103 protein-coding genes, 1 tRNA gene and 2 pseudogenes (2 of these 106 only partly in view) are annotated in these 114080 nt (G+C 62.8%); 65 read left to right on the forward strand and 41 right to left on the reverse strand.

Annotation, left to right across the window (positions count from 1 at the left end; genetic code table 11):
* Positions 1–1018 carry the 3' portion of a glycerol-3-phosphate dehydrogenase gene (gene glpD, locus ACN9MY_RS15870; RefSeq protein ID WP_426323652.1) on the forward strand. 494 nt of this gene lie to the left of the window's left edge, so only the last 1018 of its 1512 coding nucleotides appear in the window; its start codon lies off the left edge, out of view; it ends in the stop codon at positions 1016–1018.
* A gap of 65 nt (positions 1019–1083) precedes the next feature.
* Here the strand turns inward: glpD and ACN9MY_RS15875 are convergent, their stop codons facing one another.
* A complete protein-coding gene (locus tag ACN9MY_RS15875) occupies positions 1084–2589 on the reverse strand; it encodes a peptide MFS transporter (protein WP_426323654.1) in 1506 nt (501 codons plus the stop codon).
* Between the two features lie 182 nt (positions 2590–2771).
* Between ACN9MY_RS15875 and ppnN the strand changes: the two genes are divergently transcribed.
* Positions 2772–4142: a nucleotide 5'-monophosphate nucleosidase PpnN gene (gene ppnN / locus ACN9MY_RS15880; RefSeq protein ID WP_426172046.1), complete on the forward strand. Its 1371-nt coding sequence runs from the start codon at positions 2772–2774 to the stop codon at positions 4140–4142.
* Positions 4143–4214: 72 nt separating this feature from the next.
* Here ppnN and lysS read toward each other — a convergent pair whose 3' ends face one another.
* From lysS to ACN9MY_RS15925, 9 genes and pseudogenes are all read right to left on the reverse strand, one after another.
* Positions 4215–5753: a lysine--tRNA ligase gene (lysS, locus tag ACN9MY_RS15885; RefSeq protein WP_426337638.1), complete on the reverse strand. Its 1539-nt coding sequence runs from the start codon at positions 5751–5753 to the stop codon at positions 4215–4217.
* Between the two features lie 111 nt (positions 5754–5864).
* Positions 5865–6419: pseudogene (locus tag ACN9MY_RS15890) on the reverse strand (HAD family hydrolase); the annotation flags it as partial.
* A gap of 3 nt (positions 6420–6422) precedes the next feature.
* A protein-coding gene (prfB, locus tag ACN9MY_RS15895; RefSeq protein ID WP_426172047.1) for a peptide chain release factor 2 occupies positions 6423–7527 on the reverse strand; the annotation gives its coding sequence in 2 pieces (ribosomal slippage) (positions 6423–7445 and positions 7447–7527; 1104 coding nt in all).
* Between the two features lie 70 nt (positions 7528–7597).
* Positions 7598–7984, reverse strand: a complete 387-nt coding sequence (locus ACN9MY_RS15900) for a DUF6916 family protein (RefSeq protein ID WP_426317866.1) — start codon at positions 7982–7984, stop codon at positions 7598–7600.
* 3 nt (positions 7985–7987) lie between these two features.
* Complete coding sequence (locus ACN9MY_RS15905; protein WP_426335717.1) at positions 7988–8464, reverse strand: GNAT family N-acetyltransferase; 477 nt, start codon at positions 8462–8464, stop codon at positions 7988–7990.
* A gap of 6 nt (positions 8465–8470) precedes the next feature.
* A complete protein-coding gene (locus tag ACN9MY_RS15910) occupies positions 8471–8992 on the reverse strand; it encodes a phage tail protein (protein WP_426317868.1) in 522 nt (173 codons plus the stop codon).
* 14 nt (positions 8993–9006) lie between these two features.
* Positions 9007–9549: a phage tail protein gene (locus ACN9MY_RS15915; protein WP_426335718.1), complete on the reverse strand. Its 543-nt coding sequence runs from the start codon at positions 9547–9549 to the stop codon at positions 9007–9009.
* 19 nt (positions 9550–9568) lie between these two features.
* A complete protein-coding gene (locus tag ACN9MY_RS15920; RefSeq protein WP_426317870.1) occupies positions 9569–10078 on the reverse strand; it encodes a phage tail protein in 510 nt (169 codons plus the stop codon).
* Between the two features lie 66 nt (positions 10079–10144).
* Positions 10145–10765: a PEP-CTERM sorting domain-containing protein gene (locus ACN9MY_RS15925; protein WP_426172055.1), complete on the reverse strand. Its 621-nt coding sequence runs from the start codon at positions 10763–10765 to the stop codon at positions 10145–10147.
* Between the two features lie 230 nt (positions 10766–10995).
* On the opposite strand from ACN9MY_RS15925, the gene ACN9MY_RS15930 reads away from it, so the two are divergent.
* Positions 10996–12996, forward strand: coding sequence for a bifunctional 2',3'-cyclic-nucleotide 2'-phosphodiesterase/3'-nucleotidase (locus ACN9MY_RS15930; RefSeq protein WP_426335719.1), 2001 nt, complete (start codon positions 10996–10998; stop codon positions 12994–12996).
* Positions 12997–13752: 756 nt separating this feature from the next.
* Here ACN9MY_RS15930 and ACN9MY_RS15935 read toward each other — a convergent pair.
* The 3 genes from ACN9MY_RS15935 to ACN9MY_RS15945 are packed head-to-tail and all read right to left on the reverse strand — an operon-like array spanning position 13753 to position 15204.
* A complete protein-coding gene (locus tag ACN9MY_RS15935) occupies positions 13753–14073 on the reverse strand; it encodes a DUF2288 domain-containing protein (protein WP_426317873.1) in 321 nt (106 codons plus the stop codon).
* A gap of 9 nt (positions 14074–14082) precedes the next feature.
* Positions 14083–14766, reverse strand: coding sequence for an RES family NAD+ phosphorylase (locus ACN9MY_RS15940; protein ID WP_426335720.1), 684 nt, complete (start codon positions 14764–14766; stop codon positions 14083–14085).
* Positions 14767–15204: an MbcA/ParS/Xre antitoxin family protein gene (locus ACN9MY_RS15945; protein ID WP_426172061.1), complete on the reverse strand. Its 438-nt coding sequence runs from the start codon at positions 15202–15204 to the stop codon at positions 14767–14769.
* 195 nt (positions 15205–15399) lie between these two features.
* Between ACN9MY_RS15945 and ACN9MY_RS15950 the strand changes: the two are divergent.
* The 4 genes and pseudogenes from ACN9MY_RS15950 to ACN9MY_RS15965 form a co-directional block, all read left to right on the forward strand.
* Positions 15400–15546 (forward strand): annotated as a pseudogene (locus ACN9MY_RS15950) (type VI secretion system baseplate subunit TssF); the annotation flags it as partial.
* Between the two features lie 6 nt (positions 15547–15552).
* Positions 15553–16779: a type VI secretion system baseplate subunit TssF gene (locus tag ACN9MY_RS15955; RefSeq protein ID WP_426337639.1), complete on the forward strand. Its 1227-nt coding sequence runs from the start codon at positions 15553–15555 to the stop codon at positions 16777–16779.
* A complete protein-coding gene (locus ACN9MY_RS15960) occupies positions 16743–17552 on the forward strand; it encodes a type VI secretion system baseplate subunit TssG (RefSeq protein WP_426335721.1) in 810 nt (269 codons plus the stop codon). Before ACN9MY_RS15955 ends, ACN9MY_RS15960 begins: the two co-directional genes overlap by 37 nt.
* Before the next feature lie 32 nt (positions 17553–17584).
* On the forward strand, positions 17585–18037 hold the full coding sequence (locus ACN9MY_RS15965; RefSeq protein ID WP_426172065.1) for a YybH family protein: 453 nt from the start codon (positions 17585–17587) through the stop codon (positions 18035–18037).
* Here the strand turns inward: ACN9MY_RS15965 and recJ are convergent, their stop codons facing one another.
* Both recJ and ACN9MY_RS15975 read right to left on the reverse strand, forming a co-directional pair.
* Positions 18038–19732, reverse strand: a complete 1695-nt coding sequence (gene recJ / locus ACN9MY_RS15970; protein ID WP_426335722.1) for a single-stranded-DNA-specific exonuclease RecJ — start codon at positions 19730–19732, stop codon at positions 18038–18040.
* The gene (locus ACN9MY_RS15975) at positions 19729–20718 is read right to left on the reverse strand and encodes a hypothetical protein (RefSeq protein WP_426172068.1); all 990 of its coding nucleotides are present in this window, start codon (positions 20716–20718) and stop codon (positions 19729–19731) included. The genes recJ and ACN9MY_RS15975 overlap by 4 nt, the downstream gene beginning before the upstream one ends.
* Before the next feature lie 26 nt (positions 20719–20744).
* Here ACN9MY_RS15975 and ACN9MY_RS15980 point away from each other — a divergent pair, with 26 nt between their 5' ends.
* The 6 genes from ACN9MY_RS15980 (at position 20745) to ACN9MY_RS16005 (ending at position 28843) form a co-directional block, all read left to right on the forward strand.
* Complete coding sequence (locus ACN9MY_RS15980; protein WP_426335723.1) at positions 20745–22034, forward strand: lipoprotein-releasing ABC transporter permease subunit; 1290 nt, start codon at positions 20745–20747, stop codon at positions 22032–22034.
* The gene (locus ACN9MY_RS15985) at positions 22027–23289 is read left to right on the forward strand and encodes a lipoprotein-releasing ABC transporter permease subunit (protein WP_426317879.1); all 1263 of its coding nucleotides are present in this window, start codon (positions 22027–22029) and stop codon (positions 23287–23289) included. The genes ACN9MY_RS15980 and ACN9MY_RS15985 overlap by 8 nt, the downstream gene beginning before the upstream one ends.
* On the forward strand, positions 23282–23959 hold the full coding sequence (lolD, locus tag ACN9MY_RS15990) for a lipoprotein-releasing ABC transporter ATP-binding protein LolD (protein ID WP_426317880.1): 678 nt from the start codon (positions 23282–23284) through the stop codon (positions 23957–23959). Before ACN9MY_RS15985 ends, lolD begins: the two co-directional genes overlap by 8 nt.
* 10 nt (positions 23960–23969) lie before the next feature.
* Positions 23970–24773: a TatD family hydrolase gene (locus ACN9MY_RS15995; RefSeq protein WP_426172074.1), complete on the forward strand. Its 804-nt coding sequence runs from the start codon at positions 23970–23972 to the stop codon at positions 24771–24773.
* Positions 24774–24799: 26 nt separating this feature from the next.
* Positions 24800–27286, forward strand: a complete 2487-nt coding sequence (locus ACN9MY_RS16000) for a DNA internalization-related competence protein ComEC/Rec2 (RefSeq protein WP_426335724.1) — start codon at positions 24800–24802, stop codon at positions 27284–27286.
* A gap of 105 nt (positions 27287–27391) precedes the next feature.
* The gene (locus ACN9MY_RS16005) at positions 27392–28843 is read left to right on the forward strand and encodes a hypothetical protein (RefSeq protein ID WP_426335725.1); all 1452 of its coding nucleotides are present in this window, start codon (positions 27392–27394) and stop codon (positions 28841–28843) included.
* On the opposite strand, the gene ACN9MY_RS16010 is transcribed toward ACN9MY_RS16005, so the two are convergent.
* On the reverse strand, positions 28828–30294 hold the full coding sequence (locus ACN9MY_RS16010; protein ID WP_426335726.1) for a rhomboid family intramembrane serine protease: 1467 nt from the start codon (positions 30292–30294) through the stop codon (positions 28828–28830). The genes ACN9MY_RS16005 and ACN9MY_RS16010 overlap by 16 nt on opposite strands.
* A gap of 159 nt (positions 30295–30453) precedes the next feature.
* Here ACN9MY_RS16010 and ACN9MY_RS16015 point away from each other — a divergent pair, with 159 nt between their 5' ends.
* Both ACN9MY_RS16015 and dcd read left to right on the forward strand, forming a co-directional pair.
* Positions 30454–31293 carry an alpha/beta fold hydrolase gene (locus ACN9MY_RS16015; protein ID WP_426172080.1) on the forward strand — a complete coding sequence of 280 codons (840 nt, stop codon included), beginning with the start codon at positions 30454–30456 and terminating at the stop codon, positions 31291–31293.
* Positions 31294–31334: 41 nt separating this feature from the next.
* A complete protein-coding gene (gene dcd, locus ACN9MY_RS16020; protein ID WP_090443665.1) occupies positions 31335–31901 on the forward strand; it encodes a dCTP deaminase in 567 nt (188 codons plus the stop codon).
* A gap of 3 nt (positions 31902–31904) precedes the next feature.
* On the opposite strand, the gene ACN9MY_RS16025 is transcribed toward dcd, so the two are convergent.
* Together ACN9MY_RS16025 and ACN9MY_RS16030 are read right to left on the reverse strand one after the other, a co-directional pair.
* A complete protein-coding gene (locus ACN9MY_RS16025; protein ID WP_426317884.1) occupies positions 31905–33416 on the reverse strand; it encodes a HAMP domain-containing sensor histidine kinase in 1512 nt (503 codons plus the stop codon).
* A gap of 3 nt (positions 33417–33419) precedes the next feature.
* On the reverse strand, positions 33420–34103 hold the full coding sequence (locus tag ACN9MY_RS16030) for a response regulator (RefSeq protein WP_426172213.1): 684 nt from the start codon (positions 34101–34103) through the stop codon (positions 33420–33422).
* A gap of 127 nt (positions 34104–34230) precedes the next feature.
* Between ACN9MY_RS16030 and ACN9MY_RS16035 the strand changes: the two genes are divergently transcribed.
* The 9 genes from ACN9MY_RS16035 to ACN9MY_RS16075 all read left to right on the forward strand — a co-directional run bounded on the left by ACN9MY_RS16035 (position 34231) and on the right by ACN9MY_RS16075 (position 43750).
* Complete coding sequence (locus ACN9MY_RS16035) at positions 34231–34740, forward strand: Spy/CpxP family protein refolding chaperone (RefSeq protein WP_426335727.1); 510 nt, start codon at positions 34231–34233, stop codon at positions 34738–34740.
* The gene (locus ACN9MY_RS16040; protein ID WP_426317886.1) at positions 34730–35254 is read left to right on the forward strand and encodes a hypothetical protein; all 525 of its coding nucleotides are present in this window, start codon (positions 34730–34732) and stop codon (positions 35252–35254) included. The genes ACN9MY_RS16035 and ACN9MY_RS16040 overlap by 11 nt, the downstream gene beginning before the upstream one ends.
* Before the next feature lie 13 nt (positions 35255–35267).
* Positions 35268–36125, forward strand: a complete 858-nt coding sequence (locus ACN9MY_RS16045) for an intradiol ring-cleavage dioxygenase (RefSeq protein ID WP_426317887.1) — start codon at positions 35268–35270, stop codon at positions 36123–36125.
* Between the two features lie 151 nt (positions 36126–36276).
* On the forward strand, positions 36277–37449 hold the full coding sequence (locus tag ACN9MY_RS16050; protein WP_426335728.1) for a hypothetical protein: 1173 nt from the start codon (positions 36277–36279) through the stop codon (positions 37447–37449).
* A 5-nt stretch (positions 37450–37454) separates the two neighbouring features.
* Complete coding sequence (locus ACN9MY_RS16055; protein WP_426172090.1) at positions 37455–38714, forward strand: hypothetical protein; 1260 nt, start codon at positions 37455–37457, stop codon at positions 38712–38714.
* 13 nt (positions 38715–38727) lie between these two features.
* The gene (locus ACN9MY_RS16060; RefSeq protein ID WP_426161390.1) at positions 38728–40905 is read left to right on the forward strand and encodes an 8-amino-7-oxononanoate synthase; all 2178 of its coding nucleotides are present in this window, start codon (positions 38728–38730) and stop codon (positions 40903–40905) included.
* Between the two features lie 7 nt (positions 40906–40912).
* Complete coding sequence (locus tag ACN9MY_RS16065; protein WP_426317889.1) at positions 40913–41950, forward strand: aminotransferase class I/II-fold pyridoxal phosphate-dependent enzyme; 1038 nt, start codon at positions 40913–40915, stop codon at positions 41948–41950.
* A complete protein-coding gene (locus tag ACN9MY_RS16070; RefSeq protein WP_426161392.1) occupies positions 41943–43025 on the forward strand; it encodes a hypothetical protein in 1083 nt (360 codons plus the stop codon). Before ACN9MY_RS16065 ends, ACN9MY_RS16070 begins: the two co-directional genes overlap by 8 nt.
* Positions 43022–43750, forward strand: a complete 729-nt coding sequence (locus ACN9MY_RS16075; RefSeq protein ID WP_426161393.1) for an amidohydrolase family protein — start codon at positions 43022–43024, stop codon at positions 43748–43750. Before ACN9MY_RS16070 ends, ACN9MY_RS16075 begins: the two co-directional genes overlap by 4 nt.
* Here ACN9MY_RS16075 and ACN9MY_RS16080 read toward each other — a convergent pair.
* The 4 genes from ACN9MY_RS16080 to ACN9MY_RS16095 all read right to left on the reverse strand — a co-directional run bounded on the left by ACN9MY_RS16080 (position 43747) and on the right by ACN9MY_RS16095 (position 48586).
* Entirely contained in the window at positions 43747–45084 is a 1338-nt protein-coding gene (locus tag ACN9MY_RS16080; protein WP_426335729.1) for a sigma 54-interacting transcriptional regulator, read from the reverse strand. The two genes, ACN9MY_RS16075 and ACN9MY_RS16080, sit on opposite strands and share 4 nt — an antisense overlap.
* A 114-nt stretch (positions 45085–45198) precedes the next feature.
* Positions 45199–47454, reverse strand: coding sequence for an Orn/Lys/Arg decarboxylase N-terminal domain-containing protein (locus ACN9MY_RS16085; RefSeq protein WP_426161395.1), 2256 nt, complete (start codon positions 47452–47454; stop codon positions 45199–45201).
* Positions 47455–47537: 83 nt separating this feature from the next.
* Positions 47538–48101 carry a DUF4337 domain-containing protein gene (locus tag ACN9MY_RS16090; RefSeq protein ID WP_426161396.1) on the reverse strand — a complete coding sequence of 188 codons (564 nt, stop codon included), beginning with the start codon at positions 48099–48101 and terminating at the stop codon, positions 47538–47540.
* 2 nt (positions 48102–48103) lie between these two features.
* Complete coding sequence (locus tag ACN9MY_RS16095; RefSeq protein ID WP_426335730.1) at positions 48104–48586, reverse strand: dihydrofolate reductase; 483 nt, start codon at positions 48584–48586, stop codon at positions 48104–48106.
* 214 nt (positions 48587–48800) lie between these two features.
* Here ACN9MY_RS16095 and carA point away from each other — a divergent pair, with 214 nt between their 5' ends.
* The 4 genes from carA to ACN9MY_RS16115 are packed head-to-tail and all read left to right on the forward strand — an operon-like array spanning position 48801 to position 57046.
* Positions 48801–49958 carry a glutamine-hydrolyzing carbamoyl-phosphate synthase small subunit gene (gene carA, locus ACN9MY_RS16100; RefSeq protein ID WP_426317890.1) on the forward strand — a complete coding sequence of 386 codons (1158 nt, stop codon included), beginning with the start codon at positions 48801–48803 and terminating at the stop codon, positions 49956–49958.
* Entirely contained in the window at positions 49951–53769 is a 3819-nt protein-coding gene (gene carB, locus ACN9MY_RS16105) for a carbamoyl-phosphate synthase large subunit (RefSeq protein WP_426335731.1), read from the forward strand. The genes carA and carB overlap by 8 nt, the downstream gene beginning before the upstream one ends.
* A gap of 3 nt (positions 53770–53772) precedes the next feature.
* A complete protein-coding gene (locus tag ACN9MY_RS16110; RefSeq protein ID WP_426335732.1) occupies positions 53773–55506 on the forward strand; it encodes a methyl-accepting chemotaxis protein in 1734 nt (577 codons plus the stop codon).
* A 13-nt stretch (positions 55507–55519) separates the two neighbouring features.
* A complete protein-coding gene (locus ACN9MY_RS16115) occupies positions 55520–57046 on the forward strand; it encodes a M48 family metallopeptidase (RefSeq protein WP_426317893.1) in 1527 nt (508 codons plus the stop codon).
* On the opposite strand, the gene ACN9MY_RS16120 is transcribed toward ACN9MY_RS16115, so the two are convergent.
* From ACN9MY_RS16120 to wrbA, 10 genes are read right to left on the reverse strand one after another with little or no spacing between them, the layout of a single operon-like run.
* The gene (locus tag ACN9MY_RS16120; RefSeq protein WP_426317894.1) at positions 57043–58014 is read right to left on the reverse strand and encodes a thymidylate synthase; all 972 of its coding nucleotides are present in this window, start codon (positions 58012–58014) and stop codon (positions 57043–57045) included. The genes ACN9MY_RS16115 and ACN9MY_RS16120 overlap by 4 nt on opposite strands.
* 12 nt (positions 58015–58026) lie before the next feature.
* Positions 58027–59577 carry a DEAD/DEAH box helicase gene (locus tag ACN9MY_RS16125; protein ID WP_426335733.1) on the reverse strand — a complete coding sequence of 517 codons (1551 nt, stop codon included), beginning with the start codon at positions 59575–59577 and terminating at the stop codon, positions 58027–58029.
* Positions 59574–60653, reverse strand: coding sequence for a threonine aldolase family protein (locus tag ACN9MY_RS16130; RefSeq protein WP_426335734.1), 1080 nt, complete (start codon positions 60651–60653; stop codon positions 59574–59576). The genes ACN9MY_RS16125 and ACN9MY_RS16130 overlap by 4 nt, the downstream gene beginning before the upstream one ends.
* A gap of 8 nt (positions 60654–60661) precedes the next feature.
* Complete coding sequence (locus ACN9MY_RS16135) at positions 60662–62479, reverse strand: ABC transporter transmembrane domain-containing protein (protein WP_426335735.1); 1818 nt, start codon at positions 62477–62479, stop codon at positions 60662–60664.
* A gap of 20 nt (positions 62480–62499) precedes the next feature.
* Positions 62500–63567, reverse strand: a complete 1068-nt coding sequence (locus tag ACN9MY_RS16140; RefSeq protein ID WP_426335736.1) for a lipocalin-like domain-containing protein — start codon at positions 63565–63567, stop codon at positions 62500–62502.
* A complete protein-coding gene (locus tag ACN9MY_RS16145; RefSeq protein WP_426335737.1) occupies positions 63567–66137 on the reverse strand; it encodes an FtsX-like permease family protein in 2571 nt (856 codons plus the stop codon). Before ACN9MY_RS16145 ends, ACN9MY_RS16140 begins: the two co-directional genes overlap by 1 nt.
* Positions 66125–66550 (reverse strand): DUF4124 domain-containing protein, encoded by a 426-nt coding sequence (locus ACN9MY_RS16150; RefSeq protein ID WP_426161408.1) that lies wholly within the window; start codon positions 66548–66550, stop codon positions 66125–66127. Before ACN9MY_RS16150 ends, ACN9MY_RS16145 begins: the two co-directional genes overlap by 13 nt.
* On the reverse strand, positions 66547–67959 hold the full coding sequence (locus tag ACN9MY_RS16155; RefSeq protein ID WP_426335738.1) for an FAD-binding oxidoreductase: 1413 nt from the start codon (positions 67957–67959) through the stop codon (positions 66547–66549). Before ACN9MY_RS16155 ends, ACN9MY_RS16150 begins: the two co-directional genes overlap by 4 nt.
* 2 nt (positions 67960–67961) lie before the next feature.
* Positions 67962–68363 carry a DUF2069 domain-containing protein gene (locus tag ACN9MY_RS16160; RefSeq protein ID WP_426317902.1) on the reverse strand — a complete coding sequence of 134 codons (402 nt, stop codon included), beginning with the start codon at positions 68361–68363 and terminating at the stop codon, positions 67962–67964.
* Positions 68356–68970: an NAD(P)H:quinone oxidoreductase gene (gene wrbA / locus ACN9MY_RS16165; protein WP_426335739.1), complete on the reverse strand. Its 615-nt coding sequence runs from the start codon at positions 68968–68970 to the stop codon at positions 68356–68358. The genes ACN9MY_RS16160 and wrbA overlap by 8 nt, the downstream gene beginning before the upstream one ends.
* A 53-nt stretch (positions 68971–69023) precedes the next feature.
* Between wrbA and ACN9MY_RS16170 the strand changes: the two genes are divergently transcribed.
* On the forward strand, positions 69024–70376 hold the full coding sequence (locus ACN9MY_RS16170) for a YihY family inner membrane protein (RefSeq protein WP_426335740.1): 1353 nt from the start codon (positions 69024–69026) through the stop codon (positions 70374–70376).
* Positions 70377–70385: 9 nt separating this feature from the next.
* Here the strand turns inward: ACN9MY_RS16170 and ACN9MY_RS16175 are convergent, their stop codons facing one another.
* Complete coding sequence (locus ACN9MY_RS16175) at positions 70386–71174, reverse strand: alpha/beta fold hydrolase (protein ID WP_426335741.1); 789 nt, start codon at positions 71172–71174, stop codon at positions 70386–70388.
* Positions 71175–71176: 2 nt separating this feature from the next.
* Positions 71177–72487 (reverse strand): O-acetylhomoserine aminocarboxypropyltransferase, encoded by a 1311-nt coding sequence (locus ACN9MY_RS16180; RefSeq protein ID WP_426335742.1) that lies wholly within the window; start codon positions 72485–72487, stop codon positions 71177–71179.
* A gap of 145 nt (positions 72488–72632) precedes the next feature.
* Between ACN9MY_RS16180 and ACN9MY_RS16185 the strand changes: the two genes are divergently transcribed.
* The 4 genes from ACN9MY_RS16185 to ACN9MY_RS16200 all read left to right on the forward strand — a co-directional run bounded on the left by ACN9MY_RS16185 (position 72633) and on the right by ACN9MY_RS16200 (position 76041).
* Positions 72633–73091, forward strand: coding sequence for a CBS domain-containing protein (locus ACN9MY_RS16185; RefSeq protein ID WP_426161414.1), 459 nt, complete (start codon positions 72633–72635; stop codon positions 73089–73091).
* A gap of 91 nt (positions 73092–73182) precedes the next feature.
* Positions 73183–73701 carry a GNAT family N-acetyltransferase gene (locus ACN9MY_RS16190; RefSeq protein ID WP_426161415.1) on the forward strand — a complete coding sequence of 173 codons (519 nt, stop codon included), beginning with the start codon at positions 73183–73185 and terminating at the stop codon, positions 73699–73701.
* A 1410-nt stretch (positions 73702–75111) separates the two neighbouring features.
* Entirely contained in the window at positions 75112–75399 is a 288-nt protein-coding gene (locus ACN9MY_RS16195; protein WP_426335743.1) for a hypothetical protein, read from the forward strand.
* Positions 75400–75459: 60 nt separating this feature from the next.
* Positions 75460–76041, forward strand: coding sequence for a hypothetical protein (locus tag ACN9MY_RS16200; RefSeq protein ID WP_426335744.1), 582 nt, complete (start codon positions 75460–75462; stop codon positions 76039–76041).
* Between the two features lie 511 nt (positions 76042–76552).
* On the opposite strand, the gene ACN9MY_RS16205 is transcribed toward ACN9MY_RS16200, so the two are convergent.
* Positions 76553–78814 (reverse strand): GGDEF/EAL domain-containing response regulator, encoded by a 2262-nt coding sequence (locus ACN9MY_RS16205; RefSeq protein ID WP_426161423.1) that lies wholly within the window; start codon positions 78812–78814, stop codon positions 76553–76555.
* A gap of 213 nt (positions 78815–79027) precedes the next feature.
* Between ACN9MY_RS16205 and aroC the strand changes: the two genes are divergently transcribed.
* Both aroC and ACN9MY_RS16215 read left to right on the forward strand, forming a co-directional pair.
* Positions 79028–80128 carry a chorismate synthase gene (gene aroC, locus ACN9MY_RS16210; RefSeq protein WP_426317913.1) on the forward strand — a complete coding sequence of 367 codons (1101 nt, stop codon included), beginning with the start codon at positions 79028–79030 and terminating at the stop codon, positions 80126–80128.
* Entirely contained in the window at positions 80125–81267 is a 1143-nt protein-coding gene (locus ACN9MY_RS16215; RefSeq protein WP_426335745.1) for an MFS transporter, read from the forward strand. The genes aroC and ACN9MY_RS16215 overlap by 4 nt, the downstream gene beginning before the upstream one ends.
* A 3-nt stretch (positions 81268–81270) precedes the next feature.
* On the opposite strand, the gene ACN9MY_RS16220 is transcribed toward ACN9MY_RS16215, so the two are convergent.
* On the reverse strand, positions 81271–82749 hold the full coding sequence (locus ACN9MY_RS16220; RefSeq protein WP_426161426.1) for an HDOD domain-containing protein: 1479 nt from the start codon (positions 82747–82749) through the stop codon (positions 81271–81273).
* Positions 82746–84479, reverse strand: coding sequence for a putative bifunctional diguanylate cyclase/phosphodiesterase (locus ACN9MY_RS16225; RefSeq protein ID WP_426335746.1), 1734 nt, complete (start codon positions 84477–84479; stop codon positions 82746–82748). The genes ACN9MY_RS16220 and ACN9MY_RS16225 overlap by 4 nt, the downstream gene beginning before the upstream one ends.
* Positions 84480–84726: 247 nt before the next feature.
* Here ACN9MY_RS16225 and ACN9MY_RS16230 point away from each other — a divergent pair, with 247 nt between their 5' ends.
* The 4 genes from ACN9MY_RS16230 (at position 84727) to ACN9MY_RS16245 (ending at position 87866) form a co-directional block, all read left to right on the forward strand.
* The gene (locus ACN9MY_RS16230) at positions 84727–86409 is read left to right on the forward strand and encodes an isovaleryl-CoA dehydrogenase (protein ID WP_426335747.1); all 1683 of its coding nucleotides are present in this window, start codon (positions 84727–84729) and stop codon (positions 86407–86409) included.
* A 45-nt stretch (positions 86410–86454) separates the two neighbouring features.
* Positions 86455–87105: a uracil phosphoribosyltransferase gene (gene upp, locus ACN9MY_RS16235; RefSeq protein WP_426161429.1), complete on the forward strand. Its 651-nt coding sequence runs from the start codon at positions 86455–86457 to the stop codon at positions 87103–87105.
* 3 nt (positions 87106–87108) lie between these two features.
* The gene (locus ACN9MY_RS16240; protein ID WP_426161430.1) at positions 87109–87462 is read left to right on the forward strand and encodes an Hpt domain-containing protein; all 354 of its coding nucleotides are present in this window, start codon (positions 87109–87111) and stop codon (positions 87460–87462) included.
* 200 nt (positions 87463–87662) lie between these two features.
* The gene (locus ACN9MY_RS16245) at positions 87663–87866 is read left to right on the forward strand and encodes a cold-shock protein (protein WP_028102570.1); all 204 of its coding nucleotides are present in this window, start codon (positions 87663–87665) and stop codon (positions 87864–87866) included.
* Positions 87867–87977: 111 nt separating this feature from the next.
* Here the strand turns inward: ACN9MY_RS16245 and ACN9MY_RS16250 are convergent, their stop codons facing one another.
* On the reverse strand, positions 87978–88883 hold the full coding sequence (locus ACN9MY_RS16250; protein WP_426317918.1) for a LysR family transcriptional regulator: 906 nt from the start codon (positions 88881–88883) through the stop codon (positions 87978–87980).
* Between the two features lie 124 nt (positions 88884–89007).
* On the opposite strand from ACN9MY_RS16250, the gene aceB reads away from it, so the two are divergent.
* Complete coding sequence (aceB, locus tag ACN9MY_RS16255) at positions 89008–90597, forward strand: malate synthase A (RefSeq protein WP_426161432.1); 1590 nt, start codon at positions 89008–89010, stop codon at positions 90595–90597.
* A gap of 159 nt (positions 90598–90756) precedes the next feature.
* On the opposite strand, the gene ACN9MY_RS16260 is transcribed toward aceB, so the two are convergent.
* A complete protein-coding gene (locus tag ACN9MY_RS16260; RefSeq protein ID WP_426161433.1) occupies positions 90757–91407 on the reverse strand; it encodes a 2-hydroxychromene-2-carboxylate isomerase in 651 nt (216 codons plus the stop codon).
* Between the two features lie 13 nt (positions 91408–91420).
* Positions 91421–92206: a hydroxyacylglutathione hydrolase gene (gene gloB / locus ACN9MY_RS16265; RefSeq protein ID WP_426335748.1), complete on the reverse strand. Its 786-nt coding sequence runs from the start codon at positions 92204–92206 to the stop codon at positions 91421–91423.
* A 20-nt stretch (positions 92207–92226) separates the two neighbouring features.
* Here gloB and ACN9MY_RS16270 point away from each other — a divergent pair, with 20 nt between their 5' ends.
* From ACN9MY_RS16270 to ACN9MY_RS16300, 7 genes are all read left to right on the forward strand, one after another.
* Complete coding sequence (locus ACN9MY_RS16270) at positions 92227–93006, forward strand: class I SAM-dependent methyltransferase (protein WP_426161435.1); 780 nt, start codon at positions 92227–92229, stop codon at positions 93004–93006.
* Entirely contained in the window at positions 92999–93439 is a 441-nt protein-coding gene (gene rnhA, locus ACN9MY_RS16275; RefSeq protein ID WP_426161436.1) for a ribonuclease HI, read from the forward strand. The genes ACN9MY_RS16270 and rnhA overlap by 8 nt, the downstream gene beginning before the upstream one ends.
* Positions 93440–93484: 45 nt before the next feature.
* On the forward strand, positions 93485–94186 hold the full coding sequence (gene dnaQ, locus ACN9MY_RS16280; protein ID WP_426161437.1) for a DNA polymerase III subunit epsilon: 702 nt from the start codon (positions 93485–93487) through the stop codon (positions 94184–94186).
* Positions 94187–94198: 12 nt separating this feature from the next.
* Positions 94199–94273: transfer RNA gene (locus tag ACN9MY_RS16285), tRNA-Val, on the forward strand.
* A gap of 1062 nt (positions 94274–95335) precedes the next feature.
* Entirely contained in the window at positions 95336–96370 is a 1035-nt protein-coding gene (locus tag ACN9MY_RS16290; RefSeq protein ID WP_426317921.1) for a sensor histidine kinase, read from the forward strand.
* Entirely contained in the window at positions 96367–97119 is a 753-nt protein-coding gene (locus ACN9MY_RS16295) for a LytR/AlgR family response regulator transcription factor (RefSeq protein ID WP_426317922.1), read from the forward strand. The genes ACN9MY_RS16290 and ACN9MY_RS16295 overlap by 4 nt, the downstream gene beginning before the upstream one ends.
* A gap of 18 nt (positions 97120–97137) precedes the next feature.
* On the forward strand, positions 97138–98232 hold the full coding sequence (locus ACN9MY_RS16300; RefSeq protein WP_426317923.1) for a S41 family peptidase: 1095 nt from the start codon (positions 97138–97140) through the stop codon (positions 98230–98232).
* 150 nt (positions 98233–98382) lie between these two features.
* On the opposite strand, the gene ACN9MY_RS16305 is transcribed toward ACN9MY_RS16300, so the two are convergent.
* The gene (locus ACN9MY_RS16305; RefSeq protein ID WP_426335749.1) at positions 98383–99180 is read right to left on the reverse strand and encodes a hypothetical protein; all 798 of its coding nucleotides are present in this window, start codon (positions 99178–99180) and stop codon (positions 98383–98385) included.
* Positions 99181–99470: 290 nt separating this feature from the next.
* Between ACN9MY_RS16305 and ACN9MY_RS16310 the strand changes: the two genes are divergently transcribed.
* The 18 genes from ACN9MY_RS16310 to ACN9MY_RS16395 form a co-directional block, all read left to right on the forward strand.
* The gene (locus ACN9MY_RS16310) at positions 99471–100622 is read left to right on the forward strand and encodes an FHA domain-containing protein (RefSeq protein WP_426335750.1); all 1152 of its coding nucleotides are present in this window, start codon (positions 99471–99473) and stop codon (positions 100620–100622) included.
* Entirely contained in the window at positions 100619–100873 is a 255-nt protein-coding gene (locus tag ACN9MY_RS16315; RefSeq protein ID WP_426335751.1) for a hypothetical protein, read from the forward strand. The genes ACN9MY_RS16310 and ACN9MY_RS16315 overlap by 4 nt, the downstream gene beginning before the upstream one ends.
* A gap of 122 nt (positions 100874–100995) precedes the next feature.
* Complete coding sequence (locus ACN9MY_RS16320; protein ID WP_426161444.1) at positions 100996–101226, forward strand: hypothetical protein; 231 nt, start codon at positions 100996–100998, stop codon at positions 101224–101226.
* 41 nt (positions 101227–101267) lie between these two features.
* Positions 101268–101735: a tetratricopeptide repeat protein gene (locus ACN9MY_RS16325; RefSeq protein WP_426335752.1), complete on the forward strand. Its 468-nt coding sequence runs from the start codon at positions 101268–101270 to the stop codon at positions 101733–101735.
* A gap of 16 nt (positions 101736–101751) precedes the next feature.
* Positions 101752–102132: a hypothetical protein gene (locus ACN9MY_RS16330; protein WP_426335753.1), complete on the forward strand. Its 381-nt coding sequence runs from the start codon at positions 101752–101754 to the stop codon at positions 102130–102132.
* Between the two features lie 14 nt (positions 102133–102146).
* Complete coding sequence (gene sctJ, locus ACN9MY_RS16335; RefSeq protein ID WP_426335754.1) at positions 102147–102989, forward strand: type III secretion system inner membrane ring lipoprotein SctJ; 843 nt, start codon at positions 102147–102149, stop codon at positions 102987–102989.
* A complete protein-coding gene (locus ACN9MY_RS16340; protein WP_426335755.1) occupies positions 102986–103756 on the forward strand; it encodes a SctK family type III secretion system sorting platform protein in 771 nt (256 codons plus the stop codon). Before sctJ ends, ACN9MY_RS16340 begins: the two co-directional genes overlap by 4 nt.
* Entirely contained in the window at positions 103753–104388 is a 636-nt protein-coding gene (sctL, locus tag ACN9MY_RS16345; RefSeq protein ID WP_426335756.1) for a type III secretion system stator protein SctL, read from the forward strand. Before ACN9MY_RS16340 ends, sctL begins: the two co-directional genes overlap by 4 nt.
* A gap of 13 nt (positions 104389–104401) precedes the next feature.
* The gene (locus ACN9MY_RS16350; RefSeq protein WP_426317931.1) at positions 104402–105724 is read left to right on the forward strand and encodes a FliI/YscN family ATPase; all 1323 of its coding nucleotides are present in this window, start codon (positions 104402–104404) and stop codon (positions 105722–105724) included.
* Between the two features lie 14 nt (positions 105725–105738).
* A complete protein-coding gene (locus ACN9MY_RS16355) occupies positions 105739–106242 on the forward strand; it encodes a hypothetical protein (protein WP_426335757.1) in 504 nt (167 codons plus the stop codon).
* Entirely contained in the window at positions 106235–106963 is a 729-nt protein-coding gene (locus ACN9MY_RS16360; RefSeq protein WP_426335758.1) for a hypothetical protein, read from the forward strand. Before ACN9MY_RS16355 ends, ACN9MY_RS16360 begins: the two co-directional genes overlap by 8 nt.
* Positions 106960–108015 carry a FliM/FliN family flagellar motor switch protein gene (locus tag ACN9MY_RS16365; protein WP_426335759.1) on the forward strand — a complete coding sequence of 352 codons (1056 nt, stop codon included), beginning with the start codon at positions 106960–106962 and terminating at the stop codon, positions 108013–108015. Before ACN9MY_RS16360 ends, ACN9MY_RS16365 begins: the two co-directional genes overlap by 4 nt.
* A 32-nt stretch (positions 108016–108047) precedes the next feature.
* The gene (gene sctR, locus ACN9MY_RS16370) at positions 108048–108695 is read left to right on the forward strand and encodes a type III secretion system export apparatus subunit SctR (protein WP_426161454.1); all 648 of its coding nucleotides are present in this window, start codon (positions 108048–108050) and stop codon (positions 108693–108695) included.
* 9 nt (positions 108696–108704) lie between these two features.
* Entirely contained in the window at positions 108705–108971 is a 267-nt protein-coding gene (sctS, locus tag ACN9MY_RS16375; protein WP_426317934.1) for a type III secretion system export apparatus subunit SctS, read from the forward strand.
* 2 nt (positions 108972–108973) lie between these two features.
* Complete coding sequence (sctT, locus tag ACN9MY_RS16380) at positions 108974–109771, forward strand: type III secretion system export apparatus subunit SctT (RefSeq protein ID WP_426317935.1); 798 nt, start codon at positions 108974–108976, stop codon at positions 109769–109771.
* A complete protein-coding gene (locus ACN9MY_RS16385; protein ID WP_426335760.1) occupies positions 109764–110846 on the forward strand; it encodes an EscU/YscU/HrcU family type III secretion system export apparatus switch protein in 1083 nt (360 codons plus the stop codon). The genes sctT and ACN9MY_RS16385 overlap by 8 nt, the downstream gene beginning before the upstream one ends.
* Positions 110843–112942, forward strand: a complete 2100-nt coding sequence (sctV, locus tag ACN9MY_RS16390) for a type III secretion system export apparatus subunit SctV (RefSeq protein WP_426335761.1) — start codon at positions 110843–110845, stop codon at positions 112940–112942. The genes ACN9MY_RS16385 and sctV overlap by 4 nt, the downstream gene beginning before the upstream one ends.
* Before the next feature lie 50 nt (positions 112943–112992).
* A protein-coding gene (locus ACN9MY_RS16395; protein WP_426335762.1) for a hypothetical protein crosses the window boundary here: on the forward strand, positions 112993–114080 show its beginning. It continues 2956 nt past the right edge of the window; 1088 of the gene's 4044 nt are visible here — the first part of the coding sequence; it begins with the start codon at positions 112993–112995; its stop codon lies beyond the right edge, outside the window.

The raw sequence follows: 114080 nt of genomic DNA on the forward strand, positions 1-114080 counted from the left end.
TGCCAAAGGTGCATGCATCCTGACCCGAACCAGTTGCGTCGGCGTCGAGCGTCATGCCGATCACTGGGTGGCGACGCTGCGCAAGGCCGACGGCACTGAAAAGCGGATCACCACCCGTGCCGTGGTCAATGCAGCCGGGCCCTGGGCGCAGTCTTTCATCCAGTCGGCAGGCGGCAAGCAGCAGTCGCGCCATTTGCGGCTGGTCAAAGGCAGCCATATCGTGGTGCGCCGCATCTTCGAGCATGACCAGGCGTATATCTTCCAGAACAAGGATGGGCGCATTGTGTTTGCCATCCCGTATGAACGCGACTTCACGCTGATCGGCACCACCGACCTTGAATACAAGGGCGACCCGCAGCGCGTGACGATCGACGAAAGCGAGATCCGCTACTTGTGCGAACTGGCCAGCGGTTACTTCCGCGAGCCGGTGCGCCCGGCCGACGTGGTGTGGACCTACGCCGGCGTGCGCCCATTGCTGGAAGATGCCGCAGCCGACGCCAAGGCCGTGACGCGCGACTATTTCCTGGAGTTGGACAAGGAAGGCGCGCCGCTGCTGAACATCTTCGGCGGCAAGATCACGACGTTCCGCAAGCTGGCCGAGGATGCGGTGGACATCCTTTGCAAGACGCTTGGCCGGCCTGAAAAAGGCTGGACCGAAAGGGCTTGCCTGCCAGGCGGCGACCTGTTTGGCGCCATGCCGCAGAATCGTTCAGTGCAGGAGTTTTGCGCCTGGGCCGCCGCCGTGCAGGTGAAGTACGACTGGCTGCCGCAGGAGCTGGTGAAGCGCTATGTGCGCGCATATGGCACACGGGTGCACACCCTGCTCGAAGGCTGTGCATCGCTGGCGGACATGGGGGAGGAAATCCTGCCCGGCGTGTACGCGGCGGAAGTAAACTACCTGCGCCGCAAGGAATGGGCAGTGACGGCTGCCGACATCCTGTGGCGCCGTTCCAAGCTCGGCCTGCATTTGCCGGCAGGAGCCGAAGCCCGGCTCGACGCCTGGCTGGCAGCGAACTGAAACAAAAAAAGGCAGCCGAAGCTGCCTTTTTTGTTGCCTGATAAATGGGGTGCGTCCCCATTTATTTATTTGACGCCGTGCATCAGTTTCTGGATGACCGGGGCGAGGACGAACAGCAGCACGCCGCCGCCGATCAGGATCCAGAAGCCCTGGGTGTAGCCGGTCAGCGCCGATTCCACGGTCATGCCATGTTCGCCGGACATCATCGATGCGACGATGCCGGACAGGTTGTTGCCGATGCCGGTGGACAGGAACCAGCCGCCCATGCCCATGCCGACCAGGCGGGTCGGAGCCAGCTTGGTCACCATCGACAGGCCGATCGGGGACAGGCACAGCTCACCGATGGACTGGATCACGTAGACCATGAACAGGGTCCAGAACGGAATCATCCTCTTGTCGTCGACCAGGTGGGTCAGCGCGTACATCAGCAGGCCGAAAGCCAGGCCGTTACCGATGATACCGAGGGCGAACTTGCGCGGGATCGATGGGTTCTTGCCGCGTTTGCCCATCCAGACCCATACCGCTGCCACGACTGGCGCGAAGAAGATGATGGCGAGCGAGTTCACGGACTGGAACCAGGCGGTCGGGAAGATCATGAAGCCCAGGTCGCGGTTCACGATCTCGTCAGCCAGGAAGGTGAACGAGGAACCTGCCTGTTCGAAGAAGCACCAGAACATGATGTTGAAGGCGAAGATCACCATCATGGCGATGGTCTTGTCGCGGGACACGGGACCGTTGCGCACACCTTCCACGATCAGCATCACAACCAGGATCAGGAACAGCACGGTCAGCACGCCCTGCAGTTTTTCCGCGCCCAGCGCCAGCAGGGAGTACACGACAGGAATCATGGCCAGCGCGCCCAGCGCCACGTAGGCGATGCGCATCGGGCTCTTGGCTTCCGGTGCCGGTTCGCCAATGCCCTTCAGGCCGCGGCGGCCCAGGTAGAACCAGAACAGCGAAATGATCATGCCGACGCCGGCGGAAATGAACACGATCTTGTAGGCCGGCGTATTGCCGGTGTTGAAGACCTTCTGCGCCAGAAGCTGGGTAACGATCGGGGCCAGGAAGCCGCCGACGTTGATGCCCATGTAGAAGATGGTGAAGCCGGAATCGCGGCGGGTATCGCCCAGCGAATACAGCTTGCCGACCATGGTCGAGATATTCGGCTTGAACATGCCGTTACCGACGATGATCGTCGCCAGGCCGAACTTGAAGATCGTCGGATCGGGAATCGCAATCATGAACAGGCCAGCTGCCATGAAGCTGGCGCCGACCAGGATAGAACGCTGGTAACCAAGTATGCGGTCGGCAACGTAGCCGCCGAACAGCGCACCGGCATACACCAGCGCCAGGTAGGAACCGTAAGTCAGGTTGGCTGCTGCCTGGCCCGACTTGTCGCCATGGTAGAACTCGGAAACGACGTACAGTACCAGCGCCCAGCGAATCCCGTAAAACGCAAAGCGTTCCCAAAATTCGGACATGAACAGCATCCAGAGCGGAGCAGGGTGACCCATGATCTGCCTGAATTCAGGGATCTTAGCCTCAGTGGTTTGCGTGATAGGACCGCTCATGCGGTTTCTCCTGGTCGAAAAAAAGCCGAATTGTAATCCACCCCGCACGGTTAAGGGCAAATTCGCGTGCTGCAAAGCAGCATTGTGGTATGTTTGCCAAGCTTGCGTCTGTGAATCGGCATACCAAGAGCGTATATTGAAGGTGCGGCGCCCCAAAAGTTAAATAAAAGGATTTACGTATCATGGACAGCAACGTTGTCGATACTCTCATTGCTCCGGAGGGCAGGCTGGAAGTCCTGTCCAAGGCGGAGGTGGTCCAATTGCTCGACTCGGGCAAAGGCGGCCTCTATAACATCTTTCGCAACTGCGCCCTGGCGGTGCTGAATTGCGGCAGCACGATCGACGATGGAAAGGAATTGCTGGATCGCTTCAAGTCGTTTGACATCAACATCCTGCAGCGCGAGCGCGGCATCAAGCTGGAAATCAAGGGCGCCCCGGCGATCGCCTTCGTCGACGGCAAGATGATCAAGGGCATCCACGAGCACCTGTTTGCGGTGCTGCGCGATATCGTCTTTGTCAGCAACGAAGTCACGGGCAATCCGAAGTTCGACCTGGCCCGCAGCGAGGGCATCACCGATGCGGTGTTCCATATCCTGCGCAATGCCAATGTGCTGAAGCCGCAGCTTAACCCGAACCTGGTGGTGTGCTGGGGCGGGCACTCGATCAATCGCGCCGAATACAACTACTCGAAGGAAGTGGGCTACCAGCTCGGCCTGCGGGGACTGGACATCTGCACCGGCTGCGGCCCGGGGGCGATGAAGGGGCCGATGAAGGGGGCCACCATTGGCCATGCCAAGCAGCGCTTTACCGGCGGGCGTTACCTGGGTATTACGGAGCCGGGCATCATCGCCGCGGAATCGCCAAACCCGATCGTGAACGACCTGGTGATCATGCCCGATATCGAAAAGCGCCTGGAGGCTTTCGTGCGTGTCGGCCACGGCATTTGCGTGTTCCCCGGCGGCGCGGGCACGGCGGAGGAAATCCTGTATATCCTCGGCATCCTGCTGCATCCGGACAATGCGGAAATCCCGTTCCCGCTGATCTTCACCGGGCCGGAAACTGCGCGCGAGTACTTTGTGCAGATCAATGAGTTCATCGGCCTGACCCTCGGCGCCGAGGCGCAAAAGCGCTACAAGATCATCGTCGATGACCCGGAGCTGGTGGCGCAGGAGATGCAGGAAGGGATGAAGCAGGTGCGCGAATTCCGCAAGTCGCGTTCGGACGCCTATTACTTCAACTGGGCGCTGAAGATCGACGACGAGTTCCAGCGCCCGTTTGCGCCGACGCACGAAAACATGCGCAACCTGAGCTTGCACAAGAACCAGCCGGTGCATGTGCTGGCGGCGAACTTGCGCCGGGCTTTCTCCGGCGTGGTGGCGGGCAATGTGAAGGAAGAGGGCATCCGCACCATCGAAAAGTATGGCCACTTCGAGATCCACGGCGACAAGGAAATCATGGGGCCGATGGATGCGCTGCTGGCATCGTTCGTGGCGCAAAGCCGGATGAAGCTGGCGGGCAAGGCGTACACGCCTTGCTACCGGGTGATCCAGTAAAACAGCTGAGCCCGTGTCACACCCTGGGGTCTGACCCCAAGGTGTGACACGGGCTCGTGCGTATGGCTGGTTTTAGTCTTCTTTACGCAGGTGCGGGAACAGCAGCACGTCGCGGATGTTCGGCGAGTCGGTCAGCAACATCATCAGGCGGTCGATGCCGATGCCGCAGCCGCCGGCTGGCGGCATGCCGTATTCCAGCGCGCGGATGAAGTCGGCGTCGTAGTACATCGCTTCGTCGTCGCCGGCTTCCTTGGCCTTCATCTGGGCCAGGAAACGTGCCGACTGGTCTTCGGCGTCGTTCAACTCGGAGAAGCCGTTGGCGATTTCGCGTCCCACCATGAACAGTTCGAAGCGCTCGGTGATGCCTTCGCGGGTGTCGGAAGCGCGGGCCAGCGGCGACACTTCGATCGGGTAGTCGATGATGAAGGTCGGTTCCCAGAGCTGCGCTTCGGCGGTTTCCTCGAACAGCGCCAGTTGCAGCGCGCCGAGGCCGGCGGTGGCGAATGGCTTCACGCCGAATTTCAGCAGTTCGGCCTTCAGGAAGGCGACGTCGTTCAGTTGCGCTTCGGTGTAGCCCGGCGCGTACTTGTTGATGGCGCCGCAGATGGTCAGGCGCTGGAACGGCTTCGACAGGTCCAGTTCACGGCCGCCGTAGGTCAGCACGGCGGTGCCCTTGGCGTCGATCGCCGCCTGGCGGATCACCTTCTCGGTGAAGTCCATGATCCATTCGTAGTCGGTGTAGGCCGCGTAGAACTCCATCATGGTGAATTCAGGGTTGTGGCGGACCGACACGCCTTCGTTGCGGAAGTTGCGGTTGATCTCGAACACCCGGTCGAAGCCGCCCACCACCAGGCGCTTCAGGTACAGTTCGGGAGCGATACGCATGAACATCTGCATGTCCAGCGCGTTGTGGTGGGTAATGAATGGCTTGGCCGACGCGCCGCCCGGGATCGGGTGCAGCATCGGGGTTTCGACTTCCATGAATTCGTTCGCTTCCATGAAGCGGCGGATCGAGGAGATCGCAGCGGTGCGCGCCTTGAAGGTGCGGCGGGTTTCTTCGCTGGTGATCAGGTCGACGTAGCGCTGGCGGTATTTGGTTTCCTGGTCGGCCAGGCCGTGGAATTTGTCCGGCAGCGGGCGCAGGGCCTTGGTGATCAGCTTGATCTCGCTGACTTTCACGGTCAGTTCATCGGTCTTGGTCTTGAACAGGGTGCCGGTCACGCCCAGGATGTCGCCCAGGTCCCAGCTGCGGAAGGCTTCCATTGCCTCTTCGCCGGTGGTGTCCACGGTGACGTAGATCTGGATGCGGCCGTCGGCTTTCTGGCCGGAGGCGTCCTGCAGGGTCGCGAATGCGGCTTTCTTGCCGGCTTCGCGGCGCAGCATCATGCGGCCGGCGATGACGACGGGAACCGGCTCGGCTTCCAGCTCTTCACGGGTCTTTTCGCCGTACTGCACGTGCAGGTCGGCAGCTTTGTGCTGAGGGCGGAAATCGTTAGGGAAGGCGACGCTCTGTTTCTCGCGGATGGCGGCCAGCTTGGCGCGGCGCTCGGCGATGATCTTGTTGTCGTCCTGGCCTGGTGCCTGGTCTTGCACTTGGTTTTCCGTAGTCATGTTTTTGGTGGTGGTCAGTTTATTGATATCGATTTCGCTGAAGTCGCGTGCAATGCAGATCACATTGTCGAACGCCTTAAACGCTTCAGCAGGCAAAGTGGTTGTCAGGACGACGCAGCGCATGCCGGCTCGGCGCGCTGCTTCCACGCCCAAAGGCGCGTCCTCGAACACGATGCAGTGCGCCGGATCGGCGCCGCAGCGTTCGGCCGCAAGCAGGAACACGTCGGGTTCCGGCTTGCCGCGTTTGACGTCGGCGGCGCCGACGACGGTGTCGAACTGCGGGCGCACACCCAGGCCGTCCAGCGTGAAGTCCACGTTGCAGGGCGGGGCGGCGGTGCCGACCGCCAGGCGGATGCCGGCGGCTCGCGCTTCGTTCACCAGGGTGACGAAGCCTTTGACCGCACGCAGGTGCGGCCCGTAGATTTCGCGGTACAGCACTTCCTTCTCGTCGATCAGCGCGGTCACGTCGTCATGCGCCAAGTCCTCGCCGAGGTATTGGCGCATGATTTCGTGGCCGGTGCGGCCGGCGGTGGCGGCAAAGAATGCCGCTTCGTCGACAGCATGGCCGCGGCGGCTGAAGAATTCCAGCCACGAGCGGGTGTGGAAACCCATGTTGTCGACGATGGTGCCGTCCATGTCGAAGATGAAGGCGCGCTGCTGCGTCATTGCTTAGATGCCTTGCTTCAGGGACGCGGAGATGAAGTCGTCCAGGTCGCCGTCCAGCACGCCCTTGGTGTTGCCGGTCTCGAAGTTGGTGCGCAGGTCCTTGATGCGGGACTGGTCCAGCACGTAGGAGCGGATCTGGTGGCCCCAGCCGACGTCGGTCTTGGAGTCTTCCAGCGACTGCTGTTCGCTCATGCGCTTGCGCAGTTCCAGTTCGTACAGCTTGGCCTTCAGCATGTCCATCGCTTCGGCCTTGTTGCGGTGCTGCGAGCGGTCGTTCTGGCACTGCACGACAATGCCGGACGGGCCGTGCGTGATACGCACCGCGGAGTCGGTCTTGTTAATGTGCTGGCCGCCGGCGCCGGATGCGCGGTAGGTATCGATGCGCAGGTCGGCCGGGTTGATTTCGATCTCGATCGAGTCATCCACTTCCGGATAGACGAACAGCGACACGAAGGAGGTGTGGCGGCCGCCGGAGGAGTCGAACGGCGACTTGCGCACCAGGCGGTGCACGCCGGTCTCGGTGCGCAGGTGGCCATAGGCGTATTCGCCGTCCACTTTCAGGGTGGCGGTCTTGATGCCGGCAACTTCGCCCTCGGACTCTTCCATCACTTCGACCTTGAAGCCCTTGCGTTCGCAATAGCGCAGGTACTGGCGCAGCAGCATGGAGGCCCAGTCCTGGGCTTCGGTACCGCCGGCGCCAGCCTGGATGTCGATGAAGCAGTTGTTCGGATCCATCGGATTGCTGAACATCCGGCGGAATTCCATCTGTTCGATGGTCTTCTGGATTTCTGCGGTATCCGCAATCACGGCTTCGAGCGTATCGTCGTCGCCTTCTTCCTTGCCCATCGCGAACAGTTCGTTCATGTCGCGCAGGTCGCTTTCTGCCTTTTGCAAGGTCAGGACCACGCCTTCGAGGGCTTTCTTCTCGCGGCCCATATCCTGGGCTTTTTTCGGGTCATTCCAAACGGCCGGATCTTCCAGTTCGGCGTTCAGTTGTTCCAGTTTCTCCGACTTCTTATCGAAGTCAAAGATACCTCCGAAGTTCGGCTTCGCGGGTGGTCAGGTCCGCGAGCAGGTTGGCGAGGGAATTGATGCGTTCAGCTTCCATGGTTTTTCAGGTCTGATAGTTGTTAAATCGAACCTGAAATTATACCTCAGAGGCTGGCGCATCGGGCAGCTCACACAAGCAGGCTGAATTCGGCGCGGTAGAGGGCGCCCCGGCCGCTCGCCGGGCCGCGGCCAGCCGGTTCCATGAAGATGGACAGGCGTCCGGAAAGTGGGTTGTCGATTTCATAAATCCCGGCGTCCAGGCCGGGCGCGCCGCTGAAGAGCAGGGTGAACTGCTCCTGGTGGGGCGCTTCCTTGCCCGGGCGCACGGCGTGCAGGTCGAGCGAAGTGCCGCGCATGCCCTGGTAGGCGATGAATTGCTGGCCAACCAGGTCGCGGAAGCCGGCCATGCGCAGGGTGGACGGCGTAGGCGGCAGGGTGGCCAGCGATGCGGCGCGGGCGACGGCCGGGGCGCCGACCAGGCTTCCGGCGGCGAGGATGAAGTTGCGACGTTCCATGACTTATTCCTTTAACAAGATAGGTTGCCATTCCATGGACAGGTGCATGCCCTCGGTCGCGCCAGGCTGGAATCCGAGCCGGCGGTACAGATCGCCCGCTGGATTGCCGTGCAATACATGCAAGCGCAAGGGCAGCCCTGATTGCTGGCTCTCGTCCTGCAGCCGGGCCAGCAGGCGGCTGCCGATGCCCTGGCCGCGGCAGGAGGGACTCAGGCTGATGTCGACCAGGCGGATCTCGTCCCGGCCGCGCGCCACGTACAGGCGGCCGGCCGCAGCGCCGTCGGCCAGCACGATGTTTTCTTCCAGGCCGGGGAAGCGGCGGCGGTAGTCGGTCACCTGGGCTTCGTTTTGCATGCAAACCAGCATGGCCCTGACATTCGGGTCGAGGACGGCAAGGTCCTCGCGTGTGCTTTCCACCAGCGCCAGCAGGAAGGGCTGGTCACCGGCTTCAACGGGCCGCAAAGTGAGCTGGCTGTGCATGTTCAATCAGCTGCGTGGAGGGTAAATGCCGGTGAGGGCAATGATGAAGTTAACCACCAGGTAAGGCTGCAAATTGTTGTGGGGGCTGCTGCCGCCGGCAACGCCGAGAGGTCCTTCCGGCGATGGCGCCACGGCGGCGGCATCGTGGTAAGGGGCGCTGACCGTGATCGGCTTGGCAAGCAGGGCGTTTGCGGGCGATTGCACCGTGGCGCTCGTGTTGGAGGCTGACATGCCGTGGCTGTGCGACGGCATCTGAAGCGCGGTCAGCGCAGTGCTTGCCTCGCCGCCTTGTTCACCCAGGTCGCGCGGGCTCAGGCCAGGACCGGCCCCAGCGTGCATCGGGATGCGCTGGCGCAGGTCCGGGAGCGCGAAGTTGGTCTTGCCATTGCCGCCGTAAGTGGTGCCGAGAATGGAAAACAGTGCCGTGTTCTGCGCAATGGGAAGAAGCTGGCCATTGCACATTGCCCAGCCCACGGGTGCGAAATTCCCGCTGAACATGCGGACTTCGCCGATATAACGCTCTGCCATGCTGGACTCCTCGACTAGCTCTGCGAAGGGAAGATGCCTTCAATGGCGATGATGAAGCTGAGCGCCAGGAAGGGAGCCATATTGTTATGGGACTGGTTGCCGCCGGCCGGCTGGATCGCCTGGGGCGACATGGGCACCATGCTGGAGCCGGCCGGCGCGTAAAACTTGGGCTTGGCCGGCGCGGCCGGAACATAGGTTGTTGGCCCGGTCAGGTTGATGCCGGTCCCGGTGGCGGGCGGCACGGCGGTGCTGGCGCTGGCGCTATGGTTGTGCGATGGGAGCTGGTTGCTGGCCAGGGTCACTGTCTCGACGCCCGCCTGCTGGCCCATGACATAGGTGTTGGCGGTTCCCGGTTGCGTGCCTTGGTGCAGCGGCACGCGGCCGCGCAGGTCCGGCAGCGCAAAGGTGGTTTGACCGTTACCGCCGTAGGTGGTGCCGATCAGGGCAAACAGGGCTGTGTTCTGTGCGATCGACAGCAGGCTGCCGTCGCAAAAAGCCCAGCCAAGGGGCGGGAAGTTACCCGCGAACAGGCGAATCTCGCCGATGAAGTTGTCCATGTGCCGGCTCCGGTCTGGTTCAGCTCTGCGACGGGAAAATGCCCTGCAGCGCGATGATGAAGTTGACAGTCAGGTAGGGCTGCATGTTGTCGTGCGGCTGGCCGGCGCCGGCATTGCCCACCGTGGCGGGTGCCAGCGTTGCGGTGCCGTCCTGCGGCGCGTAGTAGTTGAGCGCCCCGGCTTCGACGTTGCCGAGCACGCGCCCGGAGGGATCGGCCTGGTGGCTGACGGCTGTGGAAATGCCCAGGGCGTGGGTATGCGCCGGCATTTCACTGGCGATCAGGGTGTGGCTGGCTTCGCCTCCCTGCTGGCCCAGGTTGAAGCTGGCGTGCACGTGGGCCGGAACCCGGCCGCGCAGGTCGGGCAGGGCGAATGTGGTCTGCCCGTTGCCGCCGTAAGTGGTGCCAAGTATGGAGAACAGGGCCTGGTTCTGGTTGATCGGGAGGATCTGGCCATTGCACAGGGCCCAGCCCTTGGGCGCAAAGCTAAATCCCGTCATCCTGATTTCTGCGAGATACGGTTCAGACATGCAGCCTCCTTGCAGGTGCAGACGCCCCGGCCGGGGCGTTGCGGCCGATTCAGTGGATGGAAGGGGTCAGGAGCGGATGGCGCGCCGGCGGCTCAAGCGCATGGCCATCAGGCCGCCCGCCAGCAAGGCCAGGGTGGCGGGTTCGGGTACGCCAGGGCCGCCCGGATCATTGGGGCCGCGCAGGAACTCAAGGCTGATGTTGTCGAGCTGGTTCCAGAAGATCGGGTCGTTGTTGAAGTTGCCGAACTCGAGGATCGTGCTGTTGCTGAGCGCAGTGACGATCAGGGTGTGGGTGCCCCAATCGCCGGTAATATCCGATTCATTGAAGACGGTGGATGCGCCGAATTTGACCTGGGCCTGGTTATCGGGCGGGAATTGCGGATCTGCAGTCCAGCGCTGCAAGTCGAACTTCAACTGGTAGGTAGCGCCCGCGATCGTGGCGATGGTCTGCTGCAGGAAGCCAAGCTCGGTGGTGTTGAAGTCGCCGAACACGTGGTTGCTGGCGTTTGACAGCGGCGAACCTGTGGGATCGGTGCCGAAGGCCTGGCCGCCGCCGCCGGGGCTGACCAGCGTCCACATGCTGTAGTCGAGGTTTTCGAAATCACCGTTCGTGACCAGGTTGGGACCAGCTTGCGCAAGTGATGCAGTCAGGAGCAGGATGGCGGTCAGCGCGGCACGGATTTTCATGGCTTGTTCCTTTTGGCGGATGGCTGAAGGTTGAGATGGATCATACGACTGCGTATTGACAATCGAACATTTATTTGCGTCAACGTAGCGCTTTTGCAAAGATTCCATATAATTTTGCAAGCTGGTCTGCCTTGACCCAGAGTGCAATCTGCAATTCTTTAGATTGCAAGGGCTATAACAATGGCGCGTGGCAAATATTCATCAGTAAATTTCAGACTAAAAGACAGTTAATGCGCATCCTATTCCTCGCGCCCGCAGCCGTCCTGCTGGCGGGCTGCAGCAGTATTCCAGCGATACCGCCGCAAGGCTCGCAAGCCATTTTCGTGATTCTCGAGACGACGGACTTGCACGCCAACGTGCGCAGTTACGACTACTACAAGCTGGCGCCCGACGCCTCGCTGGGGCTGGAGCGCACCGCGACCCTGATCCGCCAGGCGCGCAAGGAATTCCCGAATACACTTCTGCTCGATAATGGCGACGCCATCCAGGGCACGGCGCTGGGCGACTACCAGGCATTGGTGGCGCCGGTCGGATGCGGCCAGACGCTGGCCATCTACAAGGCCATGAATGCCCTGGGCTTCGAAGGCGGCTCGGTTGGCAACCACGAATTCAACTGGGGTCTGGATTACCTGGGGCAGGTCACCGCCAGCCGCTTCGGCGCGGCAGGCGCTTCGGTGCGCGCCCAGCCTTGCGCGGGCCCGGCCTTTCCGGTGGTGCTGGCAAATGTGGTCGACGCCCGCACCGGCATTCCGCTATTCGAGCCGTACCGCATCCTTGAAAAACGCGTTAGCGCGACCGGGCCGGATGGCAAGCCGATTGCCGCGACGGTGAAGATCGGCATCATCGGCTTTACCACGCCCGCCATCATGGGTTGGGACAAGCGCTGGCTGGAAGGCCGCGTGCGCACGGAAGGGTGGCGCGAGACGGCGCAACGCTACATTCCCGAGATGCGCGCCAAAGGGGCAGAGGTGGTCGTAGCGATCTCGCATGCGGGGCTGGATGGTGCTGCCTATGTGCCGTCAATGGAAAACGGCAGCCTGCACCTGGCGCAGGTGCCGGGCATTGACGCGCTGCTGCTGGGGCATTCGCATGACGTGTTCCCCAACGCGGCGAGCAAGACAGCCGCCTTCAACCTGCCGGATGTCGATAAAGTGCAGGGGCGGGTGCATGGCGTGCCGACAGTGATGCCGGGCCTGTGGGGCAAGCATCTCGGCGTGATCCAGCTCGCGCTGCGCCATGACGGCAAGCGCTGGGTGTCCGACGCCGGTGCGGCGAAAGTCGACACCCGCAGCATCCAGCGTCCCGACCGCAGCTTCGTCGAACCGGACCCGGAAATCGCCGCGCTGGTGAAAGCCGAACATGAGGCGACCATCGCCTACGTCAAAACGCCGATTGGCGATACGGACTTCCGCATGTCCGCTTACTTTGCCGATGTCGGCGACGTATCGGCGATCCAGGTAGTGAACCAGGCGCAGGCCGATTATGTGCGCCGCCATATCCAGGCCAGCATGCCCCAATATGCGCGGTTGCCGGTGCTGTCGATGTCAGCGCCGTTCAAGACTGGCGCAGCTGGCGTGGCCGATTACACCGACGTGGCGCCAGGCAAGCTGGCCCTGAACAACGCGGCAGACCTTTACCTGTACCCGAACGACCTGCACGCCGTGAAGGTCGACGGCGCGACGCTGAAGGCCTGGCTGGAGAAGGCCGCCGGCCGCTTCAACACCATCGATCCAACCCGCAGCGAGCCGCAGGAGCTGGTGAACACCGGCTTCGCGGGTTTTAATTTCGATATGCTGACGGACCCTGATGTGCACTACCAGATCGACGTGACGCAAGCTCCCGGCCAGCGCATCAAAGGCCTGACATGGCGCGGCCAGCCGGTGCGGGCAGACCAGGAATTCATCGTCGCAACCAACAACTTCCGGGCCAGCGGTGGCGGCGGTTTCCCGGGACTGGATGGTAGCAAGACCATTTTTGCGTCACCGGACAACAACCGTGCGGTACTGATCGACTACATCAAGTCGGTACAGCACTTAACCCGCCGCGCCAATGGCGCGGCGCGCAGTTGGCACTTCGAGCCGGTAAAGACGAATGGGCCAGTGCTGTTCCGATCCGGCCCGCACAATTTGCGTCTAGCGCAAGAAATGGGTCTCGTTGGTATTTCTTATTGGCGCGAAGATGATGGCGGCGGAAAGGGGTATTTTATCTATGCAATTGACTTATCAAAGTGATACTTTGCATTAGGTGCATGAATAGAGAGAAAGGATGAATTTTTGTATATTGTATTCGTCTATTTCGATATTTTCGTACTTGAGGCAATAATCAGCGATTTTTTTAACCATCAGAACATTCGTGCTATGCATCCATTCCGTGCTACCGACCTGAGTCATAGTTTTCGCTTTTAGTACCGCCTGCAATACTTTCCCTAGATCGGACGTGATGGATATCTGAATTGACATTGCGCTGGGGCCGAGAGTAATTGGCTTCACTTTTATGATGTCGTCGTCATATCTAAACTTAATGAATCGGAACGATGGGTTGTGGGTCGTGTACCCGACTCTGACCTTCTCCAGGTCTGAGTTGGTCGTAATTCCGAATTTGCAAAATGCGCCCCGCGAATTGTCCTCGTGAACCACGGAACTCAAACCCTTATCGCCAATATCCGGAGAAATAACAAAATAGCAATACCCCATAGCCAGCCTCGCAGATGATAAAATTTGAAGGATTCAAGGCGAGCGGAAAGCTCTTGCGTCTTGACTAGGTCGTTCTTGCGACTAATCAAGTTCGCCGAAATTCAGGGTACAGTTTGATCTCCGCGTAACACAAGTAACAGCGTGTGCAGTCGGGGCGCTTATGGAAGAATGTTGTACGCTGTCGGGGGAGTGTCACGTCTGCAGGATGGTCATGGTCGCAAATGCGACCGACCGTTGGCGTATTGGTGATTCATTTGGAGCGTCGGCTGGCGAATTGGCATCGCACTGCCAGATTCAGTGATGTTTCCGCTTCTCCTGCTGGACGAGAATAAACGGGCTGACGACGCTGGCCCACAGGTTGGCGTTGCTGGCGATCCATTCCTGGCACTGCTGGTCGGAGACCTTGGCAAGCTGGCCGGCCTCCATCCATGCCGAAATGCTGGCCTTGTCGTCGTGGGCGATGCGCACGGCGACGTCCACCAGGTCCAGTTCATCGGCCACCCACACCACATTGCCCTGGGCGAAGTGCTTCAGCAGTTCGCTCCACGGGATGCGTGCGGTTTCGCGGTTGACTTTGGCGCGGAGTTCCGCGTCTTTTTCTGGTTTCAGCTGCATTTTCAACTCTTAAATCGTGGGAATCTGCTCGACGATGGCCGTCGGCGAACCCCGCCATGTTAACCGATACGCCGGGCCTTTGCGAACATTGCCCACCAGCGCTGGGCGGAAGCACGCCAGGTTGGTCCCGCCAGCGCGGCGCACGCTTGGATAGATGATGCCGGTGGAGCCTTCGGCCAGCAGGCTGCGCGCCAGCCGTTGCGAGGCGACGTAGCTGTCCGGGTCCAGGCAAGCGGCATATTCGGGCTGGCCGCAGATGTCGTGGAACTGGGCGCTGAAGTCCGAGAGCAGGGCCTGATAGCTGACGCTGTCGTCGAAACGGTCGATTTCGGCGTATTCCACGGTCTTGTGGAAGATCACTTCCGCCAGCGCCGTTTCGTGCTCGAAGGCGCAATACCAGGCGCCGCGCTGCCCGTCGTTGAAGCGGCTGCCTTGCGGACGGGCGTAGGTAAAGGCCGCATTGATGCTGCGGTAATTGGGGACGTAATAAACCAGTTCTTCGATACCGATACCGATAGCGCCGCCGTGTTCGGCGCGCAGGCGGGCATTGGTGGCGTTATCGAGTTCAAACAGCTGGTGCAGCTCGGCGTCGTTATCGGCGAGGGCGGCCAGCACGGAATCTTCTTTATAGACGAAGCGCGACGGAATCAAGCGCACGGTGTCGAATTGGCGCAGCAGGCGAAATGGCGGCAATTACAGGCCTCCGCGACGAGCGTCGAGCAACTGGCGCACGGTTTGCATGGCGAGCAGGCCGCCGGCTTCCATGTAATCGAGCGGGGTTCGGCCGCCGAAAATGCTGTTGCGGTTGGCAAGGCTGACCCACTCGTCAGCCAGCTTGTCGCCGTAAATGATGTGCAGCGACTTGTAGATGCCAAGCAGGTAGGAAATACGGGTAATGCGGTCGACTTCAAGCACGCGGTCGGGGTGCTTTTTCCACTCATAGAAGGCGCTGCTGGACAGGCCGCCCAGCAATTCGCGGGCGTCGTCGTCGCGTAACTTCCAGGCGGCGACCAGTTTGAAAAAGCCCTTGAGGGCGGCGTGCGACAGGCGTTCACGTTCTTCTTTGCGACTCAGGTCGACTGGTTGAGGAATCGTGTATTCGCTGTCGGGGTAGGCAAATGCGGGATTCATATGTCCTCCGTTTATGGATTATTTATACTCCATTTCCGTATTTGTTTCAAGTTGAATGTGTTTGTGCAGTGTCAAAACGCGGTTTGCTGCCCGCTGCCAATATTGCATTAAATCATCGAACAAGGGCGCGCGATGGAGAAAATGCTTGCTGCGCTGGAGGGCCAACTGCGACGATTCGCGACGAATGCCGGCAGCATGGCTGAGCGGCATCCCGGCTTGGCGGAGCAGCTTGGCTTCCGCGATTGGCCGCAGGACGCCCATGTCGACCGGTTGGTGCAGGGCGTTGCCACCCTCCACGCGCGGACGGCACTGGCCTTGCAGAGGGCGCGTTGCCAGCAGGATGAGCATTTGCTGGAATTGCATTTCCCGGGGCAGTGGCAACCGTTCCCGGCGTGCTGGATTGGCTTGGCGCCTGCTGCAGGGCCGGCCGCAGCAATCGTCTCCGCCAGTTACCACCACGGCCCGCAGGCCTCGGTCGAATTGGTGCTTGATCTCGGCAAGGCCATTCGCCCGGGCGGCCCTGCCAACGCCCTGGACATCTTCATTGACGGTGACGCCGCTTTCAGTGCGGCCTTGCGCAGTGTCTTGCTTGGCGAGACAGGCTCGGCGCCTGCCCTTCGCGGGAATGATGCCGGCGAGTGGCTGCCGATTGCTCGCTGGCCATTCGAGCCATCAGGCCTTGATCCTGTGGAAGCGCTGCTCCACCGTGCGCCTGGCGCGCATGCCGGGCTGGCGCTGCTGCGCGAGTACTTCACTTTTCCCGCGCGCTTCAATATCCTGCGCCTTGACCTGTCGCCCTTTGCAGGCGCCAGGAGCGCGAAACTGAGGCTGCCGGCGCCCCCGGCGCGCCTCCTGCAGGCACTGCAAGCGGGCCACCTGCGCGCCGGCTGGACGGCGCGCGCCTGTCTGCAGCGTGTCGCCGCTTCGCCCATCCGCATCGATGGGCGCCGAACCGAATACCTGCTGTCGGTCCCGCCCGAACTGGAGATCTTCAGCATTGACCGGGTCCATGTCGGCGGTGCGGAGGACGTGGGATGGAGCGTGCGCAATGTCGACGATGCACCGGCAGGCCATGAATGGCGCATCGCCTTCCACGGCGCGTACGCCTGGCCGGCCGGCACAGTCGCATCGGTCGACGTGACCTGCTGCGAGCGGGACAAAGTGCTGGCACGGCCGGCTCGAGGTCCCGGCTGCCGCTGGCAGCTCAACGCCTTGCTGGCGCTGGACCGCCTGCCGCTTGATGCCGATGCCTTGCGCGAACTGATGGCCAGCCAGGCAATCGATCATTCCCCGGCGAGCCGCGCAATCATCAGCGCAGTGAGAGGGCTGGAGTTGCGGCCCGCGCTGTTGTGCCCCGGCCGCGCCTCGCCGCTTGCTGGCACTGAAATCCGATTGCAAGTCGAGGAAGGGGCATTCTCAGGCTGCGGCATGCTGCTGTTCGCGCAAGTCATGGACCGCTTCTTTGGCGAGTGCGCGCACATGAACACATTTAGCCGGCTGGTCCTGGTGTCGGCCGCCACCGGAGAGGAGCTGATGCGATGCAAAGCGAGGAACGCCGGCAAGCTGATGGAATGATCGCGGCCGATGCAACCGGATATGCCATCTTCCAGCTGGCAGGAATGCTTGGCGCGCCGGAATGGCGCAACAGCCTGTCCCTGGCATTCCCCGCCTGCGACGTGGTTGCGCTGGACAGCAGAGCGGTCACTCCAGGGTGCATAGGCTTGCTCGGCATGGCGGGCGCGCTGCCGTACTACTACACGGAGGCCGTGGCGCGCGCCGCCGGCGCCGAGGCACGCGCCTTCATCGACCTGTTGTCGGCGCCGGCAATCGATGCATTTTGCGCCGCATGGCGTGAAGGCCGTCCTGAATACACACCCTTGCCGCAATTGCCGCTCCAGCGCGGCCCGCTCAGGGCAAGGGCGCTCGGAGAGCGGCTTTCGCATGCCCTGGGCGTGCCGGTATGGATCGAGCAGTTTGCCGGGCGCTGGGAAATGCTGCCGCCAGGGCAGGCCAGCGCCCTCGGAGGCGGCAAAGCATGCTGCGGCGACGGGGCGCTCCTCGGCGAACGCCTGTGGCGGATCGATAGCGCCGTGCAGGTCCATGTCGGCCCGCTTGACGCGCAATCGGCCCAGGCATTCCTGCCCGGCGGCAGGGACGCGCTGGCATTGGGCCGGCTATGGCGGGCCTCCGCGGAGGATAGCGGCATCCAGGCCGAGGCTCGTGTACACCTTGGCGCTGGCGTGAGCGCAGTTGCGCAACTGGGTGCCGTGGCACGCCTGGGACATGACGCGCTGTTGGCCACGCAGCCGCCCGGCGAAAGGGATGACTTGCGCTACCGGCTTTGCTAGTATTTGGCCAGAAAACAAAGCGAGGAGGCAGAATGAAGAAGATGATCCCGCTGCTGGCGTTTGCGGCGACGGCTGCGTGCACCACCATCAAGGCACCGCCCAATAACGCGGAGTTGAAACAGCAGGTCGCCGATACCGAGCGCGCCTTCGCGGCCACCATGGCCAGGCGCGATCATCTGGCATTCGCTTCCTTCCTGGCGGACGAGGCGCTTTTCTATAGCGGCCCCAAGGTCTTGCGCGGCAGGGATGCCGTGGCCGCCGAATGGAAAGCGTTCTATGAAAAGCCGGAAGCCCCGTTCAGCTGGGAGCCGGACCAGGTCGAAGTACTCGACTCCGGCACCCTGGCGCATTCGTCCGGCCCGGTGCGCGACCCGCAAGGCAAGGTTACCGGCCGCTTCAACTCCGTCTGGCGGCAGGAAGCGCCAGGCAAATGGCGCATCGTGTTCGACAAAGGCGAACGTGTTTGCGATTGCAGGAAGCCGTAATCAAGCCGGTTCGGCGTGCTCCACCAGCAACTGGACGCGGGTCACGCCGTTGTATTCATTGGCATCCAGGCGGAAGGCCACGCGCGCCCGTTCGCCCAGCGCATCGGTATGGCCGAACCAGATGGCGTCGTAGCGTATGCCTTTCTTTTCCAGCATCAGCTTGAGGTGGCGGTCCTTCAGGATGCGCTGGCTTAGCACGCGGAATTCATCGCAGAACACCGGGGGCGCAAAGCCCTGGCCCCATACCTGGCCATCCAGCAGTTCAATGAACTGGGTGGTGTAGCAGTTGTCTTCCAAGGGACCATCGGTTTCGACCACGCGCTCCAGTTGCGATTCGCTCAGCCAGGCCTGGCCGACCGCCTCGAAGGCGGCGCAGAAATGCTCGAAGGCTTCGGCGCGCAAGCTAAGGCCCGCTGCCATGGCATGGCCGCCGAACTTGTCGATCACGCCAGGCGCCCGCTTGGATACCAGGTCCAGCGCGTCGCGCAGGTGGAAGCCGGGGATCGAACGGCCGGAACCCTTGATCATGCCGTCGCCCGCAGGGGCAAAGGTGATGGTTGGGCGGTAGAAGCGTTCTTTCAGGCGCGAGGCCACGATGCCGATCACGCCCTGGTGCCAGCTATCGTCGTAGACGCAAATCGTGGTGCTGTCTGCGGGCTGGAAATCGTCCAGGTGCAGCAGGGCGGCGTCCTGCATCTCCGCCTCGATCTCGCGGCGCTTCAGGTTGATGTCGTTAAGCTGCTGCGCCAGTTCCCAGGCGCGCGTCTCGTCGTCCGTCAGCAGGCATTCGATGCCGAGCGACATGTCTTCCAGCCGGCCTGCTGCGTTCAGCCGCGGGCCGAGAGCGAAGCCGAGGTCGAAAGGAGAGGCGGTGCGCACGGCGCGTCCGGAAACGCGGAACAGGGCAGCCACGCCGGCATGCATGCGGCCGGCGCGCATGCGCTTCAGCCCCTGGGCGACGAGGATGCGGTTATTGCTATCCAGGCGCACCACGTCGGCGACCGTGCCCAGGGCGACCAGGTCCAGCAGCGAATCGAGCTTTGGCTGCGACTGTGCGTCGAACACGCCGCGGCGGCGCATTTCGGCGCGCAGCGCCAGCAGCACGTAGAACACCACGCCCACGCCGGCCAGGTGCTTGGACGGGAAGCCGCAAGCGGGCTGGTTGGGGTTCACGATGACGCGGGCGTCGGGCAGGCTGTCGCCGGGCAGGTGGTGGTCGGTCACGACGACGTCGATGCCGCGCCGTTTGGCTTCTGCCACGCCTTCGATGCTGGCAATGCCGTTATCGACGGTAATGATGATGTCGGGCGCTTTCTCACGCGCGGTCAGGTCGACGATCTCCGGCGTCAGTCCGTAGCCGTATTCGAAGCGGTTGGGGACGATGAAGTCCACCTTGGCGCCCATGGCGCGCAAGCCGCGAATGGCGGTGGCGCAGGCAGTGGCGCCGTCGCAGTCGTAGTCGGCAACGATGACCATGCGTTTGCCGGCAGCGATGGAGTCGGCCAGGAATTCGGCAGCCCGGTCGATGTGCAGCAGGCCGGAGGGCTGGATCAGCGCAGCCAGTTCGCTGGAGATTTCTGCCGGGTTGTTCAGGCCTCGCGCGGCAAACAGGCGGGCCAGCACGGGATGGATGCCGCCCTGGCGCAGCAGTTCGGCTTCCTGCGACGGGCAGGGACGGATGGCGATACGGGTCATTGCGTGAGGTTCTTCAGGTTCTGTGCGCGCCAGAATTTGCGCAGCGCGGCTTTGCTGGTGCGGATTTCAGTCCAGCCTTCGCGGCTGGTCAGGATCATTGTCAGTTCATTTGTGCTGCCGTTGCGCAGGGCGGCCAGCAAGGGGGCGAACCATTCGTGTTCCAGTTGCTGCATGGCGCCCAGCCAGGCGCCCCAGTCATTGCCGGCGCCCATGGGAATCAGGTGTGGCAGCACGACCGGTCCATGTGCACCGGGCGCCGCCGCAGTACTGCCCGCCGAGAGGGCTTTCAGCCAGGATGGCACGACCGCCGCCGCGGGCGTGGCTACGGCCATCGGCTGGTGCTCGGCCATGGGGGCTTCCGCCTGTGCGCCGCCCCACATCCAGAACGAATTCACGGGTGCAAGGCCGCGCTGCTGGCGGGCTTCGTTGACGGAATGCTCGTGCCACAGCATCTGGATCTCATTTTGCAGCTTCTTGAAGGCCAGGGCGTTCGGGCCGGCCGGCATCCAGTCGGCCAGGTTGCTGCCCATGGCGGCATCGGGCGAGGCGGCATCCAGGCCTTGCCAGCCATCGGCGCGCATGAACCAGGTCTCGGCGTCGCCCCAAAGCAGTTCATCGAAAAACGGCCTGGCCAGGTCGAACAGCACGCGCGAATCCGCCTCGTCCAGGCGCAAACGGCGCGAATCGGCCAGGACCAGGTGGTTGCGGGCGAGCTGGATGTGGACTGGATGGACGATGAACCAATAGCCTTCCTTAGGTGCCAGGCCGAAGCCGCGCATGACGGCTGCGGCAAGGCCGCCGCGCGCACGGGCCAGCCATGCTTCATGCGGCAATATGCGGCTATCGTCTGCGATAACATGCTTTTCCAGCAAGCTATTGCGTGAAAGTAACATCGCCAGGGACGGCGCCTGCAGGTTGCGGGAGAGTTCCGGGGCCAGTTCGGCGGGCGGCAATGCGAAGGGGAGGACGACGGTCGTGGAAGCCATGCGGCATTGTAGTGGAAACTCTTTATATGGCAAACTGCGGGCTTTACTGTGTCAATTTATTAAAAATGCCGTTTGAATGGCTGGTTGGCTTGCGCTACACACGCGCTGGCAGGCGCAATGGGCGCAATAGCTTTATCTCTTTTATCTCCGCGATTTCGATGGCAGGCATCGCTCTTGGCGTCACGGCCTTGATTGTCGTGCTATCGGTCTATAACGGCTTCCAGACGGTGGTGACCGAGCGCATGGTTTCCGTGCTTGGGCATGTGGAAGTCTATGAAGTGAGTGGGGCTGGCCTGGGCGACTGGCGTGCCACCGCGGCTTTGGCGGCCCGCAACCCGCAGGTGAAGGGGGCAGCGCCGTTCATCGAATTGCAAGGGATGCTCGTGCATGGCGGCGACTTGATGCGTCCTTCCATCGTGCGCGGCATCCTGCCGGGCGAAGAACCCAGGGTTTCCGATATCGGCAAGCAGATGAAAGAAGGCGCGCTGGAGCTCTTGCAGCCCGGCTCTTCCCACATCATCCTCGGTGCGGAACTGGCCAATGAACTGGAAGTGAAGCCGGGCGACAAGGTGGCGCTGGCGATGGCACAGGGGAATTCCACCTCCAACATGGCGCCCACTCTGCACTCCTTCACCGTGGCGGGCACTTTCGAATCCGGCCACAACGAGTTCGACTCCGCGCTGGCGCTGATCCACCTGGCGGACGCCCAGGAACTGATCAACGTTGCCGGCCCGTTCGGCATGCGCCTGCGTTTGCAGGATATGCAGAAGGCTCCAGCCGTGGCGAATGAACTGCGCACCGTTTTGCCGGGCCAGTTGGTGATTCGTGACTGGACCAAGCTCAATGCCGGCTGGTTCGCAGCTGTGAAGTCGCAAAAGAACATGATGTTCATAATCCTGACCTTGATCATCGCGGTAGCAGCCTTCAACCTGGTCGCCACGCTGGTGATGACGGTGACCGACAAGCAGGCCGATATCGCCATCCTGCGCACGCTTGGGGCATCGCCGTTTTCCATCATGAAGATCTTCGTGGTCCAGGGAGCCCTGGTGGGAGTGGCCGGCACGGCCATCGGCGTTGTCTGCGGCGTTCTGCTGGCACTGAACGTAGGGACTATCGTGGGCGGGCTGGAAAGCCTGTTCGGCGTGCACTTCCTGTCCAAGGAAATCTATTTCATCAGTGCCGTGCCTTCGGACCTGCGCTGGGGCGATGTCGCCTCGATTGGCGTAACGTCCTTGCTGCTGGCACTTGTCTCGACCCTCTACCCAAGCTGGTGGGCCGCCCGCGTCAAACCTGCGGAGGCCCTGCGTTATGAGTAAAAACCTGCCTTTCGAATGGATCGTCGGCCTGCGCTATACCCGTGCGGGCAAGCGCAATAGCCGCAACAGCTTCATTTCCTTCATTTCGCTGATTTCAGTCGGCGGCATCGCGCTTGGCGTCGGCGCCATGATCATCATCCTGTCGGTGATGAACGGCTTCCGCAAGGACGTCACGGGCCGCATGTTGTCGGTACTGGCCCACGTGGAGGTCTTCGAACGGGGCACGAGCTTGCCGGACTGGCAAGACCTGGCCAAAAAGCTGCGAGCCAATCCTGAAGTGAAGGGCGCCGCGCCGTTCGTGCAGGCCGAGGCCATGCTGTCGCACGGCGGCGAGGCGCTGCGGCCCGCGGTCGTGCGCGGCGTGCTGCCCGAGGTGGAGCCGAACGTGTCCGACCTGGCAAAGACTACCCGTTACGGCAGTTTCAACGACCTGAAGGCGGGTGAGTTCCGCATCGTCCTGGGCATCGACATGGCCCGCGCCTTGCAAGTCAATCTCGGCGACAAGGTCACCATGGTGCTGCCGCAGGGGACCGTGACCCCGGCCGGCATCGTGCCGCGCATGCGCACCTTCACCGTGGCCGGCGTTTTCGTGGCGGGGCACCAGAAGTTCGACGAAAGCATGGCCTTCATCCATCTCGAGGATGCCCGGAAGCTACTGAGACTTGAAGGCCCGGCGGGCCTGCGCCTGCGCCTGGCGGACATGCATCGCGCGCCTGAAGTGGCTGGCGAGCTGCAAAAGCTGGTGCCAAAGGAAATGACTGTACGGGATTGGTCAAAACTCAATGCGACCTGGTTCGCAGCGGTGCAAACTGAAAAGCGCATGATGTTCGTGGTGCTGGCGCTGATCGTGGCGGTAGCGGCTTTCAACCTCGTCTCGACCTTGGTCATGACCGTGACCGACAAGCAGGCCGATATCGCCATCCTGCGCACGATCGGCGCTTCGCCGCGCTCGATCCAGAAGATCTTCGTGATCCAGGGCGCGTTGGTCGGCTTGCTCGGCGCCGTGCTTGGCGTGGCCGGCGGCGTCTTGGTGTCGCTGAATATCGACGTCATCGTTCCATTTATTGAAAACCTCCTGGGAGTGCAGTTCTTGCCTAAAGATATATACACAATCAGCTCCGTGCCATCGGACATGCATTGGTCCGATGTTGGCGTGATCGGCGTGGTTGCCGTGTTGCTGGCGTTCGTGGCGACCTTGTACCCGAGCCGCTGGGCGGCCAACGTCAAACCTGCGGAGGCGCTGCGCTATGAGTAATGTGTTGACCTGCCGCGACCTCGGCAAGACCTTCACCCAGGGCAGTTACAGGGTCAAGGTGCTGGAAAAGATCAACCTGTCGGTCGCGCGCGGCGAACGCGTGGCGATTGTCGGGGCTTCGGGCTCAGGCAAGTCGACGCTGCTGCACCTGCTGGGCGGCCTGGATACGCCAACCAGCGGCAACGTGGTACTGAAAGGGAGCGACTTCGCTTCGATGAACGAGGCGGCGCGCGGCGACCTGCGCAACCGCGAGTTGGGCTTCGTCTACCAGTTCCATCACCTGCTGCCGGAATTCTCGGCACTGGACAACGTGGCAATGCCTTTGCTGATCCGTCGCGTCAAGCGCGCAGAGGCGGAGCAGGCGGCGCGTGAAATGCTGGCGCGCGTGGGCCTGGAAAAGCGCGTAACGCACGTGCCGGGCGAGCTCTCCGGCGGCGAACGCCAGCGCGTGGCCCTGGCGCGCGCGCTGGTAACGCAACCCGCTTGCGTGCTGGCCGATGAGCCGACCGGCAACCTGGATCATTCGACCGCGGAGAAGGTGTTCGACCTGATGCTCGAGCTGTCGCGCACGCTGGGCACGGCCTTCATCATTGTCACCCACGACGCAAGCCTGGCGGAGCGCTGCGACCGCATGCTGCGCCTGACCGACGAAGGCTTGAATCCTGCCTGAGGACCGCGCCATGTGGATCGATACCCATTGCCACCTTGACGCGCACGAATTCGGCGGCCAATCGCTGGCGCTGGCTGCGCGGGCGCAGGAACGCGGCGTGGGGATGGTGGTGATACCTGCGGTCGACAGCGCCAATTTTCCGGTGGTGCGCGAGCTGGCGCACCAGGCGCCGAATGCCAGTTACGCGCTGGGCATCCATCCCATCTACGTGCCGCATGCCGTGGAGGACGACCTGGCGTACATGCGCGAGGCCGTAGCGCAGGCGATGGACGATCCGCGCTTCGTGGCGGTCGGCGAGATTGGCCTGGATTTCTTTATTCCCATGCTGTGCGAGCCGGATATGCGCGAGAAGCAGGTGTTCTTCCTGCGCGAACAGCTCAAGATCGCACGGGATTTCGAATTGCCGGTGCTGTGCCATGTGCGCAAGTCGCAGGACCAGGTGCTGAAGCATGTGCGGCAGGTGGGGCCAGCGGGCGGCATCGCACACGCGTTCAACGGCAGTTTCCAGCAGGCGCAGGCCTATATCGATGCGGGCTTCAAGCTGGGGTTTGGCGGCAACCTGACTTTTACCCGCGCGCTGCAGATCCGCCGCCTGGCGGCTGAATTGCCGCTGTCCTCCATCGTCGTTGAGACGGATGCGCCGGACATTGCGCCTTCCTGGGTGCACCCGGGCGTGAACACGCCGGCCGAGGTCGCAGGGATCGGCGAAGCGCTGGCGGCCTTGCGTGGCGAGGAGCCAGCCGGGGTCGCTACGGCGACAACGCAAAATGCGTTGGATGTGATGCCGCGCTTGCGGGCCTTGATGGCCGCCTGACCGGCCAGCCAGCCGGGGAGGGGGAGATGCGCTGCGCAATCCTCGGCCTGATCGGCGGCGTGGCGTGGCTGCAGGGGCAGGCAGCCTTGCCGGGAGCGGGCGTCCAGCTGGCCTGCGTGCTCGGCGCGGTGCTCGCTGCCCTGGCCGTCCTGGTGCCTGCGTGGCGCGCCCGCCTGGCCTTTTCCTTCCTGCGCGCAGGACTTGCCGCTACGGCCGGTGCACTGGCCGGTTTCGCCTGGGCCGCCCTGGTCGCACAAGGCGCCCTGTCCGATGAACTTGCAAAGGCGGACGAGGGCCGCGACTTCGAGATCGTCGGCACGATCGACAGCCTGCCAAGCCGGCAGGACGGCAGCATTCGCTTCAATTTTGCCGTTGAATCGCCATCGGCCGTTCCGCCCCGTATCGTCCTGTCCTGGTATGCCGGGCCGCGCGCTGGCGGCGGCGCGCCGCCGCCCGAACTGCTGCCGGGCGAGCGCTGGCGCCTCAAAGTTCGCCTGCAGCGGCCGCATGGCAATGCCAACCCCTTTGGATTCGACTATGAATTGTGGCTGCTGGAGCAGGGTATCCGCGCCACAGGGTATGTGCGGGCCGAGGGCAGCAACGAACGGCTGGCCGGTTTCATGCCGACCGCGCACAACGCCGTCGAGCGCGCCCGTTACGCAATCCGCGAGCATATCAACGCTGCGTTGCCGGATGCGCGCTATGCGGGCGAGATAGTCGCGCTGGCAATGGGCGACCAGCGCGCGATCTCGCCGCAGGACTGGCAAGTGTTCAGCCGCACGGGGATTTCGCATCTCGTTTCCATATCAGGTTTGCACATCACCATGATCGCCGGCCTGGTGGCATGGCTGGCCGGCTGGCTTTGGCGAAAATCGTTCTTCATGCCGGAATGGCAGTTGCCGTTGCTGCTGCCTGCGGCGCGGCTGGCAGTGATTGCCGGCTTTTTTGCAGCGTGGGGCTACGTGGCGCTGGCGGGTTTCGGGGTGCCGGCGCAGCGCACTTTGTACATGCTGGCCGTGGTGGCGCTCGCGGTATGGCTGGACCGGCTGTCAGCCATTTCGCATGTGCTGGCCCTGGCCGCAGCCGTGGTGGTAATTCTCGACCCTTGGGCGGTGATGTGGCCGGGATTCTGGCTGTCGTTTGGGGCAGTCGCTGCGATCCTGTACGCGACGGTGGGCCGGTTGTCGCTTGCAGGCTCCGGGCCGGCCGCCGAAGTCGCAACGGGTGCAGCGTCGGCGATGCCCATTGATGGCGATTCGAAGCCCGGTGGCAGGTGGAAAGCGGCATGGTTCATCCGCCTGCGCGAGAACCTGCGCCTGGCTGCCGTAACGCAGGTCGCAGTGACTGTCGGCCTTGTTCCGCTGACGATGCTGCTGTTTTCTCAAGTCTCCTTGATCAGCCCACTGGCGAACGCCATCGCCATCCCCGCCATCAGCCTGCTGGTCACGCCGCTGGCGCTTGCGGGCAGCGTCTTGCCGGCCCCTTTGGCCGCGCCGGTGCTGCAATGCGCGCACTGGCTGCTGGAGTCGCTGCTCGACGTGTTGCAATGGCTCTCGGCCCAGCCACTGGCCGTGTGGTCCGCCCCCACGCCGGCCTGGCCCATTTTTGTCTTCGCCCTTGCCGGAACGGCCTGGATGCTGGCGCCTCGCGGCTGGCCCCTGCGCTGGCTCGGCCTGGCCTGCTGGCTGCCCCTGCTGTCCGCACAGCCGGAAAGCCCGCCGGCCGGCGAGTTGCGCGTCATCGCCTTCGATGTAGGGCAGGGCATGGCCATGCTGGTTGAAACGAGCGGTCATCGCCTGTTGTATGACACCGGCCCGGCCTACACCCCCGAAACCAACGGCGGCAACCGGGTAATTCTCCCTTACTTGCGGGCGCGCGGCATCAACGCCCTGGACGGAATGATCGTCACCCACAGCGACACTGACCATTCCGGCGGCGCCCTGGCGATATTGCGCGACATCCGTACCGGCTGGGTGCTGTCATCGCTGCCGGCCGGTCACCCGATCGCGGAAGCGTCGCCGCGGCACGCGCACTGCCTGGCGGGGCAACAATGGGAGTGGGACGGCATCCGCTTCGAAATGCTGCACCCGTCGGCCGCCAGCTATGAAGACCCGGGCCTGAAGCCCAATGCCCGCGGCTGTACGCTGCGCATCGCGGCGAGGAGCGGCAGCTTGCTGCTGCCGGCCGATATTGAAGCCAAGCAGGAAGCAGCGCTGGTAGCGGCTGTGCCGGACAAGCTGCGTGCCGATGTGCTCCTTGTGCCCCATCATGGCAGCGGCACCTCGTCGACCCCGGCCTTCCTGGCTGCGGTACGGCCGCAGCATGGAATTTTCCAGCTCGGTTACCGCAACCGCTACCACCATCCGCGTGCCGACGTGCTGCAACGATACGTGGACCTGGGCGCCGGCATCTGGCGCACCGACGAGGCGGGCGCAGTGTCGCTGGCGTTCGGCGATCGAACGGACGTCAGCGCATGGCGCGCGCAACATCCGCGTTACTGGCATGGGCGCTGACCGATGCTGGGATGTGCTTGATGACAACGTTATTATGGTATTTGCCACAAATCAATGTTATCATCTTGACTATTTGACTATCGTTCGAGCGGAAGGTGCAGCATCGTGGCAACTGATTATTGCGGGTATCACGCGGACAGGGCAGCAAACTGGAATTGCGTCGCTTGCGGCACGCTCCTGTGCCAGGAGTGCTTCCCGGCCTCGCCCCAGGCGACCCATTCGCTGTATTGCACACTGTGCACCGGCAAGATGCGCTACCTCGGCGTCGGCAATGCGCAGCCCTCGTTCTGGTCGCAGATGCCCCGCTTCTTCGCCTATCCGTTTGCGCTGAACGGATTGATTTTCCTCGCCTTGCTCGCCGGCCTGGCCAGCGCATCGGCGAAACTGTTCGACCCGCACAGCATCCTGATCTTCCTGCCGATTTTCATCGTGGTTGCGCTGGGCATCCGGCAAAGCCTGCGCGTGATCGAGTTTTGCAGCCAGGGCAGGACGCGGCCGCCCAGCATTGCCGACCTGTTCGACGGCAATCCCACGACGCTCAAGATGCTTGGATTGATGCTGGCCTATGGCATCCTCGTGGTCTGCCTGGGGCGCTTCGGCTTGCCCGGCGCCGCCATGATTATCTGCCTCTCGGGCTTGCTGCCGGCCAGCATCATGCTGCTGGCGATCCACGGTACCTTGCGGGACGCCCTCGATCCCATCCAGGTAGTGCAACTGGCATGGCGCATCGGCTGGTCCTATCTCGGCCTGCTTCTGGTCTTGCTCATCACCGCGCAAGGCCCGGAACGGGCGATTGGACTCATGCCTGCTGCGACACTGACTCACCTGGCGGAGCACTATCCCTACGTGCTCATCGCAATCCTCGTCGCAAGCACTGCCTATTTCAACATGGTCATGGGCGCGATGATGGGATACCTGCTGTTCCAGCACCACGAAGACCTGGGCATCGAGCCGGACGACGAGCATGCGGCCGGTCCTGCGGACGATCGCGCCCTGGAGCTGGCCCGTGCGGTGATACTGGTGCGGGAATCGCGTTACCCGGACGCGCTGCGGCACATGGCCGGCATGGTCGCCGACTACCCGAATGACCTGCATGTCCTCGATTATCATCACAAGCTGCTCTGCCAGTCGCGCGGCGACCCGGACCGCGTGCAGCTGCATACCGAGCGCTATCTCCAGGCCTTGCTCGACATGCAGCGCAAGAGCCGCATGATCGCCGTCCTGGAAGCGGCATGCCAGGTGGTGCCGCAGTACAAGCCGAAAAGCATCGCCGTGCGGCGGGCCTTGGCGGAGGAGTACTTTATCCAGAAGCGGTTCAAGCCGGCGATTGCGCTGATTGGCATGCTGCACAAGGAGGCGCCGACCAGCGACGAGCTGCCGGCGGCCTATTACCTGCTGGCGCGCATCTACTCGGAAGGCTTGCGCGACGATGGCAAGGCCGTCATGATCCTCGATTTCCTGCTGAAGCATCATGCCGGCCATGCCATCGCCGGCGAGGTCGAGAAATACCGCAAGGTGGTCCTGTCGCTCGGGCAGATGAGTCAGGCGACCGTGTGAGTGGCCAATTGGCGCGCTTCTTCCGAATCGGGGAAGCGCTCCCGTAACTGGTCGCGGTAGCGCTGCGCCTGCGCCGTCAGCCGTGCCTTGGCGGACAGGTTGGCCACCGACTGCAAGATTCTTGGCATCATCTCGTGCCGGCATTGCCGTTCCAGCAGGCGTTCGGCCAGGACGGCGAGCGGCTTGATATGCTCGACGCGTCCGAGGCGCGGCGCCAGCAGGAGCGACACCGAGTCCGTCAGCGCGGGTGTCGCGCCACCGTTCCCGGTGTATGCATGCGCCACCTCTTCGATCAGTTCTTGCAGCGCCGGATCGCGGGCGGCATTGCCGGCCTGCTTGAACAAGGCGTGCACGGTCTCATGATATTGCCGGCTCTCGGGCGAGATTTTCACGACGCCATACAAGGCGCGCCACGCACGCGCATCATGCGGGTGCGCCTTGACCAACTGCGCAGCCGCCTGTCGCGCTTCATCCAGCTTCATCTTGACGACCAGCTCCTGAATCCGCGACAGCGCGGACTTGAATGGCGCGTCGTGATCAATCTTCTCGACAAAATCGCGGTTGTACTTGAGGCCCAGGCGCATCCAGAGGGCCAGCAGCACGTAGCCGAACAACAGTCCGCCCGTATGGGCCCAGTGCGCTATCCCGTCATTGCCGTTGCTCGCCCCGAACAACTCATAGCCGACCCAGATGGGAAAGACGATGAGGGCCGGTGCCCGCAGCTGTCCGGTGAAGAAAATCACGTTGTAGAAGAAGTTGATTTTTCTCAGGCCGTACACGGCGATATACATGCCCATCAAGCCCGATATCGCACCCGACGCACCCACGACGCCGTGATCGGTACCAAGGTTCGACATCCAGAACAACAAAGTGCCGCCCAGTCCGCTGCACAGGTAGAGCAAGAGGAATACACCGCGCCCGATCGCGATCTCCAAGGCAAAGCCGAACAGGAACAGGAATACCATATTCCCCAGCAGGTGGCCAAAGTCGCCGTGCAGGAACATACTGGTGATCCAGGTATCCCAGCGCGCTTCCCTGGCATTGAACGCATACGCCTTGCCGCTGACAGAATTGACCAATTGTTCGAAGCGGCTGCGATCCTCCCGCCATTCAGGGTCGCCGTCCAGCTCCTGGTGCAAAGCCTGGGAAAATTGCGAATCGTAGGCCGCATACTGGAACTGCGCGTCGCGCAGCTGCGGCGTGGCCTGGTCGCCAGCCGCATCGAGATCCTCCCGCAACTCGGGTTTTGTACGGCTCAGGTAGTGGCGAAATGGCTCTTTCTCGCGCTCATAGAGGCCTGATTCGACATACCACCGATAGGACTGCTCCACCCGTTGCGGGTCTTTGCCCTGATAGAAAAAGAAGATCAGGACGTTGACGAGGATGAGCAGCAGAGTCGCAACGGGCGGATTTTTCCAATCGGGCCGGTTTTCTACGGGGACAATAATCATGAAAGGGGCGCTATGCTGTACAAGAGGCACATTTTATTGCTATTTGGATATTTCTCAAAGGTGTGTGTCCTTGTCCGCTACTGGCATGGGAGGTGATCCTGAGCGATAATTACATGCTTTGCACGAAACACTTGTTGCCATTGCTTTTAGTGTAAGTAAATGACGAAACCGAAAGTCCATTTCGCCCACGCGAACAGTTACCCGGCAGGGACCTACCGCCAATTCTTCGAGTACCTCGGACAGGATTTCGATGTGCAGGCGCTCGACATGCACGGCCATAACCCTCGTTATCCGGTGGAAGATGGCTGGGCCAAGCTGGTCGAGGAACTGATCGCAGAGCTCGAAACACGCTACCAGAAGGAACCGGTGATCCTGGTCGGCCACTCGCTTGGGGGGCTGCTTAGCCTGATGGCTGCGGCTCAGCGCCCTGAGCTGGTGCGCTGCGTGGTGATGCTCGATTCCCCCGTGGTTGCCGGCTGGCGCGCCCAATTCTGGCGCCTGTTCAAAGGCACCCGCTTCTCCGACCGTTATTCCCCGGCGCGCTTCTCGGCCAAGCGCCGCAACGTCTGGGCGAGCCACAAGGAAGCATTGCGTCACTTCGCCAGCAAGGAAATCTTCGGCGCCTGGGCGCCCGGCGTCCTGCTCGATTACCTGGAACACGGCCTGGTCGAACATCCGGAAGGCGTTCAACTGCGCTTCAGCCGCGAAACCGAAACCGCAATCTACCGCAGCCTGCCGCACCATATCGGCACGCTGGTGAAAGGCCAGTTCCCAGTGCCGGTGGGCTATGTGGCGGGCGACAACTCCATGGAGAACCGGCAGGCCGGCCTGGAACACACGCGCAAGCTGGTGGGGCGCAATTTCCGCATGATGCGCGGTTCCCACCTGTTCCCGATGGAGATGCCGCGCCTCGCGGCCGAAATGACACGCGATCTGATCCGCCAGATGCTGGGCAGCGAGCTGCAGGCCGGGGAAGCGCCCCAGCGCATGCGCGCCTGATGTAAAATCCGCACCATTATTTAAACCAGAAAGCACCTGCGATGACGATTAAAAGCGACAAATGGATACGCCGCATGGCGGAACAACACGGCATGATCGAGCCGTATGAGCCCGGCCAGGTACGTGCCGTGGACGGCCGCAAGGTGATTTCCTACGGCACTTCCTCCTACGGCTACGACATTCGTTGTGCCGATGAATTCAAGGTGTTCACCAACATTAACAGCACCATCGTCGATCCGAAAAACTTCGATTCGAACTCCTTCGTCGACGTGAAGAGCGATGTCTGCATCATTCCGCCGAATTCCTTCGCGCTGGCCCGTACCATCGAGTATTTCCGCATTCCGCGCAATGTACTGACCGTTTGCTTGGGCAAGTCGACCTATGCGCGTTGCGGCATCATCGTCAACGTGACCCCGTTCGAGCCCGAGTGGGAAGGCTATGTAACGCTGGAATTCTCGAACACCACCCCGTTGCCAGCCAAGATCTACGCAGGCGAAGGCTGCGCCCAAGTGCTGTTCTTCGAGAGCGACGAAATCTGCGAAACCTCGTACAAGGACCGCAACGGCAAGTACCAGGGCCAGCATGGCGTGACCCTGCCGAAGGCTTGAGCGTCAGGCACTGAGCAAAGGGAGCGAGAGCTCCACACAAAGCCCGCCGCCGGTTCGATTGGCGGCGGCGATGCGGCCGCCGTGCTGCTGTACCACCTGCTGGGCGATTGCAAGGCCCAGTCCATGTCCATCCACGTCCTTTTCCGTGTTGCTGCTGCGGTAGAAGGGCTGGAAAATCTTCCCCAGGTCTTCCTGTGCCACCCCCGGCCCGTTGTCCATGACGCGGATGCGGATGAAGCGCGCATCGAGCGCGGTTTCCACTTCGACCTTGCCGCCGGCGGGGCTGTGCTTGATCGCGTTGCGGACCACGTTTTCGATGGCGCGCGCCAGCAATTCGGGCTGGCCGGTCAGCTGTGCGTCGGCGGTGCCGCTGAAATGCACTTCGCGGCCGTTGGTGGCGGCTTCGAATTTTGCATCCTGCACGATGTCGTCGAGCAGTTCGCCGATGCTGAATTCCTGCTTTGGCGCGTCGAAGGCGCCGGCTTCCAGGCGCGACAGGGTCAGCAGTTCGCCGACCAGCTTGTCCATTCGTACGCTTTCGCGCTCGATGCGCTCCATCGAGGCGGCCGTCTTTTCCGGCTGCTGGTGGGCCAGGCCGATAGCCGCCTGCAGGCGGGCCAGCGGTGAGCGCAGTTCGTGCGAGACGTCGTGCAGGAGATTCTTCTGGCCGTCAAGCAGGGCGCGCAGGCGGCCGGTCATGCGGTCGAAATCGCGGCCCAGGGTGGTGAGTTCGTCGCCGCCGGCGCGTGGCTTGGCGGTGAAGCGCGGCGCGAGGTCGCCGCTGGCTGCAGCGTCGAAGGCCTGGCGTAATGCGCGGATGGGGCGCGCAAAGTACCAGGCGAGCAAGGCGGCGAACAGCAGGCTTGCCAGCACGGCGGCGCCAATGGGGATAAAGGGCGTCAGTGGCCGGAAGCGGGGTGGGGGAGCGCCTGCACCGGCGCCGGGTGGCGGCTCGGGCGGCTGCTGGCCCGCGGCGTGTGGAATCGCCGGCCCGTCCGGTGGAGGCGCTGAAGGGCGGCGGCTGTCCGGGCGGCGGAAGGCGCGCGGGTCCAGGCCGGGGATGCCCGATCCTGCAAGCAGGGTACGGGAGTCGGGCGCGTCCAGCGTGCCCTGGTGGCGCCGCGAAGGCAGGAACAGCAGGTAACGCTGGCCGTCTGGCGCAGTCACCTGGCGCACGCCGCGCGGGTCCGGGCTAACGAGCATTTTCTGCGCTTCGGACAGCATGCTTGGCGTCGTGATGCGCCCCAGCAACTCCTTGCCATCGTCGCCAACGGCATACACGCGATGCCGCGGCATATTCTCCAGCAACTGGCGCAAGCCGTCGGTGCCGCCAAAGGCCAGGGTCGCGGCGGCGGATTCGATCGACATCTCCGCCGGCGGACCGGTCTCGATATCGGAAGGCCGCGCTTCAGCGGCAGCGCGCGCCTTGAGCCACACGGCGCCGCCGATTGCGGCGGTGGCTGCGACCTGGGCGAGCAGGATCGAAAAGAAGAACTTCCAGAAAAGACGGCCCACGGCTTACTCCCGGATCAGCTGATAGCCGAGGCGGTACACGGTTTGCAGGCAGGAGCGCCCGTCCGAAATGGAACCGAGCTTGTGGCGCAAGCTGCTCATATGGACGTCGATATTGCGGTCGAAGCGCGCCATCGGCCGCCCCAGCCCCTGCTCGGACAGCACGTTCTTGCTCACCGGCTTGCCGGCATTGCGCGCCAATACTTCGAGCAGGTTGAATTCGGTGCTGGTCAGCTCCAGCGGCACGCCGCCCCAGGCAGCGCGGCGCTGCTCGGGCCACATGGTGAGCTGGCCGACAACCAGCGGCCCGGAGCCCGTATCCGGCACGGCCTGCGTGCGGCGCAGGATGGCCCGGATGCGCGCCGTCAGTTCGCGCGGCGTGCATGGCTTGGTCACGTAATCGTCCGCGCCCAGTTCGAGGCCGACAATGCGGTCGGTATCGTCGCCGCGCGCGGTCAGCATCAGGATCGGCATCTGGCTCACGGCCCGGATCCGGCGCAGCGTTTCGAGGCCGTTCATGCGCGGCATCATCACATCGAGAACGGCAATGGCGAACGCCCCGGTCAGCGCACGGGTGGTGCCGGTTTCGCCATCGTGGGCGGTACTGACCTCGAAGCCTTCCTGCTCCAGGTATTCCTGGAACATGCCGACCAGTTCGACGTCATCGTCAATCAACAGGACCTTGTTCATGGCGCCCATGATAACAAAACGCTCCTGCCGGGTTGCTCCATCTTTACACGTTTTTACCTGCCACTTACGGCGCTTTACAGGCTGTAGCCAGAGAATGGAATCTCACCATCACCACTGGAGATTCACAATGAAGAAGAGCAAATTGACCCAGCTGCTGCTGGCCGCCGCAATGACCCTGCCGCTGCTGGCCGGGGCGGAAGAAAACCTGCCAGCTGAGGGCGAACACCCGCAGCTTGCAGGCCCGCAGCCGGAAGGCCCTCGCGGAGAATTTCCTGGCCGCCATCGCGGCGGGCACTTCGGCGCCCCCGGTTTGCCATTCCTGCATGGACTCGAACTGTCCGAGAGCCAGGAAGACAAGCTTTTCCAGCTGATGCACAACCAGGCGCCTTACCTGCGCGAGCAGCAGCGCGCCCACGAGAAGGCAATGCGCGCCCTGCATGACATGCGCAATGCCGAGAAATTCGATGACGCGGCCGCGGCCAAGCTGGCCCAAGCCGCGGCACAGGCGGAGGCCAACCTGACCCTGGCCCATATCCGTACCCACCAGAAGGTGCTGGCCCTGCTGACCCCTGAGCAGCGCAAGCAGCTGGACGAACGCAAGGCGCGTCGCCAGCAAGGAGGCTTCAATGAACGTTAATTCGATCAGCTCCAGCAGCTTTGCCGGCCAACTGGCCGCCAGCGGCAGCGGGCAGGCGCGCCAGGCGCCACCGCCTCCGCCGCCCGGACCGCCGCCGGGAGAGGGCGGTTTCGTCAACGCGATCGGCTCGGCGCTGGAATCGCTCGGCGTAACCGATGTCGCCGCCACCGACAAGGAAAGCGCCGCTTCGGCCCTGGGCAGCTTCCTCCAGGAGCTGATGTCGTCCCTGCACGAACAGGGCGAGGCAAATGGCGGACAAGGAGAGGAGCACGGTGGCCCGGGAGGCCCCGGCCGCCTGGCCGAAGACCTGCAAAGCCTGATCTCGTCGCTGCAAAGCGACGATACCGAAAGCGGCGAGGCTTCGCCGCTGGAGACTTCGTTCTCGTCCCTGCTGTCCGCGCTTGGCGGCGACAGCAGCGATTCGCAGTCCAGGCTGACGACGTTCCTGCAAGCGCTGGCCGACAAGCTGCCGCAAGCAGGCAGCAGCGGCAACCTGATCAACACCACGGCATAAAAAGGAGAATCTTATGGACGCGCATGACCACGGCCTGGCCGCAGACCTGGAAGCAATGATGAACATGGGCAGCACCCGGCGCCGCTCGCTGCGTTGGCTGCTGGCCGGCGCGGCCACGCTGCCGCTGATCGCCTGTGGCGGCGGCTCGGACAGCACGAGCACTGGCAGCAGCGCCAGCAGCGGCAGCAGCACGGGCGCCGGCAGCACCGGCACCACGACCGGAAGCTGTACCGTCATTCCTGAAGAAACCGGCGGGCCTTATCCTGGCGACGGCACCAACAGCAATGCGAGCGGCATCGTCAACGTATTGACGCAGACCGGCGTGGTGCGCAGCGACATCCGAAGCAGTTTCAACGGCGCCAGCGGCACAGCCGGCGGCATCCCATTGACGATCAAGCTGAAGATCGTCAATGCGAACAATAGCTGCGGTGCTGCCGGCGAGTTCGCGGTCTACCTGTGGCACTGCGACCGCGAAGGGCGCTATTCGCTGTATTCGAGCGGGGTAGCGGACCAGAACTACCTGCGCGGCGTGCAGGGAGCGGACGCCAATGGCGAGCTGTCCTTCACCACCATCTTCCCGGGATGTTACGACGGCCGCATGCCGCACGTGCACTTCGAGGTATATCGCAGCCTGGCGCAAAGCAGCAGCGCCGCCAATCGCATCAAGACTTCGCAATTCACCTTCCCGATGGCGACGTTGAACGAAGTGTATGCCACGTCGGGTTACAGCAGTTCCGCAAGCAACCTGTCGCGCATCAGCTATGCCACCGACAATATCTTCAGCGATGGCCATTCCCTGCAACTTGTCACGATCAGCGGCAACGTCACCGACGGCTACGTCGCCACGTTGACGGCGGCTGTCGCCGCCTGATCTTCCCTCGGGGCGAAGCCGGCTTCGCTCCGCATCCCCGTTTTTCGCCATTCCCCGAAACCGCTTTCGCCGCGGCCAGCGCTTCCCCGAGGGGGAGGCGCTGGCACACGCCTTGCAATACTCCCAGCATGGTTTAGGCAATGGAGAAAGCATGGACCGTCTGCTCAGCTATCGGCCGGAACTCGAACTGTCCCCGGCGGCGCCACAGGCAGCATGGCGCGATGAAAGCCTGCCGCAAGCAGCAGAACTGCTGGCGGCGCGGCGCGAGGGGCGCCTGCCGGCCTGGTTTCGCCATGTGGCGCCCGGCCTGGACGGCGTGCTGCCCAAGCTTGCCGACCAGGTGCTGTCGGCGGGTCCCAGGGCCGGCCGCATGCTCGGCATGGAGCTTGAGGGCCTGAGCGCCGAGGACCGCGAGTTCGAAACGGCACGCCAGTTCATGCGTTTTGCCGGGCTGGCAGCGCGCCGTGCCAGGCAGGCTGCCCGCGGCGATCCCCGCCAGGTGCGGCGCGCCGCGCTGAACATCGCGGCCAAGCAGTACGCACCAGGGCTGCTGCCCACCATCGTATCCATCATGGAACGGCATCCCGTTCCACCATCCGCAGCATCACATCAAAGGGGGCTAATCATGCATGACATCGACCGTACCACCCTGGAATTCGGCAACGAAACTTCCTATGAAGGCGAGTATGAGTTTGGCGAATCGGAATGGGGCGGCGAAATGGGCCAGCAAGGGATGCTGACCGAAGCCGAGGAAATGGAACTGGCCAGCGAACTGCTGTCGGTGACCAATGAAGCGGAACTGGAACAGTTCCTGGGCAGCTTCCTGAAGAAGGCGGCATCGTTCGCCGGCAACGTGATCCGCTCGCCGGTCGGCAAGGCCATCGGCGGCGCACTGAAAGGCGTGGCCAAGAAAGCGCTGCCTCTGGCCGGCGGCGCGATTGGCGGCTACTTCGGCGGCCCGCTGGGCGCCAAGATCGGCAGCGGCCTGGCGTCGGCTGCCGGTAGCGCCCTCGGGCTGGAGGCCGAAGGAGAGGTGTCCGGCGAGGACCGCGAGTTCGACGGCGCACGCACCTTCGTCAAGGTGGCTGCCGACACCGTCAACCGCGCAGCCCAGGCGCGCGGCGGCGATCCGCGCCAGATTGCCATGCAGGCGGCGACGGCGGCCGTCCGCCAGCACGCACCGGGCCTGCTGGCGCGTGCCGGGCAGCAGGGCGCCCAGCAGGGGGCAGCCGGGCGCGGCATGGGAGGCATGGCCGGCGCGATGCACGGCAATTCCGGACGCTGGGTGCGCCAGGGCCGCAAAATCGTCCTGTACGGAGCTTGAGCCAAATGAGCCCGTACGCCGCCTGGATGCTGGCACAGGAGGCGCGGTCCTTGCTGACGCGCCTGGCCCGGGTGCTGCCATTCGCCCTGATCGAGCCGATGGTGCCGGCTGCCGCCTTGCTGCCGCGGGCGCAGCTTGGCATCGATCGCCAGCTGGTGGCGGGGCGGCGCGAGCTGCGGGCGATGGTGCGCGGCTTCCTGCACTGGTTGCGCAGCCCCGCCGGGCGGCGCGCCAGCCCGGCGCATGCCCAGCGCCGCTTCACGTTCCTGCGCATGAAGTTCAATGCGGCGCTGATCCAGTTCGACATGTTCAACGACGTGGTGACGCAGCGTAGCGAACATCGCTACGGCGTATGGCTGGCAGGACTGGACGTCGCGTCGGCCGACGCCCTGGCCCTGCGCGGCGGCTACTACACGCCGCCGCCGGTGGTGTGCTACCTCGATCGCGGACCGGGGGCTGCTATCCGCCGCGCCCGCACGCGCCTGCCGGGCGGCGGCGACAATCCCGTCGCCATCATTCGGGTACCGCGCGAACGCATGGTTGGCGCCAGCATTGCGTCTTCCTTGTTCCATGAGGTGGGGCACCAGGGCGCGGCGCTGCTGGACCTTGTGAACTCGCTGCGCCCGGTCCTGCAATCGCTGCAGTCCGGCGCCACCGGGCCGGCGCAGGTGTGGAAGTTGTGGGAGCGCTGGATTTCCGAAATCGTCGCCGACTTCTGGTCGCTGGGCAGGGTCGGCGTGGCTGCCACCCACGGCCTGATCGGCGTGGTCAGCCTGCCGCGCATTTTCGTCTTCCGCATCAATATCGACGACCCGCATCCGGTGCCCTGGATCCGGGTGCTCCTGAGCTGCGCAATGGGCGAGCAGCTCTACCCGCATCCGCAGTGGCAGCGCATGGCGCGCTTGTGGGAATCCTACTATCCCCTCGATGGCGTGCCGGAGGCCGACCGGCAACTGCTGATGGCCTTGCGCGATTCGATGCCGGCGCTGGCCGGCCTGCTGGCCAATCACCGTCCGGCCTTGCTGCGCGGTGCTTCGCTGCCGCAGGCGCTGCAGGTGGATCTGCGGCAGCCGGCCTACCTGGCGTTGCTGTTCCGGCTGTGGCAGCGCAAGCCCGAGCGCATGTACCAAGCTTCGCCGGTGCTGGTGTTCGCCGTGATCGGCCAGGCGCGTGCGGACGGCATCCTGAGCCCGGAACACGAAAGCATCCTGCTGGGGCGCCTGCTGACGCACTGGGCCCTTCGCAATACCTTGACTGATATTTGAGGAGAGTTCCATCATGACCAAAACGAGTGCGGCGGCCGCAGGAAAAAGCGGCAAAATCGATGTCAACGTGCGGGCCCGGATCTCGGACAATCGCTGGGTCCCGGTGGTGCATGCGCACCTGCTGCTGATGCAGCCTTCCGATGCGCAGGTGAAGCAGCTGCAATTGCTCAATGAGGACAAGGGCACGCCGGAAGAGGCGCGCAAGATGATGGCTGCCTGGCCCGTGCTGCGGCCGACCCATACCGGTCCGAATGGCCATGCGCGCTTCGACGGGCTGGAGATCGGCACCTACTACGTGGTCTTCAACAACGCCACCCCCTTCGACAAGGACTTCATGCGGTTCAACCGGGTCGACATCCTGGCCACCGACACGCGCGGCGAAACCGAATTCCTGCTGGACCCGCCATTCCGGCTCGAACCGGTCTTCTTTGCCAACGGCGACAACCAGGACCGGCCGCACGGATTGGTGGGCGATACTGTCTGGGTCTCGGTGGCGCACAGCGTGGCAGGACTGGGCAACCCGATGGAAGGCATGTATTACGTGCCGGAGCCGCCACTGCAAAGCCAGGCGCTGAAAGGCGTCAAGTCGAGCATGCGCCTGAACGCCACCGGCTCCACCGAGGTGGCGGTCAATGTCTACATGGCTGCGCTGGAGCCGGACGGCGTCACGCCGGACCCGAATGATGCCGCCCACTACCGCGCCTCGGAACCGATCATCGTCGACGAAGGCAGCGCGACCCAGGTGAGCGGCACGATCACCACCCAGGCGTCGCGTACGGAAGCGGAGTTCCGTCCCGTGCTTGCGCACTGGACCCTGATCCGCAACAGCGCCGATGCACTGTCATTCAATACGTACAAGCTGTTCATCGACCACCTGTTCTGCAACGATGCCGGCGGCGACGTGCCCGAGTTCGAGCGCAGCCGCTTCGACGAAAAGGAACGCGCATTCCGGCTGCTGGAGAAGCGGCGCACCCTGCCTTTCAGCGACTCGGATTCCTACCGTGTGCTGAAGGCCGCCACCGAAGCCTTCGTGATGGTGAACTGCGGCGTGCTGCGCACACCGTATGCGTTCCGGCCGCAGGAAGACGCCGATTACCTGGACCGGCGCGACCTGCCGGGGGACCGCAAGCTGGAGGATGAACTGGTCAAGCGCTACCTGACGTCGCTGGATCCGAAAACCCGCATCCTGCCTTACCTGGCGCTGATCCGCAGCAAGCTGCCGGACGTGCGCATCCACATGGACCACAAGGACCACCACGATGCCGAATTGTGCGCGGGCTTCATCCGTGACCGGCTGGTCAACCCCTGCATGATGGAGCTGATCTGGTCCTATTGGCAGGAAGAGGGCATGCTGGTGCAGACCATGAACGCGATCACGCGCCGCTTCCAGAACGTGCGCTCGCCGGCGCACGGCAACGGCCTCGACCCGCTGGCCAATATGGAAGTGGACATGCTGCGGCCCTTGAACAACCTGCTGTGGGGTTATGTACAGGATGAACAGCACCGCCTGAGCGTGGTGCGCCGCAATTACGAGTACGACCATCACTACGGCATCCACCTGGATGGAAGGGCGGTACGCGATTTCCGTCCGGCCGACAGCCGCTCCAAGTTCGTCGAGGCCTTCCACAACCTGCTGCGCCAGCTGATGCCGTTCTACCGCCAGGACGACGACACCACCGTCAAGGCCGACGCCTTCCCGATCCTGAATGCGCTGAAGGAAGTGCACCTGATCCTGTCGCAGGGCGCGCACAACCAGTTCGGCGACCTGCCGTCCACCGCGCGCATCGAAATGCTGATGCAGCAATGGATGCTGGCGCGTCCGGAATTCCGCGAATTCCTGCCGACGCGGCTGATGGTGGCGCATCCCGAACCGTGGATGGACCGCGTCGATGCAATGAAGAAGGTGCAGGGCTGGAGCGACACCAGCATCGCCCATTTCCGCGACCTGGCCATGTTCGGCGAACAGTTGCTGCTGTCGATCCGCTATACCCACTGGAGCGACGTGTACGACCCCACCGAGGCGTTTGCGTGGGCCCGCTTCTGGCGTCCGCAGGCGCAGGGCTATATGCACGCCTACCGTGCGGTGACAGGTGTCGACCTGACCTCGGAAGTCGCCAACCCCAAACTGGAAGCAACCATGCCGTCGGTGCTGCTGCGGCAGCGGCTGGAGGCCATGCCGCGCTCGGCGTGAGGCGGCGGTGCGCACCGACTTCACCAGTGCGCTGTACCTGGGCATGCGGCATGCCGCGCAGACGCTGCCTGCCTGGGACGAGCTGACTTTGGGAAAGCCGGCGGCGCTGGAGCCGGTGCCGGGCGAGACGGAACTGGGCGCCAGCCTGGCGCGCCTGATGGACTGCGAGGCCGCCTGCCTGCTGACTTCCAGCCTGCACCTGTTCTGGGACCTGTTCGGCTGGCTGGCGCCGGCACGGGTGGCGCTGCTGGTCGACAGCGCGGCATATCCGGTGGCACGCTGGGGCGCCGAGCGCGCGAGCGCACAGGGCGTGCCGCTGCAATGCTTCAGCCACTGCAATGCGGCCCAGGCCGCGGCGCTTGGGCGGCGCTGGCGCGAAGCAGGGCGCAGGCCGGTGATCCTGTCGGATGGCTATACGCCGGGCGATGCCGCCGCACCGCCGCTGGCGGCGTATGCCGACATCGCCGATGCATACGGCGGCTTGCTGCTGCTGGACGACACCCAGGCGCTTGGCGTCGCCGGCCTGGATGGGGGCGGATCGGTGGCCGAGCATGGCCTTGGCGGCGCACCGGTACTGGTGGGCGCCTCGATGGCCAAGGGCTTTGGCGCGCCGCTGGCGGTGCTGGCGGGGCCGCGCAAGCTGCTCGGCGGCTTCTTGTCAGCCAGCGAAACGCGGGTCCATTGCAGCCCGCCTTCGGTGGCGGCGATTGCAGCCGGCCGCTGTGCGCTGGACGCCAACCGCCGGTTGGGCCGGGCCTTGCGCGAGCGGCTGCGCGAGCGGATTGCGCAATTGCAGGCGAACCTGGCCGGTTTCGGGATCGCCTGCATGGGAGGCGATTTCCCGGTCCAGCGAATCGCGCTGCCGCCCTTGTGCGATGGCGAGGCGTTACGCAGCGAGCTTTCGCTGGCAGGTATTGAAGTGCTGTTGCAGGGGACACCGGCAAGGCAGGTCCTGACGTTGCTGCTGCGGGCTGACCACAGCGCACAGGAAGTCGCCTATGCCGCCCGCTCGATCGGACAACTGATGGAGGTGCTGCATGTTTGAGACAATGGAATTCGAATGGCGGCCCAAAGGCGGCCGCTCAATGGGTCGGGGCCGCACCCGTCCCGCCCGCAAAGTCCGCCCGGCGCCCGTGGTTGGCGGGGCCTGGCCTTACCGCGTGCCGGTATTCGAGCCGCTGCCGCTGCTCGAACCGCCAGCGGGCGACGAACCTGGTCCCGATGAAGGAGACGGCGACGGTGAAGTGCCGCCGACCATCGCTGCGGCTGTGGGGCGGATGCCGCCCGCCCTGCAGCCTGCCTATGCGCTCGTCGCTCCGCTCGATCGGGCGCCCAGCGACCCGCGCACGCACGGGCCGGGGCTGTACTACCTTGAATTCACGGTCAACGGCCAGCGCCGGGGCTATAGCGGACAGGCGCGCCACATGGGCCAGCGCCTGGCGCAACACCGGATCTGCGCGGGCATGATGGGCATCCGGCCATCCGAAGTCAGCGTGTATGTCGCGGCCAACCTGGCGGACGATGCGGACCGCCGCCGGCGCGAACGGACCCTGCACGACACGATGTTCAGGCACCACCAGGGCGTGCTGACCAACCAGCGCCGCGAACTGGAGTTCGAGGTGCTGGGCGAGGAGCACGAAGCGCCCTGCGGCTGCAAGCGCTGCCAGCATGGTCCGTTCAGCTCCGAGCAGGAAATGGAACTGGCGATGGAACTGCTCGGCGTGCAGAGCGAGGAGGAGATGGAGCAATTCCTGGGCAAGATGTTCAAGGGCGTCTGGAACGGCATCAAGAAAGTGGCGAAGCCCTTGGGCGGCATCCTGAAAGGGATCGCGAAAAAGGCCTTGCCCTTTGTCGGCGGTGCGCTCGGCTCCTTCATTCCGATTCCGGGCGTCGGCACGGCCCTGGGCCGCGCGCTGGGCGGGGCGCTGAGCAATGCCCTGGAAATGGAAATGCAGGAGATGCCGGAAGTGGACCGCGAGCTGGAAATGGCGCGCCGTTTCGTGCGCATTGCCGGCAGCGCCGCGCAGGCTGCCGGCGACAGCGATGGCAGCCCGCAAGCGGTCCGGCGCGCCGTGCTCGATGCCTTGCGGTCCCATGCCCCGCAGTTCGGCAAGTCATGATCATCGACTGCCATTGCCACGCAGGCCCCGGCGACGGCTTGACCGGCCCCTGGGACAGCGACGCCGCGCTGGGCCGCTACGCCCGGCGCGCGCGTGAAGCCGGCATCGATCGCACGGTGCTGCTGGCCGCCTTCCATTCCGATTACGGCGCCGCCAATGCCGGCGTGGCGCGCTTGGTGGCGGCGCACCCGGAACGCTACCTCGCCTTTGCCTTCGTGCACGCCCGTCGCGATGCCGGGCGGATTGCAGCGCTGGTACGCAAGGCGGTGGAGGAATACGGATTCGTCGGCATCAAGCTGCACCGGCATGACGCCCCGATCACGGGCGAGGTCTGCGAGGTGGCGCGGCACTTCGGGTTGCCGGTGCTGTACGACCCGGTCGGCGTGACTTCGGTGGCCGAACTGCTGGCAGGACAATATCCCGACGTGAACTTCATCTTGCCCCACCTTGGCAGCTTTGCCGACGACTGGGCGGCGCAACTGGCGCTGATCGACCACCTGGCGCGCCATCGCAACATCTACACCGACAGCGCCGGCGTGCGCCGCTTCGACCTGCTGGAGCAGGCGATCCGCCGCGCAGGTGCGCACAAGGTCCTGTTCGGGACCGACGGGCCGTGGCTGCACCCCGGCGTGGAACTGGAAAAGATCCGCTTGCTGCGGCTGGGGGCAGGGGACGAAGGCCTGGTCCTGGGCGGCAACCTGCTGCGCCTCATCGGCCGCGGCTAGGCCGGTGCACTGCGTGCCTTGCGGCGCAATTGCAGCGTGCGGTCGGTCACGCCCAGGCGCAGGGCGGCGCGCTGGTTGTTGTCGCCCTCCTGCTGCAGCACCAGCTGGATGGCCGTGTCGGTAGCCGCCTGGCCGATGCGCGAGAGGCTGACGCCAAGGTCGACGGCGCGTCCAATGGCGTTGATGAAAGCCGCGTCGGGCCAGCAGGCGCCGCCCCCGGCGGGGCGTTCCTCGGGCGGCACATCGCCGATGGTGATTGGCCCGGGTCCGATATGGCGATGCCAGAGCCGCGCCACCGTCTGGCGCAGGTCGCGCACATTGCCGGGATAGCTGCGCGTAAGCAGGTATTGGCGCACGGCCGGATCGAGTTCGACATCCTCCCCGCCAAGCTGGCGCAGGAAGTGCTGCACCAGCGGCAGGATATCGCCTTGCCGTTCGCGCAGCGCCGGCGTCCGGCAGCGCCATGCGGCGATGCGGTAATACAGGTCGGCGCGAAAGGCGCCGCGCTGGACCTCCGCCTCCAGGTCGCGATTGGTGGCGCACACCAGGCGAAAGCGAGTCGGATGCCAGTCATTGCTGCCGACACGCCGGTATTGCTGTTCCTGGATGACGCGCAGGAGCTGCGCCTGTAGCGCCAGCGGCAATTCGCCCACTTCATCAAGGAACAATACGCCGCCGTTGGCTGCGGCAAAGGCGCCGTCGCGCGCGCTGTAGGCGCCAGTGAATGCGCCGCGTTCATGCCCGAACAATTCGCTGCCGGCCAGCTCCGGCGACAGCGTGGTGCAATCGACGACAGTGAGCGGCCCGGGGCCGCCATGCAGGCGATGTATGGCCTGGGCCAGCAAATCCTTGCCGGTGCCGGTCTCGCCGGTGATGAGGACCGGGGAATCGGTGAAGGCCGCCACTTCCACCAGGTTTTGCAGCATGCGCCGCCAGGGCGCGCTTTGCCCGACCAGGCAGGCGCGTATGCGGTCGGAAGACATGAGCTGGGCCACTTCGTGCCAGCGCTGCAGGCGGGCCAGTACCTGCGGCAGGATTGCCTCGCCAGTGCGCCACAGGATCAGGTCGGAAGCCCCGGCCGCCAGCACTTCCCACATGGCGTCGGCCGCCAGTTCGGCAGGTTCGCAGCAGATGGCCAGCATTTGCGGCGCGCCCGCCGCTTGCAGGTTGGCGGCCAGTTCGCCGTCCCACTGCCTGAACAGGAAAATGGAAGCGTCGCTTTCCTGCGGTGCTTCGATGAGGGATACGCCAGCGTCGGACAAGTCTGTCCGCAGCCTGTTGCTGGCATTTGCCGGCGCCTTCGCGGTCGCCAGGATGCAAGCTGAAAGCGCCATTTAGTCGCCCCTCCTGAAAGGACAGGACGTCAACTATAGTGCGAATTCAGGAAGCGTAGCGTTGAGCTTGCTCAATCGTGCGCCGCGGTGCGGCGCACGATCCACAGTGCAGATTTATTGCTTGACGCAGTCGACGAAGTAGTCTTTGCGGCCATTTACTTCGCGCTTCACGAGGCCGTGCACGTCGGTCTCGAAACCTGGGAAGCGTTCATTGAAGTCGCGCGCGAAACGCAGGTAGTCCACGATGGTCTTGTTGAAGCGCTCGCCCGGGATCAGCAGCGGAATGCCCGGCGGGTAAGGCGTCAGCAGGATCGACGTGATGCGGCCTTCCAGGTCGTCCAGCGCCACGCGTTCGATTTCGCGGTGCGCCATCTTGGCGAATGCGTCCGACGGTTTCATGGCAGGCACCATGTCCGACAGGTACATCTCGGTGGTCAGGCGCGCCACGTCGTAGGCCTTGTAGAAGTCGTGGATCTGCTGGCACAGGTCGCGCAGGCCCATTTGTTCGTAGCGCGGGTTGGCAGCCGAGAACTCCGGCAGGATGCGCCACATCGGGGCGTTCTTGTCGTAGTCGTCCTTGAACTGTTGCAGCGCGGTCAGCAGAGTGTTCCAGCGGCCTTTGGTGATGCCGATGGTGAACATGATGAAGAAGGAGTACAGGCCGCACTTCTCGACGATCACGCCGTGTTCCGCCAGGTACTTGGTCACGATCGAGGCCGGGATGCCGGTCTCGCCGAACTGGCCGTCCAGCGACAGGCCCGGGTTGACGATGGTGGCCTTGATCGGGTCCAGCATGTTGAAGCCCGGCTTCAGGTCGCCGAAGCCGTGCCACTTCTTGCTCTCTTCGGTGAAGATCCAGTCTTCCTGCGAGCCGATGCCTTCTTCGGCGAAGCTGTCCGGGCCCCAGACCTTGAACCACCAGTCCTGGCCCCATTCCTCGTCGATCTTCTTCATCGCGCGGCGGAAGTCCAGCGCTTCCAGGATGGATTCTTCCACCAGGGCGGTGCCGCCCGGCGCTTCCATCATGGCCGCCGCCACGTCGCAGGAGGCGATGATCGAATACTGCGGCGAGGTCGAGGTGTGCATCAGGTAGGCCTCGTTGAAGGCATCCTTGTCCAGCTTCACGGTCTCGGAGTCGCGCACCAGAACCTGCGAAGCCTGGGACAGGCCGGCCAGCAGCTTGTGGGTCGACTGGGTCGAGAAGATCATCGACTCCTTGGCGCGCGGACGGTCCTTGCCGATCGCGTGCATGTTCTTGTAGAAGTCGTGGAAGGTGGCGTGCGGCAGCCAGGCTTCGTCGAAGTGCAGGGTGTCGATCTTGCCGTCCAACATTTCGCGCAGGGTTTCCACGTTGTAGACCACGCCGTCGTAGGTCGACTGCGTAATGGTCAGGATGCGCGGCTTCTTGTTGGCCGCAGCCTGGGCGAACGGGTTGTTGGCGATCTTGCGCTCGATGCTCTCCATCGAGAATTCTTCCAGCGGGATCGGGCCGATGATGCCCAGGTTGTTCCGGGTCGGCATCAGGAACACGGGGATCGCGCCGCACATGATGATCGAGTGCAGGATCGATTTGTGACAGTTGCGGTCCACCACGACGATGTCGCCCGGCGCCACGGTCGAATGCCACACCATCTTGTTGGAGGTGGAAGTGCCGTTGGTGACGAAGTAGGCGTGGTCGGCGTTGTAGATGCGGGCGGCGTTGCGCTCGGACGCGGCGACCGGGCCGGTGTGGTCCAGCAGCTGGCCCAGTTCCTCCACCGCGTTGCAGACGTCGGCGCGCAGCATGTTCTCGCCGAAGAACTGGTGGAACATCTGGCCGATCGGCGACTTCAGGAAGGCCACGCCGCCGGAGTGGCCAGGGCAGTGCCAGGAGTAGGAGCCGTCGTTCGCGTAGTGCACCAGGGCGCGGAAGAAGGGCGGCGCCAGGCTGTCCAGGTAGGACTTGGCTTCGCGGATGATGTGGCGCGCCACGAATTCCGGGGTGTCCTCGAACATGTGGATGAAGCCGTGCAGCTCGCGCAGGATATCGTTAGGGATATGGCGCGAAGTGCGGGTTTCGCCGTACAGGTAGATCGGGATGTCGGCGTTCTTGTGGCGGATCTCGGAAACGAAGGCGCGCAGGGAAGCCAGCGCGAAGTCGGTTTCTTCCGGGGTGCCGCCGCCGAACTCTTCGTCGTCGATCGACAGCACGAAGGCCGAGGCGCGCGACTGCTGCTGCGCAAACTGCGCCAGGTCGCCGTAGCTGGTCACACCCAGGACGTCCATGCCTTCGTTTTCCATCGCCGCGGCCAGGGCGCGAATACCCAGGCCGGACGTGTTCTCGGAACGGAAATCCTCGTCGATGATGACGATGGGGAAGCGGAATTTCATCGATGTTCTCCAGGCGCGACCAAGCGCCTCAAAAAAATAAGACCGGGAGTATCGCAGAAAACATTCCCCGGTGGTGGATTTTTTTACAGCATTGCCAGCACGCCGAGGCCAAGGCCTACCGCGGCCACGCCGTAGGTGGCATACATCAGCCATTTACGGTTGGTCAGCAGGGTGATTGCGGCCAGCGCAATAGCAATTTGTTCAGCCGTGGTAGCCAGCGCCCATTGGTGGTGCTTGTGCAGGGCATGGTCGGATTTATGGTCCCATTCGGCCGACTTGGCTTCCCACTCCTCGGCATCTTTCTTGATTGCCGACTTTTCTTCCTTGTAGCGCGCCACTTCCGCTTCGTAACGCTTCGGATCGACGTTCGGCAGGGTCATGGCCAGTTCGGCCAGGTTCTGCTTGGACGACTTGGCCTGGTAGTAGTTCCAGCGGTTGGACGCTTCGGTCTTGGCGATGGCCGCATTGTTCTTGAACAGGGCGGCATCGTTCTGCGTGGCCCCGCCCTGGTAGCCGAAGATGGCGCCCACGGTGGCCAGGATAGCCGTCGTCACGGCGATATTGCCGGAGAATTTGTCGTTGCTGTGTGCTGCGTGTTCCACGGCGTGGTCATGCGGGCCGTGGACGTGGAAACCGTGTCCGGACATGTTTAGTTCCTGCTAAAGCTAATGAATGAATAAGGCAGCCCGGCTGCCGAAACGTGATCCTCGCGCGCCACTTCCCGCCATTGGCCGGCAGCCAGCGCCGGGAAGAAGGCGTCGCACTCGTAGCTGCGGCCGATGCGGGTGATGACAAGCCTGTCAACCAGCGGCAAGGCTTGCTGGTAGACCTGCGCGCCGCCGATCACGAAAGCCTCGTCGGTGCCGGCGACCAGGGCCTGCGCTTCTTCCAGCGAGCCGACGCGCTCCACGCCCTCGTGCCGCCAATCGGCATTGCGGCTGATGACGATATTGCGGCGGTTGGGCAAAGGCCGGCCGATCGAATCGAAGGTCTTGCGGCCCATGATAATCGGATGGCCGGAAGTGAGGCGCTTGAAGTGCGCCAGGTCTTCCGGCAAGTGCCATGGAAGAGTGTTGTTGATACCTATGCCATTGCTGGAGTCAGTGGCAACGATGATGGTCAATTTTGTCATGGCCGACATTATATATCGGAGCACTTTGCACTTCGGTCACGTTGCGGAATTGCGCCACCGCAATTTATTTTCGCGCCCGAACAGGGCCTTGTGAAATTTGGATAGTTTTGGCGGGGGTGTGCCGGCGTATCGTAGCTTCCAGCGCGCTAGGAATTACTGCTGAGTAATTCTGTTTATTGGTTTTATAACGATATGGACCCCAGGAGAACCCCTGATGAAACACCCACTCAAGCATCCCAATGGGAATGCCGGGCGCGCTATTCTCGCATTGGCTGATGGCACCCTGTTCGAAGGCATCTCGATCGGTGCCAACGCGTCGACAGCCGGCGAAGTCGTATTCAATACCGCCATGAGCGGGTACCAGGAAATCCTGAGCGACCCAAGCTACAGCCGCCAGATTGTCACGCTGACCTATCCGCATATCGGCAACACGGGCGTCAACCGTGAAGACGGCGAAGCGCCGTTGATCCATGCGGCCGGCCTGGTGGTGAAGGACCTGCCTTTCATGGCCTCGAACTTCCGCAGCGAGCAGGACCTGTCGAGCTGGTTGACGGAGCAGGGCGTGGTGGCGATTGCAGGCATCGATACCCGCAAGCTGACCCGCATCCTGCGCGAGAAGGGCGCCCAGTCCGGCGCCATCATCGCCGGCGGCGCGGCGGAGGAAGCGCTGCGCCTGGCGCGCGAATTTCCGGGCCTGTCGGGCATGGACCTGGCGCAAACCGTCAGCACCGCCGCCCCTTATGAATGGACCGAGACCGAATGGATGCTGGGCCAGGGCCACGGCCGCCAGATGCAGCCGCGCTGCCACGTGGTCGCCTACGACTTCGGCGTGAAGGCGAATATCCTGCGCATGCTGGCCCAGCGCGGCTGCCGCGTCACGGTGCTGCCCGCGAAAGCCGGCGCCGCCGCCGCGCTGGCACTGAACCCGGACGGCATCTTCCTGTCGAACGGGCCGGGCGACCCGCAACCCTGCGATTACGCGATCGAAGCCGCGCGCGAACTGATCGAGCGCGGCGTGCCGACCTTCGGCATCTGCCTTGGGCACCAGATCATGGCGCTCGCTTCCGGCGCCCGCACCATGAAAATGAAATTTGGCCACCACGGCGCCAACCACCCCGTACAGGATATCGAAACCGGTCGCGTAATGATCACTTCCCAGAACCACGGCTTTGCCGTCGATCCCGATTCGCTGCCGAATAACTGCGCAGTCACGCATATTTCCCTGTTCGACGGTTCGCTGCAAGGCTTCCGCCGCACCGACAAGCCGGCGTTCTGCTTCCAGGGCCACCCCGAGGCGTCGCCCGGGCCGCACGACCTGGCGCCGCTGTTCGACCGTTTCGTGAGCATGATGGAGGGCGCGCGCCATGGCTAAGCGTACCGACATCAAGCGCATCCTGATCATTGGCGCCGGCCCGATCGTCATCGGCCAGGCATGCGAATTCGATTATTCCGGCGCCCAGGCTTGCAAGGCCCTGCGCGAGGAAGGCTATGAAGTGGTGCTGGTCAACAGCAACCCGGCCACCATCATGACCGACCCGGGCATGGCCGACGTGACCTATATCGAGCCGATCACCTGGGAAACCGTGGCACGGATCATCGAGAAAGAGCGCCCGCAAGCCGTGCTGCCTACCATGGGCGGCCAGACCGCGCTGAATTGCGCGCTGGACCTGCATCGCCACGGCGTCCTGGAAAGCTTCAACGTGGAGCTGATCGGCGCCACGCCGGAAGCCATCGACCGCGCGGAAGACCGCGCCAAGTTCAAGGCAGCCATGGAGCGCATCGGCCTGCAGTCGGCGCGTTCCGGCATCGCCCACACCATGGCCGAAGCCTGGCAGGCGCAGGAACGCCTCGGCTTCCCGGTAATTATCCGTCCGTCCTTCACCATGGGCGGCAGCGGCGGCGGCATCGCCCGCAATGCCGATGAATTCACCGCCATCTGCCTGCGCGGCCTCGAACTGTCGCCGACGTCCGAACTGCTGATCGAGGAATCGCTGATCGGCTGGAAGGAGTTCGAGATGGAAGTGGTGCGCGACCGCAAGGACAACTGCATCATCGTCTGCTCGATCGAGAACCTGGACCCGATGGGCGTGCATACCGGCGATTCGATCACCGTAGCCCCGGCGCAGACCCTGACCGACAAGGAATACCAGATCATGCGAGACGCGTCGCTGAACGTGCTGCGCGAGATCGGCGTCGATACCGGCGGCTCGAACGTGCAGTTCGCAGTCAATCCGCAAGACGGCCGCATGATCGTGATCGAGATGAACCCGCGTGTGTCGCGCTCCTCGGCGCTCGCTTCCAAGGCCACCGGCTTCCCGATTGCCCGCGTGGCCGCCAAGCTGGCGGTGGGCTTTACGCTGGACGAGCTGCAAAACGATATCACCGGCGGCGCCACCCCGGCTTCGTTCGAACCTGCGATCGACTACGTGGTCACCAAGATCCCGCGCTTCGCCTTCGAGAAATTCGCCGGCGCCAATGACCGCCTGACCACGCAGATGAAGTCCGTGGGCGAAGTGATGGCCATGGGGCGCACCTTCCAGGAATCGTTCCAGAAGGCGCTGCGCGGCCTGGACATCGGCGTGGACGGCCTGCAGCGCATCGCCACCGGCCGCGACGTGATCGAACAGGAACTGCGCCTGCCGGGCCCGCAACGCATCTGGTACGTCGGCGAAGCTTTCGCGCAAGGCATGTCGCTGGCGGAGGTGAACCGCCTTTCCCATATTGACCCGTGGTTCCTGGCCCAGATCCATGACCTGGTGGAAGTCGAGGAATGGGTGGCTTCCCAGCAGCTGGGCGGTTTCGACCGAGACGTGCTGCGCCGCCTGAAACAGCAAGGCTTCAGCGACCGCCGCCTGGCGCACCTGCTGGGCGTGCATGAAGACGCGGTGCGCAAGCAGCGCCACGCCCAGGGCATCCGTCCGGTGTACAAGCGCGTCGACACCTGTGCCGGCGAGTTCGCGACCCGCACCGCCTATATGTATTCGACCTACGACGAGGAATGCGAGGCACAGCCGACCGGCGCTCGCAAGATCATGGTGCTGGGCGGGGGCCCGAACCGGATCGGCCAGGGCATCGAATTCGATTACTGCTGCGTGCATGCCGCGCTGGCGATGCGCGAGGATGGCTACGAGACCATCATGGTGAACTGCAACCCGGAAACCGTGTCGACCGATTACGATACCTCCGACCGCCTGTATTTCGAATCGTTGACGCTGGAGGACGTACTGGAAATCGTCGCCATCGAAAAGCCCGAAGGCGTGATCGTGCAGTACGGCGGCCAGACCCCGCTCAAGCTGGCCCTGGCGCTGGAGGCGAACGGCGTGCCGATCATCGGCACCTCGCCCGACATGATCGACGCCGCCGAGGACCGCGAACGCTTCCAGAAACTGCTGTTCGAGCTGGATCTGCGCCAGCCTTCGAACCGCACCGCCCGCAACGAGCAGCAAGCCGTGGCCATGGCCGAGGAGATCGGCTACCCGCTGGTGGTGCGCCCATCGTACGTGCTGGGCGGCCGCGCCATGGAAATCGTGCACGAACGGGCCGACCTGGAGCGCTACATGCGCGAGGCGGTCAAGGTCTCGCACGACTCGCCGGTGCTGCTGGATCGCTTCCTGAACGATGCCATCGAGGTGGACGTGGACTGCGTCAGCGACGGCGCCGACGTGGTGATCGGCGGCGTGATGGAACACGTGGAACAGGCCGGCATCCACTCGGGCGATTCGGCCTGCAGCCTGCCTCCCTATTCGCTGTCCGAGGCCACCGTGGCCGAGATCAAGCGCCAGACCGTGCGCCTGGCGCGCGGCCTGAACGTGGTCGGCCTGATGAACGTGCAGTTCGCGGTGCAGCGGCAGAAAGCCGACGGCCGCATGCTGGACCGGATCTTCGTGCTGGAAGTGAATCCACGCGCTTCGCGCACCGTACCGTTTGTATCGAAGGCGACCGGCGTGCAGCTGGCCAAGGTTGCAGCGCGCTGCATGGCCGGCCGTTCGCTCGCCGAGCAGGGCGTTACCGCGGAAGTGATTCCGCCTTATTACAGCGTCAAGGAGTCTGTATTGCCATTTGCGAAATTCCCGGGCGTTGACACCATCCTTGGGCCGGAAATGAAATCCACCGGCGAAGTGATGGGGACCGGAACCACCTTCGGCGAGGCTTTCCTGAAGGCTGAACTGGGCGCCGGCGTGCGCATCCCGCTGGCGGGCTATGTCTATATGCGCGTGCGCAAGGCCGACCAGGCGCGCGCTGTCGCCTTGGCCCGGGAGCTGGCCGATGCCGGCTACCAGCTGTGCGCCAGCGAAGTGACTGCCGCAGTGCTGGAAGCTGGCGAGGTGCCCGTCAACACCATCGAGGACGAAACCCTGCTTGGGCTGCTGGCCCTGCGCGAGATCGCCATGGCCGTGGTCACGGTGGACGAGAAGCGCATCGCCATTGCGGCCACGCGCAGCCTGCGCACTGCGGCGCTGGCCTCCGGCACGGTGATGTTTACCACCATTGCAGCGGCCGAGGCAGCGGCGGAAGCGCGCAAGCACGCCGGCAACACCGGCGTGCGTTCGCTGCAGGAGCTGCATGCCATGGGCGGCAGCGAACGGCGCGAGGTGCCGCCGCCCGCGCCGCGTCCCGTGCCGGGCGCCGCGGACCTGGCAGCGGCCGCCTGGCAGATGCCGGAGCGCCGTGCGCAATCGCGCCAGCGCAGCGTCGGCGTGGAGCCGCTGAAAGTATTCATTCGCCAGCCCTTCACGGAATCGGACGAACGCCAGCAGCGCATGATCGGTGAAATCATGCAGATGATCGACAGCGCCAACGGCCTGCCGCACGTCTTCGACTACCTCACCGGCTTGCAGGCCGAGAGCGCGGAAACCTTCCGCTCCTCGTTCGAGCGCAAGCAGGGCCTGCCTTTCACGCCGCAGAATTTCCGCCGCCACCGGCTTGCATTGCTGGACCAGGCGGACGTCATGGTCAACATCCGCGTCGGAATGAGCGAAAGCAGTGCATTCGAGTTGAGCTATCACATATTCAAGGGCCGCCGAACGCCTATCCTGTTCCTGGTGTGGAAAGGCGCGCCGATCAAGACCACGCTGCTGCGCGAACTCGACGACCTGGTGGATATCACCTACATCGAGTTCGAGGAAGTCTCGGAGTTGCGTGGCCGTTTGCATCAGTTTTTCAAATGTTTGGTAAAGGAGTGAGCGATGTTCAATAATTTCAAGATCAAGACCCTGCTGGTTGGTGTGCTGGGTTTGCTGATTGGCCTGCTGGCGATTATTGGCGGCCTCGGAATCCTGAGCGCGGAGCGCTCGGTCGGACTGGTGAAAGACGTGACGGTCTCCAACCAGAAGAACATCGCGGAGCGCAATGCTATTCGCCTGGACATGGAAACGGGCCGCAGCCAGATCCTGCAGGCCTTGCAGCACAATCCCGAACTGGCCTGGAGCAAGCTGCACGACCACCCGCTGACCAACCACTTCAACATCGTCGACGAAGTCACGGCGCGCGTGAACAAGCGCTGGGAAGGCTACCTGGCCAGCATCAAGTTGCCGGAGGAGCGCAAGCTGGCCGAAGACTGGTTCGCCAAGAGCGACGGCCTGGGCGTTGAGCACGTCCGTGCCGCCACCGCCGCCGTCAGGGAAGGGCGCTGGGACGATGCGGAAACGGTGCTGATCAAGAAACTCAACCCGTCCTACCGCCTTGGCGACGGCGCACTGAAAGCGCTGTCCGAGCACGCCGACAAGCGCATCGAGGCCGATGCCGCCGCGGTCGCGGCCGGCCTGAGCCGCAACAGCACCACCGTCACCGTGGTCCTGGCCGGCGGCCTGGCGTTGAGCGTGTTCGCCGGCCTGGTGCTGCTGAAGGCGATTTCCGAGCCGCTGGCGGAAGCCATGGACGTGGCGCACCGCGTCGCCGATGGCGACCTGAAAGGCCAGGCCACCAAGCATGCGGACAACGAATTCGGCGAATTGCTGCGCGCCCTGGACAAGATGCGCGACAACCTGGCCGCCATCGTGGCCGAAGTACGCGGCGGCAGCGACACGATCTCCAGCGCGTCGGCGCAGATCGCGGCCGGCAATATGGACTTGTCCGACCGCACCGGCGAACAGGCCGCCTCGCTGGAAGAAACCGCCTCCTCGATGGAAGAACTGACCAGCACCGTGCGCCAGAACGCCGACAATGCGCGCCAGGCCAACCAGCTTGCCGTTTCGGCATCATCGGTGGCGACCAAGGGCGGGGAAGTGGTTGAACAGGTGGTGGCAACCATGGGCTCGATCAACGAGTCGTCCAACAAGATCGTGGACATCATCGCGGTCATCGACGGTATCGCCTTCCAGACCAATATCCTGGCCCTGAATGCGGCCGTGGAAGCTGCCCGGGCCGGCGAGCAGGGCCGCGGCTTCGCGGTGGTTGCCAGCGAGGTGCGCAACCTGGCGCAGCGTTCGGCCGCTGCCGCCAAGGAAATCAAGCAGTTGATCGACGATTCTGTTGGCAAAGTGGAAAGTGGCGCCAAGCTGGTCAACCAGGCCGGACACACAATGAAGGAAATCGTGTCGAGCATTCAGCGCGTGACTGATATCATGGGGGAAATTACCAGTGCTACGCAGGAACAAACTGCCGGCCTGGAACAAATCCACCAGGCCATCACCGAGATGGATACAATCACCCAGCAGAACGTGGCGCTGGTGGAAGAGGCAGCTTCGGCGTCGACGGCCCTGCAAGACCAGGCCAACAGCCTGTCGAAAGTTGTCAGCGTGTTCCAGATCGACAGCGAGCGCCGCGAGCATCCTGCCGCCGTGCAGGCCCGCGCCGTGATCCAGGCAGTACGCACCAAGCCTGCATTGCCAGCCAAGGCCAAGCCGGTGCAGCGCGACGGCAAGGGAGCCGCATCGCGCAAGGTTGCCAATAGCGAGGTAGGAGACTGGGAAGAGTTTTAATGAAGGAGCATGATTGGAATACAAAGCGTTTGAGCACTTAGTCCGACGGCTGGAGCTGGATTCAAATTCCAGCCCGGAAGCCTTCCGCCGCAAGGTATTTGCCATCAGCCTGGCCGCCTATGCAACCCTGTTCGGGTTGCTGGCCGGGCTGCTTGCGTTATTCGCCATGCTGGTGCAATGGGCAATCGAGTCGCACCGTGCCTTTGCGATGATCAAGGCTGGCCTGGCCGGCCTGTTCCTCCTTTCCCTGATCTTTGTCATCCTGCGCGTGATGCTCATGCGACTGGACCCGCCGACCGGGCGTGAACTGGTCCGCGATGAAGCGCCCAAGCTGTTCGATATCCTCGAAAAGCTGTACGGCAAGCTGAATGGCCCGCGTATCGAGCACGTGCTGATTACAGACGAATACAATGCGGCGATCGTGCAGCATGCCCGATTCGGCATTTTCGGGGGCTACCGCAACTACCTGCTGGTTGGGCTGCCGTTCCTGCTCGGCTCCACGCCGAAGGAGATGCTGGCCGTGCTGGCCCACGAATACGGCCACCTGTGCGGCGACCACGCCAAAGGGTCCACCAGGATCTATCGCCAGCGCCGCCTGTTCGTCGCCATGTACCAGCACCTGGAGAGCAGTGCGGACGACAATGTCGTGAGCGCGGCGATCGTGCGCGCCCTGAAGCGCTTCTTCCCTTATTACAGCGCCTATACCTTCGTCCTGTCGCGCCAGGACGAATACGAGGCCGACCAGACCGCCGTCGACATGGCTGGCCACACGGCGACCTCCCAGATGCTGGTACGCGCCCGCCTGCTCGGCGACTGGATTGCCCGCGACTTCTGGCCCAGCATGTACGAGAACGCGGATCGGCTGGAGCGTCCGCCGTTCATGCCGTTCTCCTCCATGCGCCTGGCGATCAAGGCCAACTACGACGAATGGGCCACCAGGAAGGCGCTGGACGCCGCCTGGGCCACGCGTTCGGATCTTGACGACACCCATCCCTGCCTGCGCGAGCGGCTCGATGCCATCGAAATGGCGCCGGTCCTGCCGCCGCCGGTCGATACCTGCGCTGCAGACGTGATGCTGGCCTCCGGCGTCGGCAAGAAACTGGAAGCGGAGCTGGACCAGGATTGGTGGGACGTCAATTCACGCGGCTGGGTTCACCGCTTCCGCCAGGTGCAGAATTCCCGTGTCCGCATCGGCGAGCTGTCGGCATCGCCGCTGTCGAAACTTTCGGTGCAGGATTTGCTGGAGCTGGCGTCGTTGAAGCTGGACTTCGAAGACACCGCGTCCGCCAAGCCGGCGCTGGTCGAATTGATGAAGCGCGGCGGCGGCCCGTATCCGCGCGCCTCGCTGATGTATGGACGCGTGCTGGTGGCCGAAGGCGACCGCCGTGGCGTCGACCACCTGCGCGAGGCCGCGCTGAATGAGCCGCGCCTGCTGGAGGAAGCCGCACAACGCGGCTACCAGTTCTTGCTGGAGAGGGACGGCGAAGCCGTTGCCAACCGCTGGTGGGGCAGCATCGTGCCCCAGGACGAACCGGCTTAAACGGCCATCGGCGCCGTCAGCGGCGCGTGGTGCTGGTAGCCTTCCAGCGTGAAGTCGGAAGGCTCGATCTTCTCCAGCCACTCCGGTTCGTACTTGCCGGTCTCGGCGAAAGCGGGTACGCGGCTATTGATGTGCAGTCGCGGCAGCGGCAGCGGCTCGCGCTTCAACTGCTCCTGCACCATGTCCATGTGGTTCTCGTAAATGTGCGCATCGCCGATAAAGTAGCTGAACCAGCGCGGCTGGTAGCCGGTCAGGCGGGCCACCAGGTGCAGCAGGGCGGCGCCTTCTGCGATATTGAAGGGCGTGCCCAGGCCGATATCGTTGCTGCGCACGTACAGGCACAGGGAGATCTCGCGCGTCGTGGCGTTCGGGATGAACTGGTACAGCAGGTGGCAGGCCGGCAGCGCCACCTGGTCCAGCACGGCCGGGTTCCAGCCGTGGAACAGGATGCGGCGGCTGGAGGGGTTGTTGACGATGGTGTCCAGGCATTCGCGCAACTGGTCGATGGCCTTGTACATCAACACTTTCTGCACGCCGTCTTCGTCCAGCGGGGCGACCTGGCGGAAGCCGTTGCGTTCTGCGTCCGCAATCTGCGCGGCGGCGGTGGCGTCCAGCACTTTGTAGCCCGGCCACTGGCGCCACTGCACGCCGTACACCGGGCCCAGGTCGTCAGTGCCGGTACGGTGCGGGTTGGCCAGCCATTGGGCGTTTTCATTGGCGTTCTGGTCCCACACCTTGCAGCCCAGGGCACGGAAGTCGGCGGCGCTGCGCGAGGCGCGCAGGAAGGCGCACAGCTCGCCAACCACCGATTTGAAGGCCAGCTTCTTGGTCGTCACGGCAGGGAAGCCGTCGTTCATGTCAAAGCGCATCATCGCGCCCGGCACGCTGAGGGTGCGGATGCCGGTGCGGTTGTCCTGCCAGCTTCCTTGTTCCAGCACGGTGCTGATCAATTCCTTGTACTGCTTCATGCGATTCTCCGTTTATCGTTTGTTGCCGCGGCCGCCGGGCTTGGAAGCTGCGCGGCCGGCGGCGCGTGCTGCCGACTTGGCGCCGCGCGTGGCGGTCACCACGACTTTGCCGCCGCCACTCGGGCCCACGGCGCCAGCGTCGCCGCGGTTTCCGTTAGCGCCCCTGCCGGCGCCGGGGCTTCCGGCGCGTGCGCCATAGATTGGTCCGCGCGAGCGTTCTTTTTCCTTTGGCGGCAGTTCTTCTTTCAGCCCGCCGAAACCGCCTGCCGGACGAGGGGTGTCATCGCGGGCTGGCTGCTGCTTGGCGGCCGCTCGCTGCGTGGGGCCGGTTGCCGTCCCTTTGGCCGGCCTGGTTGCGCCGCGGGCAGGCCTGGCGCCGGCGGTCCGTGATGCGGGCGCGCTCGGCGTGCCGGTCGAAGGCACGCGATGGTCCGCCTCGAAGCCCGCTTCTTCCTGACGCGGCAAGACCGCGCCTGTCAGCTTTTCGATTGCACGCAGCAGTTCGACTTCGTCGGCGCAAACGAGCGACACTGCCTCACCCTCGGCGCCGGCACGGCCGGTGCGGCCGATGCGGTGGACATAATCCTCGGCCACGGTCGGCAGGTCGAAATTGACCACCAGCGGCAGGGCTTCGATATCCAGGCCCCGGGCTGCAACGTCGGTCGCCACCAGGATCTGCACATCGTTGGCCTTGAAGCGCTTCAGCGCCTTGATGCGTGCCAGCTGCGGCTTGTCGCCATGGATTGAATCGGCCGGGATGCCTTGGCCCTGCAACAGGCCAAGCAACTGCTCGACACCCTTGCGTGTCTTGACGAAGACCAGGACCTGGCCCCAGCCCTCCTTGCGCAGCAGGTGCACGAACAGCTCCGGCTTGCTGCGCTTGTCGGTGGTGAACACCAGCTGGCGCACGGTGCGCGCTGCCGTGTTAGGAGTGCTGGCCTGGACGGTGAGCGGGTCGCGCAGCAACTGCCTGGCCATCGCCCGGATTGATTCCGGCATGGTGGCCGAGAACAGCAGGGTCTGGCGCTCGACCGGGAGTGCGGCAAACAGCAAATCCAGGTCGGCTGCAAAGCCCAGGTCCAGCATGCGGTCGGCTTCGTCCAGCACCAGGGCGGTCAACTGGCCGAACTCCAACGCACCTTTGCGATGGAGGTCGAGCAGGCGGCCGGGCGTGGCCACCAGCACATCCAGTCCCTTGCGCAGTTTTGCCAGCTGCGGCTCGATCGGCACGCCGCCATAGGCGACAGCGGAACGCAGCGGCAAGTTGAAGCCGTACGTATGGAAGCTCTGGTACACCTGGTCGGCCAGTTCGCGCGTCGGAACCAGCACCAGGCAGCGCGCGTGGTTGGGGGCGGCCTGGTCGCCTTCCATGGCCAGGCGCTGCAGCAGGGGCAGGGCGAAAGCGGCGGTCTTGCCGGTACCGGTTTGTGCGGCGGCCAGCAGGTCGCGGCCGGCCAGGATTGCGGGAATGGCTTGTTTCTGAATTGGCGTCGGCGTCTTGTAGCCGATCGAATCGAGTGTGCGAAGGAGCCCGTCAATCAGGTCCAGCGAAGCAAAACTCATAGCGCGTCGCTCCATAAAGTGAGGGCTTGGCGGACTTGTTCGTCCGATAGTGCAAGCAGGTTATCGCCGACATACCATTCGGTATAGCTGGCGCCGGACAGTTGCGCGTGGGCTGCGCGGTTGAGCAGCCACACGCCATGCTGCGCAGCGATCTCGTTGCGGATCTGCAGCAGGCGGTCGCGCTCGACCGGCACATGGATATGCAACATGTTCGCATGCGGCCGCGCAGGATTGGCGCGCAGCCGGGGGTAGTCGCGCAAGGTGTCGTACAGCCATTGCGTACGGCGGAAATATTCGGGCATGGCCGCCAGCCGTGCATCGAACTGCATGGCAGCGCTGACCACGTAGGGCGTGCGGTGGATCACGTTGCCGCCCTGGCGGCGAAACCATTCCTGCGCACGGGCGATGAAGTCACGGCTGCCCAGCAGCATGGCGCCGCCCAGGCCGCCGATGCCCTTGTACAGCGAAACGTAGACGCTATCGAAGCCCGCCGCCACCTCGGCCGGCGCTCGGCCGTAGCCGGCAGCAGCCTCCCACAGGCGCGCGCCATCCATGTGCAAATGGATGCCATGTTCGCGGCAGTGGGACTTGATCGCCGCCAGCTCGTCCCAACGCGGCGACTGGCCGCCCAGTTCACGCGCCGGCAGTTCGAGCGCCACGGCTGCCAGCCGGTCGGGCACGGCCTGCAAATCTGCGAGCGTGAAGGGGCGGTGCAGGTCGCCCAGCTGGATGGCCTGGAAGTGGTCCAACAGCTGGTGGTTGCTGCGTTCATGCTTGAAGATGTGCGCTGTCGGGTGCAGGCCCACCAGGCGGCTGCCGCGCTCCATGCAGGCCAGGCGCAGTGCCGTGACCTGGGTCATGGTGCCGGTGACGCAGAAGGCCGCGGCCTCGAAGCCCAGCACCTCGGCGACTTTCTGCTCGAAAGACTGGATCAGTTCACCCTCGCCATACACGTCATGGGCGATGCCGTGGGCTTCGCACCAGGCGGACATGGCGCCAAAGACCTGCGCCGGCGAAGGCTGGGGATGGTCTGGCAGGACGGTGTGGCAACCCTGGCGCAGTTCGGCGTCGCTCACGTTGCGCCTCAATGGGTGACGTGGACGTGGTGGAACTGCAGCGCCGCCAGGTTGGCATAGATGCCGCCCAGCGCCACCAGCGACTGGTGGGTGCCGGTTTCGACGATCTTGCCGTCTTCCATGACGATGATGCGATCGGCGCGCTGCACGGTGGCCAGGCGGTGCGCGATGATGATCGTGGTACGGCCGACCATGGCTGCCTCCAGGGCGCCCTGCACCAGGCGTTCGGATTCGGCATCCAGGGCGCTGGTGGCTTCGTCGAGCAGGAGCAGCGGCGGGTTTTTCAGCAGGGCGCGGGCAATTGCAATGCGCTGGCGTTGGCCGCCGGACAGGCGCACGCCGCGCTCGCCCAGGAAGGACTTGTAGCCGTTAGGCAGGCGTTCGATAAATTCGTGGGCGGCAGCCAGGCGTGCGGCCTGGATCACTTCCTGGTCGGTTGCATCGGCACGGCCATAGCGGATGTTTTCCATCGCGTCGGCCGAGAAAATCACCGTATCCTGCGGCACGATGCCGATGGCGCCGCGCAGGGTATGCAGGTCCAGCAGGCGGATGTCGGTGCCGTCCAGGCGGATCGCGCCCGATTGCGGATCGTAGAATCGCAGCAGCATCTGGAACAGGGTGGTCTTGCCGGCGCCGGAGGGGCCAACCACGGCAACGGTTTCGCCCGGCTTGATATCGAGCGTCACGTGGTCCAGCGCCAGCGTGTCGGGGCGCGAAGGATAGCTGAACGATACCTCGGACAAGCTCAGGGCCGCGCCATTGGCGGCGCGCGGCGGCAGGGCTTGCGGTTGCGCCGGGTTCTGGATGTCGGAGCGCACGGCCAGCAATTCGAGCAGTCGCTCGGTCGCGCCGGCAGCACGCTGGGCTTCTCCCATGACCTCGGACAGCGCGCCGATCGCGCCCGCAACGATGGAGGCGTACAGGATGAACTGGCCCAGGTCGCCGCCCGTCATGGTCCCCTCCAGCACCGCGTGGGCGCCCAGCCACAGCACGAAAACGATGGTGCCGAATACCAGCACGATCGCCAGCATGGTCAGGAAAGCACGCGCCTGGATGCGGCGCATGGCGGTGCTGAACGCACCTTCGACGGAGCCGCCAAAGCGCTTCGCTTCCAGCCCTTCATGGGTAAAGGCTTGCACGGTCGGCATGGCGTTCAGGATTTCGCCGGCCATGGCCGAAGCATCGGCCACCCGGTCCTGGGAGTCGCGCGACAGCTTGCGTACGCGGCGGCCAAACATCACGATCGGCAGCACGGTCAGCACCAGCAGGCCGATGATGATGGAGGACAGCTTGGGGCTGGTAATAAACAGCATCACCAGGCCGCCGAGGAAGAGCAGCACATTCCGCAAGGCCATCGAAATGCTGGTGCCGACGACGCTCTGGATCAGGGTGGTGTCGGTGGTCAGGCGCGACAATACTTCGCCGGTCTTGGTGGTTTCGAAGAATTCGGGGCTTTGCTGCACCACGTGGGAATACACGGCGTTGCGGATGTCGGCGGTGACGCGTTCGCCGAGCCAGGACACGCTGTAGAAGCGCGCCGCCGTCGCCAGCGCCAAGATCGTAGCGACTGCGAACAGGGCCAGGAACACTTCGTTAACGTGGGTTGCGCTGCGCACGCCGGCATTGGCGCCGAAGCCCAGGTCGATCATCTGCTTGAAGGCGTAGGGAATCGCCAGCGTGGAAGCGGCGGCGACCACCAGCGCAATGCCTGCGATGATGAAACGGTTGCGGTAAGGCTTGAGGAAGGGCAGCAAGCCCTTGAAGGCGGCCAGGCTGCCTTTCTTGAGTTCTCGGGCTTCAGGCTGGCCGTTGTCGGTGGTGCTCATTGCGTATTCTACGTTCTTGTTCAAAGTTTCATCGGACGGACATAGCCCGTCAACTCCAGGTAGCCGCGCCCCGCCGGTTTGCCGCCGCGCGTGACGGTCACAGCGCCCTCCCAATACACGGCGCCGGTCGAACGGCGCGAATCCAGTTCCTGGTCCTGCTGCAAAGGACTGACCTGCCACTGTTCGGGGCCGGTGGATATCAGGGCGGCGACGGGATACTCGGCTTGCGTATGCGGCGATTTCCATCGCTGCTGCGGAGTAAAACTGACCTGGTCCTGCGAATAGTGCGTGATCTTACCGGATGCATCGCGCCATGTCGCGTGGGCCCATAGTTTAGCACCTTGGCGGTCCCTGATCTGGAATGCCATCAGGGCGCCGCCATCATCGAGGTTGATGCCGGTCCAGTCCCAACCGGCGGCTGCGGGATCGAGCACCTGGCTTGACCATTCGTGATCGAGCCAGGTGACGCCTTGCACGGCCTGTGGCGCGGCTCCGCGGCGGGTGAGGGTGCCGCTGGTGCCCAGTTGCGGCTTGCTATAGTAATAACTCGCCTGTTCCGGCCTGGGGCCTTTGCGGGAAAAGCCGGCGTCGCCTTGCAGCAGGACGGGCTGGGTGGGCTGCAGCTTCAGCGCCAGCGTGAAGGCCGCGGCTTCGATGTCGATCTGATAAGTGCCGTCTTCGGCGCGCTCCATGCGCCAGCCATCCAGGTGCACGCTGGTGTCCTCGGTGGATGCGCCGGCCAGGCCGAAGCCCGCGCGCGCAGTGCGCTGGTCGTGCAGCAGCTTGCCTTGCGCCGGATCGGACAGCGCGACGTGCGCGACGATGATGTCCTTCGGTGCAAACCGGCTCGGGTTGTCGCGGCCATGTCCCGTGCTGCTGCGGAAGAAGGTGACCTGGTAGCCGAGCTGGCGGCCGTCGGCGGTGCCGAGCCAGCCGGTGGCGTACCACCATTCGGTCTTGAAGCCGGGGTGGGCGCCGAAGTCGCGCGGGAACTGGAGCTGGACGCCAGGCGTGACCGGCGTGAAGTCGGCTGCCTTCAACGGCAGGTTGACAGCCAGCGCGAGCAGGAGGCAAAGCAGGGCGCGCATCACCAGTCCTCCCTCACGGCGCGGATTGGACCGCCGGACAGGGCCTGCCGGCCTGCGATGAGCGCAGTTGCTGCCGACGACAGCAGCAGGGCCAGGGCGACGGTCGCCAGCAGCGGCCAGGGATAGTGCATCTGCATCGTCCAGTGGAAAGATTGCGGGTTGATGACGTGGACCAGCACCAGGCTGATGACCCAGCCGAGGGCGAAGCCGGCCAGGATGCCGAGGGTGGTCAAGGCGGCACCTTCCAGCGCGAGGATGCCCAGCACCTGGCCGCGCGTGACGCCAACATGGCGCAGCATGCCGAACTCGCGGGCCCGTGCCAGCGTCTGGGCCGAGAATGTGGTGGCGACGCCAAACAGGCCGATGACGATGGCGATCGCTTCCAGCAGGTACGTCACTGCGAAGCTGCGGTCGAAGATTTTCAGCGTCAGGTTGCGGATCTCGGAGGGAACGCTGGTTTCGACCAGTTCGCCGAAGGGCAGCTTGCGGATGCTTTGCTGTACCTGGGCTGCGCTGGCGTTCTTGGCCAGCCAGATGGCGGCGTCGCCGGCGTCGCGGTCGCCGGTCATGGCAATGTAATCGGAGCGGCGCACGATGACGGCGCCTCCGGCGCGGGCGTAGTCGCGCCAGACGCCGGCGACGTGGAACTCGCGCAGCTTGCCCTGCAGCGGCAGGCGCAGCGTGGCGCCGGGGCGCAGGCCGTACAGGTCGGACATGGCTTCCGAGACCCAGGCCGGCGGCAGCGCGGTCGCCGCATGAGCCGTCCCCTCGACGAGGACCATTGCGCGATCAGGATCGGCCGGGTCGACATCGCGCGCCAGCACGGCGATGTTGGCACGGTCGGGCGCCAGGGAGACCGAGCGTACGCGCAGGAATTCGATGCGGGCGATGCCGGGAACGGCGCGCAACGCATCCTGCTCGGCGGGCGAGAGGCCGCCGGTGGCGCCGGCCGATGCGCTGCGTGCGTACACGTCGGCCGGCAGGATGCGCAGCACCCATTCATCCACCGAGGTACGGAAGCTCGCTACCATGATGGCCATCGCCACCATCAGGCTGAAACTCGCCAGCACCCCGCCCAGTGCTATGCCGGCCTGGCCCGATGCATTGGCAAGCCGGGCCAGCGCCAGTGCGAACACGGGACTTGCCGCTGCCGGGCTGGCGGTCGGGCGCGGGGCCGCGCGGCTGGATGCCGCATGGCGGGAGAGTGCGGCGAAGGCAATGCCGGACAGCCGCGGCATCAGGGCAATGGCGCCAATGAGAAGCAGGGCGATCGACAGGTAGCCAAAGACCGGCAACTCCAGTACCGGCGGCGCGAAGGTCATGGCGCCGGCTGCGCCAAGGCAGGCCAGTCCGGGCCAGGGACGCGACAGCGGCCGCAGCGCAGTTTCGTCCGTGCCGGCCTTGAGCGCCACGGCAGGCCGCGCGCGCGCCGCGTCGAAGGCTGGCGCCAGGCCGCCAAGCAAGGCCACGCCCAGTCCCAGCCCGAAGTAGGCCAGCGCCGCAACCGGAGCCCACTGCACGCTTGGCTGGACGCCGGCAAAGTAGCCCGCTCCAAGGTCTCCGCCAAACAGCCGCAGCACGGCAGCGGCCAGCGCATAGCCGCCAGCCACGCCGAGCGCCGAACCGATGCTGCCCAGCAGAGCGCCTTCCAGCAGCACCTGGCGGATCAACTGCCGGCGTTCCAGCCCCAATACCCGCAGCAGCGCAAACTCGCTGCGACGCCGCAGCACCGACAAGGCCTGCGACGAAAATACGAGGAAGGCGCCGGTGAACAAGGCGACCAGCGCCAGCACACTCAGGTTGACTCGATAGGCCCGGCTCAAATTCGCATTGCGGCTTTCCTGCTCCGCATCATTCGGTTGCCCTACCCGGAAGCGGCCCGGGAACTCGCGTTCCAGCCGTGCGGACAGCGAGCGTTCGAATGCGCCGCGATCGACGCCATCGCGCAACTTCAAATCGACGCGCGACAACTTGCCCAGCCGCTGGAAATGCCACTGCGCCGCAGCAATATCCATCACCGCAAAACGCTGCCCCACGCGCGCACGTTGCAGCGAACCGGCGACGCGCAGCACGGCGACTTGGCTGCCTGCCTGGAGCCGAAGTTCGCCGCCGGGCCGCGATTGCAGCCAATTCATCGCCGCGGGCGACAGGAAGATCGCGTCGTCAGCCAGCGTGTCGTAGGGCAGGTCTTCTTCCGGTGCACCAATCAGGTCCGGCGTGATAAAGCCCGCCCGGAACACGTCAAGGCCGATGATTTTCAGCGCTTGCCGCGCACCGGGCAAGGAAGCGTCGAATTCAAGCACCGGCGAGGCGACAGCCACTTCCGGCAGGCGCGCGAGGATCGGGTAGGCCGCCTCATCGAACGTGGCTTCGGTCCCGCTGACCTGGATATCTGCCTGCCCCGACAAACTGTGGACAGCGGTAGTGAACTCGTTCAGCGCAGCTGCGTTGACGAGGTGGATGGCAAACCCCAGCGCCACCCCGATTGCAATCGCTGCAATAGCGGTCAGCGCCCGCACCGGGTGCGCGCGCCACTCGCCAATGGCCAGCCAGCGCGTCAGCCGCCGCATTCCAGGTGGTACATGTCTGCGGCGCGTTTCGCTTTCAGCCTGGCGCGTTCGGTGTTCTGGAGCGTGGCGCCGCGCGCATCTTCCTCCGCCCATTTGTGCTGCATCTGGAGTTTCTTGCATTTCTTGTTATGGCTGGCCACGGCCCGTGCCTCGGCCAGGCTTTCACGCTCCTCGCGCGCCTCCTTTTTGCGGCGCTGGCTGGCCATTTTCTCGGCTTCGCGTTCCTGGCGCTTCAGGTCCGCTGCGGCAGCGGGATCGGGCGCCGGCGCCGACGGCACGGCGATCGTGCTGGCGACGCCTTTCTCGCATGGCTGCTGCGAGTAGCTCACTTTTCCATCGACGGTGCACTTGTGCAGGGCTTGCGCGCCTGCGGGCAGCACCGTCGCCAACAGCAGCAAGGGCAGGAGTTTCATAGGACTTTCCCTGGATTCATCAGGCCCAAAGGATCCAATGCGGCCTTGATGGCCCGCATCAGGTTCAACTCTACCGGCGACTTGTAGCGCGCCAGTTCGTCACGCTTCAAGGCGCCAATCCCGTGCTCGGCCGAAATCGAGCCGCCATAGGCTGCCACGGCATCGTGCACGACGCGGTTGACGGCCTCCTGGCTATGCAGGAAGTCTTCGTTCGCTACACCAGCCGGCGGCGCGACGTTGAAATGCAGGTTGCCATCGCCCAGGTGGCCAAAACACACCAGCTGGCAACCGGGGAAAGCGGCCTGCAACTTCGGTTCCGTGCCGGCGATGAAGTCGGCAATCGAGGAAACCGGCAGCGAAATATCATGCTTGATGTTCTTGCCGTCGGCTGCCTGGGCCAGTGGAATATGCTCGCGCAGGTCCCACAGCCCGCGCGATTGCGCTGCGGAGCTGGCAACCACCGCGTCCTGTACCACGCCTTCGCCAAGCGCCGCGCCAAGTGCGCGCTCGAGCAGCGCCGCCGCATGGGCCTCCGATTCGCTGCTGGACAGTTCCAGTAGGGCGTATTGCGCATGTCCGTCGGCCAGCGGCTGCGGCAGCGCCGGGAAATGCTTGGCCACCAGGCGCATGCAAAAGGCCGACATCAGCTCGAAGCCGGTCAGGCTCGCGCCGCAATGGTCCTGCATGATCGACAGCAGCCGCAGTGCGGCCGCCGGCGATTCCATCGCCGCCAGCGCCGTGACCGAAGCCTTGGGTTGCGGGTATAGCTTGAGCACCGCGCCGGTAATGATGCCCAGCGTGCCTTCGGCGCCGATGAACAGGTCGCGCAGGTCGTAGCCGGTATTGTCCTTGCGCAGGCCGCGCAGGCCGGACCAGACCTCGCCCTGCGGCGTGACGACTTCCAGCCCCAGGCAGAGTTCACGCGTGTTGCCGTAGCGGAGCACGCCGGTGCCGCCGGCATTGGTGGACAGGTTGCCGCCAATGGTGCAACTGCCTTCCGCCGCCAGCGAGAGCGGGAACAGGCAGCCTTGTTCGGCCGCTGCTTCCTGTGCTCGTTGCAGGATCACGCCGGCGTCGACCGTCATGGTGCGGTTGACCGCGTCGACCTGGCGCACCTTCTGCATGCGCGCGAGCGACAGCACCACGGCGCTTCCGCTGGCATCGGGCACGCTGCCCAGTACCAGTCCCGTGTTACCGCCTTGCGGCACGATCGGAATGCGCGCTGCCACGCACAGCTTGACCGTGGTGGCGACTTGTTCGGTATCGGCCGGCCGCAGCACAGCCAGCGCGCGGCCGGTGAAACGTCCGCGCCAGTCGCGCAGAAAGGGCGCCATATCCGCTTCGCCGGAAATGACGTGGGCGTCGCCGAGCAGAGCGCGGCAAGCGCCCAGGAAAGCGGAATTATCCATGTTTACTTGGTCTTGCTGGTGTTGACCTTTTCCAGCAATTCGCGGGCGGCCTGCCTGGCCGCCTTCTTATAAGGCTGCACATAAAGGATGGCGCACAGGAAGTACACCACGACAATGGCAACTTCGCCCCAGCCGAGCCATGGCGTGACCTTGTCGCCGTAAGCGCGTACCACGCCTTCGATGAAGTAGACCAGGATCATCATCGAGGTCCACTGCAGCGTATAGATATCGCGCTTGATAACGCCCAGCAGCGGGAACAGCAGCGGTACCGCCTTCAGTACCAGCCAGGAGCCGCCCGGTTTCAACGGAGACAACCACATTTCCCAGGCCACGCTCCACATGATGAGCAAAGCCAGGCTGGCGATGGCGCCCCAATGGAAAAGTTTATGCTTCGTGCTATTCATTTCGTCCCCGCAGCTTGATGGCCGCTTCGGCCAGCCGGCGACCCATCGCGATCGCCAGGCGTTTCTCATCTTCCGTGAACGGCTTCTTGCCGTCCAGTCCCGACCAGTGGCTGGCGCCGTATGGCGAGCCGCCGCTGGTCGTCGTCATCAGTTCGGGATGGGTGTAGGGCAGGCCCATGACCATCATCCCATGGTGCAGCAACGGCACCATCATCGTCAGCAAGGTCGACTCCTGGCCGCCGTGCTGGCTGCCGGTCGAGGTGAAAACGCAGGCCGGCTTGCCGGACAGGGTGCCGGACAGCCACTGCGCCGACGTCCCGTCCCAAAAATACTTCATGGCCGCTGCCATGTTGCCGAAGCGGGTGGGGGAGCCCAGCGCCAGGGCGTCGCACTGCTCGAGGTCCTGCAATTCGACATACGGCGCGCCATCCAGCGGCACTTCCGGCTCGGTCGCTTCCGTCACGGTGGAAACGGCCGGCACGGTACGCAGGCGGGCATCGCAGCCCGGTACGGATTCAACGCCTTGGGCAATCATTTCCGCCAGCTTGCGCACGGATCCGTGCCTTGAATAATACAAAATTAGAATTGTGAGGTTAGTTCTGTTCATCGTTGCTATTATATGGCCCTTTACACAAGTTGCATGACTAATAAGCTTCACTGATGGTTTTTAAGTCCCTCTATACCAACGTAGCACGCGCCTGCACAAAAGGCGTGGCTGAACTGCGTGCGCTCTCGTGGGGCGAACTGCATGACCTGATCCAGTTCGGGCGCCGCCGCCTGCGCGAGGAAAGCCTGCCCCAGGTGGCTGGCGGCCTGACATTTACTACCGTTTTTGCGTTGGTGCCCGTCCTGACGATTGCGCTGGCCATCTTCACCACATTCCCGATGTTCAATTCCTTCCGCACTGCGCTGGAAGCGTATTTCATCAAGAGCGTGATGCCCAAAGCGATTTCCAGCACCATCCTGGGCTACCTGACGACGTTTGCGGCCAAGGCGACGCGGCTGTCGGCGGTGGGCGCGGTAACCCTGGTGCTCACTTCCGTCGCGATGATGAGCATGATCGAGCGCGCCTTCAACCGCATCTGGCGCGTCAAGACCGAACGCCGCCTGGTGCGGCGCGTGCTGGTGTACTGGGCGCTGATCACCCTTGGCCCCTTGCTGATCGGCGTGTCGATCAGCCTCTCGACCCACCTGTTCGATGCCACCAGCGGCCTGGTTGGCACGGTGACCGGGCCGGTTTTCTATACGCTGCTGTCGGTCCTGCTGACCACCCTGGCCTTTACCTTCCTCTACATCACGGTGCCGAACCGGATGGTGGACTGGCGCGACGCGATTTGCGGCGGCGCGCTGGCGGCGGTGTCCTTTGAATTGGCCAAGCGCGGCTTTGCGATCTTCATTACGCAGGCGCCAACCTATTCGAAGATCTATGGCGCCCTGGCGGCGCTGCCCTTGTTCCTGCTGTGGATCTATGTTTCCTGGCTGATCACGCTGCTGGGCGCCTTGCTGACCGCGGCGCTGCCGGTGGTGAAGTACGAGCGCTGGTGGCACGAGGCGGTGCCGGGCGGTGAATTCGTGGATGCCATGGCGGTACTGAAAGTGCTGCACGAGGCGCGGGAGCAGGGCGATAACGCCGCCGTCAGCTCGGCCGAGATGCGCGGGCGCACCCGTCTTGGCTTCGACGAAATGGACTCTTTGCTGCAAAAGATGCTGGTGCCAGGCTGGGTGGCGAAGGTGAAGATGGCGCCGCCGCCGCGCGTGCAGTTCGGCAAGCGTGTCAGCGAAGGCGCGGACAATTGGGTGCTGCTGGCCAACGTCCACAAGATCACGGTGGCGGACGTCTACCGCCTGTTCGTATTTGGCGGTATGTCGCTCAACGCCGGCGTGCTGGCCGATTCGGACGATGAAGCGGACCGCCAGGCCAGCCGCGATGCCGCCACCCTGGCGCGCCAGGTCGAATCCGCGGTGGAGTCGGGCCTCGGCACCACGTTGGCAGCGCACTTCGGCGCCGCCTGAGGACGGGGTTTAGCGCAGGAAGGCCAGCAGCGCGTCGAGCACGGCATCCGGCTGCTCGGCCATCATCTGGTGGCCGGCATCGACCGTCACGGTTTTCGCACCCGGCAGCGCCGCCAGCAAGGCCTTGGTGCTGCGTGGGGGCGTCATCATGTCCTTGCTGCCAAAGATGAACTGCACCGGGCAGCTGACACTGGCTGCCGCCGAGTCGCCGTTCGCATAGTTGTTGCAAGCGGTGAAATCAGTGTGGAACAGCAGGTCTTCGCCTTGGGCAGAAATGCGCTCCATCAGCCGCTTCGACATTCCGCTGACATAAAAGCCTGGTCCGGGGCAGGACGGTTTCTGCGCGTACGAACTGTGCGACCAGATGTTGACCATGTCGATGGCGTCGCCTTCGGCTTCGCGCGCAGCCCCCAGCAGCGCATCGGAAACCTTCATGGGATAGGTGGCCCCCAGCAGCGCCAGTCGCGTAATGCGCTGTGGCGCGCGATAGGCGGCTTCCAGCGCGATCAGGGAGCCCATGCTGTGCCCGACCAGCGCGGCCTTTTCCACGCCGGCAGCGTCCAGCAGGGAAAGCAGCCAGGCGGCCATTTCCTCAACGCTGCGCAGCGCGGCGCCACGGCTGCGGCCATGGCCTGGCAAGTCGACCGCCAACACGCCAAAACCGTGATGCGCCAGGTAGCGCGATTGCAGCGCCCAGACCGAATGGTCGTTCTGCGCACCATGGATCATGACCACCGTCGGCAGTCCCGGATCAAAGGCCTTGCCGCCCGTATAGCAATACGAATCGCCGAACATCATGCTCAAGCCCCTTTCTGCGAGGCTTTGAGCCCGCGCGCCAGGTCTTCGAGCAGGTCGTCGGCGTCTTCCAGTCCAACCGACAGGCGCATGGTGCCTTCAGCAATCCCCGATGCCGCCAGCTGGTCGGCCGGCACGCGGAAATGCGTGGTCGAAGCAGGGTGGATCACCAGCGAACGGGCATCGCCCACGTTGGCCAGGTGCGAAAACACTTTCAGGCTGTCGACAAAGCGCTTGCCGGCCGCGCGGTCACCCTTCAAGGTGAAGGAAAGGACGGCGCCGGCGCCCTTGGGCAGCAGCTGGGCCGCCAGCGCGCGGTCAGGATGGCTGTCCAGTTCCGGGTAGATTATCGACTCGACAGCCTGGTTGGATAGCAGGAATTCCGCCACGCGCCGCGTGTTGGCCACGTGCCGGTCCATGCGCACCGCCAGCGTTTCCACGCCCTGCAGGATGGCAAAGGCATTGTGCGGGCTCATGGCCGCCCCAAAGTCGCGCAGGCCTTCGCGCCGCGCCCGCAGGGCAAACGCAGCCACAGTCGATTCTTCGGCAAACACCATGCCGTGGAACCCGTCATACGGTTCGCACAGCTCGGCGAAACGCCCGGTCGCCTCGTAGGCCGCCTGCCAGTCGAAGGTGCCGCCATCGACCAGAACGCCGCCGATCGCTGTGCCATGCCCGCACAGGAATTTGGTGGCGGAATGGAAAACCAGGTCGGCGCCGTGCTCGAAGGGCCGCAGGAGGTAGGGCGTGGTGAAGGTGGAGTCGACCATCAGCGGCAGGTGCGCTTCGTGGGCGATTGCCGCCACGTTGGGAATATCCAGTACATCCAGGCCCGGATTGCCCAGGGTTTCGCCGAACAGCACCTTGGTGTTGGGCCGGATCGCAGAGCGCCATGCGTCAAGGTCGCGCGGATCGACAAAAGTGGTCTCGATCCCGAAGCGCTTCAGCGTATAACCGAGCAGGTTGTGCGAGCCGCCGTACAGCGCCCGCGACGCAACAATATGCGACCCCGCGCCGGCAATCGTGGCCAGGCCAAGGTGCATGGCCGCCTGGCCGCTGGCGGTGGCAATGCCTGCCGCGCCGCCCTCCAGCGCCGCCATGCGCTCCTCCAACACCGCATTGGTAGGGTTGGAGATGCGCGAATATACGTGGCCGGCCCGTTCCATATTGAACAGGGCAGCTGCATGGTCAGAGTCGCGGAAAGCGAAGGATGACGTGAAATGGATGGGAGTCGCGCGGCTGCCGGTGGCCGGATCTGGCGTGGCGCCCGCGTGCAGGGCGAGGGTATCGAACCCGGGATAATTTGGCGTTGTCATGGTTGCCATGCTATCGTGTTATTTAGCTCGTGAATACTGTTGCGTTTTGATTAATCCAACTCTGGATTTTTCACTTGGCATACGCTAAATTCGATGGTAAGGCTTACAATAAAACCATAATCACCACCGGACAGGACGGCCCAAAATGAAAGTATCTGAAATCCTCCAAGTCAAAGGGAACATCCTCTATACAATCACTCCGGACCAGCCGCTGGTCGAAGCGGCGAACACCATGGCCGAAAAAGACATCGGTTCGCTGGTGGTGATGGAATATGGTGACCTGGTCGGCATGCTCACGTTCCGCGAAGTGCTGAAGGCGCTGCACGCGAACCAGGGCTCGGTCGGCGGCGGCACCGTGCGCAAGCACATGGACGACCACCCGATCACCGTGACCCCCGACACCGAAGTCAATGAAGTGCGCCGCATCATGCTGGAAAAGCACGCGCGCTACCTGCCGGTGATGAACGCCAAGACCCTGCTGGGTGTGATCTCGTTCTACGACGTCGCCCGTGCCGTGCTGGAAGCGCAGAGCTTCGAGAACCGCATGCTGAAGGCGTATATCCGCGACTGGCCGGCCGAGGAAGAGGAAAAGTCGGAAAGCTGACACTTCTATCAGCAAGCGAAGCCGCCTGCGGGCGGCTTTTGTTTTATGAGTTTGCCGCCATGATCATGTGACCCATTAAAGGATGCCCCAGATGAATCACGCGTTCACCACTTCCGTACCGCACCTTCAGACAGAAAGGCTTACTCTTCGCGAATATCGGCGCGCCGATTTCGACTTATTTGCAGACCATTTGATGAATCCGGAGAGCTCCGTTCACTTGGGCTCGGCTGACCGTCAGACGGCTTGGAGAATCTTCACTTCACATGCTGGATTATGGCTCGTCCACGGAGCTGGATGGTGGGCTATAGAGGATAAGCAAACGGGCCAGCTTGTAGGCAGTGTTGGAGCTTTCTTTCGCGAACAATCAACTGTGATGGAAATGGGATGGAATACCTATCGAGCATTCTGGGGGAAAGGAATTGCGAACGAGGCGGCTGCGGCGGTCTTGAAATATGTTTTCGAGGTGCGGCGCGAACCGAAAGTGCGGGCTCTTATCAGTTCTGGCAATGAATCATCGCGTCGCGTTGCCGAGCGCTTAGGAATGACCTTCGAAATGGAAACTGAGCTGAACGGAAAGGTAATCGGTAGTTACATGCGCGAGTGCATGTGACTCGGCCCCAGTCGGCCAAGAGCGGACGCCCTTAGACTGTGATAGAGCCTCACACAAATTTACCTATGACAATTGATACATCTGGAAAATGGTGGAAAGGGACGTCGGCCAAAGACATCACCTCATACCTCGAACAGCTATTCGCGTCGTCCTATCCAATACACGAACATCGTTTGTCCGTTTGCGAATGCGGCTCAGAGATTTTCTCCCTACACTGGATTCCTGACGAAGGCGCGGTGCGTAGAACATGCGCGAAATGTGGAAAGAAGAAGTTTGTTTGCGATAGCGAGGAAAACTGGGAAGGAAGACCGAAAAAGTATAAATGCATCGAATGCAAATCCGAGACAGCAAACTTAGGGGTAGCATTTGCACTCTGCGACGACAAGAGCGACGTACGATGGATTTACGTTGGCTACCGTTGCGCAAATTGTGGCGTTTTGGGAAGTTTTGCGGATTGGAAGGTTGGGTACGGCCCGTCACTTCATTTGCTCTTCCAAGCATAATATCGAGGCTAGGGATTCGGACGGCGAGCGCTCGTGCCTACATCACGACGAACGAGAACAATCGGCCAGCAGCAGACAGAAGTGAGTTGATGCAAATATTGGTGCAAAGGACTTGACGAATGGTTTGCCCTCGATGCGACGGACAAGGCGTGATTTTACGGGTCCGCGTCCCGGAGCTAAACGCCCAGTTATTTCTTTGCGATGAGTGCGATGCAACATGGCACACTCAGGACGCAGTGGGCGTTGAAATGCACGTCGACTTTCAGACGTACATGGACACCTTGGGTATTAAGTCTGCATGGTCAAAAATTGAAATACTGGGACAAGCTGGTGGCTGAGTACGGCCAATACCAGACGGCCATTCATTGCGCGGCTCGTCCCAAGAATCAGCAGAGAGAATTCATGACCCCATCATTAGCTACTTGCGCTCAGTTTTTTCGCATCGGGCTTGAGGCTGGCCTATGCGAGCCTGATCTTGTCCGCGCGTGGGCGTTATCGGTAATCGATAAAATGGATGAGCCTCCTGGTGAAATAATTGAAGTTTCCTGGAATAAGCCGATACCCCAATTGATCAGTGATCTAAATTCCGTCCAAGGCGACGCTAATTTCGAAATAGCCGGTCGGTGGCTGCTATACATTCTACTCCATGAGCTGCCTAGTGAGGCACGGCTATGGCAAACGATAACGGCAGCTAAGCAAGTTGCGATGTCGGCGGGCAGATCAACTGCAAGCACGAGCTATGGTGCCTTTTTGAGTCTATTGAAGATGAATTGAACTTGGCTGAGCAAGGAATTTACGGTAGCGTAGCCAAGTGTCGAACGGAGCTAAAGGCGATCTTAAGTGCGCACTCTTCGCCGCCTCCTGCGTTCTTGAATTGAAATGTCAGTGACCGACAGACGCGGCCTGAATGATGAATCACGAAATCACACTTAATATTCGATACGACATTCCTGAAAGCGAATGGCAGATAGTTTCAGACATCTATCGGAACATGGATGGTTGGCTGGGAGCTGACGACCTTCCACGATGGTATGGTACCGAAGCCGATGAGAAATATATCTGGGCATCTGTAGAGCCTAGTGGCATCCAGTTCTGCGGCAAAATGGAAGCCGCTCTATGGACTTCATGGCTTACTGTACTTTGCGCCAGGCTCTCAGTTGCCCTCGGTCGGGAAATCTACGACGCAGAAATGTAGCAGGCTGCGTGCGGCCAATAGGGCAAGCCTCATTACTCATAACGACAAGAAACTTCATTAATGTCCAGCACTCCTTCGCAGTTTGATCGAGCCATGTCCATGTGGCGAGAGATCGACTTTCCGCTGATTGAACCGCCTACAACTGGCCTGCAGTTCGTAGAAGACCTGGCCGCAATGTACAGCAACGGGACCGTTCTTCATAAGTCGTTTGGCATCCCCGAACATTCGGATTTCACGGAATTCATCAATACTGGAGCGCTTCATTCCATTTTCTTTTTTGAGCGCTTTTGGCAGACGAAATCAGTCGCCGACGCGTTACCATACGCGCTCAATGACGTTACATTTCTTGCCCCGGACACATTTCGTTGGATCCACCCAGTCGAGTTGTCAGGATCGATGGCCCGCGCTTTAGTCCAAGGCGGCGCTTATACTACTGAACCGATGCCCGCTCGACGCGCAATGGAAGCTGCAGGTCAAGCCGCAGAGTCGCTTTTGGCTGGAAATTTTCAAGAGCCGCTTGTATTCGTATCGTGCCTGCCGTGGTCCTCATTTTTTTACGATGTCGCTTGGGACTATTCTTGGCTCATTATTCGGCCAGCCGACAGTCGGATCGAAGTAGTCCTGGCAACTGATACCGACTGAATGATTGTTGCAAAAACTGTGGCATATCGCGGCCAGTAGCGGAAGCCAGTAGCGGAATCAGATATTCCGGTGTAACGGAAATGTAGGCGCCAAATCGTGAAACTGATAGGAAGTAGGCTAGAGCAAGACTATCGTAAGGAATTGGAGGCTTCCCGAGCATTTCATTTTTCCGACCATTCTCAATCTCGGTTAAAAGAAGCTCTTCAATCGGCAGGCTACAGTGTTATAAATGCATTCGTTTTGCATTGGCCTCCTGACCAATCGGAGGACTTCTATACGGTGCTGATCGAGGGCGCCTTTCTTGCGGCAGTGGGAATCGAAAAATCAGGTGATAGAGAAACGCCGAGTATTAAGAGGTATGAGCTCCGAGACTATCTAAGAGGGTTAAGCCGAGTGTATCGGGTCCGGCTGCTCGTGGCTCAAGATCTGGCGCGGGCAATATCGTAGCCGAGGGACGGCTTTGGGGCGGTAGCTGCCGTTCAGCTCAAGCTCAAGCTCGGACTACTGAGCATCAAGCAACTCCAGCCAGGGCGTCGTCACTTAGCCAGCCGACAAGCGCCTCGCCAGTCATTGGCCGGGCGAACAGGAAGCCTTGGCCAAGCGGGCATCCCAGGGCGTGCAGGATTTGGGCCTGGCGTTCGTCTTCCACGCCTTCCGCAATCACTGCCAGGCCGAGGTTGCGGCCCAGTTGCACCACCATTTCGGCAATGCTGCTGCCGCGCGCTGAGTTGGTGATCTCTGTGACGAACGCGCGGTCGATCTTCAGGCGGTCGACCTGCAGGCGCTGCAGGTAGGACAACGAAGAAAAGCCTGTGCCGAAATCGTCGATCGCAATCGTCACGCCGGTCTGCTTGATCTGCGCCAGCATCTTGATCAGCATGTCCGGTTCTTCCATCGCCATCGATTCTGTGATCTCAAGCTCCACATACTCCGGCGGTGCGCCGGTATCGTGCAGGGCATTGCGCAGCGTTTCCATGAAGTGCGGGTGGCGGAACTGCACCTGCGACACATTGATCGACATGGTGAATTCGGTATGGCCGGCGGCGCGCAGGGCAACCAGTTCCTGCATCGAGGTGCGCATCACCCATTCGCCCAGGTCGATGATCAGGCCCGAATACTCTGCGATCGGGATGAAGCGGTCCGGCGAGACGAATTTGCCATCCGGCGTTTGCCAGCGCAGCAAGGCTTCCGCGCCCATCGGGCGGCGCGTTTCCAGGTCGACTTGCGGTTGATAGACAACAAAGAGTTGGTTCTGGCTGAAACCGGTGCGCAAGGCGTGCATCATGCGCACGCGCTCGCGGATTTCTACGCCCATGCTGCGCGAGAAGTAGAAGTGGCCGGCGCGCTGCTGGGTCTTGGCGCGCTTCAGGGCGATATCGGCGTCCTTCAGCGCATCCGCGCCGCTGCCGTCATGTTCCAGCAAGCGCACCAGGCCGAGGGTGGCGGATAGCTGCACGTCCTGGCCGTCGATGCTGAATGGCGTCGTGAACAAGGCGATGATATTGGCCGGGTTGACCTGGCCGGCATCGCCCAGCACGCAGAAAATATCGCCGCCGATACGGGCGACGGTCAATTGCTTGCCGAGGCTATTTTGCAGGCGGGCCGCAACCGCGGACAGCAGCAAGTCGCCGAATTCATGGCCCAGCGCATCGTTGGTCTCGGCAAAGTGATCGAGGTCGACCAGGCAAAGCGTGGCGTCCTGCTTGGCAGGGCCGGCCAGCGTGGCATCGAGGATCTCGACCAGGCGGGTGCGGTTCGGCAGCTTGGACAGGTTGTCGTAGAAGGCAGCCGTGTGCAGGTGCGAGACCAGCTCCACGTTGTCGAGCCCCACGGCCACATTGCTGCAAAAGACTTCGAGCAGGCTTTCTTCCAGCGGGCTCGGTGCGCGCGAGACATCCATGAATGCCACAAAGGTGCGGCTCGCCTTGCCGGCAAAGTAAAGCGCGATGCTGTCGCCACAATAGATGTTGCGGCGCGCAGCCAGGCATTCCTCCATCGCCTTGTGTACGCGCGGGTCTTCGCTTGCCGTCAGCTGGGAATTGGACAGGTTATGGTGGCTGCCGGTGGCCGCCATGACAACCAGCTCGTGGCAGCCGGCATCCGGGCATTCCTGCACGCACAGCACGCCATGCGCTTCCTGGCCGAGCAGTTCTGCGATCTGCGACAAGACGCCGGAGGCGAAATTCTGCACGCCGTGCAGCGCCATCAGCTCCGTGCTGGAATGGACGATGCGCGCCAGGCCGCGCCGGCTTTCGTTGATATTGCGGATTTGTTCATAGGAGCGGATCGCGGCCGTCACGGTGGTGAACAGCTTGATGCGCGTCAGCTCGGACTTGGTCTTGTAATCGTTGATGTCGAAATCGCGGATCGCATCGATCTCGGGCGCGTAACCGGGCTGGCCGGTGCGCAGGATGATGCGCACGTCGGCAAGCTTCAGTGTTTCGCGAATATAGCGCACCAGGTGCAAACCGGCGTCATCCTGCTCCATGACTACGTCAAGCAGGATCACGGCGATTTCCTGTTCGTGCTTGAGCATCTCGCGCGCCTGCGCGGCGGAATAAGCGTGCACGAATTCCAGGGGGCGGTGCTGCATGTCCAGGTTGCCGAGGGCGAACGTGGTCGTCGAATGGACGTCCTCGTCGTCATCGATAATCATCACGCGCCAGACATTGCGCTGTGTGGGGAGAGCTGGCTGAGCCGTATGCTCTTCTAAGAAAACCAGATCGTCCTGATCGTCGTGGCCGCCATCCGGCGCCGTGATCGAAGGGGGCATTTGTCGCTTCTCCAAGGGGTCTCGGTGTTCTTACAACCTAGTATATAGCGAATTATTCCTGAGAACGACCATTAAAACACTTTCATGGATACTAACGAAATAGCGACGTGCTAGTTTCGCAAAAGTTGTAGCTTAAAAAGCTACTTCCTGCGAGTTTTGCCATATCGGGTTAGAATGGGGAGTTTCTCCCAGCTACTACTCATCGTCCTCATCATGTCCGGCAATTCCTTTGGCAAGCTGTTCACCGTCACCACTTTTGGCGAATCCCATGGTCCTGCAATTGGCTGCGTCATCGACGGCTGCCCGCCGGGAATGGCGTTGAGCGAGGCAGACATCCAGCCGGAACTGGATCGCCGCAAACCTGGCACTTCGCGCCACGTGACGCAGCGCCAGGAGCCAGACACGGTCCAGATCCTGTCCGGCGTGTACCAGGGCGTCACGACCGGTACCCCGATCGCGCTGCTGATCAAGAACGAAGACCAGCGCAGCAAGGACTACGGCAATATCGCGGAGAGCTTCCGTCCGGGCCACGCCGATTACACCTACTGGCACAAGTACGGCGTGCGCGACCCGCGCGGCGGCGGCCGTTCTTCGGCGCGCCTGACCGCGCCGGTGGTGGGCGCGGCCGCCATTGCCAAGAAGTGGCTGAAGGAGAAGTACGGTACCGAATTCGCCGGCTGCATGAGCCAGTTGGGCGAGATCGAAGTGCCGTTCGAGAGCTTTGAGCACGTGCCTTCCAACCCGTTCTTCGCTGCCACTTCCGACGCGGCCCTGATTGAACGCATGGAAGACTATATGGACGGCCTGCGCAAGGACGGCGATTCCATCGGCGCACGCATCGACGTGGTGGCGCGCAACGTGCCGGTTGGCCTGGGCCAGCCAATCTACGACAAGCTGGATGCCGATATCGCCTACGCGATGATGGGCATCAATGCAGTGAAAGGCGTAGAAATCGGCGCGGGCTTCGACAGCGTGGCGCAGCGCGGCTCCGAGCATGGCGATGAACTGACCCTGGAAGGCTTTGTCGGCAATAACTCCGGCGGCGTGTTGGGCGGCATTTCGACTGGCCAGGACATTACGGTTTCGATCGCCATCAAGCCGACTTCTTCGATCCGCACGCCGCGCCGTTCGATCGACAAGGAAGGCAACCCTGTGATGGTGGAAACCTTTGGGCGCCACGATCCGTGCGTTGGCATCCGGGCGACGCCGATTGCTGAAGCAATGCTGGCCCTGGTGCTGATGGATCACGCGCTGATGCACCGCGCCCAGTGCGGCGACGTCAAAGTCTCCACGCCCGATATCAGCAAAGCGTGATCCCCGCGCAAGCCTTCGGATTCGCGCTTTTCCTTTTCTGTTATTACGCATACGCCGGGACATTTTCGACTTACGCCAGCCTGTATTTCCAGGGCAGGGGGATGTCGGTAGCGCAGATCGGCGTCCTGATGTCGCTGATCCAGGTGTTGCGGATCTTCGGCCCCAATCTGTGGGGCTATGTCGCCGACCATTCCGAACGGCGCGTCTTCGTGCTGCGCCTGACCGGCGTTGCGGCGCTGGTGACGTTCTCCGGTTTCATCTTCGGTTCCACCTTCGCGCATTTCTTCGCCGCGATGGTCCTGCTCAATCTTTTCACCAGCGCGCAAGGGCCGATGTGCGAAGCGCTCATGCTGTCAGAGATGCGCGGCGACCTGACCTACTACGGGCGCATCCGCCTGTGGGGCTCGATCGGCTTCATTGTCACCGTGATGCTGGCCTCGTTCCTGATGGATTGGCAAGGGACGGGCGCCCTGGTCTGGTTCTGCGGGGTACTGCTGGTATGCGTGCTGGGGGCAGCCTTCCGCCTTAAGGACGTGCCGCGCCTGACTCATGCAGGCAAGCCGCCGGCCTTGCTGGCAGTGCTGCGCAAGAAGGAAGTGCTGGCATTCTTCGCCTCCACCGCGCTGATGGTTTCGGCCCACGCTTCGCTGTACACCTTCTACTCGCTGTATCTTGAGAAGCAGGGGTACAGCAAGACCGTCACCGGCTTGATGTGGTCGCTGGGCGTGGTGGCCGAGGTGCTGTGCTTCTATTTCCAGGCGCCGCTGTTCAAGCGTTTTGGCGCCAGGCGCCTGATGTATGCCTGCTTCGCTTTCGGTGTGCTGCGCTTCGCCATGATCGGGGTCGGCGCGCAGTCTCTGGCCTTGCTGGTTGCGGCGCAGCTGATGCACGCGGCGACCTTCGCGCTGCACCATTCGGCCTCGGTGCAGACCATGCAACGCTGGTTCGGCGGCGCCTTGCAGGCGCGCGGGCAGGCGCTGTACATCAGCATTTCCTATGGCGTCGGGGCCAGCGCCGGCAGCCTGGCGCTGACCCAGGTCTGGCAGGGCGCGGGGCCGCAAACCATCTACTACGTTGCGTCGGGGCTGGTGGCGACGGGCGCCATCGCTGCTGCGCTGAGCTACCGCTGGCAGCGGTAGGACTCAGGCGGCGCGATTGACGGTGCCGACCTGGTGGCGGCGCTCGGCCGCCTTCACAATCATCGAACGGATGTCGTTCAGCAGTGAGAACTCGGTCGGGCTGAGGTGGATGGCCGGGAAGGAGTCGTCCCAATCGCCGTACAGGAAGCCGGTCGGCTGGCCGTTGGAGCATAGCGGCAGGATCACGAAGCTGCGCGCATCGTTCAGCGTATCGCGCCACCAGGCCGGCAGCTTCGCGGCGAACTTCGGATCGGCCGCATTTTCAATGAAGATCACACGGTCGCTGCTCAAAGCGGCGTGGAACACGTTCGGCTCGTAGGCATCGGCAAAGTGCATGGCGTCCAGGTGCTCGCGCACGCCTTCGCCGAGGCACATGCGCGCCGCGTACTTGCTTTCGCGGCGGTTGCGCACGAATGCCACCGCTCGACTGAACTGCAAGCCCTTGAATACGGTTTCCAGCGCGATCGAGACCATCTGGCCCGGGCTCGCGGTGTCGAGCGAATCGCGCATATCGGACAAGCCGCTAAGCAGGATATTGTTGCCGGCGACGCGCTGGCGGGTTTGCGCCAGGGCTTTCGCGCGGCGTTCGGCCGGCTTGGACAAAGGCGCGATCGACAGGTCGCTTGCCGCAACGACCTTGGCCTGCTCGATGGCCCGCGCCAGCTTGTCGGGGCTGACGCCGATCATGGTTGAATAGCGGGCGGTGATGCGCTTCACTTCCGCGGCGCCTTCTTCGCTGTCATGCCACAGTGCACCGGCACAGATGCAAGACATGGTGGAAACGCCTGCCACCCAGTCTTCAGGGCCGAGCGGTTCGGCCGGCATATCGTCGGCAGGCGGCACCAGGGTGCGCATGCCGGACAGCAGGTTTTCAGGCAAGCCCCAATGCACGGCGGCGGCGCGGCCGATATCCTGCAGGCTCAGGCCCAGCATCCCGACTGCCGCACTGTCTTCCTTGCCTTCGCCCGTGGCGCCCTGCAGGGCCGACCAGCGCTCCGGCATGTAGAAAGTGACCAGCATGCGGCCCAGGGTCTGCAGCATGGAGCAGACCACAGCTTCCTCGCCGTGGCGGTTTTCCGCGGTGGCCGATACTTCGCGTGCGACGATGCCGGCCAGTACGGCCTTTTCCATTTCAATGTGGGCCATGCCGGAATCGGGAGACACCACGGACAATTCTTCGATCAGCTTCAGCCCCAGGGCCAGGTGCCCGATCGCTTCGGTGCCCAGCACCAGCATGGCTTTGCTGACGGTATTGATTTGCTGGCCGAAGGCGGAATACATGCCGCTGTTCGCCAGGCGCAGGACCTTCTGGGTCAGCACAGGATCCGACAGCACGGTGCGCGCCATGTCGAACTCCTTGTCGTCCTCGCCGCGCATTGCGCCAAGGATGGCGGTGATGGCTTTAGCAAAGCCAGGCATGTCGCCTTGCTGGCGCGTGCGCTCCCAGAGCGTTCCCAAGGTCTGTTCGGCCAGGGCGTTCATTGGGCCACCTGCCGCGGTTCTTCAGTCATCAGCGACGCGTAGGTGCGCTCCCTGAGCGCAGCCACGGCCGTGTGCGCGGCCATCGGACGGCCGGTGAGGAAGCCCTGGACGTAATGGCAGCCGCGCTGCTCGACGTAGTGCATTTGTTCTTCGGTCTCGACCCCTTCGGCCACCACGGACAAGTCCAGGTGCTTGGCCAGGTCCAGCACCGCATTACAGATGGCGCCATCCTTTTCCGAGCCGGGCAGGTCGCGGATGAAGGTGCGATCGATCTTCAGTACGGAAATCGGGAAGCGCTTCAGGTAGGACAGCGAAGAGTAACCGGTGCCAAAGTCGTCGATTGCGATGCGGGCGTTGCGCTCGGCCATCCTGGCAAGGATTGTCTCGGCGTGGGCCGGATCGATCATCAGCGTGCCTTCGGTAATCTCCAGCACCAATTGTTCACCAGGCAGGCCAGAGAAGGCCAGGGCATCGTCGAGCACATCGAGGAATTTGTCGTTGCGGAATTGACGGGGACTGATATTGACGGAAATGTATAGCGGCCGCTTGGCCACTTCCTGGAACTGCTTCAGCTGCACACAGGCCGATTTCAGCGCCCATGCGCCGAGCAGGTTGATCAGGCCATTGGTTTCCGCGATTGGGATGAAGCGGGCCGGCGGCACCATGCCCAGGGTAGGGTGCTTCCAGCGCATCAGGGTCTCGAAACCTTCGATTTCGCGCGTGATGGAATTGACGATAGGCTGGTAGTACAACAGGAATTCGCCCTCGCGCACGGCCTGGAACATGGCCGCTTCCAGCGAAATATCGTGTTCAGGCGAGCCACTCTGGCGCTGGCTGTAGATCACGCAGCGGGCCTTGCCGGTTTCCTTGGCGCGCGACATGGCGGCATCGGCCAGGGCGACCAGGCGCACTTCGTCTTCCGCGTGCTCGGGATAGACCGACACGCCGAGCGAGGCGCTGACGTAAATCGTGTGCCGGTCCACTTCGAACGGCGACTGCAGCGTGGCAAGCAGGCGGCCGGTGACCAGCCTGATTTGCGCCTCGTTGTAGGTGCCGGGCAGCACCGCGACGAATTCATCTCCGCCGACGCGGGCCAGGGTATCGCTATCGCGCAGGGTTTTGCGCAAGCGCGCCGCGGCCATTTGCAGGACGGCGTCGCCAACCGGGTGGCCAAGGCCGTCATTCACTTTCTTGAAGCTGTCCAGTCCAATGGTGGCTACGGCAAATCCCTGTCCTGAGCGGCGCGCCTGGGCGATGGTCATGCGCAGGCGATCCGACAGCAGCAGGCGGTTAGGCAGCTCGGTCAGGCCATCGTGGGTCGCCATGTGGCGCAAGCGTTCTTCTGTCGCGCGCTGGGCCGTCATGTCGCGGCCGACCACCAGTAATTCGTAGGCCTTGTTTCCCGTCGCGTAGCTGCTGACGCGTAGCTCAAACCAGATTTCCTGCTCGGGAGTCTTGAGGCGAATCTCGGCGCGGTGTGCACCGCGGGCCTGGACCGATTCGGAAAGCGCGGACTTCAGCGCAGCATGGTCCAGGTCACAGATAAAGGCGAGCAAAGGCTGGCCTTCAAGTTCCTGCCCGTTGCGTAACAGGTTGGTGGCACGCTGGCTCGCAAACAGAATTTGACCCATCAGATTCAGCCTGAACACCACATCGCCCGCTTCCTCTAGCAGGAGGTCTGCCTCATGGTGTGATGTCGTTAGGGGCACTGTTGGGGAGCTGGAAAGCATTGTTGCGCTCGATTCTTTCTCTTCGGGTCGAAACCAGTGAGAAATGTATCACTTAAACCTCATGTTTCACATGAAAAAGAGCAACATTAGGCTATGTTTTTAGGAAATTTGTTGCCCAAGATCAGTTTTGGATGAAATCAGAAGAAGTTTGATGCTTTACTAAGCAATCTTTCATTTTTACGCTAACCTTGCTACTGCTGAAAGTTTGCGCTAGCCTCGCGTTACACAGGAGGCCGAGGAGGGCGAAATGAACCGTTTCGACACGCACGAGGTTTTCAACCAGGTAAGCCCGTTTGTGAACGTCAACCTGTTCACATGCGACACCGCCTTGCGCGAAGCGCTGGAGCGCGAAGGCGGCGCTTTCGCCACTGCTTCGCTGATGGAACTGGGCGCCGAACTGGGCTCCGCGGAAATGCAGGAGCTGGCGCGGCAGGCCAACGAACATCCCCCCGTATTGAAAAACTTCGACCGTTCCGGGCACCGGGTAGATGAAGTCGAATTCCATCCCGCCTGGCACAAGCTGATGGAGCTGATGATCGCAGCCGGCGCCCACGCTTCGCCATGGGAAGGCAAGCATCCGCACCACGGCGCGCAAGTGGCGCGTGCGGCGCGCTACATCCTGTTTGGGCAAGTCGAAAACGGCGCGCAATGCCCGATCACGATGACCTACGCCAGCGTGCCGGCTTTGCGCCAGAGCCCGGGCCTTGCCGCGCGCTGGCTGCCGAAGATCCTGTCGCGCGTATACGATCCCAGCCCGTTGCCGATTGACGAAAAACGCGGCGCGCTGATTGGCATGGGCATGACGGAAAAGCAGGGCGGTTCCGACCTGCGCGCCAACACGACGCAAGCCGAAGGCGTGGCTGCCGAAGAGGTGCGTGCGCTGTTCGGCGACGACAGTGAAGCGGTCTATCGACTGACCGGCCACAAATGGTTCTTCTCCGCGCCGCAATGCGACGCCCACCTGGTGCTGGCCCAGGCCGGCGATGCGGGCCTGAGCTGCTTCCTCGTTCCGCGTTTCCTGCCAAATGGAGTTCGCAACCAGGTGCGCGTGCAGCGCTTGAAGGACAAGCTTGGCAACAAGTCGAATGCCTCGTCGGAAGTCGAATTTACCGGCGCCTACGGCTGGCTGCTTGGCCCGCTGGGCCGCGGCGTGCCGACCATCCTGGAAATGGGCAATCACACGCGGCTTGACTGCGTGCTCGGCACGGCCGGCATCATGCGCGCGGCGTTGACCCAGGTGCTGCACCATGCGCGGCGCCGCAGTGCATTCGGCAAGCCGCTGGCGGAACAGCCACTGATGCAGAACGTGCTGGCCGACCTGGCGCTGGAATCGGAAGCCGCCACTGTTTTCGCGATGCGTCTGGCGCGCTGTTTCGACCGCATGGACAATCCTGCGGAAGCGCTGCTTGCGCGGCTGCTGACGCCAGCCGGCAAATACTGGATCTGCAAGCGCGGGCCCGGTTTTGGTGCCGAGGCGATGGAAGTACTTGGGGGCAGTGGCTATGTGGAGGAGAGCTCGCTCGCCCGCCTTTACCGGGAACTGCCGGTGAATTCGATCTGGGAAGGCTCCGGCAACGTGATGTGCCTGGACCTGTTGCGCGCCCTGTCCAAATCCGGCCAGGCGCTGGAAGTGCTGGCCGCCGAACTGGGCGAGGGGAGCCACGCCGATCCCGAGTACGTGCGCTACACCAGCCAATTGCTGGCCGACCTGCCCAAAGCCCGAGAGGACGAGTTCGGCGCGCGCCAGCTGGCCGAGCGCATCGTTCTCGCCGTGCAGGCCGGGCTGCTGCTGCGCTACGCACCGGCCTTTGTCAGTTCCGCCTTCGTTGCCAGCCGCCTGGCACGCGAGCCGGGCGGCGCTTACGGCCGGTTGCCGGTGGGAACTAACTGTGAAGCCATTCTACAGCGGGCGCTGGTGGAAAACGCCTGAGGCTGGGATAATGCGCGCAATTGAACGAATTTATTCCTATTTGACATGAAACAAGATCCGCGCTTTCCCAACCTGTTCATTACCGACCATCCGCTGATCCAGCACAAGCTGAGCCATATGCGCGACAAGGCAACGTCCACGCGCACCTTCCGCGAGCTGCTGAAAGAAATCACGCTGCTGATGGGCTACGAGATCACCCGTGACCTGCCGCTGACCACGCGCGAAATCGAAACCCCGCTGCAAACCATCCAGGCGCCTGTGATCGCCGGACGCAAGCTGGCCGTGGTGCCGATCCTGCGCGCCGGCGTGGGCATGAGCGACGGCCTGCTGAACCTGGTGCCATCGGCACGCGTCGGCCATATCGGCGTGTTCCGCGACCCTGAAACCCACCAGCCGGTGGAATACCTGGTGCGCCTGCCGGACCTGGTCGACCGCACCTTCATCCTGTGCGACCCGATGGTGGCGACCGGCAATTCGGCCGTGCACGCGGTGGACGTGCTGAAAAAGCGCGGCGTTCCCGACGACCAGATCATCTTCCTCGCCCTGGTGGCGGCACCGGAAGGCATCGAGGTGTTCCAGAAATCGCACCCGAACGTGAAGATCTTCTGCGCTTCGCTCGATTCCCACCTCAACGACCATGCCTACATCATTCCGGGCTTGGGCGACGCGGGCGACCGCATTTTCGGCACCAAATAAGTCATGGCCGCGCCGGTCGATCCAGCCTTCCAGGACCGGATGCAAGCCTTGCGCGACAAATACGCCGCCAGCGTTCCCGAGCGCATGGCGGCAATCCGCGATGCCCTGGCGCTATGCCAGGGCGACCTGAGCCCTTCCCACATCGAGCAATTGCACCACGCGCTGCACAGCGTAGCCGGCTCGGCCGGATCGTTTGGCCTGGCCGCGCTTGGCGACGAGTCACGCCGCATCGAACAGCTGGTGCGCGGCGTGATGGAAGCTGGTGCGCCGTGGAGCGGAATTGAGTCTGCGGTCCAGGCGCTGTTGCAAAGCGCCGACAAGGAATTTGGCCCAGGGAAAATTGCCGCGCACGATTGATATTTATCAAACAAGATTGATAAATCTTGTCTATAGTTAGTCATACATGTTCGGGACCTGCTTTGGCACTCGTGAATTAATTTTCATCGCGGCGTGTTTTTAACAGGTATTTCGGTATAATGGCGGATCGTTTAGATTCAGGTGACTGGATTCAAACGGTATCACGGGCGCAAGCTCATTTAACTGTAATAGGAATTGTAATGGCAACTGGTATCGTAAAATGGTTCAACGACGCAAAGGGTTTTGGCTTCATTACCCCTGATGAAGGCGGCGAAGATCTGTTTGCTCACTTCTCGGCTATCCAAAGCAACGGCTTCAAGTCGCTGCAGGAAAACCAACGCGTGTCCTTCGACGTGACCTCCGGCCCAAAAGGCAAGCAGGCGTCGAACATCCAGCCTCTGTAATCGAGACGGATCAAAACGATAAAAAATCCTCCAAATCGGAGGATTTTTTTTCGCCCCTACACATCAGCCCGTGTCACACCATGGGGTCAGACCCCATGGTGTGACACGAGTTCAGCCTTTGCGCCAGTAGCCGGGCTGGGCGTAGGCGTGGCGCAGGAAATCGACGAAGGCGCGGATGCGAAATGGCAGGTGCCGCCTTTGTGCAAATACGGCGTAAATATCATTTCCTGGCGCCGAAAATTCGTTGAGCACAGGCTTTAAACGTCCTGCTTCAATATCTGCGCCCACTTCCCACATTGAGCGCCATGCCAGGCCTTTGCCGGCCAACACCCAATCGTGCAAGACTGCGCCGTCGTTGCAGCTCATATTTCCCGCAATTTTCAGCGTCACGTTTTTATCGCCTTCGCGGAAAGTCCAGCCGCGCTGGCTGCCTTCGCTGCTGATCGTCATGCAGTTGTGCCTGGCGAGGTCGTCCAGTGTTTTCGGCACACCGTGGCGTTTGAGATAGGCGGGCGTGCCAACCACCACGCGATGATTATCGGCCAGCTTCACGCTCACCAGGTTGGAGTCGGACATCGAGGCAATGCGGATCGCCACGTCCACCCCTTCGCCAATCAAATCCACCACGCGGTCGTTCAGGTTCAATGTCACCGCCACGTCACGGTGCTCCGCTAAAAAGGAGGGGACCAGGGGTGCCACATGCAGCCGTCCAAAGCCGGCAGGCGCGGAGATAAGGAGGTGTCCCGTGGCGCGCGCGCTACGTTCTGCCACCGCGGCTTCCGCGCTTTCCAGATCCACCAGGATGCGTTGGCAATCCTCAAGGAAGGCTGCACCTTCGTCCGTCAGCGCCAGCTTGCGCGTGGTACGCTGGAGCAGTTTGACGCCGAGCCGTTGCTCCAGCGCGTCGAGGCGGCGTCCGATAACGGCGGGCGCAATGCCTTCCGCGCGGGCCGCCGCCGACAGGCTGCCGCGGTTGACCACTTCTACAAAGGTGGAGATTTGCCTGAACTGACCCATAAGACCTCATTTATGACTAAAACGCACAGATGAAGTGCTTTTTAGTCTTGTTTCTCTATGTTTTTAGTCAATATACTGGAAAACATCGAATCACAACACTAATCATCATTAACGGAGAAAGACCATGAGCATCACTCTGCCAGCAGGTATGCAAATCACAGGAGAAATCAAGCCAGGTTTCGAGCGCGTGCTGACCCCGGAAGCGCTGGCCCTGGTGGCCAAGCTGAGCCGCGAATTTGAGCCGCGCCGCCAGGAACTGCTGGCCAAGCGCGTCGAGCGCGCCAAGCGCCTGGATGCAGGCGAGCGCCCGGACTTCCTGGCCGAAACCGCCCATATCCGCAACGGCGACTGGAAGATCGCACCGATTCCTAAAGCCCTGGAATGCCGCCGCGTGGAGATCACCGGCCCGGTCGACCGCAAAATGGTCATCAACGCGCTGAATTCCGGTGCGGACTCCTACATGACCGATTTCGAAGATTCCAATACCCCGAACTGGGACAACCAGATCTCCGGCCAGATCAATATGCAGGATGCGGTCCGCAAGACCATCTCGCTGGAACAGAACGGCAAGTCCTACAAGCTGAATGAAAAGACTGCCACCTTGGTGGTGCGTCCACGCGGCTGGCACCTGGACGAAAAGCACGTGACCGTCGATGGCAAGCGTGTCTCGGGCGGCATCTTCGACTTCGCGCTGTTCATGATCCACAACGCGAAAGAGCAACTGGCACGCGGCGCCGGCCCATACTTTTACCTGCCGAAGATGGAGTCGCACCTGGAAGCCCGCCTGTGGAATGACATCTTCGTCATGACCCAGAATGAACTGGGCCTGCCACAAGGCACCATCAAGGCCACCGTGCTGATCGAAACCATCCTGGCCGCGTTCGAGATGGACGAAATCCTGTACGAACTGCGCGAGCACAGCTCGGGCCTGAACGCCGGCCGTTGGGACTACATCTTCAGCTGCATTAAGAAGTTCAAGCTGGATAAGGACTTCTGCCTGGCCGACCGCGCCAAGGTCACCATGACTTCGCCGTTCATGCGCGCCTATGCGCTGCTGCTGCTGAAGACCTGCCACAAGCGCAATGCACCTGCAATTGGCGGCATGGCAGCGCTGATCCCGATCAAGAACGATCCGGAGAAAAATGAAGTGGCCATGGGCGGCGTGCGTAACGACAAGGCGCGAGATGCGACCGACGGTTACGACGGCGGCTGGGTCGCTCACCCTGGCCTGGTGGAGCTGGCCATGGGCGAGTTCAAGAAGGTGCTGGGCGATGCGCCGAACCAGATTTCCAAACAGCGTCCGGACGTGGAAGTGACGGCAGCGGAGCTGCTCGACTTCAAGCCTGAAGCGCCTATTACTGAAGCTGGCCTGCGCTACAACATCAACGTCGGCATTCACTACCTGGGTAGCTGGCTGAATGGCAACGGTTGCGTGCCGATCCATAACCTGATGGAAGATGCGGCGACCGCAGAAATCTCGCGCTCGCAGGTGTGGCAGTGGATTCGTTCGTCGAAGGGCGTGCTGGAAGATGGCCGCAAGGTGACGGCCGATATGGTTCGTGCGATGATTCCGGAAGAACTGCCGAAGGTGAAAGCTACTGCTCCGGACGGCTCCACGCCAGCCTACGATCGCGCTGCCCAGATTTTCGAGAAGATGTCGACTTCGGAAGCGTTTGAGGAATTTCTGACGCTGCCGCTGTACGAGGAAATCTAAACCGGTAAACCAGGGTCAGACCCAAGGGTCTGACCCCGTCAGCGCAGCCTCCACGGGTTTGGTTCCAGGCCTTTGACCTTCTCCAAAAATCAAGATCCTTGAACCAATTGGTTGGCCGGGAAGTCATTCAGGGTCTGACCCTGTGGGTCAGACCCAGGTTTACCGGTTTTGCCGCGAAGCCAACGACGGCCTGTCGAGAAACTCCTGCAAGCGCCCCTCATCGATACGATGGCCCGCGATCCTGCGCAACAGGCTGTCGATCCGATCCGCCCCCCAGAACAACTCTCCCTCATAGACAAAACTCGGCACGCCAAAGATGCCATCGTTAATGGCCTGCTCGGTCGCCCGCGCCAGTTCCGCCTTCACCTCTGGCGTCCCCGCCGCGGCAACCAGCGCCTCGCCATCGAGCCCGCAATCGCGCGCCACCCGTGCGAGGACGCCGAAATCCTGCGCATCCTGCCCCTGTTCCCAGGTTGCCGCCATCACTGCGGTGACGAATGCGATCCGCTCCGCACGTCCCTCGATAGCGGTCGCCATTCGCAGCATCGGCAAGGGATTGAACGGATGGCCTGGCGGCCCCACGAACTCCAGGCCCTGCGCCGACGCCTGCCGCATCACATCGCGGAACGTCAGTACACGTTTCGCCGGGACCTCGGCCGGGCCCACCAGGCCATGCTTGTTCAGCATCGCGGCGAACAAGACAGGCACGATTTCAACCTGCACCCCCGCCGCCTCAATGCGGGCAATCTGCTTGGTGGCCAGCCAGACGAAAGGGCTGATGGGATCAACGTACATGCGGACGGTTTGCATAAATCTCCTCAGGTCAGAAGTTGTTCTTCCACTCCCGCAGCGCCGCAAAGACGGCAACCGGTGGCTCGCCGCCACGCAATTTGCCGGCCTCGTGCAACTGGGCAGCGATTTCGGGCTCACGATAACGCAGGAAAGGGTTGGTGGCACGTTCCAGTGCGATAGTGCTCGGCACGGTCGGCAGCCCACGCTCGCGCGTCGCGGAATCGGCCGCTACCCGGGCGCGTAGCGCCGTATTCCCCGGCTCCACCGCGCTGGCGAAACGCAGGTTGGACAGCGTGTATTCATGGGCGCAGAACACCTTGGTGGCCTCCGGCAGTGCCGCCAGCTTGCCAAGCGATTCGGCCATCTGGTCCGGCGTGCCTTCAAACAAGCGCCCGCAACCGCCGGCGAACAAGGTATCGCCACAGAACACCCATGGCTCGGCACCATCGCGGACATAGGCGATATGGCCGAGGGTATGGCCTGGCACATCCAGCACGCGCAACGACAGGTCCAGCCCCGGAACCTGCACCCGGTCGCCTTCGCCCAACGGCACGGTCACGGCTGCGATACCATCATGGCGGGGACCGAAAACCGGCACCTGGAAGCGGGCCAGAAGCCCCGGAACGCCCCCAATATGGTCAGCATGGTGATGGGTGAGTAGAATGGCGGTAAGTGTCAGCCCGTGCTCTTGCAGGGAGGCCAGGATGGGCGCGGCGTCCCCGGGATCGACTGCTGCAGCGTTGCGGCCATCGTGGACCAGCCACAGGTAGTTATCCCTGAAAGCAGGGACGGTCAGGACAGAAACAGGTTTGCTCATGGGCTCAGTAAAGGGAATGCATGGATAGCGCAACATCCGACGAATCCATTATAGCGTTCGACAAATGGCTGGAAACACCGCCGGGTGCATACGTGCGCGCCTGGGAGCAGGCATGCCTGGACAAGATGGTGGCGGATATCTTCGGTTTCAACGCGGTGCAGATCGGCATGCCGCAACTTGACGCCTTGGCGGCCAACCGCATGCCGCACCAGTGGCTGGCCGACATCCGGCTGCATCCGCGCCAATCCGGCAGCAGCCGCGCGGTAGCGGTGACCCTGGACAGTGTTGAACTGCCATTCGCCACCAACAGCATGGACCTGGTGGTGCTGCCGCACGTGCTGGAATTCTCCGCCGAGCCGCACCAGGTGCTGCGCGAAGTCGAGCGTGTGCTGATCCCGGAAGGCCAGGTCATCGTCTGCGGCTTCAACCCGGCCAGCCTGTGGGGGCTGCGCCAGCTAAGCGGCCGCCTGACCGGATCGCACTACCTGCCCAAGGCCGGTGAGTTCATCTCCATGCCGCGCATCAAAGACTGGCTAAAATTGCTGAATATGGGCGTCAGCCACACGCACCTGGGCTGCTATGCGCCAGCCTGCCGCACCGAACGCTGGCTGCAACGCTACAACTTCATGGACCGCGCCGGTCCCAATTACTGGCCGTATTTTGGCGCGGTCTATATGGTGCAGGCGATCAAGCGCGTGAAAGGCATGCGCCTGATCGGCCCGGCCTGGAAACAGAAAACGGCCAAGGCGGGTGTACCTGTCCCGGCCACCAACAAACACAAAGAAAGACTCGATGGATAAAGTAGAGATTTATACCGACGGTGCATGCAAGGGCAATCCCGGCACCGGTGGCTGGGGCGCGCTGATGATCGCAGGCGACGCCAAGAAGGAACTGTTCGGCGGCGAGCTGAATACCACCAACAATCGCATGGAACTGACCGCGGTCATCGAATCGCTGAAGGCCCTGAAGCGCCCGTGCGAAGTGGTCCTGCACACCGACAGCCAGTACGTCCAGAAAGGCATTAGCGAATGGATCCACGGCTGGAAGGCGCGCGGCTGGAAAACGTCGACCAAGGAGCCGGTCAAGAACGCCGACCTGTGGCAGGCGCTCGACGCCGCGCAAGCCGTGCACACGGTCGATTGGCGCTGGGTGCGCGGCCACAACGGCCATCCGGGCAACGAACGCGCCGACCAGTTGGCCAACCTGGGCGTGGAATCGGTCCGCCGCAAATAAGGCCTGTTATACTTCGCCGCTTGCTACGAACACATTCGTGAATTTATGCGTCAAATCGTCCTCGATACCGAAACCACCGGCATTAACCCGAAACAGGGTAACCGAATCATTGAAATTGGCTGCGTTGAGCTGTTCGAGCGCAAACTGACCGGGAATAACTTCCACCGCTACATCAATCCAGAGCGTGATTCGGAAGAGGGCGCATTGGCGGTGCACGGCCTGACCACCGAATTCCTGCGCGATAAACCACGTTTCCATGAAGTGGTGGAGGAACTGCGAGAGTATATCCAGGGCGCGGAAGTGATCATCCATAACGCGCCGTTCGACCTTGGCTTCCTGAACCACGAGTTCAACCTGCTCAAGCTGCCAACTTTTGACTCCCACATCAGCGGAGTGATCGACACCCTGGTGCAGGCAAAGGAAATGCGTCCAGGTAAACGCAACTCGCTGGATGCGCTGTGCGAACACTTCGGCATATCCAACGCCCACCGCAAACTGCACGGCGCGCTGCTGGACGCGGAATTGCTGGCCGATGTCTATCTGGCGATGACCCGTGGCCAGAACAGCCTGGGCATGGATATCGTAATCGAGGAATCCGGCAGCGGCATCGCCATGGCTGAAATCGCACTGGCCGACGTGATCGTGTTGCGCGCAAGTGAAACGGAAGAAGCCGAGCACATTGCGTTGCTGGATGGCTTGGACAAAGCGGTCAAGGGAACTTGTGTTTGGCGCAACCCTAGTCTATAATAGCGCCACTTCGGGAGGTTAGCTCAGGGGTAGAGCACTGCATTCACACTGCAGGGGTCGCAAGTTCGAAACTTGCACTTCCCACCAGAAATACTCAAACAAATCAAGGGCTTGCGAAATCACTTCGCAGGCCTTTTTTGTTTGGTGTGGAAAAAATGTGGAAAAATGATTCCCGCCGCTTTTTGCGGCTCGGAAAAAGGGTGTCGGCGGACACCTTCCCGCTGTATCAAGAAGTAGGGACATTCGCCCCAAATGTTGCCGCCGGTGCGAATACCAGTCGGAGTGTCGCGACTTATCTCGGCACATGCAGGCCAAGCGAATTGAGTGCTCTATTCGGCGGCCCGCTTTTGCATCAGTGGCCCAAACATCACAAGCGACGACGCGCCCGCAGCGCGAAACATGAAGTACTGCTTCCACGATTTCAGGTGGTGCACCCGGCCTCGGAACCGACGTCAGCTAACAGGAATGCATGCCGGTGAAGATTGGGCGCGCTCCGGACCCTCTATATCAACCAGGAACTCGAAGATTTCGTGACAGTCATAACCTTGATGAACAAGGAACGTCCAAGCTCGAAGGGAGCCCGCGAAACGGTTGACGATAGCAGCTTGGGCCGCGGCGTCAGCGGCAATATTGGAGACCTGCATGGTGATTTCTTTCGTGGGCCGGCGGGGCAAGGCCGACGATCAGAGAAGCGCTGCAGACAATTAGGCAGCGTCGACAAATTCTCACACATTTTCACAGACGCGGCGATACGCGCCTTGATTAATGATGCAAATTTACAACTACAGTGGCATCTTTGGTAACAACCGAAATCATCGGACAAGATTTAATTTCGATAGCCCGCAGACTTAGAAGAGTGGCAATCTAAGAGACTTTTTCAGATGAGCTACAACACAGATCATGCCGCAAACGGCCAGCGGCAGACGCAAGTGGTCTCAAAGCCTGCATTGGCTCTAGTGTCCACTCGCTCCATCTCCGACCGACTCACCGCAATATAGGCACGGGTCGCCGCAATTGACTCGACCGCCGCCAAGGCATCACTTAAGGTCAAGGCTTCCCTACTTCTGGACCTTCCATGGGTGTATTGCTTTCTATTCGTTGGGTGAATGAAACGCTACAATTCCAGAATTGCATTTATAGAAACTCCGCGTGAAAATCGAAACCCCTTTGCTCGTTCCCGTGCTGGCCGCACTGCCGGTATCGGCCTGCATGGTCATTCTGGGACTGCCTGCCGTCAATGATCACTATATCGTAGCTTTTCGTACGCTGTTCCTGGTCGCCTGCCTGCTATGGCTTATTCCGCTGACGCTGCTTCAGCGGGCCATGTGGCGTCGCGATTGGTCCTGGCTGCGCATGGGATCGATACTGCTGGCGGCCACCTATGCCATGGCGATTACGAACGCCTTTCTAGGACAGAGCTTTGGTATCGCGATAGGACGAGAGACGGGCTACCAATGGGAATATCTGGCACGGGGCCTGGATAGCTGCTGGCTGGCACTGGTCGCGTTCTGTGCGGTCCATGCGGTGGCGGCCTATTACCTGTCGCTGCAACAGGTTCGCCTGCATCTGGCCCAGGCGCAAAGCGCCGCCCGCGATGCCGAACTGCGCGCGCTGCGCCTACAGGTCAATCCGCACTTCCTGTTCAACTCCCTTAACGCGATCTCAGCGCTGGTGTCGGCCCAGTCCAATCGAGAAGCTAACCGCATGCTTGCGTGCGTGGCCGACTTCCTGCGCGCCACCCTGGCCCATGATGGCCGTCATGAGCATGCGCTGGCCGATGAACTGGCCCTGCTCGACGCCTACCTGGCCATTGAAAAAGCACGCCTCGGCGAGCGCCTACGCCTGACGATGAAAACTGGCCCAGACCTGCTGGGCAGCGTCGTGCCTTACCTCATGCTGCAGCCGCTGGTTGAGAATGCGATCCGCCACGGCATCGCACCGCTCGCCACGCCCGGCCAACTCGATATTTTGGTCGAGCGCATCGGCACGCGCTTGCTGATCGGCGTGCTGAACGACGGCCAGCCCGCGGCGCACAAGGGGAGCGGCATCGGCCTGGCCAACGTTCGGGAACGCCTGCGCCACCTATACGGCGCCGAGCAAGAAGTCGATGCAGGTTGGCGTGCGGACGGTCGCTTCCACGTGCACATTTCGATTCCGCTGCGCGCGAACGAGGTGCCGGCATGAACATCAGAGTGGTGATCGTCGACGACGAGCCGCTGGCCAGGCTGGCGGTCAAGGTCAGGCTGGCGCAGCGCGGGGTGTTCGAGCTGGTGGGTGAATTCGGTGACGGCGACAGCGCTTACCAAGGGATTGTGACACTGAATCCCGACTTGGCGTTCGTCGACGTCGAGATGCCGGGCAAGAGCGGACTCGACGTGCTTGCCGCACTGCCGCCGGCGCAGCGGCCGATGACGATCCTGCTCACCGCCTATGAAGGCTTCGCGCTGCAAGCGTTTGAACTGGCCGCCATCGATTACTTGCTCAAGCCGGTCGATGACGAGCGCTTCGACGAAGCCCTGGAGCGCGCGCAGCAGGCGTTTCCCTATCGCTGCCAAAGTCGTGCCGCAGCACCGGTGGCCATGGCGATGCGCAGCTTCAGCGTGCGTGTGGGATCGCGCACGGTGCTGGTGCCGGTGGCTGATGTTGAGCGCATCGAGGCCGACGGCGACTACGCCTCCTTGCATGCGAAGGGCAAGAGCTGGCTAGTGCGGGAGCGCCTGCAGAATCTGGCCATGCAGCTCGATCCGCGTCAGTTCCACCGCGTGCACCGCTCGTCCATCGTACGGCTGGACACGATCGCCGAACTGCGTTCGCTAACCAACCGGGACGCCATGCTGCGCCTGCGCGACGGCACGGTGCTGCGAGCCAGCCGCTCCTATATGCCGGCGCTGACGGAAGCGTTGCAACAGCTCAAAACAAACACCGATTCGTAGTCCAAACTGGAGGAATGCATGTTAAGTAGCAAGAAGCTTGGTTCAATGGCCCTGTTGGGCGCGTTATGCTCGTCGCCCGCCTTGGCGGCGAAGGACACCCCGTTGAGCGCGTCCGATCGCGCCGCTATCGTGCAGACGCTCGCGGCGAAAATCAATGCGAATTACATTGATCCAACGCGGTCCGCACAGGTTGGCAGTGCGATCATCAGGAAAAATGCCGAAGGCGGGTATGCTGCCGCCACCAGCGCAACGACGCTCAGTGCGGCGCTAAAGCAGGACTTGCGCGAACTCAGCGGCGACATGCATTTCAGCGCCGGGCGTTACGAGGGCTTCACGGAATCCAGCGGTCCCGAGGAGCCGCCGAGCCACGCCCAGATTGACGAATGGCGCAACGCGGCCGCGCGGCGCGGCTATGACATCGAGAAGATCGAACGCCTCCCCGGCAACGTCGGCTACCTCGAGCTGCGCCGCTTCGCCGGCGTGGAATTCGTCGGCCCGGCCCACACGGCGGCGATGTCGCTCTTGGCGGGCACGGATGCGCTGATCCTCGACCTGCGCCGCAACGGGGGCGGCTCACCGGCCGGCGTGGCTTACCTGATGAGTCATTTCCTACCGGCGGGCGACGTGCACCACCTGACCGATATCTATGATCGCCAGACCGACACGACGCGGCAGATCTGGACCGTGCCGTCGATCGTACAGCGTTACGACAAGCCCGTATATGTGCTGATCTCCGCTCGGACAGGTTCCGCAGCGGAGGACTGCGCCTACAACTTCCAAGCGCTGAAGCGTGGCACCCTAGTCGGCGAAACCACCATCGGCGCTTCCAATCCCGTTAGCTGGTTCAGTTTGGGACACGACATCGCGGTCTCGATCCCGACGGCGCGCGTGATCAATTTCGTCACTAAAACCAACTGGGAGCATGTCGGCGTGAAACCGGACGTAGCCGTGCCCGCAGCGCAGGCGCTGCAGGCGGCGCATGTCGCCATCCTGCGCAACTTGGTGTCATCCGCCAAGGAGGGCGACGAGCGCACGGAACTGCAACGCCTTCTCACCATGGTGGAGAAGGGAGAAACTGAGAAGCCAGTCTACACCCTCAAGGGGGAGCGTTAATCTTCGCATTATTGGTTCACACTGCAGGGGTCGCAAGTTCGAAACTTGTACTTTCCACTAGAATTCTGCGATCAAAACAAGGGCTTACGGAATTCGTAGGCCCTTAGTCTTTCCCGGTCCGGAAAAGTCCTCAACGGCCCATCGGCGCCATCATCGTGGCAACCGCTGGTACTGCTCGACCAGGTCCACAAACCGTTTGTGGCCATGTACTCCGATCCAAGCCCACATTGCCTCCACCTCCGAGAGATTATCCTCGTAGTAGCGCCTGTTGAATGCGAGCCAGAAATGGTGAACGCGGAGCGGCGTCCCTAAACGCACCAACTGTTTGCCAAATGTAGCTCCGACGAAGGCATCCATCTGCGTAGGAGAGACCATCGTGGCTGCATAGCCGTCAATTCTTCCGCGTACCAGCTTTTCCAGATTGCGCGCGCCGTCCTGTGCGCCATCATCGACCTTCGCTCCCTGTTTTCTCAACTGCTCCGCGAGCGTTGCGCCATTATTCATGCCCAGCCGGTGGTTAATAAAGTATGAGTTCGGATCAGTGTCCGAAGGAATCCCGTCGCCGGCACGTACAAAGACGACGGTGTACATCGGGATTGCGCGCTTGGCGTCGAGCTCGCCTTCGTGGGATTGGGGCAGCGCGTAGCGAATGAGATCGCTGTCGCTGGCATCCATCAGCATGGCGTCGATAACAGCGTTGCTCAACGCTTGACGCAGGCGTAACGGAGGCAACCGGACCGAAACCACCGTGCAACCGGCCGATGCAGCGATGTCGCGAACCAGCTGCACCGTTGCCCCAGGGTTGGGTGCTTCGACACTGCCGGCACCCAGAAAGTAGGGCGGGCGGTGCAGGTTCACATAGCCCAACTTTATAGGCATGCAGGCGCACCTGGCATAACCGAATGCCAGCAATATTGCCAAGAAGGTCAAAACGCGGGCTGTGCGCATATCCGAGCTCAGCTGATTCTGGAATCCATTGTATTCCAATATGAAATCAACTCTATGCTTTTGGAGATGTCTCATGACAACTTAGTCAATTATGTTGTCCAAAAAATCACCAAAAAATCACCAAAAAATCACCAAAGAATCACATGCTTTGGTGATGTGCGGCCCCAATCGTCCCCGGTATATTTTGCTTCGCGCTTGCCAACATTGACAAATCTGAACAGTCGGTTGGGCTGTCGTTCCCTCGTTGCGTTTTGTTCGTGGCAGCACATTCCGATTAGGTGGTGCACATCATGGCGGAAACACTCAAAAGCAAAACAGTCCGCATAGTGCAGGGCTTGCAGGAAGGGGCGGAGTTCTCCCTCGACCCGGGTTTTCCCTGCGTGATTGGTTCGGACCCATCTTGCACGGCCGTCTTGCTGGATGAGAATGTAGCTCCAAGGCATTGCCTGCTGTCGATCGATGACCGCATCGTGCGCTGCACCGCGCTGGAAGATTCCGTGCGTATCGGTACCAGCACGCTGGAGGCGGGCGCGACAGCCAGGGTTTTTGATTACCAGACCATTGAAATCGGCAACGCATCGTTCGCGGTGCGGCCGGCAGATGAAGAGTGGGAAAAGGGCCTGGCCAAAGCGGGCTCGCCGTGGGCGAGTTTTGCGCCGGGTGGAAGCATGCGCAGTCCAGGTCGTTTACTGAGCAGCGCGATCCTGGTCGTCATCGGATTCGCCGCCAGCCTGAGCCTGGCCTACGCCATGATGTCACCGGACCGGACGGAAATGACGGAGGCCCGTACGCGCGAGGCGCAGCAATGGCTCAAGTCGGTAGCGCCGGTGGGCAGTCAATTGCAGCTGGAAGTCGACAGTGATCACCACCTGTCGGTGTCGGGCTACGTCAATACCATTTACCAGCGCGACCTGCTTGCCATGTCGCTGCACGATTCCGAATACCAGGCGCGCAGCGACATCCACGCCACCGAAGAGATCGTGGCCGCGGTAGCGCGCCTGGCCCGGCTGGAAGGCATCAGCTGCCTCGCCAAGGATGCCGGCGCCGGCATCGTCAGCTGTGCCAACGAAGTGGATACCTCCGAGGCTGCGTCCAAACTGACATCGCTGGCGCAGCAGGTGCCGGGCTTGAAGGCCTTGAACGTGCAGGTGAAAAAAGGTGAGCCTATTGCGCCGCCCGACCGGGAGGTCGCGGAAGCTGCCCCGCCTGCCGCGTCGGCCGTGGTGGCGATGGAGCCGACGGTTGCTCCGCTGCGGATGTCGAAACGCTTTTCATCGATTCTGATTTTGAAAAAGAACAAGTGGCTGATTGGCGCATATGGGGAGAAATTCGCGGAAGGCGATGAGTTCAACGGTATCCGGATCGTCAAGATTGAATTGGACCAGGTCGAGTTTCAAAAAGGCGACCGGCACTACATTTTCCCGCTGGCGGCACTGCAATGAATACTCTTCCCCAAGACGATGTGCTGCCACCAAGCGAGTTTGCCACGCGCCTGCTGGCCGATAGAAGCGGCGTCGTGTGCGCCGAATACCGGCGCGTGATGGAGCAGGCCGCCGCAACCGGGGCCGAGCGTTTGCGGCACCCCCTTGAGCAGCGCGAATATGCGGCAACCAGGGCACTGGTCGAGAGTGCCGCTGTTTCGGTCGAGGTCTTGCAGAACATCTGGGACAGCATGCATTTGAATGCCCGATAGCGAAACGGGAACCATGCAGGATTGCACCGCCTCAGCCCAGCTGGAGGCGGAGGTAGCAGGAAGCGGGGTGATGCTGGGAGAGCAGCTGATGCGATGTTTCTTAACCTTTCACGGAGATAAAAATGTCAAACGGATTTGATGGTGCAATTTCAGGTGCAGGCGGTCTGTTGCAAGCTGCGTTCGACGGTCTGGCGAATCTGCCGGATGCGAAGAAGGATCCTGCCGGATTCGCAACTGGCATGCAAAAGGTCGCGCTCTCGATGCAGGTCGCCAGCACGGCGCAGAGCGCAGTCTCCGAAACGATCAAGGCGTTCGGCGAAGGCACCAAAGGCGCTGCTCACAATATTTCGTAAGCGCTGGCGCGCTGATGCGATATGAGTACATGGAGATTGGAATGTCTGATTTGGAAAAATTGAATATCTTTTCTCCATGTGTTCTACAGCGCATTGCCGAGATCGGGTTCCTGGCAAGCGAGTATGGGTTTCACGAGAAGGCCGAGCAGATTTTCCTGGGCATGGCCCTGGCAAAACCCGATAGTTCGGCGCCTGCGGTCTCCCTGGCGGTGGTGCATGCGCGGAGCGGCCGGCTGCAGGACGCCATCAACGGATTGAAGCATGCTGCCGGGGTTTTTCCCGCCAGTGAAATGGTGAAAGCGATGCTTGGCGCATTCCTCGTGGAAGCCAGGCAGGATGGCGCACTGGAACTGTTCGAAGCCGTGCTTGCCAGCAGACAGGAGCCGGGCGCCGTGAATATTGTCGAATGCTGGCTGGACCAGGCGCGCAAGCTGAAAGAAGAGGGCGCGGCGCGCAGGACCGATACGGGGTCCCTGGCATTTTTCCGTCATCACAACATACGGCCCTAGTGACCAAGGAGAAAACATGGATCTTACCTCCCTCTCATCGCTGCAGGCCTTGCAGTCGTCGACGCAGGCCGGCGCCAACGGAGCGCCAGCGCCGGACCAGGCCTCCGTCAGCCGCTTTCAGCAACTGCTCAGAGAGCCGCAGTCGTCCATCCTGGCTGCCGACGGGCCGGGGGATGCTTCGCAACTGATCCGCAGCCACAGCGAAAACATGTCTTCGATGTGGAGCACCGCGCAAGATGCGGTGGAGAACCTGTTGAAGAAAGATGGCGATCTTTCGATGAAGGACGTATTGCAGCTCCAATATGACATGGTCAAGACGTCGGCAGCCTTTGAAGTGGTGTCGAAGGCGGCGGGGATGACGGAGAAAGGTGCGGAGTCCCTGTTCCAGCGTAATTGACCTTGAAACCGCCCATGGAAAACAACAAAATGTCGACCCGATATGATCGGCGCCTTGCTTACGCATTGCTCTTGGCGGGCCTGCTGTTCCTGTCCGGCTGCGAGCAGGCCGTGTACAGCAACCTGTCCGAGCAGCAGGCCAACGATGTTCTGCTGACCTTGCTGAAAGGCGGTATCAGCGCCGAGAAGCGTGCTGGAGAAAAGGGTTACAGCATCTGGGTCGACAGCGCCAAGATGGCGCCAGCCATCAGCCTGCTGAATTCGAACGGACAACCGCCGCAGCATTACGCGGACATGGGTGAAATCTTCGCGCGTAACAATCTGATTTCGTCCCCCACGGAAGAACGCATCCGCTTTACCTATGGGACTGAGCAGGCGATCGCCAAGACCCTGTCGCAGATCGACGGCGTGCTGAGCGCCCGTGTGCACATCGTGCTGCCGTCCAACGATCCGCTGGCGTCGCCGGTCAAGCCGTCTTCTGCCTCCGTGTTCCTGAAATATCGGTCCGATATCAATATGAAGGCCGTGATCCCTGAGGTGAAGGAACTGGTGATCCGCAGCGTGGAAGGGCTGACGGTGGACAAGGTGTCGGTCAGCCTGTTCCCGGCGCGTGCCACCGGCACCACTTCCGACCAGGTGCCGACGGCACGGTTCTTCGGCGCGATCGTCGCCAACTCCAGCGTGGCAACACTCTGGACCATGATGCTCTTGCCCTGGATCGTGGTGGCGATCCTGCTGATACTCCTGCTGAATGCGGCGCACTTGCGCAGCTGGCTCAAGGAAAAATTGGCAGCACGGGGGGCGCCGGCACGCGGCGACGGTCGGGAACGTCCAGCGCGCCAGAGGGAACGGGCATGAGCGCCGTCACGCTGGAGGCATCACCACCTGGCTTCACAGACGCTGCCAAGGCCGATAGCCCCGCTGGCGATACGCCTGGCCTCACCTGGCAGCCGCTGGTGCGGGACCGCGCTTTCGATCTTCGGCTTCGTTTCAATCTGTTTCCAGCAACCTATGCGCATGCCAGCTGGATCGCCCGCCTGGGCCGGCATCTTCCGCTTGCCGATGGACTCGATGCTTCTCCGTTCTGGCTGCGCCGCCTGTCCCTGGCGTTGCTGCAGGCGTGCCAGCTGGACCAGGACTTTGATTTCGACTTTTCCGAGCCCATGAAAAGCATCGCCTTGCTGGATGCAGCGGTGCTCGAACGCTGCGCAAGATTGATGGCCGGCTTGCTGGTGCGGGACCAGATCAGGCATGCGGTGCTCGGCGCCGACATGATGGCGATCGAACGCACGCTGGGTCGGGAGGCGCATCGGTTCGCGCTGGGATGGACTGCGCCGCTTCCGGGGCTTGGATACGTCTTCCATCCGCGCGGCGCCGCATTTCCGGACAACGAAGCCTGGACCCGGCGCGCGGTGGGCTTGGCCGGCGCCCTGCTGGGTGATGCGTCAAGGGCAACGCTGGCTCGCATGCAGTTCAGGTTTCCTTGCGACTGGACTAGCCTCCAGCGGCCGGTCTTGGAGGAGCATGACCGCACCAGGTTGGCCGCGCTTTTTGTCGCCGTTCTGAACAAGGCGGCGCCGGAGCATGCGTGGCTGTTTACAGCGCCCGGGAGGACTGCGCAATGATGATACTGATGGATCGCGGCAAGCTTGCCAGCGCCGATGGAAAAGTCATCAAGGCGAACGATTTCGCGCAGCTGGCCACCGCGCAGGAGACGCTGGCCGAGGCCAGCCGGCGGGCCGCCGAGATCGTTGCGCTGGCGGAAACGCAACGCGAGGCCGCGATTCGGCAGGGACGCGAGCTTGGCATCGAACAGGGGCGCGCGGAGTATGCGGCATCGATGGTCGAAGCCACCGCAAGAATGGATTCGTCGTTCATCTGCCTGGAGGCGCGGCTGGTCAAAACGGTGATGGACGCGTTGCAGGCCATCCTGCACGAGATTGGCGACCGCACCGTGATGGAACGTCTGGTGCGCCGCACGATAGCCAATTCAAGCCGGAAGAATTCCTTTCGCCTGATCGTGGCGTCGCAACAGTTCGACACCGTCAATGCGCTGCTGTCGTCCGTGCTGGCCGAGTTCCCCGAGATTGAATTTGTCGACGTGGTGCAGGATCCCGCCGGCGTGCCGGGCATGTGCGTGCTGGAGAGCGAATTCGGCATCGTTGACGCCAGCCTCGATACGCAGATCGCGGCGATACGCGCGGGCCTGACCCGGGCATTCGTCGGCAAGCGGCGCTCCGGCCCGGCCGGTCAATGAGGGGCGGAGCGACATGGTAAACACGGACTATCTTTCCGATGCACTGGCAGATGCGCTCAGTGGCTTTTCCGCGATCGAGACGCGCGGCCGAGTGCTGGAGGCGGTGGGAACATTGATCAAGGCCAGCGGCGTCAGTGCCCGGGTCGGCGATATCTGCGAGCTGCGCAATCCGGGTACGCCTTGGCGGATGCAGGCCGAGGTGGTCGGCATCGTCCGCGACCTGGTGCTGCTGATGCCTTTCGGCGAGCTGGCCGGTTTGTCGACCCAGACAGAGGTGGTGCACCTGGGCCGCACTCAGGGGGTGAAGGTGGGGCCGGGTGTGCTGGGCCGGGTGCTGGATGGATTCGGCGAGCCGATCGACGGCCTGGGGCCGATTGACGCGGTGCAGGAATACCCGGTTTACGCGCCGGCGCCCGATCCGCTGCGGCGCAAGCCGATCCTGAGCGCCCTGCACACGGGCGTGCGTGCGATCGATGCATTCCTTACCTGCGGCGAAGGGCAGCGCATGGGGATCTTTGCGCCGGCCGGCACCGGCAAGAGCAGCCTGCTGTCGATGATCTCGCACGGCGCTGCAGCCGATGTCACCGTTGTAGCGCTGGTGGGCGAACGCGGGCGCGAGGTGGGGGAGTTCTTCCGTACCGCAGTGCCAGCTGCCCGCCGGGACCGCACCGTCTTCGTGGTGGCGACCTCGGACCGGGCGGCCGGGGAGCGGGCCAAGGCGCCCTGCGTGGCGACGGCGATTGCCGAGTATTTCCGGGACCAGGGCCGTTCGGTTTTGCTGCTGGTCGATTCGGTCACGCGCTATGCGCGCGCATTGCGCGAGATTGGCCTGGCGGCCGGCGAGCCGCCAACACGGCGCGGTTTTCCACCCTCGGTGTTTACGGTGCTGCCGAAGCTGTTTGAACGGGCCGGACAAAACGAGAAGGGCGCGATTTCCGCCTTCTACACGGTGCTGGTCGACGATGACGAGGCGGGCGATCCGATCGGCGAAGAAGTGCGGTCGACACTCGATGGCCACATCATCCTGTCTGCCAAGCTGGCCGCCGCCAACCATTATCCGGCGATTGATACGGCGCAGAGCCGCAGCCGGGTGATGAACATCGTGGCATCGGCTGAGCACCAGGCTTTGGCGGGAACACTGCGCGAGCTCAGCGCCAAGTACCAGTCGATCGAGATGTTGTTGCAGATCGGCGAATACGAGGCGGGGTCGGATGCCGTCGCGGATCGGGCGATTCGTAGCCGTGAAGCGTGTTCGGCGCTGCTTCGGCAGGCGCCGGGAGAATCGTCCGGCCTGCGGGAAACGCTGGCAGCCATGCGCAATATAGCGGCGAGCTAGAGGACATGGAAACCATGGAACAGCACGAAAAACTGGTCGAGGTTCGGGACGCGCAACTCCAGAGCGCACACGCCGAACTCGCGCGCAGGGCGACGGTGCGCAACCGTATCCGGCAGGAGGTCGAACGCGTGGAGGCAGCGCTGCAAGCCCTGGCCGCCCAGAGGGCTGCCTGGGACCAGCAGTGGCAGGCGTGGATACAGCAGGGCGGGGCACTGCAGCGAGGCAAGGACTATGCCGATCAGCACCTGAAAATCGCCGCGCTCGAGAACGATCTGGAAGAAGAGCGGGCCAGCATCGTTGAATGCCTGCTGGAAGCGCAGCAGGAAGTCGATGCGGCCCGGGCCAGGACCAGGAAGCAGTACGAGGCCCTGACGCAAATCATGGATGTGGTCGGCCAGATGAAGCAAAAGCAGCGCCAGGAGCAGGAAGCGCGTAACGTGCAGCGGTCGGAAGACGCCGTAGCCGCGAGCTGGTACCTGGCCAGGAAGGCGGCCGCGCCGGAGGCAAGGCATGAATGAATTTTCCACGATCGATGGCGGCGAGCGGAACTTCCCGGAATTTGCGCAAGCCGGTGTGTCGCAATACCAGCCCACGTCCGATGCGGCTGTCGCAGCCTTTCGCGATCTGATGCTCAAGCGGGGGCCGGACGCGGCGTCGGCCCCGCCGGCCAAGCCGCATACGCAGGCAAGCGACGCGTCCGCGCATGCGCTCCGCGCGGACTGGTCCGACCCGGCATCCGAAGGGGTGGAGGTCATTTCCCGGCTTGCGCCCGCACACCCGCGGGCGGCGGCTGGAGGGGAGGGCGGCGAGTCTTCCCTGCCTTTCGCGATACCCGCCGAGTTGATGGCGGCCGGCGTGCAGCGGCCAGGCCAGCACGCTCCCGCCGCGCTTCAGCAGGAGGTCGCGTCGGCCGCTGCGGCTCATGCCGAGGTTGTCCAGAACGAGGAAGTGGCGGCGCTGCTGCAGCATTTCAGCGCCAACTTGTACGTTGCCGACCGCCCCAAGGCGGGGACGGGGCACATCATGGTCGACCTCGGCGCATCACTGCCTGGCTCATCGGTGGAGATGTCGCGCGAGGGAGTCTTCCTCAACGTGCGGCTGCACGCGGCGGACGAAGCAATGCTGCGCCAGATGCGCGGCGGTAGCGCGCGCTTGCTGGACGCGCTGAACAAATCGACGGGCCTGGTGGTTCGGCTCGATCTGGTCCAGCGTAATGACACGGCCGGAGACGAGGCATGATGCCTGATTCCACCTGCCTGGTGCTCGACCAGCTCGAGCCTGACGTCAGCCGCCTGATGAATGCCTGGCTCGCCGTGCGGCAGCATACCGAATGGCCGGTGGCCGGCCGGCGCCTGCGCATCCAGTGGGGCTATGTGCCGCCGCATTCCTCGTTTGCTGTCGCCGTCGAATGCACGTTGGCGGGCCAGGCCGTGCTGGTCAAGCTGGACGGGCTGGCCGGAATCGACCCGCGCTTGGTCGGCGAGCCATTTTCCCGTCTGCCAGAGCCAATGCGCAATCTGGCCATCGAACGGATCGCCGCGGATTTCTTCGCGGCGCTGCCGCCGGCCTTCATGCATGACGCGGACATCCGCGCGGTGCATTGGTCAATGCCGGACAGCGAGGCCTGGCCCTGCGCGATCGGCTTTGTCGCGACGCGCGAGGACGGTACGCAATCGCGCGGCACGCTGGCGGCGAGTGCGCTGCAGACGCTGGAATGGCTGCACCAGGCCATGCCGCAAGGCGCCCCGCCGCCGAGGTTGGCCAGGGGCGACTTGCCGGTCGCGGTCCGGCTGCGCGTGGGCCGCACGGTGCTGGCCATGTCCACGGTGCGCGGCCTGGGCGTCGGCGACGTGGCGTGGATCGATGAAGGCGGGGCGATTTCGCGTCATGGCGTGACGCTGGTCCTCATTCCCGGCAACAGCAGCCAGCGTGCGTGGTCGGCTCGTCTCAAGCATCGTACTGTGGCGCTACAGGCGCCATATTCCGGAATCCTGGCGCCCGAGCAAGGCCTGGTTGTCAACCGAGGAGAGCAAAGCACCATGCACAAGGACCATACCGATATCGAAGTCCCGGTCGTGTTTGAAATGGGCCAGATGGTATTGCCGCTGGCGGAGATCGAACGCCTGCACGCCGACCAGACGTTCGAGCTGGAGCAGGATGCCGGCCTGGCGACAGTGACGCTGAGCGTGTTCGGCTCGGTGATCGCCGAAGGCAAGTTGATCACCATCGGCCGCAAGCTGGGCGTGCGCATCGTGCGCGTTGCCGGCGGCGGCAACGAACAATCCGCTTAGCTGTTGCAGGGGGAAACGTGCTACCACAGGGAATGCCGGATCCGATCATCGTCATCACCACACTGGGCTTGCTGGGGCTGGCGCCCTTCCTTGCCGTGATGGTGACGTCCTATTCCAAGATCGTGGTGGTGACCAGCCTGGTGAGGAATGCGCTGGGCTTGCAGCAGGTGCCGCCCAACCTTGTCCTGAACGGGCTGGCGATCATCCTGTCGCTCTACATCATGGCGCCGGTCACCAGCAAGATCAGCGACACCGTGCAGGCGCAGGTGAAGCCGGGCCAGCAGATGAACGCGGGCAGCTTCTTCGACATCCTGGGCCTGGCGCGCGAACCGCTGCGGGCGTTCCTGTCGAAGCACACCAATCCGCGCGAGCGCGAATTTTTCGTCCGCTCGGCCGGCAAGATATGGCCGGTGGAGCGGGCCGAGGCGCTTACGGGCGATGACTTGCTGGTGCTGGTGCCGGCATTCACGGTGACCGAGCTGACGGCCGCGTTCAAGATCGGATTCCTGATCTACCTTGCCTTCGTCATTATCGACCTGGTGGTGGCCAACATACTGGTCTCGATGGGCATGATGATGTTCTCGCCCACGGTGGTGTCGGTGCCGCTCAAGCTCCTGCTGTTCGTCGTGCTGGACGGCTGGTCAAAGCTGGTGCACGGCTTGATCCTTACTTATCAATAGGCCGGCGCCATGGAATTTTCCGTCCTCATCACCTATGTCAACCAGGCGCTGCTCCTGATCCTGATCCTGTCGCTGCCGGTGATCGCGGTGGCCAGCATTACCGGCCTGGCGCTGGCGTTCCTGCAGGCGGTCACACAAGTGCAAGACCAGACGATATCGTTCGGCGTCAAGCTGATCGCAATCATTGTCACGATCGCCCTGACTTCATCGTGGCTGGGCAGCGAGCTGTATATGTTTGGCGACCAGATGTTTGGCGCCATTGCGGGAGTACGCTAGCAATGGGCACCATGATGCACCAGGGAGAAGCCATCCTGATCGTGACCAGCCTGCTGATGACGCGCATGCTGGTGGCTTTTTCAGTCTGGCCGATCTTCATGGGGCAGACTGTCCCCGTCATGGTGCGCATGGCGCTTGCCGTGGCCTTGAGCAGCCTGATGCTGCCGGCCGCATTGCATGATCCGGCCATGCTGTCGATTTCCACTCCCCAGGTCGTGTTCGTACTCCTGAAGGAAGCGGGCATCGGGCTGGTGCTGGGTTTTCTGTCGGGTATAGGATTCTGGGCCCTTTACACCGCCGGCACGATCATTGAATTCCAGGCCGGCATGAGCATGGCGACCGTGGTCGACCCGACCACGGGACAGGACGATTCGATGGTGGGCGGCCTGATGATGCAGATGTTCACCATGCTGTTCCTCGTGACCGGCGGCCTGCTGTCGATGATCGGCACGCTGTATGAGAGCTACCAGGTGTGGCCGATCCCGAGCATGGCGCTGTCGATGGGCAACGCGAGCCTGGTGGAAGTCGGGCTGCGCGCGATGGGCGAGATGCTGGGCCTGGCGCTGAAGGTTGCGGCGCCGTTCCTGCTGTTGATGCTAATGCTGGAGATCGGGCTGGGCCTGTTGTCGCGGTTTGCGCCGCAGCTGAACGCCTTTTTCCTGGCAATGCCGCTGAAGGCGTTGATCCTGTCACTGCTCATGTTGCTGTACGGGGCCGGCATGTCGGAGAGCTTGCGCGCACTGCCCATCGCCGATTTTCCCGGAATGCTGAACGCACTGCGCGGGGTCTGGCATGAGTAGCGAATCGTCCAGCCAAAGCAAGACCGAGCAGCCGACCAACAAGAAGCTGCGCGACGCGAGAAAGAAGGGCGATGTCTGGCACAGCAAGGACGTGACCGCTACGGCCGCGCTCGTCCTGGCCCTGGTTCTGTTCACGCTTGGCGGCATGAACCTGGTCGAGCGCCTGGGCGCCATGCTCACGCGCACAGCCGGCGCCCGCTTCAGCACCCTGGACGATCCGGCGGTATTGCTGGCATGGACACTCGACCTGCTGACGGAAGGGGCCTGGATCTGCGTCGCCGTCGTGCTGCTGATGGCCGCGCCGGCGGCGCTGCTGGGTTCGATCCAGGTCGGCGCCGTGTTTTCTCTGGACCCGGTGATGCCACGCCTGTCGCGCCTCAATCCGATCGAAGGGGCCAAGCGCCTGTTTTCACTGCGCAACCTGGTCGAGCTGGTCAAGCTGATCGTCATCTCGATCGCGCTTGCCGCCGTGCTGTGGTGGGTGGCGCGCGCAGCCCTTCCTGCGCTGGTGCGCGCGCAGTGGCTCCCGGTTGGCGGCCTGCTGCCGCTGGCCGGCAAGATCATCAGCCAGATGGCCTGGATGGTCACGGTGGCGTTCGTAGCCATGAGCGTGTTCGACACCTGGTTCCAGCGCATGGACTACCTGAAGCGCCACAAGATGACGAAGGATGAAGTGCGGCGCGAATCGCGGGAAATGGAAGGCAGTCCGGAAATGCGCGGCATGCGCCGGCGCCTGCACCAGGAAGTGGGCATGGGGAACATGCTGGAGAACGTGCGCAAGGCGAATGTGGTCGTCGTCAACCCGACCCATATCGCCGTTGCGCTGTACTACGAAGCCGGCGTGACCGACCTGCCGCTGGTGGTCGCAAAAGGAGAAGGGCATATTGCGCAGGCGATCCGCGACATCGCGCAGGAAGAGGGTATCCCCATCATGCGCAACGTCAAGCTGGCGCGCGGCCTGAATGAGGCGGTGCAGTTGAATGCTTATATACCGGACGAATTTCTGGAGCCCGTTGCCGAGGTACTGCGTTGGGTACGGGATTTTCATGGACGACTTGGCGAGGGATCAGAGTGAAAAATAACCCGATGCATGGATTGGGAGCCCCCGGATCGTGGTCGCTGCTTGCGCGCCATGCGGATCTGCTGCTGGTGGCCCTGGTGGTGGCCGTCATCATGCTAATGGTCTTGCCGCTGCCGCCCTTCATTCTCGACAGCCTGATCGCGCTCAACCTGACGATCTCCGTCGTGCTGCTGATGGTCGCGCTGTATATTTCCTCGCCGCTCGGCCTCTCGACATTTCCATCGCTGCTGTTGTTCACCACCTTGTTCCGCCTGGCGCTCAACATCGCTTCGACGCGGCAGATCCTGCTGAACGCGAATGCGGGCGACATCATCGCGACTTTTGGTCAGATGGTGGTGGGCGGCGACGTGATCGTCGGCGCGGTGGTGTTCCTGATCGTGGCAATCGTCCAGTTCATCGTGGTGGCCAAGGGTTCCGAGCGGGTGGCTGAAGTGGCGGCTCGTTTCAGCCTGGATGCGATGCCGGGAAAACAGATGAGTATCGATGCCGACCTGCGGGCCGGCATCATCGACAAGGACGAGGCGCGCCAGCGCCGCGCCAAGCTGGAGAGCGAGAGCCAATTGTATGGGGCGATGGATGGCGGTATGAAGTTCGTCAAGGGCGACGCCATCGCGGGCTTGATCATCGCGGCGGTCAACATCCTCGCCGGGCTGGCGATCGGCGTCTTCCGCAAAGGGATGGATGCCGGCACGGCGCTACAGACCTACGCGGTGCTGACCGTTGGTGATGCCCTGGTGTCGCAGATACCGTCCCTGTTCGTGTCGATTGCTGCCGGTATCGTCATTACGCGCGTCTCCGATCCTGGCCGGGTCGGCAGTCCGAACCTCGGCAGCGAAATCGCTGCGCAGATCAGCAGGCAGCCCAAGGCCCTGCTAGTGGGCGGCGCGATGGTTTTCCTGCTGACTTTGGTGCCGGGTTTTCCCAAGTTCCAGTTCATCCTGCTCGGCATTGCGGTTGCCTCGCTTGGCTTTTTCCTGGCGCCGGCGCGGCGCCGCTATGCCAACGCGGCACAGACGCCGGTCCCGTCGATGCAGAAGGAAGGCCATGACGTGGCGCGCACCCTGCTCGACGCCGAGGAGCATCGCTTGACGATTCCGCTGGTGGTGCAGGCTTTCCCCGGCGTTGGCAGCGTGCTGTCACCGGTGCATTTCGAGACCGAACTGGCCGAGGCGCGGCGCTACTTCAGTGTCGAACTGGGCATCCCGTTTCCAGGCGTGGTCATGCGCGAGAATGCGCGCCTTGCGGACGGCGAATACCGGATCTATGTGGATGAAATTCCCGTGCTGGCCGGGCAGTTGGCGGAGCAAGAGGTGCTGGCACTGGCCTCCCGGCAAATGCTGGACCTGGCGCGCATCCCCTACAGGGAGGGCGGTACGCTGGTCCTCGGACACACCGCGCTGTGGGTTCCGGTGGAGGAGATCGACGCGCTGGAAGCGGCAAACCTGAAGTATCTGGAGAATGAGCAGATCCTGGCCCGCAGCCTGCTGAGCGTGATGCGGCGCCACGCCGGCGAATTCATCGGCATCCAGGAAACCCAGTACCTGCTGAAGCGCCTGGGCGAACAGTATCCCGACCTGGACAAGGAACTGCAGCGCAACGTGCCCTTGCCGCGCCTGGCTGAAGTGCTCAAGCGCCTGGTGCGTGATGAAATTCCCATCCGCAATCTGCGGGTGATTGCCCAGGCCCTGATTGAATGGGCGCCGCGGGAGAAGGACACGGTCCTGCTGACCGAATATGTGCGGATCGCGCTGACGCACTACATTTCGCACCGCTTCGCGCTGGAGGACGGTTCGCTGCCGGCGATCGTGCTGCATCCCCGCGTGGAAGAGCAGTTGCGGCAAGCCCTGCGCCAAACCTCGGCGGGCTCGGTGCTGATGCTTGATCCGGACATCGGCAACCAGCTGGTTGCCAATATCAAGCAGGCGGTGGAAACCCATGTGGAGAAAACAGCAGTTCTGCTGACCTCGCTTGAGATCAGGCCCTATCTCAGGAAGTTGACCGAGGTGGAACTGGCCGATCTCGCCGTGGTGTCGTACCAGGAACTCAGGCAAACGGTAAGGGTAGTGCCGGTCAGTTCAGTGGAGATCTAGGCACAGACCTGCATCGCATGAACGGTAGCCAACCAACAAAGGAGAACAATATGTTAGGGATCGACTTCGGTGGCATCATCCACCGCGCAGTACAGTTGCTGGACCTTGACCCGCCGCCGCCCAAGCACGTGGACCCGCCGCCGCCCGCGACGCCCAACGTGGTCAATGCCGACTACGTGACCAAGGGGCCGCGCGCATCGCCGCTGCTGGTGACCAAGCCGCAGATCGATTTCGTCAAGGTGCCGGCGCCGGCCGTGAAGGCTGCAGAGGAGTACACCGATAAAACGGTCGCCACTGCGAAAGAGACCAAGCAGGCGGCGGACAAGCTGCAAGCCGATTTCGGCGACACAGCGCCGGAAGACAACCAGGCCGACTGGGAAATGTACGTAGCCCGGCGCACCGTCGCCAATGGCGACCAGGCCAAGGCCGAACAGGCGATCGCCGCGGAATTGCGCCTGACCTACCAGGGCGACCCGAACAACAAGGAGGCGGTGCAGAACGCCGCGCATGATATCGCGAACCGCTACCATGACGATCCGGCCGCCCAGGCGGCCGCCAACAAAAGCCTGGACACGGTCCTGACTGAAACTCCCACCGAACGGGCGACCAATACCAAGCTCAACGAAGTCAACCAGGCCGGCACCAGGCTCGATGACCTGACCGCACAGCAGCAGGGGGGCGACAAGTCTGTGACGAGCCAGCAGATCATCAGCGCGCGCGAAGACTATGCCGCAAAGCAGAAAGAACTGCTGGCTGCGACCCGCAAGGAATTGAGCGCGACCTATGCCGACTTGCCTGCCGGTGTAAAGATCCGTGAACTGGACCCGCTGGCTTACGCGGCCACGCAGATGAACGGACGCTACGCCAATGATCCCGAGTTCAAGACCGTGATCGGGGCGGCCACAATCCTGCAACGGGTGGAAGACAGTGCCGTGCTGGGCAACGAGGCGCAAGTCGATTTGCTGGGCAAGGCCCTGCCGAAAGGTGTGGACCCGACGATCAAGGGGCTGGTGATGGCCGACCCCGGCGTGCAAAAAATCATCGACAGCTACGTCAAGGACGGCGTCAAGGACGTCGAAGATGCATATGCTCAGAAAGGCACCGTCGCGGGAGCCGAGGCCTTGCGCGACGTGACTGA

Source organism: Pseudoduganella sp. R-31, from assembly GCF_049913235.1.
In the GTDB taxonomy this organism is placed as follows: domain Bacteria; phylum Pseudomonadota; class Gammaproteobacteria; order Burkholderiales; family Burkholderiaceae_D; genus Rugamonas.

Bases quoted from the DNA above. Each gene is read 5' to 3' on its own strand.
- ACN9MY_RS16060 (WP_426161390.1), top strand. From the start codon at position 38,728: ATGACCAAAACGAGTGCGGCGGCCGCAGGAAAAAGCGGCAAAATCGAT.
- ACN9MY_RS15910 (WP_426317868.1), bottom strand. From the start codon at position 8,992: ATGGCAGAGCGTTATATCGGCGAAGTCCGCATGTTCAGCGGGAATTTC.
- ACN9MY_RS15995 (WP_426172074.1), top strand. From the start codon at position 23,970: ATGTGGATCGATACCCATTGCCACCTTGACGCGCACGAATTCGGCGGC.
- ACN9MY_RS15965 (WP_426172065.1), top strand. From the start codon at position 17,585: ATGAAGAAGATGATCCCGCTGCTGGCGTTTGCGGCGACGGCTGCGTGC.
- ACN9MY_RS16200 (WP_426335744.1), top strand. From the start codon at position 75,460: ATGTCCAGCACTCCTTCGCAGTTTGATCGAGCCATGTCCATGTGGCGA.
- ACN9MY_RS16325 (WP_426335752.1), top strand. From the start codon at position 101,268: ATGTCTGATTTGGAAAAATTGAATATCTTTTCTCCATGTGTTCTACAG.
- ACN9MY_RS16140 (WP_426335736.1), bottom strand. From the start codon at position 63,567: ATGCGCGCCCTGCTTTGCCTCCTGCTCGCGCTGGCTGTCAACCTGCCG.
- ACN9MY_RS15920 (WP_426317870.1), bottom strand. From the start codon at position 10,078: ATGTCTGAACCGTATCTCGCAGAAATCAGGATGACGGGATTTAGCTTT.
- ACN9MY_RS16160 (WP_426317902.1), bottom strand. From the start codon at position 68,363: ATGAATAGCACGAAGCATAAACTTTTCCATTGGGGCGCCATCGCCAGC.
- ACN9MY_RS15930 (WP_426335719.1), top strand. From the start codon at position 10,996: ATGCGCATCCTATTCCTCGCGCCCGCAGCCGTCCTGCTGGCGGGCTGC.
- rnhA (WP_426161436.1), top strand. From the start codon at position 92,999: ATGGATAAAGTAGAGATTTATACCGACGGTGCATGCAAGGGCAATCCC.
- ACN9MY_RS16250 (WP_426317918.1), bottom strand. From the start codon at position 88,883: ATGGGTCAGTTCAGGCAAATCTCCACCTTTGTAGAAGTGGTCAACCGC.
- ppnN (WP_426172046.1), top strand. From the start codon at position 2,772: ATGGACAGCAACGTTGTCGATACTCTCATTGCTCCGGAGGGCAGGCTG.
- carA (WP_426317890.1), top strand. From the start codon at position 48,801: ATGAAACACCCACTCAAGCATCCCAATGGGAATGCCGGGCGCGCTATT.
- ACN9MY_RS16355 (WP_426335757.1), top strand. From the start codon at position 105,739: ATGGAACAGCACGAAAAACTGGTCGAGGTTCGGGACGCGCAACTCCAG.
- ACN9MY_RS16340 (WP_426335755.1), top strand. From the start codon at position 102,986: ATGAGCGCCGTCACGCTGGAGGCATCACCACCTGGCTTCACAGACGCT.
- sctL (WP_426335756.1), top strand. From the start codon at position 103,753: ATGATGATACTGATGGATCGCGGCAAGCTTGCCAGCGCCGATGGAAAA.
- ACN9MY_RS16240 (WP_426161430.1), top strand. From the start codon at position 87,109: ATGGCCGCGCCGGTCGATCCAGCCTTCCAGGACCGGATGCAAGCCTTG.
- ACN9MY_RS16185 (WP_426161414.1), top strand. From the start codon at position 72,633: ATGAAAGTATCTGAAATCCTCCAAGTCAAAGGGAACATCCTCTATACA.
- ACN9MY_RS16385 (WP_426335760.1), top strand. From the start codon at position 109,764: ATGAGTAGCGAATCGTCCAGCCAAAGCAAGACCGAGCAGCCGACCAAC.
- ACN9MY_RS16360 (WP_426335758.1), top strand. From the start codon at position 106,235: ATGAATGAATTTTCCACGATCGATGGCGGCGAGCGGAACTTCCCGGAA.
- ACN9MY_RS16015 (WP_426172080.1), top strand. From the start codon at position 30,454: ATGACGAAACCGAAAGTCCATTTCGCCCACGCGAACAGTTACCCGGCA.
- ACN9MY_RS16320 (WP_426161444.1), top strand. From the start codon at position 100,996: ATGTCAAACGGATTTGATGGTGCAATTTCAGGTGCAGGCGGTCTGTTG.
- ACN9MY_RS15985 (WP_426317879.1), top strand. From the start codon at position 22,027: ATGAGTAAAAACCTGCCTTTCGAATGGATCGTCGGCCTGCGCTATACC.
- dcd (WP_090443665.1), top strand. From the start codon at position 31,335: ATGACGATTAAAAGCGACAAATGGATACGCCGCATGGCGGAACAACAC.
- ACN9MY_RS16330 (WP_426335753.1), top strand. From the start codon at position 101,752: ATGGATCTTACCTCCCTCTCATCGCTGCAGGCCTTGCAGTCGTCGACG.
- ACN9MY_RS16190 (WP_426161415.1), top strand. From the start codon at position 73,183: ATGAATCACGCGTTCACCACTTCCGTACCGCACCTTCAGACAGAAAGG.
- ACN9MY_RS16085 (WP_426161395.1), bottom strand. From the start codon at position 47,454: ATGAAATTCCGCTTCCCCATCGTCATCATCGACGAGGATTTCCGTTCC.
- wrbA (WP_426335739.1), bottom strand. From the start codon at position 68,970: ATGAACAGAACTAACCTCACAATTCTAATTTTGTATTATTCAAGGCAC.
- ACN9MY_RS15935 (WP_426317873.1), bottom strand. From the start codon at position 14,073: ATGCAGCTGAAACCAGAAAAAGACGCGGAACTCCGCGCCAAAGTCAAC.
- ACN9MY_RS16125 (WP_426335733.1), bottom strand. From the start codon at position 59,577: ATGAGTTTTGCTTCGCTGGACCTGATTGACGGGCTCCTTCGCACACTC.
- ACN9MY_RS16195 (WP_426335743.1), top strand. From the start codon at position 75,112: ATGATGAATCACGAAATCACACTTAATATTCGATACGACATTCCTGAA.
- ACN9MY_RS16045 (WP_426317887.1), top strand. From the start codon at position 35,268: ATGGACGCGCATGACCACGGCCTGGCCGCAGACCTGGAAGCAATGATG.
- ACN9MY_RS16295 (WP_426317922.1), top strand. From the start codon at position 96,367: ATGAACATCAGAGTGGTGATCGTCGACGACGAGCCGCTGGCCAGGCTG.
- ACN9MY_RS16050 (WP_426335728.1), top strand. From the start codon at position 36,277: ATGGACCGTCTGCTCAGCTATCGGCCGGAACTCGAACTGTCCCCGGCG.
- lysS (WP_426337638.1), bottom strand. From the start codon at position 5,753: ATGACTACGGAAAACCAAGTGCAAGACCAGGCACCAGGCCAGGACGAC.
- sctT (WP_426317935.1), top strand. From the start codon at position 108,974: ATGGGCACCATGATGCACCAGGGAGAAGCCATCCTGATCGTGACCAGC.
- ACN9MY_RS16145 (WP_426335737.1), bottom strand. From the start codon at position 66,137: ATGCGGCGGCTGACGCGCTGGCTGGCCATTGGCGAGTGGCGCGCGCAC.
- ACN9MY_RS16080 (WP_426335729.1), bottom strand. From the start codon at position 45,084: ATGGCGCTTTCAGCTTGCATCCTGGCGACCGCGAAGGCGCCGGCAAAT.
- ACN9MY_RS16270 (WP_426161435.1), top strand. From the start codon at position 92,227: ATGGATAGCGCAACATCCGACGAATCCATTATAGCGTTCGACAAATGG.
- ACN9MY_RS16305 (WP_426335749.1), bottom strand. From the start codon at position 99,180: ATGCGCACAGCCCGCGTTTTGACCTTCTTGGCAATATTGCTGGCATTC.
- ACN9MY_RS16315 (WP_426335751.1), top strand. From the start codon at position 100,619: ATGAATACTCTTCCCCAAGACGATGTGCTGCCACCAAGCGAGTTTGCC.
- ACN9MY_RS15925 (WP_426172055.1), bottom strand. From the start codon at position 10,765: ATGAAAATCCGTGCCGCGCTGACCGCCATCCTGCTCCTGACTGCATCA.
- ACN9MY_RS16155 (WP_426335738.1), bottom strand. From the start codon at position 67,959: ATGGATAATTCCGCTTTCCTGGGCGCTTGCCGCGCTCTGCTCGGCGAC.
- sctR (WP_426161454.1), top strand. From the start codon at position 108,048: ATGCCGGATCCGATCATCGTCATCACCACACTGGGCTTGCTGGGGCTG.
- ACN9MY_RS16055 (WP_426172090.1), top strand. From the start codon at position 37,455: ATGAGCCCGTACGCCGCCTGGATGCTGGCACAGGAGGCGCGGTCCTTG.
- ACN9MY_RS15975 (WP_426172068.1), bottom strand. From the start codon at position 20,718: ATGGCTTCCACGACCGTCGTCCTCCCCTTCGCATTGCCGCCCGCCGAA.
- ACN9MY_RS16120 (WP_426317894.1), bottom strand. From the start codon at position 58,014: ATGAAGCAGTACAAGGAATTGATCAGCACCGTGCTGGAACAAGGAAGC.
- ACN9MY_RS15980 (WP_426335723.1), top strand. From the start codon at position 20,745: ATGGCAAACTGCGGGCTTTACTGTGTCAATTTATTAAAAATGCCGTTT.
- ACN9MY_RS16260 (WP_426161433.1), bottom strand. From the start codon at position 91,407: ATGCAAACCGTCCGCATGTACGTTGATCCCATCAGCCCTTTCGTCTGG.
- ACN9MY_RS16205 (WP_426161423.1), bottom strand. From the start codon at position 78,814: ATGCCCCCTTCGATCACGGCGCCGGATGGCGGCCACGACGATCAGGAC.
- gloB (WP_426335748.1), bottom strand. From the start codon at position 92,206: ATGAGCAAACCTGTTTCTGTCCTGACCGTCCCTGCTTTCAGGGATAAC.
- dnaQ (WP_426161437.1), top strand. From the start codon at position 93,485: ATGCGTCAAATCGTCCTCGATACCGAAACCACCGGCATTAACCCGAAA.
- ACN9MY_RS16075 (WP_426161393.1), top strand. From the start codon at position 43,022: ATGATCATCGACTGCCATTGCCACGCAGGCCCCGGCGACGGCTTGACC.
- lolD (WP_426317880.1), top strand. From the start codon at position 23,282: ATGAGTAATGTGTTGACCTGCCGCGACCTCGGCAAGACCTTCACCCAG.
- sctS (WP_426317934.1), top strand. From the start codon at position 108,705: ATGGAATTTTCCGTCCTCATCACCTATGTCAACCAGGCGCTGCTCCTG.
- ACN9MY_RS16170 (WP_426335740.1), top strand. From the start codon at position 69,024: ATGGTTTTTAAGTCCCTCTATACCAACGTAGCACGCGCCTGCACAAAA.
- ACN9MY_RS16150 (WP_426161408.1), bottom strand. From the start codon at position 66,550: ATGAAACTCCTGCCCTTGCTGCTGTTGGCGACGGTGCTGCCCGCAGGC.
- ACN9MY_RS15900 (WP_426317866.1), bottom strand. From the start codon at position 7,984: ATGGAACGTCGCAACTTCATCCTCGCCGCCGGAAGCCTGGTCGGCGCC.
- carB (WP_426335731.1), top strand. From the start codon at position 49,951: ATGGCTAAGCGTACCGACATCAAGCGCATCCTGATCATTGGCGCCGGC.
- ACN9MY_RS16365 (WP_426335759.1), top strand. From the start codon at position 106,960: ATGATGCCTGATTCCACCTGCCTGGTGCTCGACCAGCTCGAGCCTGAC.
- ACN9MY_RS16010 (WP_426335726.1), bottom strand. From the start codon at position 30,294: ATGATTATTGTCCCCGTAGAAAACCGGCCCGATTGGAAAAATCCGCCC.
- ACN9MY_RS16090 (WP_426161396.1), bottom strand. From the start codon at position 48,101: ATGTCCGGACACGGTTTCCACGTCCACGGCCCGCATGACCACGCCGTG.
- ACN9MY_RS16000 (WP_426335724.1), top strand. From the start codon at position 24,800: ATGCGCTGCGCAATCCTCGGCCTGATCGGCGGCGTGGCGTGGCTGCAG.
- ACN9MY_RS15915 (WP_426335718.1), bottom strand. From the start codon at position 9,549: ATGGACAACTTCATCGGCGAGATTCGCCTGTTCGCGGGTAACTTCCCG.
- upp (WP_426161429.1), top strand. From the start codon at position 86,455: ATGAAACAAGATCCGCGCTTTCCCAACCTGTTCATTACCGACCATCCG.
- ACN9MY_RS16220 (WP_426161426.1), bottom strand. From the start codon at position 82,749: ATGAACGCCCTGGCCGAACAGACCTTGGGAACGCTCTGGGAGCGCACG.
- ACN9MY_RS15960 (WP_426335721.1), top strand. From the start codon at position 16,743: ATGCAAAGCGAGGAACGCCGGCAAGCTGATGGAATGATCGCGGCCGAT.
- ACN9MY_RS16350 (WP_426317931.1), top strand. From the start codon at position 104,402: ATGGTAAACACGGACTATCTTTCCGATGCACTGGCAGATGCGCTCAGT.
- ACN9MY_RS16300 (WP_426317923.1), top strand. From the start codon at position 97,138: ATGTTAAGTAGCAAGAAGCTTGGTTCAATGGCCCTGTTGGGCGCGTTA.
- ACN9MY_RS16035 (WP_426335727.1), top strand. From the start codon at position 34,231: ATGAAGAAGAGCAAATTGACCCAGCTGCTGCTGGCCGCCGCAATGACC.
- ACN9MY_RS16095 (WP_426335730.1), bottom strand. From the start codon at position 48,586: ATGACAAAATTGACCATCATCGTTGCCACTGACTCCAGCAATGGCATA.
- ACN9MY_RS16110 (WP_426335732.1), top strand. From the start codon at position 53,773: ATGTTCAATAATTTCAAGATCAAGACCCTGCTGGTTGGTGTGCTGGGT.
- ACN9MY_RS16135 (WP_426335735.1), bottom strand. From the start codon at position 62,479: ATGAGCACCACCGACAACGGCCAGCCTGAAGCCCGAGAACTCAAGAAA.
- ACN9MY_RS15875 (WP_426323654.1), bottom strand. From the start codon at position 2,589: ATGAGCGGTCCTATCACGCAAACCACTGAGGCTAAGATCCCTGAATTC.
- ACN9MY_RS16030 (WP_426172213.1), bottom strand. From the start codon at position 34,103: ATGAACAAGGTCCTGTTGATTGACGATGACGTCGAACTGGTCGGCATG.
- ACN9MY_RS16070 (WP_426161392.1), top strand. From the start codon at position 41,943: ATGTTTGAGACAATGGAATTCGAATGGCGGCCCAAAGGCGGCCGCTCA.
- ACN9MY_RS16230 (WP_426335747.1), top strand. From the start codon at position 84,727: ATGAACCGTTTCGACACGCACGAGGTTTTCAACCAGGTAAGCCCGTTT.
- ACN9MY_RS16040 (WP_426317886.1), top strand. From the start codon at position 34,730: ATGAACGTTAATTCGATCAGCTCCAGCAGCTTTGCCGGCCAACTGGCC.
- ACN9MY_RS15945 (WP_426172061.1), bottom strand. From the start codon at position 15,204: ATGAATCCCGCATTTGCCTACCCCGACAGCGAATACACGATTCCTCAA.
- ACN9MY_RS16225 (WP_426335746.1), bottom strand. From the start codon at position 84,479: ATGCTTTCCAGCTCCCCAACAGTGCCCCTAACGACATCACACCATGAG.
- ACN9MY_RS16245 (WP_028102570.1), top strand. From the start codon at position 87,663: ATGGCAACTGGTATCGTAAAATGGTTCAACGACGCAAAGGGTTTTGGC.
- sctJ (WP_426335754.1), top strand. From the start codon at position 102,147: ATGGAAAACAACAAAATGTCGACCCGATATGATCGGCGCCTTGCTTAC.
- aceB (WP_426161432.1), top strand. From the start codon at position 89,008: ATGAGCATCACTCTGCCAGCAGGTATGCAAATCACAGGAGAAATCAAG.
- recJ (WP_426335722.1), bottom strand. From the start codon at position 19,732: ATGACCCGTATCGCCATCCGTCCCTGCCCGTCGCAGGAAGCCGAACTG.
- ACN9MY_RS15905 (WP_426335717.1), bottom strand. From the start codon at position 8,464: ATGCACAGCCAGCTCACTTTGCGGCCCGTTGAAGCCGGTGACCAGCCC.
- aroC (WP_426317913.1), top strand. From the start codon at position 79,028: ATGTCCGGCAATTCCTTTGGCAAGCTGTTCACCGTCACCACTTTTGGC.
- ACN9MY_RS16310 (WP_426335750.1), top strand. From the start codon at position 99,471: ATGGCGGAAACACTCAAAAGCAAAACAGTCCGCATAGTGCAGGGCTTG.
- ACN9MY_RS16175 (WP_426335741.1), bottom strand. From the start codon at position 71,174: ATGATGTTCGGCGATTCGTATTGCTATACGGGCGGCAAGGCCTTTGAT.
- ACN9MY_RS16180 (WP_426335742.1), bottom strand. From the start codon at position 72,487: ATGACAACGCCAAATTATCCCGGGTTCGATACCCTCGCCCTGCACGCG.